99 protein-coding genes and 2 pseudogenes (2 of these 101 only partly in view) are annotated in these 115343 nt (G+C 65.8%); 44 read left to right on the top strand and 57 right to left on the bottom strand.

The window, feature by feature from the left end; genetic code table 11:
• On the bottom strand, nucleotides 1-134 hold the beginning of the coding sequence (locus AB4Y63_RS02570; RefSeq protein ID WP_441789474.1) for an HAD family hydrolase. 715 nt of this gene lie to the left of the window's left edge; 134 of the gene's 849 nt are visible here — the first part of the coding sequence; the start codon lies at nucleotides 132-134; its stop codon lies beyond the left edge, outside the window.
• A complete protein-coding gene (gene serS / locus AB4Y63_RS02565) occupies nucleotides 131-1396 on the bottom strand; it encodes a serine--tRNA ligase (protein WP_441789473.1) in 1266 nt (421 codons plus the stop codon). The genes AB4Y63_RS02570 and serS overlap by 4 nt, the downstream gene beginning before the upstream one ends.
• A gap of 49 nt (nucleotides 1397-1445) precedes the next feature.
• On the opposite strand from serS, the gene AB4Y63_RS02560 reads away from it, so the two are divergent.
• Nucleotides 1446-2465: a diacylglycerol/lipid kinase family protein gene (locus tag AB4Y63_RS02560; RefSeq protein ID WP_441789472.1), complete on the top strand. Its 1020-nt coding sequence runs from the start codon at nucleotides 1446-1448 to the stop codon at nucleotides 2463-2465.
• A gap of 115 nt (nucleotides 2466-2580) precedes the next feature.
• On the opposite strand, the gene AB4Y63_RS02555 is transcribed toward AB4Y63_RS02560, so the two are convergent.
• Together AB4Y63_RS02555 and pheA are read right to left on the bottom strand one after the other, a co-directional pair.
• Nucleotides 2581-2919, bottom strand: a complete 339-nt coding sequence (locus AB4Y63_RS02555) for a hypothetical protein (protein ID WP_441789471.1) — start codon at nucleotides 2917-2919, stop codon at nucleotides 2581-2583.
• A 327-nt stretch (nucleotides 2920-3246) separates the two neighbouring features.
• Nucleotides 3247-4194, bottom strand: a complete 948-nt coding sequence (gene pheA / locus AB4Y63_RS02550) for a prephenate dehydratase (protein ID WP_441789470.1) — start codon at nucleotides 4192-4194, stop codon at nucleotides 3247-3249.
• 191 nt (nucleotides 4195-4385) lie between these two features.
• On the opposite strand from pheA, the gene pgm reads away from it, so the two are divergent.
• Complete coding sequence (gene pgm, locus AB4Y63_RS02545) at nucleotides 4386-6002, top strand: phosphoglucomutase (alpha-D-glucose-1,6-bisphosphate-dependent) (protein WP_441789469.1); 1617 nt, start codon at nucleotides 4386-4388, stop codon at nucleotides 6000-6002.
• A 172-nt stretch (nucleotides 6003-6174) separates the two neighbouring features.
• Here pgm and AB4Y63_RS02540 read toward each other — a convergent pair whose 3' ends face one another.
• From AB4Y63_RS02540 to AB4Y63_RS02525, 4 genes are all read right to left on the bottom strand, one after another.
• Complete coding sequence (locus AB4Y63_RS02540; RefSeq protein WP_441789468.1) at nucleotides 6175-6843, bottom strand: amidase domain-containing protein; 669 nt, start codon at nucleotides 6841-6843, stop codon at nucleotides 6175-6177.
• A gap of 111 nt (nucleotides 6844-6954) precedes the next feature.
• Nucleotides 6955-8157: an amidase domain-containing protein gene (locus tag AB4Y63_RS02535; RefSeq protein ID WP_441789467.1), complete on the bottom strand. Its 1203-nt coding sequence runs from the start codon at nucleotides 8155-8157 to the stop codon at nucleotides 6955-6957.
• Nucleotides 8158-8351: 194 nt separating this feature from the next.
• The gene (locus tag AB4Y63_RS02530) at nucleotides 8352-9611 is read right to left on the bottom strand and encodes an MFS transporter (RefSeq protein ID WP_441789466.1); all 1260 of its coding nucleotides are present in this window, start codon (nucleotides 9609-9611) and stop codon (nucleotides 8352-8354) included.
• On the bottom strand, nucleotides 9604-10470 hold the full coding sequence (locus tag AB4Y63_RS02525) for a M15 family metallopeptidase (RefSeq protein WP_441789465.1): 867 nt from the start codon (nucleotides 10468-10470) through the stop codon (nucleotides 9604-9606). The genes AB4Y63_RS02530 and AB4Y63_RS02525 overlap by 8 nt, the downstream gene beginning before the upstream one ends.
• 254 nt (nucleotides 10471-10724) lie before the next feature.
• Between AB4Y63_RS02525 and AB4Y63_RS02520 the strand changes: the two genes are divergently transcribed.
• The 7 genes and pseudogenes from AB4Y63_RS02520 (at nucleotide 10725) to AB4Y63_RS02490 (ending at nucleotide 19397) form a co-directional block, all read left to right on the top strand.
• The gene (locus AB4Y63_RS02520; RefSeq protein WP_441789637.1) at nucleotides 10725-12500 is read left to right on the top strand and encodes an MDR family MFS transporter; all 1776 of its coding nucleotides are present in this window, start codon (nucleotides 10725-10727) and stop codon (nucleotides 12498-12500) included.
• Nucleotides 12501-12847: 347 nt separating this feature from the next.
• Nucleotides 12848-14167 (top strand): ABC transporter substrate-binding protein, encoded by a 1320-nt coding sequence (locus tag AB4Y63_RS02515; RefSeq protein WP_441789464.1) that lies wholly within the window; start codon nucleotides 12848-12850, stop codon nucleotides 14165-14167.
• A gap of 109 nt (nucleotides 14168-14276) precedes the next feature.
• Nucleotides 14277-15392 (top strand): carbohydrate ABC transporter permease, encoded by a 1116-nt coding sequence (locus AB4Y63_RS02510; RefSeq protein WP_441789463.1) that lies wholly within the window; start codon nucleotides 14277-14279, stop codon nucleotides 15390-15392.
• Nucleotides 15389-16255: a carbohydrate ABC transporter permease gene (locus tag AB4Y63_RS02505; RefSeq protein ID WP_441789462.1), complete on the top strand. Its 867-nt coding sequence runs from the start codon at nucleotides 15389-15391 to the stop codon at nucleotides 16253-16255. Before AB4Y63_RS02510 ends, AB4Y63_RS02505 begins: the two co-directional genes overlap by 4 nt.
• Nucleotides 16255-17700 (top strand): glycoside hydrolase family 1 protein, encoded by a 1446-nt coding sequence (locus AB4Y63_RS02500; RefSeq protein ID WP_441789461.1) that lies wholly within the window; start codon nucleotides 16255-16257, stop codon nucleotides 17698-17700. The genes AB4Y63_RS02505 and AB4Y63_RS02500 overlap by 1 nt, the downstream gene beginning before the upstream one ends.
• Nucleotides 17701-17798: 98 nt before the next feature.
• Nucleotides 17799-18773: a LacI family DNA-binding transcriptional regulator gene (locus tag AB4Y63_RS02495; protein ID WP_441789636.1), complete on the top strand. Its 975-nt coding sequence runs from the start codon at nucleotides 17799-17801 to the stop codon at nucleotides 18771-18773.
• 226 nt (nucleotides 18774-18999) lie between these two features.
• A pseudogene (locus tag AB4Y63_RS02490) lies at nucleotides 19000-19397 on the top strand (DUF7715 family protein).
• A 171-nt stretch (nucleotides 19398-19568) separates the two neighbouring features.
• Here AB4Y63_RS02490 and AB4Y63_RS02485 read toward each other — a convergent pair.
• The 5 genes from AB4Y63_RS02485 to AB4Y63_RS02465 all read right to left on the bottom strand — a co-directional run bounded on the left by AB4Y63_RS02485 (nucleotide 19569) and on the right by AB4Y63_RS02465 (nucleotide 24596).
• Nucleotides 19569-20489 (bottom strand): LLM class F420-dependent oxidoreductase, encoded by a 921-nt coding sequence (locus AB4Y63_RS02485; RefSeq protein ID WP_441789460.1) that lies wholly within the window; start codon nucleotides 20487-20489, stop codon nucleotides 19569-19571.
• A 120-nt stretch (nucleotides 20490-20609) separates the two neighbouring features.
• Entirely contained in the window at nucleotides 20610-21464 is an 855-nt protein-coding gene (locus AB4Y63_RS02480; protein ID WP_441789459.1) for an ATP-binding cassette domain-containing protein, read from the bottom strand.
• Nucleotides 21461-22498 carry an ABC transporter permease gene (locus AB4Y63_RS02475; protein ID WP_441789458.1) on the bottom strand — a complete coding sequence of 346 codons (1038 nt, stop codon included), beginning with the start codon at nucleotides 22496-22498 and terminating at the stop codon, nucleotides 21461-21463. Before AB4Y63_RS02475 ends, AB4Y63_RS02480 begins: the two co-directional genes overlap by 4 nt.
• Complete coding sequence (locus AB4Y63_RS02470) at nucleotides 22495-23475, bottom strand: sugar ABC transporter substrate-binding protein (RefSeq protein WP_441789457.1); 981 nt, start codon at nucleotides 23473-23475, stop codon at nucleotides 22495-22497. The genes AB4Y63_RS02475 and AB4Y63_RS02470 overlap by 4 nt, the downstream gene beginning before the upstream one ends.
• 128 nt (nucleotides 23476-23603) lie before the next feature.
• The gene (locus AB4Y63_RS02465) at nucleotides 23604-24596 is read right to left on the bottom strand and encodes a DNA-methyltransferase (RefSeq protein WP_441789456.1); all 993 of its coding nucleotides are present in this window, start codon (nucleotides 24594-24596) and stop codon (nucleotides 23604-23606) included.
• A 34-nt stretch (nucleotides 24597-24630) separates the two neighbouring features.
• Here AB4Y63_RS02465 and AB4Y63_RS02460 point away from each other — a divergent pair, with 34 nt between their 5' ends.
• Together AB4Y63_RS02460 and AB4Y63_RS02455 are read left to right on the top strand one after the other, a co-directional pair.
• Nucleotides 24631-25056 (top strand): GNAT family N-acetyltransferase, encoded by a 426-nt coding sequence (locus AB4Y63_RS02460; protein WP_441789455.1) that lies wholly within the window; start codon nucleotides 24631-24633, stop codon nucleotides 25054-25056.
• A 47-nt stretch (nucleotides 25057-25103) separates the two neighbouring features.
• On the top strand, nucleotides 25104-26387 hold the full coding sequence (locus AB4Y63_RS02455) for an amidohydrolase family protein (RefSeq protein WP_441789454.1): 1284 nt from the start codon (nucleotides 25104-25106) through the stop codon (nucleotides 26385-26387).
• On the opposite strand, the gene AB4Y63_RS02450 is transcribed toward AB4Y63_RS02455, so the two are convergent.
• The 4 genes from AB4Y63_RS02450 to AB4Y63_RS02435 all read right to left on the bottom strand — a co-directional run bounded on the left by AB4Y63_RS02450 (nucleotide 26384) and on the right by AB4Y63_RS02435 (nucleotide 30815).
• Nucleotides 26384-26737, bottom strand: coding sequence for an iron chaperone (locus AB4Y63_RS02450; RefSeq protein WP_441789453.1), 354 nt, complete (start codon nucleotides 26735-26737; stop codon nucleotides 26384-26386). The two genes, AB4Y63_RS02455 and AB4Y63_RS02450, sit on opposite strands and share 4 nt — an antisense overlap.
• Before the next feature lie 89 nt (nucleotides 26738-26826).
• Entirely contained in the window at nucleotides 26827-27777 is a 951-nt protein-coding gene (locus AB4Y63_RS02445) for a CobW family GTP-binding protein (RefSeq protein WP_441789452.1), read from the bottom strand.
• Nucleotides 27774-29453 carry an amidohydrolase gene (locus tag AB4Y63_RS02440; protein ID WP_441789451.1) on the bottom strand — a complete coding sequence of 560 codons (1680 nt, stop codon included), beginning with the start codon at nucleotides 29451-29453 and terminating at the stop codon, nucleotides 27774-27776. The genes AB4Y63_RS02445 and AB4Y63_RS02440 overlap by 4 nt, the downstream gene beginning before the upstream one ends.
• Before the next feature lie 45 nt (nucleotides 29454-29498).
• On the bottom strand, nucleotides 29499-30815 hold the full coding sequence (locus tag AB4Y63_RS02435) for an MFS transporter (protein ID WP_441789450.1): 1317 nt from the start codon (nucleotides 30813-30815) through the stop codon (nucleotides 29499-29501).
• 173 nt (nucleotides 30816-30988) lie between these two features.
• Here AB4Y63_RS02435 and AB4Y63_RS02430 point away from each other — a divergent pair, with 173 nt between their 5' ends.
• Entirely contained in the window at nucleotides 30989-31933 is a 945-nt protein-coding gene (locus AB4Y63_RS02430; RefSeq protein ID WP_441789449.1) for a LysR family transcriptional regulator, read from the top strand.
• A 163-nt stretch (nucleotides 31934-32096) separates the two neighbouring features.
• The gene (locus tag AB4Y63_RS02425) at nucleotides 32097-32609 is read left to right on the top strand and encodes a GNAT family N-acetyltransferase (protein ID WP_441789448.1); all 513 of its coding nucleotides are present in this window, start codon (nucleotides 32097-32099) and stop codon (nucleotides 32607-32609) included.
• 192 nt (nucleotides 32610-32801) lie between these two features.
• On the opposite strand, the gene AB4Y63_RS02420 is transcribed toward AB4Y63_RS02425, so the two are convergent.
• The 7 genes from AB4Y63_RS02420 to AB4Y63_RS02390 all read right to left on the bottom strand — a co-directional run bounded on the left by AB4Y63_RS02420 (nucleotide 32802) and on the right by AB4Y63_RS02390 (nucleotide 41975).
• Entirely contained in the window at nucleotides 32802-33068 is a 267-nt protein-coding gene (locus tag AB4Y63_RS02420) for a hypothetical protein (protein ID WP_441789447.1), read from the bottom strand.
• 52 nt (nucleotides 33069-33120) lie between these two features.
• Nucleotides 33121-34131, bottom strand: a complete 1011-nt coding sequence (locus AB4Y63_RS02415; RefSeq protein WP_441789446.1) for an NAD-dependent epimerase/dehydratase family protein — start codon at nucleotides 34129-34131, stop codon at nucleotides 33121-33123.
• On the bottom strand, nucleotides 34128-37007 hold the full coding sequence (locus AB4Y63_RS02410; RefSeq protein ID WP_441789445.1) for an alpha/beta fold hydrolase: 2880 nt from the start codon (nucleotides 37005-37007) through the stop codon (nucleotides 34128-34130). The genes AB4Y63_RS02415 and AB4Y63_RS02410 overlap by 4 nt, the downstream gene beginning before the upstream one ends.
• Nucleotides 37004-38005: a 3-oxoacyl-ACP synthase III gene (locus AB4Y63_RS02405; RefSeq protein WP_441789635.1), complete on the bottom strand. Its 1002-nt coding sequence runs from the start codon at nucleotides 38003-38005 to the stop codon at nucleotides 37004-37006. Before AB4Y63_RS02405 ends, AB4Y63_RS02410 begins: the two co-directional genes overlap by 4 nt.
• 118 nt (nucleotides 38006-38123) lie before the next feature.
• On the bottom strand, nucleotides 38124-39173 hold the full coding sequence (locus AB4Y63_RS02400; RefSeq protein WP_441789444.1) for a lipoate--protein ligase family protein: 1050 nt from the start codon (nucleotides 39171-39173) through the stop codon (nucleotides 38124-38126).
• A 192-nt stretch (nucleotides 39174-39365) separates the two neighbouring features.
• Nucleotides 39366-41168 carry a glycoside hydrolase family 3 protein gene (locus tag AB4Y63_RS02395; protein WP_441789443.1) on the bottom strand — a complete coding sequence of 601 codons (1803 nt, stop codon included), beginning with the start codon at nucleotides 41166-41168 and terminating at the stop codon, nucleotides 39366-39368.
• Between the two features lie 75 nt (nucleotides 41169-41243).
• The gene (locus tag AB4Y63_RS02390) at nucleotides 41244-41975 is read right to left on the bottom strand and encodes a phosphatase PAP2 family protein (protein WP_441789442.1); all 732 of its coding nucleotides are present in this window, start codon (nucleotides 41973-41975) and stop codon (nucleotides 41244-41246) included.
• A 116-nt stretch (nucleotides 41976-42091) separates the two neighbouring features.
• Here AB4Y63_RS02390 and AB4Y63_RS02385 point away from each other — a divergent pair, with 116 nt between their 5' ends.
• Complete coding sequence (locus tag AB4Y63_RS02385) at nucleotides 42092-42673, top strand: TetR/AcrR family transcriptional regulator (RefSeq protein WP_441789441.1); 582 nt, start codon at nucleotides 42092-42094, stop codon at nucleotides 42671-42673.
• 94 nt (nucleotides 42674-42767) lie between these two features.
• On the opposite strand, the gene AB4Y63_RS02380 is transcribed toward AB4Y63_RS02385, so the two are convergent.
• Both AB4Y63_RS02380 and AB4Y63_RS02375 read right to left on the bottom strand, forming a co-directional pair.
• Nucleotides 42768-44147 (bottom strand): NAD(P)/FAD-dependent oxidoreductase, encoded by a 1380-nt coding sequence (locus AB4Y63_RS02380; protein ID WP_441789440.1) that lies wholly within the window; start codon nucleotides 44145-44147, stop codon nucleotides 42768-42770.
• Between the two features lie 129 nt (nucleotides 44148-44276).
• The gene (locus AB4Y63_RS02375) at nucleotides 44277-45287 is read right to left on the bottom strand and encodes an alpha/beta fold hydrolase (protein ID WP_441789439.1); all 1011 of its coding nucleotides are present in this window, start codon (nucleotides 45285-45287) and stop codon (nucleotides 44277-44279) included.
• Between the two features lie 215 nt (nucleotides 45288-45502).
• On the opposite strand from AB4Y63_RS02375, the gene AB4Y63_RS02370 reads away from it, so the two are divergent.
• Nucleotides 45503-45961 carry a MarR family winged helix-turn-helix transcriptional regulator gene (locus tag AB4Y63_RS02370; RefSeq protein ID WP_441789438.1) on the top strand — a complete coding sequence of 153 codons (459 nt, stop codon included), beginning with the start codon at nucleotides 45503-45505 and terminating at the stop codon, nucleotides 45959-45961.
• Nucleotides 45958-47373, top strand: coding sequence for an MFS transporter (locus AB4Y63_RS02365; protein ID WP_441789437.1), 1416 nt, complete (start codon nucleotides 45958-45960; stop codon nucleotides 47371-47373). Before AB4Y63_RS02370 ends, AB4Y63_RS02365 begins: the two co-directional genes overlap by 4 nt.
• Nucleotides 47374-47387: 14 nt before the next feature.
• Here the strand turns inward: AB4Y63_RS02365 and AB4Y63_RS02360 are convergent, their stop codons facing one another.
• On the bottom strand, nucleotides 47388-48059 hold the full coding sequence (locus AB4Y63_RS02360; RefSeq protein ID WP_441789436.1) for a GAP family protein: 672 nt from the start codon (nucleotides 48057-48059) through the stop codon (nucleotides 47388-47390).
• Between the two features lie 120 nt (nucleotides 48060-48179).
• Nucleotides 48180-49646 carry a peptide MFS transporter gene (locus AB4Y63_RS02355; RefSeq protein WP_441789435.1) on the bottom strand — a complete coding sequence of 489 codons (1467 nt, stop codon included), beginning with the start codon at nucleotides 49644-49646 and terminating at the stop codon, nucleotides 48180-48182.
• Nucleotides 49647-49860: 214 nt separating this feature from the next.
• On the opposite strand from AB4Y63_RS02355, the gene AB4Y63_RS02350 reads away from it, so the two are divergent.
• Nucleotides 49861-50787 carry a 2-hydroxyacid dehydrogenase gene (locus AB4Y63_RS02350; protein ID WP_441789434.1) on the top strand — a complete coding sequence of 309 codons (927 nt, stop codon included), beginning with the start codon at nucleotides 49861-49863 and terminating at the stop codon, nucleotides 50785-50787.
• Between the two features lie 17 nt (nucleotides 50788-50804).
• Here AB4Y63_RS02350 and AB4Y63_RS02345 read toward each other — a convergent pair whose 3' ends face one another.
• Nucleotides 50805-51767: an aldo/keto reductase gene (locus tag AB4Y63_RS02345; RefSeq protein ID WP_441789433.1), complete on the bottom strand. Its 963-nt coding sequence runs from the start codon at nucleotides 51765-51767 to the stop codon at nucleotides 50805-50807.
• 195 nt (nucleotides 51768-51962) lie between these two features.
• Here AB4Y63_RS02345 and AB4Y63_RS02340 point away from each other — a divergent pair, with 195 nt between their 5' ends.
• The 5 genes and pseudogenes from AB4Y63_RS02340 (at nucleotide 51963) to AB4Y63_RS02320 (ending at nucleotide 58772) form a co-directional block, all read left to right on the top strand.
• Nucleotides 51963-52724: a FadR/GntR family transcriptional regulator gene (locus AB4Y63_RS02340; RefSeq protein ID WP_441789432.1), complete on the top strand. Its 762-nt coding sequence runs from the start codon at nucleotides 51963-51965 to the stop codon at nucleotides 52722-52724.
• Nucleotides 52725-52728: 4 nt separating this feature from the next.
• Nucleotides 52729-53955: pseudogene (locus AB4Y63_RS02335) on the top strand (alpha-hydroxy acid oxidase); the annotation flags it as partial.
• A gap of 484 nt (nucleotides 53956-54439) precedes the next feature.
• Nucleotides 54440-55690, top strand: a complete 1251-nt coding sequence (locus AB4Y63_RS02330) for an ROK family protein (protein WP_441789431.1) — start codon at nucleotides 54440-54442, stop codon at nucleotides 55688-55690.
• Nucleotides 55691-55800: 110 nt separating this feature from the next.
• Nucleotides 55801-57120 (top strand): MFS transporter, encoded by a 1320-nt coding sequence (locus tag AB4Y63_RS02325; RefSeq protein WP_441789430.1) that lies wholly within the window; start codon nucleotides 55801-55803, stop codon nucleotides 57118-57120.
• 137 nt (nucleotides 57121-57257) lie between these two features.
• On the top strand, nucleotides 57258-58772 hold the full coding sequence (locus AB4Y63_RS02320; protein ID WP_441789429.1) for a carboxylesterase/lipase family protein: 1515 nt from the start codon (nucleotides 57258-57260) through the stop codon (nucleotides 58770-58772).
• Between the two features lie 132 nt (nucleotides 58773-58904).
• Here the strand turns inward: AB4Y63_RS02320 and AB4Y63_RS02315 are convergent, their stop codons facing one another.
• A complete protein-coding gene (locus AB4Y63_RS02315) occupies nucleotides 58905-60533 on the bottom strand; it encodes an LLM class flavin-dependent oxidoreductase (protein ID WP_441789428.1) in 1629 nt (542 codons plus the stop codon).
• Nucleotides 60534-60753: 220 nt separating this feature from the next.
• On the bottom strand, nucleotides 60754-61611 hold the full coding sequence (ddaH, locus tag AB4Y63_RS02310) for a dimethylargininase (RefSeq protein WP_441789427.1): 858 nt from the start codon (nucleotides 61609-61611) through the stop codon (nucleotides 60754-60756).
• A 215-nt stretch (nucleotides 61612-61826) separates the two neighbouring features.
• Here ddaH and AB4Y63_RS02305 point away from each other — a divergent pair, with 215 nt between their 5' ends.
• On the top strand, nucleotides 61827-62264 hold the full coding sequence (locus AB4Y63_RS02305) for an Lrp/AsnC family transcriptional regulator (RefSeq protein ID WP_441789426.1): 438 nt from the start codon (nucleotides 61827-61829) through the stop codon (nucleotides 62262-62264).
• 13 nt (nucleotides 62265-62277) lie between these two features.
• On the opposite strand, the gene AB4Y63_RS02300 is transcribed toward AB4Y63_RS02305, so the two are convergent.
• The gene (locus AB4Y63_RS02300; protein WP_441789425.1) at nucleotides 62278-63084 is read right to left on the bottom strand and encodes a cyclase family protein; all 807 of its coding nucleotides are present in this window, start codon (nucleotides 63082-63084) and stop codon (nucleotides 62278-62280) included.
• A 161-nt stretch (nucleotides 63085-63245) separates the two neighbouring features.
• Between AB4Y63_RS02300 and AB4Y63_RS02295 the strand changes: the two genes are divergently transcribed.
• Entirely contained in the window at nucleotides 63246-64085 is an 840-nt protein-coding gene (locus tag AB4Y63_RS02295; protein ID WP_441789424.1) for a PaaX family transcriptional regulator, read from the top strand.
• A gap of 27 nt (nucleotides 64086-64112) precedes the next feature.
• Here AB4Y63_RS02295 and AB4Y63_RS02290 read toward each other — a convergent pair whose 3' ends face one another.
• Nucleotides 64113-65111: an AraC family transcriptional regulator gene (locus tag AB4Y63_RS02290; RefSeq protein ID WP_441789423.1), complete on the bottom strand. Its 999-nt coding sequence runs from the start codon at nucleotides 65109-65111 to the stop codon at nucleotides 64113-64115.
• Nucleotides 65112-65282: 171 nt separating this feature from the next.
• Between AB4Y63_RS02290 and AB4Y63_RS02285 the strand changes: the two genes are divergently transcribed.
• The 6 genes from AB4Y63_RS02285 (at nucleotide 65283) to AB4Y63_RS02260 (ending at nucleotide 73195) form a co-directional block, all read left to right on the top strand.
• Nucleotides 65283-66068, top strand: a complete 786-nt coding sequence (locus AB4Y63_RS02285) for an SDR family oxidoreductase (RefSeq protein WP_441789422.1) — start codon at nucleotides 65283-65285, stop codon at nucleotides 66066-66068.
• Nucleotides 66069-66101: 33 nt separating this feature from the next.
• Complete coding sequence (locus tag AB4Y63_RS02280; protein WP_441789421.1) at nucleotides 66102-67355, top strand: styrene monooxygenase/indole monooxygenase family protein; 1254 nt, start codon at nucleotides 66102-66104, stop codon at nucleotides 67353-67355.
• Between the two features lie 28 nt (nucleotides 67356-67383).
• Entirely contained in the window at nucleotides 67384-69108 is a 1725-nt protein-coding gene (locus tag AB4Y63_RS02275) for a styrene monooxygenase/indole monooxygenase family protein (RefSeq protein ID WP_441789420.1), read from the top strand.
• A gap of 46 nt (nucleotides 69109-69154) precedes the next feature.
• The gene (locus tag AB4Y63_RS02270; RefSeq protein WP_441789419.1) at nucleotides 69155-70738 is read left to right on the top strand and encodes a phytoene desaturase family protein; all 1584 of its coding nucleotides are present in this window, start codon (nucleotides 69155-69157) and stop codon (nucleotides 70736-70738) included.
• 253 nt (nucleotides 70739-70991) lie between these two features.
• Nucleotides 70992-72650 (top strand): thiamine pyrophosphate-binding protein, encoded by a 1659-nt coding sequence (locus AB4Y63_RS02265; RefSeq protein WP_441789418.1) that lies wholly within the window; start codon nucleotides 70992-70994, stop codon nucleotides 72648-72650.
• Nucleotides 72651-72709: 59 nt separating this feature from the next.
• Entirely contained in the window at nucleotides 72710-73195 is a 486-nt protein-coding gene (locus AB4Y63_RS02260) for a VOC family protein (protein WP_441789417.1), read from the top strand.
• Nucleotides 73196-73288: 93 nt separating this feature from the next.
• Here AB4Y63_RS02260 and AB4Y63_RS02255 read toward each other — a convergent pair whose 3' ends face one another.
• Both AB4Y63_RS02255 and AB4Y63_RS02250 read right to left on the bottom strand, forming a co-directional pair.
• Nucleotides 73289-74770 (bottom strand): purine-cytosine permease family protein, encoded by a 1482-nt coding sequence (locus AB4Y63_RS02255; protein WP_441789416.1) that lies wholly within the window; start codon nucleotides 74768-74770, stop codon nucleotides 73289-73291.
• Nucleotides 74771-74894: 124 nt separating this feature from the next.
• The gene (locus AB4Y63_RS02250) at nucleotides 74895-75668 is read right to left on the bottom strand and encodes an ABC transporter permease (RefSeq protein WP_441789415.1); all 774 of its coding nucleotides are present in this window, start codon (nucleotides 75666-75668) and stop codon (nucleotides 74895-74897) included.
• A 48-nt stretch (nucleotides 75669-75716) separates the two neighbouring features.
• Between AB4Y63_RS02250 and AB4Y63_RS02245 the strand changes: the two genes are divergently transcribed.
• From AB4Y63_RS02245 to AB4Y63_RS02235, 3 genes are all read left to right on the top strand, one after another.
• The gene (locus AB4Y63_RS02245) at nucleotides 75717-76316 is read left to right on the top strand and encodes a GNAT family N-acetyltransferase (protein WP_441789414.1); all 600 of its coding nucleotides are present in this window, start codon (nucleotides 75717-75719) and stop codon (nucleotides 76314-76316) included.
• A 132-nt stretch (nucleotides 76317-76448) separates the two neighbouring features.
• Nucleotides 76449-77303 carry a dienelactone hydrolase family protein gene (locus AB4Y63_RS02240; RefSeq protein WP_441789413.1) on the top strand — a complete coding sequence of 285 codons (855 nt, stop codon included), beginning with the start codon at nucleotides 76449-76451 and terminating at the stop codon, nucleotides 77301-77303.
• Entirely contained in the window at nucleotides 77300-77680 is a 381-nt protein-coding gene (locus tag AB4Y63_RS02235) for a GntR family transcriptional regulator (protein WP_441789412.1), read from the top strand. Before AB4Y63_RS02240 ends, AB4Y63_RS02235 begins: the two co-directional genes overlap by 4 nt.
• 98 nt (nucleotides 77681-77778) lie before the next feature.
• Here AB4Y63_RS02235 and AB4Y63_RS02230 read toward each other — a convergent pair whose 3' ends face one another.
• Entirely contained in the window at nucleotides 77779-81486 is a 3708-nt protein-coding gene (locus AB4Y63_RS02230) for a proline dehydrogenase family protein (protein ID WP_441789411.1), read from the bottom strand.
• 209 nt (nucleotides 81487-81695) lie between these two features.
• Between AB4Y63_RS02230 and AB4Y63_RS02225 the strand changes: the two genes are divergently transcribed.
• The 3 genes from AB4Y63_RS02225 to AB4Y63_RS02215 all read left to right on the top strand — a co-directional run bounded on the left by AB4Y63_RS02225 (nucleotide 81696) and on the right by AB4Y63_RS02215 (nucleotide 83808).
• Nucleotides 81696-82637 (top strand): LysR family transcriptional regulator, encoded by a 942-nt coding sequence (locus tag AB4Y63_RS02225; protein ID WP_441789410.1) that lies wholly within the window; start codon nucleotides 81696-81698, stop codon nucleotides 82635-82637.
• Between the two features lie 137 nt (nucleotides 82638-82774).
• Nucleotides 82775-83128, top strand: a complete 354-nt coding sequence (locus tag AB4Y63_RS02220; RefSeq protein ID WP_441789409.1) for an META domain-containing protein — start codon at nucleotides 82775-82777, stop codon at nucleotides 83126-83128.
• The gene (locus tag AB4Y63_RS02215) at nucleotides 83011-83808 is read left to right on the top strand and encodes a GNAT family N-acetyltransferase (protein WP_441789408.1); all 798 of its coding nucleotides are present in this window, start codon (nucleotides 83011-83013) and stop codon (nucleotides 83806-83808) included. The genes AB4Y63_RS02220 and AB4Y63_RS02215 overlap by 118 nt, the downstream gene beginning before the upstream one ends.
• A gap of 70 nt (nucleotides 83809-83878) precedes the next feature.
• On the opposite strand, the gene AB4Y63_RS02210 is transcribed toward AB4Y63_RS02215, so the two are convergent.
• From AB4Y63_RS02210 to mtnA, 6 genes are all read right to left on the bottom strand, one after another.
• A complete protein-coding gene (locus AB4Y63_RS02210) occupies nucleotides 83879-84517 on the bottom strand; it encodes a class II aldolase/adducin family protein (protein WP_441789407.1) in 639 nt (212 codons plus the stop codon).
• A complete protein-coding gene (mtnK, locus tag AB4Y63_RS02205) occupies nucleotides 84514-85728 on the bottom strand; it encodes an S-methyl-5-thioribose kinase (protein ID WP_441789406.1) in 1215 nt (404 codons plus the stop codon). Before mtnK ends, AB4Y63_RS02210 begins: the two co-directional genes overlap by 4 nt.
• Nucleotides 85729-86742 carry an ABC transporter permease gene (locus AB4Y63_RS02200; protein WP_441789405.1) on the bottom strand — a complete coding sequence of 338 codons (1014 nt, stop codon included), beginning with the start codon at nucleotides 86740-86742 and terminating at the stop codon, nucleotides 85729-85731.
• Nucleotides 86743-86797: 55 nt separating this feature from the next.
• Entirely contained in the window at nucleotides 86798-88333 is a 1536-nt protein-coding gene (locus tag AB4Y63_RS02195; RefSeq protein ID WP_441789404.1) for a sugar ABC transporter ATP-binding protein, read from the bottom strand.
• 77 nt (nucleotides 88334-88410) lie between these two features.
• The gene (locus tag AB4Y63_RS02190; RefSeq protein WP_441789403.1) at nucleotides 88411-89511 is read right to left on the bottom strand and encodes a substrate-binding domain-containing protein; all 1101 of its coding nucleotides are present in this window, start codon (nucleotides 89509-89511) and stop codon (nucleotides 88411-88413) included.
• Between the two features lie 55 nt (nucleotides 89512-89566).
• Entirely contained in the window at nucleotides 89567-90625 is a 1059-nt protein-coding gene (mtnA, locus tag AB4Y63_RS02185) for an S-methyl-5-thioribose-1-phosphate isomerase (RefSeq protein ID WP_441789402.1), read from the bottom strand.
• A gap of 25 nt (nucleotides 90626-90650) precedes the next feature.
• Between mtnA and AB4Y63_RS02180 the strand changes: the two genes are divergently transcribed.
• A complete protein-coding gene (locus tag AB4Y63_RS02180; protein WP_441789401.1) occupies nucleotides 90651-91508 on the top strand; it encodes a GntR family transcriptional regulator in 858 nt (285 codons plus the stop codon).
• Nucleotides 91509-91648: 140 nt separating this feature from the next.
• Nucleotides 91649-93631 (top strand): bifunctional aldolase/short-chain dehydrogenase, encoded by a 1983-nt coding sequence (locus tag AB4Y63_RS02175; protein ID WP_441789400.1) that lies wholly within the window; start codon nucleotides 91649-91651, stop codon nucleotides 93629-93631.
• Here the strand turns inward: AB4Y63_RS02175 and AB4Y63_RS02170 are convergent.
• The 4 genes from AB4Y63_RS02170 to AB4Y63_RS02155 all read right to left on the bottom strand — a co-directional run bounded on the left by AB4Y63_RS02170 (nucleotide 93628) and on the right by AB4Y63_RS02155 (nucleotide 98868).
• The gene (locus AB4Y63_RS02170) at nucleotides 93628-94560 is read right to left on the bottom strand and encodes an aminoglycoside phosphotransferase family protein (protein ID WP_441789399.1); all 933 of its coding nucleotides are present in this window, start codon (nucleotides 94558-94560) and stop codon (nucleotides 93628-93630) included. The genes AB4Y63_RS02175 and AB4Y63_RS02170 overlap by 4 nt on opposite strands.
• The gene (locus AB4Y63_RS02165) at nucleotides 94557-95426 is read right to left on the bottom strand and encodes an NAD(P)H-binding protein (RefSeq protein ID WP_441789398.1); all 870 of its coding nucleotides are present in this window, start codon (nucleotides 95424-95426) and stop codon (nucleotides 94557-94559) included. The genes AB4Y63_RS02170 and AB4Y63_RS02165 overlap by 4 nt, the downstream gene beginning before the upstream one ends.
• A gap of 205 nt (nucleotides 95427-95631) precedes the next feature.
• Nucleotides 95632-97143 (bottom strand): Na+/H+ antiporter NhaC family protein, encoded by a 1512-nt coding sequence (locus tag AB4Y63_RS02160; protein WP_441789397.1) that lies wholly within the window; start codon nucleotides 97141-97143, stop codon nucleotides 95632-95634.
• Nucleotides 97144-97218: 75 nt separating this feature from the next.
• On the bottom strand, nucleotides 97219-98868 hold the full coding sequence (locus tag AB4Y63_RS02155) for an amidohydrolase (RefSeq protein ID WP_441789396.1): 1650 nt from the start codon (nucleotides 98866-98868) through the stop codon (nucleotides 97219-97221).
• Between the two features lie 122 nt (nucleotides 98869-98990).
• Between AB4Y63_RS02155 and AB4Y63_RS02150 the strand changes: the two genes are divergently transcribed.
• Both AB4Y63_RS02150 and AB4Y63_RS02145 read left to right on the top strand, forming a co-directional pair.
• Nucleotides 98991-99662 carry a TetR family transcriptional regulator gene (locus AB4Y63_RS02150; protein WP_441789395.1) on the top strand — a complete coding sequence of 224 codons (672 nt, stop codon included), beginning with the start codon at nucleotides 98991-98993 and terminating at the stop codon, nucleotides 99660-99662.
• A gap of 109 nt (nucleotides 99663-99771) precedes the next feature.
• A complete protein-coding gene (locus AB4Y63_RS02145; protein ID WP_441789394.1) occupies nucleotides 99772-100278 on the top strand; it encodes an SRPBCC domain-containing protein in 507 nt (168 codons plus the stop codon).
• A 60-nt stretch (nucleotides 100279-100338) separates the two neighbouring features.
• Here the strand turns inward: AB4Y63_RS02145 and AB4Y63_RS02140 are convergent, their stop codons facing one another.
• Nucleotides 100339-100872: a thioesterase family protein gene (locus tag AB4Y63_RS02140; RefSeq protein ID WP_441789393.1), complete on the bottom strand. Its 534-nt coding sequence runs from the start codon at nucleotides 100870-100872 to the stop codon at nucleotides 100339-100341.
• A gap of 280 nt (nucleotides 100873-101152) precedes the next feature.
• Nucleotides 101153-102307: a bifunctional 2-methylcitrate synthase/citrate synthase gene (locus AB4Y63_RS02135; protein ID WP_441789392.1), complete on the bottom strand. Its 1155-nt coding sequence runs from the start codon at nucleotides 102305-102307 to the stop codon at nucleotides 101153-101155.
• A 173-nt stretch (nucleotides 102308-102480) separates the two neighbouring features.
• On the opposite strand from AB4Y63_RS02135, the gene AB4Y63_RS02130 reads away from it, so the two are divergent.
• Nucleotides 102481-103119: a LysE family translocator gene (locus AB4Y63_RS02130; RefSeq protein WP_441789391.1), complete on the top strand. Its 639-nt coding sequence runs from the start codon at nucleotides 102481-102483 to the stop codon at nucleotides 103117-103119.
• On the opposite strand, the gene AB4Y63_RS02125 is transcribed toward AB4Y63_RS02130, so the two are convergent.
• Both AB4Y63_RS02125 and AB4Y63_RS02120 read right to left on the bottom strand, forming a co-directional pair.
• Nucleotides 103116-104138 carry an alpha/beta hydrolase gene (locus AB4Y63_RS02125; RefSeq protein WP_441789390.1) on the bottom strand — a complete coding sequence of 341 codons (1023 nt, stop codon included), beginning with the start codon at nucleotides 104136-104138 and terminating at the stop codon, nucleotides 103116-103118. The genes AB4Y63_RS02130 and AB4Y63_RS02125 overlap by 4 nt on opposite strands.
• Nucleotides 104139-104220: 82 nt before the next feature.
• Complete coding sequence (locus tag AB4Y63_RS02120) at nucleotides 104221-104763, bottom strand: YbhB/YbcL family Raf kinase inhibitor-like protein (protein ID WP_441789389.1); 543 nt, start codon at nucleotides 104761-104763, stop codon at nucleotides 104221-104223.
• Nucleotides 104764-104947: 184 nt separating this feature from the next.
• Here AB4Y63_RS02120 and trhO point away from each other — a divergent pair, with 184 nt between their 5' ends.
• Nucleotides 104948-105853, top strand: a complete 906-nt coding sequence (trhO, locus tag AB4Y63_RS02115; RefSeq protein ID WP_441789388.1) for an oxygen-dependent tRNA uridine(34) hydroxylase TrhO — start codon at nucleotides 104948-104950, stop codon at nucleotides 105851-105853.
• Between the two features lie 47 nt (nucleotides 105854-105900).
• Here the strand turns inward: trhO and AB4Y63_RS02110 are convergent, their stop codons facing one another.
• Nucleotides 105901-107298, bottom strand: a complete 1398-nt coding sequence (locus AB4Y63_RS02110; RefSeq protein WP_441789387.1) for an LssY C-terminal domain-containing protein — start codon at nucleotides 107296-107298, stop codon at nucleotides 105901-105903.
• A gap of 231 nt (nucleotides 107299-107529) precedes the next feature.
• On the opposite strand from AB4Y63_RS02110, the gene AB4Y63_RS02105 reads away from it, so the two are divergent.
• The gene (locus AB4Y63_RS02105) at nucleotides 107530-108432 is read left to right on the top strand and encodes an ABC transporter ATP-binding protein (protein WP_441789386.1); all 903 of its coding nucleotides are present in this window, start codon (nucleotides 107530-107532) and stop codon (nucleotides 108430-108432) included.
• Nucleotides 108429-109268: an ABC transporter permease gene (locus AB4Y63_RS02100; RefSeq protein WP_441789385.1), complete on the top strand. Its 840-nt coding sequence runs from the start codon at nucleotides 108429-108431 to the stop codon at nucleotides 109266-109268. The genes AB4Y63_RS02105 and AB4Y63_RS02100 overlap by 4 nt, the downstream gene beginning before the upstream one ends.
• Here the strand turns inward: AB4Y63_RS02100 and AB4Y63_RS02095 are convergent.
• The 6 genes from AB4Y63_RS02095 to AB4Y63_RS02070 form a co-directional block, all read right to left on the bottom strand.
• Entirely contained in the window at nucleotides 109170-110018 is an 849-nt protein-coding gene (locus tag AB4Y63_RS02095) for an FAD:protein FMN transferase (protein WP_441789384.1), read from the bottom strand. The genes AB4Y63_RS02100 and AB4Y63_RS02095 overlap by 99 nt on opposite strands.
• A 55-nt stretch (nucleotides 110019-110073) precedes the next feature.
• Nucleotides 110074-110607, bottom strand: a complete 534-nt coding sequence (locus tag AB4Y63_RS02090; RefSeq protein ID WP_441789383.1) for an FMN-binding protein — start codon at nucleotides 110605-110607, stop codon at nucleotides 110074-110076.
• Entirely contained in the window at nucleotides 110604-112013 is a 1410-nt protein-coding gene (locus tag AB4Y63_RS02085) for a ferredoxin reductase family protein (protein WP_441789382.1), read from the bottom strand. Before AB4Y63_RS02085 ends, AB4Y63_RS02090 begins: the two co-directional genes overlap by 4 nt.
• A gap of 166 nt (nucleotides 112014-112179) precedes the next feature.
• Nucleotides 112180-113460 carry a sensor histidine kinase gene (locus AB4Y63_RS02080; RefSeq protein WP_441789381.1) on the bottom strand — a complete coding sequence of 427 codons (1281 nt, stop codon included), beginning with the start codon at nucleotides 113458-113460 and terminating at the stop codon, nucleotides 112180-112182.
• Nucleotides 113457-114125, bottom strand: coding sequence for a response regulator transcription factor (locus AB4Y63_RS02075; protein ID WP_441789380.1), 669 nt, complete (start codon nucleotides 114123-114125; stop codon nucleotides 113457-113459). The genes AB4Y63_RS02080 and AB4Y63_RS02075 overlap by 4 nt, the downstream gene beginning before the upstream one ends.
• A gap of 102 nt (nucleotides 114126-114227) precedes the next feature.
• Nucleotides 114228-115343, bottom strand: partial view of a S1C family serine protease gene (locus AB4Y63_RS02070; protein WP_441789379.1) — the 3' portion only. The gene runs 93 nt beyond the window's last position; 1116 of the gene's 1209 nt are visible here — the last part of the coding sequence; its start codon lies beyond the right edge, outside the window; it ends in the stop codon at nucleotides 114228-114230.

The raw sequence follows: 115343 nt of genomic DNA, 5'->3' as shown, positions 1-115343 counted from the left end.
TCGGCGAGCACAGCGTCGCTGATCGTGCCGTCTTCGTGCATGGTCGTGCCATCAATGTCGAGGGCGACGAGCCACGGGGTGTCGGCCGGGTCGGGGGCGCCCACGAGCTCGGTCGAGCGGCTGGAGTCGGTCACCGGATCGGCTCGATCACTTCGAGGCCGCGGAGGTAGGGGCGGAGCGCCTCGGGAACGCGCACCGAGCCATCCGCCTGCTGGTGCGTCTCGAGCAGGGCGACGATCCAACGCGTGGTGGCCAGGGTGCCGTTCAGCGTCGCGACGGGCGTGGTCTTGCCCGACTCGGTGCGGTAACGGATGTCGAGACGGCGCGACTGGTAGGTGGTGCAGTTGCTCGTGCTGGTGAGCTCACGGTAGGCACCCTGCGTGGGAACCCACGCCTCGATGTCGAACTTGCGGGCGGCGCTGGAGCCGAGGTCGCCGGCGGCGACGTCGATCACGCGGTAGCTCAGGCCGAGCGACTGCAGCATGCCCTCCTGCATCGCGACGAGGCGGTCGTGCTCAGCCTCGGCGTTCTCAGGCAGCACGTAGGCGAACATCTCAAGTTTGTTGAACTGGTGCACCCGGATGATGCCCCGGGTGTCTTTTCCGCCGGAGCCGGCTTCGCGGCGGTAGCAGGTCGACCAGCCGGCGTAGCGGAGCGGTTCGACCGAGAGGTCGAGGATCTCGTCGGCGTGGTAGCCGGCAAGCGCGACCTCGCTGGTGCCGGTCAGGTAGAGGTCGTCGGCGGGGAGGTAATAGATCTCGTCGGCGTGCTCGCCGAGGAAGCCGGTGCCGTCCATGATCTCGGGGCGCACGAGCGTCGGCGTGATCAGCGGCGTGAAGCCGGCGTCGAGGGCGCGGTCGAGGGCCATGTTCATCAGGGCGATCTCGAGGCGGGCGCCGATGCCCTTCAAGAAGTAGAAGCGCGAGCCCGACACCTTGGCGCCGCGGCTCATGTCGATCGCGCCGAGCAGCTCGCCGAGCTCGAGGTGGTCGCGCGCCTCGAAGTCGAATTCGGGGGTCGTGCCGTGCGTGCGCAGGGTGATGAAGTTGTCTTCGCCGCCGGCCGGAACGCCGTCGATGATGGGGTTCGCGATCGTGCGCACGATCTGGTGGAAGCGAGCCTCGGCATCCGTCGCGATGGCGCTGGCAGCCTTGACCCGGGCAGCGAGCTCCTGGGCCTGGGCGACGAGGGCCTTCTTCTCGTCTTTGGGCGCGGCGGCGACGAGCTTGCCGAACTGGTTCTGCTCGGCGCGCAGGGCTTCGAACTCCGCGATCGTCGTGCGACGTTCGGCGTCGGCGGCGAGCGCCTGGTCGACGGCCTCCACGGAGGCGCCACGGGCCTCCTGTGAACGCTTGAGGAGGTCAGGATTTTCGCGAAGCAGCACCGGATCAATCACGCTGGCCAGTCTACAAGCGCCAGCCGGGGCAACCCGATAGCCTGGCTGGGTGGCTGCCCCCGGCGTGACCGACCCTCATCGCCAGGCGTCTGTCGTCGCTCAGCATGCGGCGGTCATCTACAACCCGATCAAAGTCGACCTGAAGAAGCTGCGCGCGAGTGTGAATGCGGCCGCGCAGTCGGCCGGCTGGGCCGATACCCTCTGGTTTCCGACGAGCGAGAAGGATGCCGGCCAGCAGGCCACCCGTCGCGCGATACGACAGGGCATCGCGATGGTGATCGCGGCGGGCGGCGATGGCACGGTGCGCGCCGTGGCCGAAACCCTGCGCGACTCGGAGATTCCGCTGGCGATCGTGCCGTCGGGCACCGGAAACTTGCTGGCCCGCAACCTGCAGCTGCCGCTCGGCAGCATCGACGACGCGGCGGCGATCGCGTTCGGCGGCGAGGACCGGGCGATCGACCTCGGCGTGGCCAGCGTGACCGGGGTGACCGGCGACACCGACGACCATGTGTTCTTGGTGATGGCCGGCCTCGGCCTCGACGCCGAGATGATTGCGGCGACCCGCCCCGATCTCAAGAAGCAGGTGGGCTGGCTGGCCTACATCGACGCCGGCATGCGGGTGATTCCGAAGGCCGTGCCGTTTCGCATCCGCTACAGCGTGGCCGGGCGGGCCGACCGCTCGGCGCACATCAGCACGATCCTGATCGCCAATTGCGGCACATTGCCCGGCAACCTGCAATTTCTTCCCGAAGCGCAGGTCGACGACGGGATTCTGGACATTGCCATGCTGCAACCGAAGGGCCTCTTCGGCTGGCTGAAGATCTGGCGCCGGGTCAGTTGGGAGAACGGTGTGCTGCGCCGCTCGAAGACCGGCCGCAAGCTGATCGAGGCGACCGAGGAGAACAACGAACGTACGATGATGACGCTGCAGTCGGCGGACATCCGGATCACCGTGGACAACCCGCAGCCGTTCGAGATCGACGGCGACGAGTTCGGGTCGGTGCGGGCGCTGTTCGTGCGGGCCGATCCGCGGGCGTTGATCGTGAAGGTGCCGGCGGCATCCTCATAACGTCGTAGCCCGTTGACGGGGCTACCTGGCCGTGAGGGGTCGCAGATCGACCTTCGTCGGCCGGTTCAAGGTCGATGTGCGACCCCTCACGCTGCACGCGGTGAGGGTTCGATGGTCAGGATGCCGCGCGACGCTCGCGCTGCCACCGAATTGCGCGTTCAAAGACGAGGCCGACGAGCACGAGCATTCCCGTCGAGGTCATCGACGGCGCGAGCGACCAGGTCAGCTGCTGCAGAATCAACTCGATGGGCGCCTCCCCCGAAATGCCGCTATAGCCGCGGTTCTGAGCAGCAATGGCTTGCCAGACCATCCACATTCCGCCGACGATCAGAGCGACTCCGATCACCCAGAGGGCGGTGAGGAACGGGTTGCGCGGTGGCCGCGAATCCGTCGCCCACCCGTCACCGTCGTCGTAATCATCATCCCGGCGATTACTTTCGCCGAACCGTGTCAAATGACCACTTTCCGGGTCGGAAATCGGTGATTTGGCACGGTTCGGCGGCGGGGCGACGGGTTGCGAGGAAACGGGTGAGGTGGATGGTACTGGTGAGGTGGGTGAGGCGGATGCGACGGGAGTGACGGACGCGACGTGAGGCGCGGCATCCGCTCGCGTGGATGCATCGGCACGAGAAGTCGCATCGGCACGAGGTCGCATCCGCACGAGAACGCTTCCCACCAGAGGAACGAGCAGCGGAGTGCTCACCCGGCCGAAAGCCGCGCTGAAACATGGGGTCGTGCCGCGGATCGAACCGCGGCTGACCGTCTGCGTCAGCGCCGGAGGTCATGCCGGTTCCTGCCCGATGATCCCGCGCAGCCAATCGCGGGCCTCAATGAAGATTCCATCGTCGTAGCGATCGGTGAACTCGATCGTGCGTTTGTCGGCACGGGGGTAGGAGCCGAGAAATGTCACGTTGGGGCTGAACCGGCGCAGGCCGAGCAGCGCGTCGGCCATCCGTTCGTCGAGAATGTGGCCATCCGCGTCGATGACGAACCGGTAGCGCCCGAGCTCGTCGCCGATCGGCCGGGACTGGATCAGGCTCAAGTTGACCCCCCGGGTGGCGAACTGCTCGAGCATCTCGAGCAGGGCGCCCGAGTGATCCTCCGGCAACTCGACGAGCAGGCTCGTCTTGTCGGCGCCGGTCGGAGCCGGAAGCTCGCTGGTGCTCGCAACGAGCACGAAACGGGTGACGGCGTTGGGGTTGTCGCCGATATTCGTGGCGAGAACGGCCAGATCGTGGTGCTTGACGATTCCGGGCGGCGCGATCGCGGCATCCGCGTGACCATTCTCGAGCAGCGCGGCGGCGGCCGCGACATTGCTCGACGCGGGAATGTGGCCGTGTCCGGGCACTGCTTTTTCGAGCCAGGCGCGGCACTGGGCGTAGGCGACCGGATGCGCGTTGACGGTGTGCACCTCGGCGAGTGTCGTTCCGTGGCGCGCGACCAGGTCGAAGCTGACCGGCACGAGGTATTCGCCGATGATGCGGAGGTTCGGAACGTTGGCGAGGGCATCCTGGGTGGCGGTCACCCCTCCGTCGACGGAATTCTCGATGGCGATCATCGCCGCGACGCTGCGCCCGGCGACGACGTCGGCCAGTGCCTCGCCCACGTTGCTGACCGCGCGCCAGGTCTTGCCTGCTGCCTCGGGCACCTGGGCCAATGCCGCCTCAGTAAACGTGCCGGCCGGTCCGAGGAAGCTGTAGCTGTCGGGGGCAGGTGAGGTCTCTGGCATGGCTGCAAGCCTAGTTGGAGTGCCGCCTCGAAGCCGGGAGCGCGCGCCTGGTCAAGTCCCCGGACACGAGCGGCGTTTGGTCTGGTGAAATGCAAGGCGGAAGAGGAGGTCGTACCGGGGTTGTACGGCCGACGATGACAACGCACCAGTTCGCCCGACCAGGCGACGCGAAGCGGTGCCAGACTGGGGGCATGAGTGAGCGCGCAGGAACCCCGGCCCAGGAATCAGATCTGATCGACGTCACCGCTTTGGTTGCCGCCTACTACGCGTTGAAACCGGATGTCGCCATCCCCGCCCAACGCGTGGCCTTCGGCACGTCGGGGCACCGGGGTAGTTCGCTGAACACCGCATTCAACGAGAATCACATCGCCGCGACGACGCAGGCCATCGTCGAGTACCGGGCGGAGCAGGGCATCACCGGCCCGCTCTTCATCGGTGCGGACACCCACGCGTTGAGCGCGCCGGCGTACACGACAGCGCTCGAAGTGCTCGTCGCCAACAATGTGCGGGTTCTCGTCGACGAGTTCGACGACTACGTGCCGACGCCGGCCCTGTCGCACGCGATCCTCGCCTACAACCGTGCCGGTCACGGCGATGAAGCCGACGGCATCGTCGTCACGCCGAGCCACAACCCGCCGATGGACGGCGGTTTCAAGTACAACCCGCCGCACGGCGGCCCGGCCGACGGCGACGCGACCAGCTGGATCGCCGCCCGCGCCAACGACCTCATCGCCCACGGCATGCGTGACGTGAAAATGAGCGAGCCGAGCGCCGTCGAGGCCTACGACTTTCGGGGCGCCTACGTTGACGACCTCGAGAACATCATCGATATGAAGGCGATCCAGTCCAGCGGCATCCGCATCGGGGCCGATCCGCTCGGCGGCGCCAGCGTGGGCTACTGGGGCGCGATTCGCGACCGCTATGAGCTCAACCTGACCGTGGTGAACCCGAAGGTCGACGCGACCTGGCGGTTCATGACGCTCGACTGGGACGGAAAGATCCGGATGGATCCGTCGAGCCCGTCGGCCATGGCATCCGTTCTGGCGCACCAGCACGACTACGACATCCTGACCGGCAACGACGCCGACGCCGACCGCCACGGCATCGTCACCCCCGACGCCGGGCTGATGAACCCCAATCACTTCTTGGCCGTCGCGATCGACTACCTGTACAGCCACCGCGAGCAGTGGCCGGCGGATGCCGAGATCGGAAAGACGCTCGTCTCCTCGAGCATGATCGACCGGGTCGCCGCGGCGCTCGGGCGGCCGCTCTGGGAGGTTCCGGTCGGCTTCAAATGGTTCGTGCCCGGCCTGCTCGACGGCTCGGTCGCGTTCGGCGGCGAAGAGAGCGCGGGCGCCAGCTTCGTGCGCTTCGACGGATCGGTCTGGACCACCGACAAAGACGGCATCCTGCTCGCGCTGCTCGCCGCCGAGATTCTCGCTGTCACCGGCAAGACCCCCAGCCAGCGGTACGCGGAGTTGGCCGAGCAGTTCGGCGCGCCGGCCTACGCCCGCGTGGATGCCGCGGCGACGCCCGCGCAGAAGGCTGCGCTGGGCAAGCTCAGCGGCAGCGATGTCGCGGCCACCACGCTCGCCGGTGAGGAGATCATCGCAAAGCTCAGCCACTCCCCCGGAAACGGTGCGGCAATCGGAGGCCTCAAGGTCGTCACGGAGAACGCCTGGTTCGCCGCGCGCCCGAGCGGAACCGAAGACGTCTACAAGATCTACGCCGAGTCGTTCAAGGGTGCAGAGCACCTGGCCGAGGTGCAGCGCGAGGCCAAGGCGATCGTCGACGCGGCGATCGCGTAGCCGGACCTATCCGTACCGGTGATCGAGGAGCGCGCGAGCTTGCGAGCACGTGTCTCGAGATCTGGCGAGGCGACGCTCAAACGCGACCCAGGTTCAGAGATCGGATCGCGTGATCTCGAGACACGGCCGACTCCGTCGGGCGCTCCTCGATCAACGAAATGGCGACCGACGGCTACGGAATGCTCCAGTAGTAGACCGAGGCCCCCGGGTGATTCGTCGTGATCGCCCAGTCCACCGAACGATAGTCCGTGTCGTCGGTGTGCCCCGCGTAGTAGATCTTGATGTTGTCGCCCGTGCCTTCGATGCGGGTGACAACGGCGGTGTGGTCGCGGTCGCCCGAGTTGTCCCAATCGAACTGCGCGATGTCGCCGAGCTTGACCTGATCGCGCTCGGAGTCACTCAGCGCGGTCGCCCGCCCGCTCTCCTCGAGATAGTCCCTGAACGCCGTCGAGCTCACCCAGGCTGAGGAGAAATCGAAATCGTCGCCGGTTCCCTCTGTCCACCAGTCGTCGTCCATCGTCCAGCCCCGCACGATCAGCGATTGGCTGGCGAAGTCGACACAGTCGTTGTCGGGGACCACGCCGTATTCGGCGGTGTTGTAGTGCTTCCAGTGCTTGAGCACGTAGGCCAACTGGGCCTCAACCGCTGCATCCTGGGGCTGCGCGTCGCTCGCGCTGCCGCCGGAGGATCCCGGGGCGCCTGAACCGCTCTGTCCGCCGCCACCCAGGCCGAAGTAGTCCGCGCCATCCGCGAATTGCATCGCAAAAACGGCGCCGCCGACGACAAGACCGCCGATCAGAACTGCGGTGATGCCTCGGCGGGCGGTCCGGGAAAACGCCACGATCTTCTCAATTCGTCGGGTACGAGTTGGGGAAAGCTATTCTTTCAGGTGCTCGGTCCCATGCTGCACATGGATCCTGAACGCTGACCCCCAAACGGGTGTGGTTCCAGGTTACGCGACGCTCCAGTACGAGACGGATCCGCCGGTGCCCGACACCGACTCATCGACCGACTTGAAGTCGGTGTCATTGGTGTGGCCGCCGTAGAAGATCTGCGTGCCAGACGCCGTCTTGTCGACGCGCGTGACGATTGCGGTGTGGTCGCGGTCACCTGAGTTGTCCCAGTCGAACTGCGCGATGTCGCCGACCTTCACCTGGTCGCGCTGGGCGTCGCTCAGTGGCGTGGCGCGCTCGGGGTGGTTGCTGAGGTAGTTGGCGAAGGCGGTCGAACTTGACCAGGCTGCGCTGTATCCGCCGCTGGTGCCGTTGTACGACCACTCGGAATCCATGGTCCAGCCGCGCGCGATGAGCGACTGGCTGGTGAAATTCACGCAGTCGTTTCCTGCGATTGAGCCGTACTGCAGCGTGTTGTAGTTCTGCCAGTGGGCCAGCACGTAGTCGGTCTGTGCCGCGATTGCGGCAGCCTGGGCTGCGGCGGCAGCTTCGGCAGCGGCCTGGGCGGCAGCGGCAGCCTGGGCGGCGGCGGCAAGCTGCGGGTCGGGAATGTAGTTGAAGGTAAGCGGAGCGGCCGCTGCGACGCGAAGCGCCGGAGTCAGCGACGACGGCGAAGCGAGCGATGCCGCCGGGGCCGCTGCCGCTGCCGCTGGGGCCGAGTCGGCCGCGGCAGTCGCATCGGTCTTGGCCAGCGACGTGTCGTCGACCTTCACCGCTTTGCCCGCAATGTCGAAGAGCTCAACGGCGACGGTGCCGGTCGCGAGGTCTTTCGCCGGCGGGGTGGTGATCGTCACGGTGTCGGTGGTGGCCGAGGTGACGGCTCCGGGGGTGCCGCCGAAGCTGACGGCGGCCACCTTGCTCAGGTCTTCGCCGGTGACGGTGACGACGGTTCCGCCGGTCACGGGTCCGGCCGACGCTCCGTCGGAGGCGATGATGCTGCTGCGCACGATGGGGTCTGGTCCGGCGACGGGCCGGTCGATGGCGGCGACCGCCCTGACGGCCGAGTCATCGGCGGATGCGCCGATGGCGCCGGCTCCGGTGGCGACGCTCAAGGAGATGGCGATCGCGGTGCAACCGGCGACGACGCTGGCGCCGAGCACGAGTCGGCGATCATTCTGCAGCGATTCAGCGCGGTGCTTGCCGCGACTGGGGGTGAGGTTTTCAAGGACATGACGAGTAACTCTGGTGAAGGCGGGGCGCACACAATCGTTTCTGATCAGGAAAGGGGGACTTTCCAGAGAAACACTCATCTTTGGCAAGGTGCTGTGCAAAGCATCCATATCCCATGCGAACGCATGGTCTGCCGACGCCGTTTGAGTGGGTGGTGAGCGGATGCCGCGTGCGGGCAGATCCGTGCCCTCAGGGCGATCGGCGGCCCTGCGCCCACACCTCGACGTCAGCGGCGCGGAAACCGGGCGCGCAACCCAAAAAAGACGACCGGAACGAGCACCAACGCCGCAAAGCCGTTGACGGCGGTGAAACCGCCCCAGCCGAGAAGCAGGCCTGACGCGGCGGCAGCAATGGCGGCACCGAGGTTCATCGCGGCATCCGTCGCCCCCTGCAGCGGCACCCGAATGCGCTGTTCGACGGTGCGGGTCAGCAACGTCGAACCGCCGATCATGCCGGCCGACCAGCCGAGCCCGAGCAGACCGAGGGCGATCGGCAGGCCGATCATGTCGTCAGGGGCAAGAACCGCACCGAGGGCGAGAGCTGCCGCGAACACGATCACGCCGACAAAGATCACCCGGCTCGGCCCGATACGGTCGGCGAGCCAGCCCATCAGCGGGCTCGCGCCATACATGCCCAGAATGTGCACGCTCAGCACGAGGCCGACGAGACCGAGCGAGAGGCCCTGGTGGTGCATGTGCACCGGGGTCATCACCATCACACCGACCATGATCGTTTGCGAGCAGACGATCGCGACCATCGCGAACACGGCTTTCGGCTGGCCGAGGGCGCTGCGGAGCGCCGCGCGCAGGCCGAGGGCGGCGACCGGTGCCGCATCCCCGGCAAGTTGGCCGGCCGGTGGGGTGCGCAGCAAGAAAGCGGCCAGCAGCGTCGACAGGGCGAACGCCGCCCCGGAGAAGAGGTAGGGGCCGGCGAGCGGCTCGATTCCGAGGTTTCGCCCGAGGTCGCTGCCGAGCTGCGAGAGGTTCGGCCCGGCCACCGAGCCGAGCGTCGTCGCCCAGAGCACAATGGACATCGACCGGGCCTCATACCCCCTCGACGCCACCTCGGTTGCGGCGAAGCGCGACTGCAAACCGGCCGCGCTGGCGGCGCCGAATGCGGCGAGCCCGATGAACAGCACCACGATGCTGCCGGATGCCGACGCCGCGAAAATGAGGAGGGTTCCGACCAATGCCAGGCCGTAGCCGACCGCAAGCGCCACGTGCCGGCCGGCCCGGGTGGCGAGCCTGGCCAGCGGAATCGCGACGAGCGCGGCACCCAAGACGCTGGAGGTTTGCGCGAATCCGGCCATGGTCACGGTGCCGGTGAGTTGCTCGGCGAGCAGGCCGCCGACCGCGATGCCTGACGCGACGCCCACCCCGGCCAGCAGCTGATTCACGATCAACAGGGCCAGCGGCATCCACCCGGTGCGTCGGGAGAGGCGCCGGCGCACGGCGGCCACGGCGAGCGGGGCGGCCGGCTCAGCCATAGTTCGGGGCTGCGGGAAGGCCGAAGAATTCCTCAAGCGTGGTCACGCCCGTGCGGTGCATTTCGGTGGAGAGCTCAACTCCGACATAGCGAAAGTGCCACGGCTCGAACGCGTACCCGGTGACCGCGACCTTGTCGGCGGGGTAGCGCAGAATGAAACCGAACCGCCAGGCGTTGGCGGCCATCCACTGACCCTCAGGAGTGTCGGCGAAACAGGTGTTGAGCGAGCAATTTCCGGAATCAGCGCCGATGTCGATGGTGAGTCCGGTTTGGTGTTCGCTCGTGCCGGGGCGAGCGGTGCTCGTGTCGGCGAAAGCCTGGCCGTTGTCGGCCACATCGTTGCCGTAGACCCGCACCTGCGTCTCATAGCTGCGGTAGGCGCTGTTCGAAGCGAGGGTCAGGCCGGTTTCGGCGGATGCTGCGGCGAACATCGAGACGACGGCGTTCGACGCCTCCTGGCGAAGCTCCGGCGCATTGGTGTGCGGCACGGGAACGGCGACGAGGTCGGGCGGAACGAAGTCAACCGGGTTCAGTGGCCGGAGCTTGTTCACGACGACCCAGATGCTCGCCGGGTCATCGATGGAGAACTTCGCGCGGTTGAACGTCGGCACCGGCACCGGGGCGGCGGTCTGCGCCGGCACCGGCCGCGCAGTGAAGGTCGGAACCGGCGTCTGAGTCGGTGTCGGCGTGTCGGTGACGACCGGCGACGGCATCGCGGCGTTGGGACTCGACGCGCGTCCGGAGACTGCACCGGCCCCCAGAGCCAGCACGGAGAGCACCACGCCGGCGACAACGATCAGTACGAATCGCCTCCGGCGCACCTGCTGCGAATCCCGCGTGCGCGGACGATCTTCTGACACCTCTTGAGTTTAGCCGCGACCGCTAACCCCCGATTCGCGGGTCGCGAGATTTTTCTTGCTGCGGCGAATGCCACGGAGTAACTTTGCTCGCGATGACGCCTTCGGACCCCTCCGCAGTGCCTCCCCCCGATCCGACGAACGCGGCGATCCCGGGTTCATCAGCCGCGTCATCCGGCGCAGGTGGGTCGGGCGCCAGCGCATCCGGTGCCTCCGGCCCGTCCGGCATCGATGCCCCGTCAGCGTCGAACCCGCTGATGACGCACCGGCAGATTCTGTTCGTGATCTTCGGCCTCATGGCCGGCATGTTTCTTTCGGCGCTCGATCAGACGGTGGTCGGCACCTCGATGCGCACCATCGCCGACGATCTCGACGGCCTCGCCCTGCAAGCCTGGGTGACCACCGCCTACCTGATCGTCTCGACGATCAGCACCCCGATCTACGGCAAGCTGAGCGACATTTTCGGGCGGCGGCCGCTGTTCATCATCGCGATCTCGATCTTCATGATCGGATCGCTTTTGTCGGGACTGGCCACCTCGATGTACGGCTTGGCGATCGCCCGAGCGGTGCAAGGTCTCGGCGCCGGCGGACTAATGGCCCTGCCCTTGACGATCATGGGCGACATCCTCGCCCCGCGCGAACGAGCGAAATACCAAGGCTATTTCTTGGCCGTCTTCGGAATCTCGAGCGTCATCGGCCCCTTGCTCGGCGGGCTTCTCGCCGGCACCCCCGAGATTCTCGGCATCACCGGCTGGCGCTGGGTCTTCTTGATCAATATCCCCATCGGCCTGGTCGCCCTCGCCATTGTGCTGCGCTTTCTGCACATCCCGCACTTCAAGCGGCCGGCCCGCATCGACTGGTGGGGCGCGGCGACGGTCATCATCGCGACGGTCCCCCTGCTGCTCGTGGCCGAGCAAGGGCGCATCTGGGGCTGGGGATCCGTGTCGGCCTGGGCCTGCTACCTGGTCGGCGCGCTCGGCACTATCGCCTTCATCCTGATCGAGAAGGTGATGGGCGACGACGCGCTCATTCCGCTCAAACTGTTCAGATCGGCGACATTCTCGATGGCCACCGTCCTCGGCGTGCTCGTCGGATTCGGCATGTTCGGCGCACTGATGACCCTCCCGCTCTACCTGCAGCTGGTCAACGGCGCGACCCCGACCGAGAGCGGCTTTCTCATGCTGCCGCTCATCCTCGGCCTGATGATCGCGTCGATCGCGAGCGGCCAACTCATCGCCCGCACCGGCAAGTACCGCATCTTCCCGATCCTCGGCACCTTCTTCATGTCGGCCGGCTTCTTCTGGTTCACCTTCGCCACCGCCGACAAGCCCGTCACGTTCATGATGGTCGGGATGCTGCTGGTCGGCCTCGGTCTCGGCCAGCTGATGCAGACACTCACGATCGCCAGCCAGAACTCGGTCGGCGCCCGCGACATCGGGGTGGCGACCTCCTCGGCCACCTTCTTCCGGCAAATCGGCGGCACGCTGGGCACCGCTGTGCTGTTCTCGGTGCTGTTCACGCGCATCCCGATCGACCTGACCGCGATTTTCAGCGACCCCGCCACGATCACCGCCCTGAAGACCGCCGCAGCTGACCCGGCCGTGCAGTCCAACCCGGCCAATGAGCAGATTCTGAAGCTGCTGCAAGACCCGAGCGCTCTCGCCGGAGCACTCGACGGGGATACCTCGTTTCTGAACACCTCTGACCCGCAGCTTGCCGCGCCGTTCCTCGACGCCTTCAACGAGGCGGCGGTCACGGTGTTCTGGGTCAGCTTCTTCGTGCTGGCCTTCGCGTTCGTGCTGAGCTTCTTCTTCAGGACTCCCCCGCTGCGCAAGACCTCGGCGCTGCAAGAGGTGGCCGACGAGAACGAACTGGCCCGGCAGGCGCAGTCCGCAGGCGACCGGATGGGTGCCCTGGTGGAGCCCGGGACGGGGTCGACGCCGGTTCAGGTGCCGTCGACGGCGGAGCCTCCGCCCGGCACCTCGGAGGGACCGCCTGAACCGTCGGGCTCGCCGCCGCCGCTGCCCGCCTGACGCGCGCGCCGCATCCGCACGCGCTCGGACCGCGTTGCACACCGCCGAGCCTGACCGTTGCGGTCGAGTTGCCCTGTTGCGCCGCTCAAACTCGAGCGCAACGCTCAAAGTCGGTGTCATCTAGCGCACGCTTGTGAACGCAAATCCATTTTCGTGAGAGCGCTCTCTTGACAACACTGCGCAGGTGCGCTTAGCTCATCTACGCCACCGTGAGAGCGCTCTCACGCATCGAGAGCGTTCCCCGGCCGGCCTCGGCCAGGTCAATCACCACCGATCGGCGCGAGAGCAGTCTTCGCTACTGATCCACCACTTTCAGCTCGACCCACCACGCACACAAAGGAGTGACCGTGAAGCTTTCACGACGCACACAGGCCGTTGCAGCCGTTGCCGGTGCAGCAGCATTCGCCCTCATCGCCAGCGGATGTACGGCATCCACAGGCGACGAACCCGCCAGCTCGGACAACCCGATCGAGCTCACCGTGACCACGTTCGGCACGTTCGGCTACGACGACCTCTATAAGACCTATGAGGCCGAACACCCCGGCATCACAATCAAGGCCACGAACATCGATACCGGCGGAAACGCCCGCACCGATATGTTCACCAAGCTCGCGGCCGGCTCCGGCCTCACCGATGTCGTCGCCGTCGAAGAAGGCTGGCTCGGCTCGGTGATGGAGGTCTCCGACCAGTTCGTCGACCTCAATGACTTCGGCGGCAAAGACATCAGCAGCCGCTGGGTCGACTGGAAGCTGGCTCAAGGCACGGATGCCAATGGCCGCCTCATCGGCTACGGCACCGACATCGGCCCCCAGGGTCTCTGCTACAACGGTGCACTCTTCGAAGCAGCGGGCCTGCCGAAGGACCGCGAAGCGGTCGCCGAACTGTTCGGCGGCGCCGACGCCACCTGGGACCAGTACTTCAAGCTCGGCAACGAGTACAAAGCCAAGACGGGCAAGGCCTGGTACGACCAGTCGGCCTTCGTCTGGAACTCAATGGTGAACCAGCTCGACGAGGGCTACTACACCGCCGACGGCGAACTCAATGTCGCGGGCAACCCCGAGCTCGAAGAGCGTTGGGGCTGGATCACCCAGAGCATCGCCGACGGCCTCTCAGCCAAGCAGGCCCGCTGGGACTGGGGCGGCGGCAAGGGCTTCGTTGACGGCAGCTTCGCCACCTTCGTCTGCCCCGGCTGGATGCTCGGCGTTGTGCAGGGCAACACGGAATCCGGCGGCGGCGACGCCTCAACCGGCTGGGACTTCGCCGACGTCAACCCCGGCGGAGCCTCTAACTGGGGCGGTGCGTTCTTGACCGTTCCGACCACGTCGAAGCACCAGAAGGAAGCAGCCGAGCTCTCGGCTTGGCTGACCGAACCGGAGCAGCAGGTTGCGCAGTTCGAGGCAGCCGGCACCTTCCCGAGCACGACTGACGCTCAGACCACGCTGGCCGACGAGGCCACTCCGAATGAGTTCTTCCAGGGAGCCCCGGTTGGCGCCATCCTCGCCTCCCGCGCTCAGGGAGTCGTCGCCCAGTTCAAGGGTCCGGATGACTCGGTGATTCAGGAGAACGTGTTCCAGGCCGTGCTCGACCGCGTCGAATCGGGCGAGCTCAACGCCGAAACCGGGTGGGCCGAAGCACTCGCCCTGACCGACGAGCTCGTCGGCCAGTAACAACTCGGTGGCCGGGTCTACTGACCCGGCCACCGGCATCCGCCCCGCCGATCACCCTCGCGGGGTTGCAACTCTCCCGATCGCCGCACAGACGAATGAAGGAAGCCCCATGTCTGTCACCCTCAGCCCCCCGGACATCCGTGAGGCGCCACCCCTGCCCGAGGCGACGGCCCGGCCCGTGCGCTCGGAACGGCGTCAACGACTGAGTCGCCTCGACGTCAAGGCCTCGCCCTACCTGTACATCGCACCGTTCTTCGTGCTGTTCGGGCTGATCGGCCTGTTCCCGCTCATCTACACCTTCGTGGTCTCGCTCTATGACTGGGATCTGCTGAAGGGCCAGGGCCCGTTCGTCGGCCTCGACAACTTCGCCGCCGTGCTGCAGGACCGGTTCTTCTGGAACTCGCTGTTCAACACCTTCAGTATCTTTCTGCTGTCGAGCATCCCGCAGCTCGTCATGGCCACCGTGATCGCCGCCGTTCTCGACCAGAACCTGCGCGCCAAGACGTTCTGGCGCATGAGCGTGCTGCTGCCCTACATCGTCACGCCGGTCGCCGTGTCGCTGATTTTTACGAACATGTTCAACGAGCAGTACGGGCTGATCAACAACATTCTGGGCGCCGTCGGACTCGATCCCGTGATGTGGAAAACCGAGACGCTGCCGAGCCACATCGCGATCGCGACGATGGTCAACTGGCGCTGGACCGGCTACAACGCGCTCATTCTGCTGGCCGCCATGCAGGCGGTGCCGCGCGACATCCACGAGTCGGCGGCGCTCGACGGCGCCGGCTCCATCCGCCGCTTCTTCAGCATGACGCTGCCGAGCATCCGCCCGACCATGATCTTCGTGATCATCACCGCCACGATCGGCGGCCTGCAGATCTTCACCGAGCCCCGCCTGTTCGACCCGATCACGGCCGGCGGCAGCGCCCGTCAGTTTCAGACCACGGTGCTCTACCTCTGGGAAATGGCCTTCTTCAGGCAGAACTTCGGCGAAGCTTCGGCGATCGCCTGGCTGCTGTTCTTGATCATCGTCGTGATCGGCGCGCTCAACTTCTTGCTCTCCCGGCGGATCGCCTCGGCCGAAGTGCGCAACTCCCGACGCCGGTCCCGACGCAAGCTCGAACGGATGCGCACGGCCGAGTCCGCAGCCGGGGCCGCGCCGATCACGGCCACGGCCACCGCTCTCGAAGCCACGCCCCCGACCGGACAGGAGAACCGATCATGACCACGGCCCCCTCCCCCCTGCGTCGACGGCGCCGAGCGATGGGAATCGACCGCCGCCCCGGCTTCCTGGTCTACGGCCTGCTCATCGCGGTGCTGCTCTCCTCGGCGTATCCGCTCTGGTGGTCGTTCGTGATGGGCTCCAGCGAGAACTCGGCGCGCGGCGAGACCTGGCCGCCGCTGCTGCCGGGAGGCCGCTTCTGGATCAATGTCGGCGAGGTGCTCGACAGCGTTCCGTTCTGGCTGGCCGTCGGCAACAGCATCATTATCTCGAGCATCATCACCGTCTCGGTCGTGTTCTTTTCGACCTTGGCCGGCTACTCCTTCGCGAAGCTGCGCTTTCGCGGCAACACCGTGCTGATGGTCGGCGTCGTCGCGACCATGGCCATCCCGACCCAGCTCGGCATCATCCCCCTCTTCATGCTCATGCGGCAGTGGGGCTGGACCGGGGAGATCGGCGCGGTCATCGTGCCCACCCTGGTGACGGCGTTCGGCGTCTTCTTCATGCGTCAGTATCTGGTGGATGTCATCCCCGACGAGCTCATCGAGGCCGCCCGCGTCGACGGCGCGAGCATGATCGGCACCTTCTGGCACGTGGCGCTTCCGGCGGCCCGGCCGGCCATGGCCATCCTCGGCTTGTTCACCTTTATGATGGCCTGGACCGACTTCCTGTGGCCGTTACTGGTGCTGAATTCCTCGAATCCGACCCTGCAGACGGCGCTCTCGCAGTTGCAGTCGGCGCGCTACGTCGATTTCTCCGTCGTGCTGACCGGTGCGATCCTCGCCACGATCCCGCTTCTCATTCTCTTCATCATTGCGGGCAAACAACTCATCTCGGGCATCATGCAAGGAGCGGTGAAGGGCTAATGACAGCGACGAATCTGAACTCAATGAGCTGGCCGCCCGGATTCATCTGGGGGTCGGCGACCGCCGCGGCCCAGGTGGAGGGCGCCGGACGCGAAGACGGCAAAGAAGACTCGGTCTGGGATGCCTTCGCCCGCGTTCCCGGCGCGATCGCCAACGGCGACACGCTCGAGAAGGGCGTCGATCACTACCATCGGATGCCCGGCGACGTGCGGCTGATGAGCGAACTCGGTCTCGACTCTTACCGGTTCTCGACGAGCTGGGCGCGCGTGCGCCCCGGCGACCGGGCGGTCAACCCGCTCGGACTCGACTTCTACTCCCGCCTCGTCGACGAGCTGCTGGGCGCCGGCATCCTGCCCTGGCTGACGCTCTACCACTGGGATCTGCCGCAGGCGCTCGAGGAGAAGGGCGGCTGGGCCAACCGGGACACCGCCTCTCGCTTCGTCGAGTACGCGACGGATGTCTACGCCGCGCTCGGCGACCGGGTCGCCCACTGGACCACCTTCAATGAGCCGTTCTGCTCCTCGCTGCTCGGCTACGCCTCCGGTGTGCACGCACCGGGCCGCCAGGATCCGCGCGCCGCCCTCGCCGCGGTGCATCACCAGCATCTGGCCCACGGTCTCGCCGTCACCGCGCTCCGCGAGCTCGGTGCCGAGAACCTCGGCATCACCCTCAACCTCAGCACGGCGATCCCGCGCGACCCGAGCGATCCCGTCGACCTCGAGGCGGCCCGCCGCTTCGATTCGCTGCAGAACCGGATCTTCCTCGAGCCGATCCTGCTGGGCTCCTACCCGGCCGACACCCTGCGCGATCTCGAACCGTTCGGGCTCAGCGAGGTGATTGAATCCGGCGACCTGGAGATCATCTCGGCGCCGATCGACTTTCTCGGGGTGAACCACTATCACGATGATTCGGTGAGCGGGCATCCGGTCTCTCCGGATGCCGGCGGAAGCGCCGACGGGCACTCAGGAGGGGCCGAACGCGCGACCGCGTCGCCCTGGATCGGGGCCGAGGACCTCACCTTCCCGACCCGGGGGCTGCCGCGCACGGCGATGGACTGGGAGGTCAATCCCGATGGGCTGCGCCACCTGCTCGTGCGACTCACCGCGGAGTACCCCACGCTTCCCCCGCTCTACGTGACCGAAAACGGCGCGGCGTTTGACGATGAGCCGAGTGCCGACGGCCAGGTGCATGATCCGGAACGCAGTCGCTACATTCAGGATCATGTTGCGGCGATCGGGCAGGCGATCGAGGCCGGCGCCGACGTGCGCGGGTACTTCGTCTGGTCGCTGCTCGACAACTTCGAATGGTCGTGGGGGTATGGCAAGCGATTCGGCATCATCCGGGTCGACGAGTCGACCTTCGAACGCACGATCAAAGACAGCGGCCTCGACTATGCGGCGCTGATCAGATCGGTTCGTTCGGCTGAGGTCGTGCCCGCCCTCTGACCCCGTACTCTGAGGGAAAGATATCTGACCGCTACCTCGTGACGGAGACACTCGTGGAGACAGGCTCGGGCCGGAACCGGTCGGTTCCCACCTTGGAAATGGTCGCGGCTCTGGCCGGAGTTTCCCGCGCGACCGTGTCCCGCGTCGTCAACGCGTCGCCCAAGGTGACGCCAGACATCCGCACGGCCGTGAACGAGGCGATCGCGACGCTCAACTATGTGCCGAACCGTGCCGCCCGGTCGCTGGTCAGCCGGCGCAGCCAGGCCGTAGCGCTCGTGGTGCCGGAGTCGACGGCCAGGGTCTTCGCCGACCCATTCTTCGCGTCGGTGGTGCAGGGCATCGCGCTCAGTCTGGCCGAGACCGATTTCACCCTGAACATGATCATCGCCTCCGAGGCGCGCTCGGAGAAAACGCGGCGCTACCTGCTGGGCGGCAACGTCGACGGGGCGATCGTGGTCTCGCATCACAGCGGCGACCACTCCTATGCGCATCTCGGCCAGGCCCTGCCGATCGTGTTCGGTGGACGACCGCTGACCGGGGCCGACGACAGCTACTACGTCGATGTCGACAATGCGGCGGGCGCGGCGACCGCGACCCGGCACCTGATCGGGCTGGGGCGGCGCAACATCGCCATGATTGCCGGCCCGCAGGATATGACGCCGGGTGTCGACCGGCTGGCCGGATGGCGCGATTCGGTTCTGGCCGCCGGCCTCGATGACTCTCTGGTCGAGGTGGGCGACTTCTCCCCCGAATCCGGCACTGCCGCGATGCGTCGCCTACTCGACCGTGGGGCGCCGATCGACGCGCTGTTTGCGGCGAACGACCAGATGGCGGCCGGGGCGTATGCGGCAATCCGCGAACGCGGGCTGAGCATCCCCGACGACATCGCGGTGGTCGGCTTCGACGATGACTATTTCGGCGCGACGGCCACTCCGGCGTTGACGACGGTGCACCAGCCCGCGGTTGAGATGGGTACGACGATCGCCGAGGTGCTCGTCAAGCTGATCGAGGGCACGCCGGTGGAACGGGTGACGCGCTTGGCGACTGAACTCGTGGAGCGCGACTCGGCGTAGGGGCGCATCCTTTTCGCTTCCCACCTCGCTTCCTTCCTCCTCCTCCTCCTCCTCCTCCTCCTCCTCCTCCTCCTCCTCCTCCTCCTCCTCCTCCTGAGGGGTCGCAAATCGACCTTCGTGGGGCCATCGAAGGTCGATTTACGACCCTTCACACGCGGCGGCAGGAGCATGTCGGCGGCCGGGCGTACAACGATTCCAGAGGCATCCAAGCCAAGGAGGAATCGAGATGAAAGTCATTGTCGCGACATCCGAGTCGCAAGGGGAACGCACGACCGACTACCACTTCGCTATCGAGGGCGAGTTGATCGAGATTCAGGAGCCGTGCGGTCGGGACCGACGGGCGGGGCCGGGTGAAGTCGGATGCGGCTGCTCGCGCGGGTTCGCTGGGCTCAGTTCCCATCGCGCGACCACCACTGTTCGAATTGCCGAGATCCCCGGGTTGACTGTCGCGGACTACGTCTCCGCGCTCGAAGCAAGTCTCGAGGCTGGCGGATGGATCCATCAGAAGCCGCCGAGCTCGCGAAAGACCTTCTGGCACTCGTCGAAGGCTGGCCGGTCGGCGCCATTCTGGAGCGTTCGTTCGAGTTCATCGGCGTCCGCCGGATGGCCGTCACCGTTCCGTGAGCGATCCCTACTCGCTCCAAGCCGTTCGTGTCGTTCGCGCCAACTCGGCGACGGATGGCGACACTCCTCGCTCGCGTCCATTGGTCGTGAGGGGGCGCAAATCGACCTTCGTTCCGTCGACGAATGTCGATTTACGACCCCTCACACGCTGCGACGCAAGGGGCGACTCGCCTAGGCGAGCTGCGGCACGACCTCGCGCGCGAAGTAGTCGAGGTGATCGAGGTCGCTGAGGTCGAGCATCTGCAGGTAGACGCACTCCACACCGTCGGCCTCGAGCGCGCCGATTCGGTCGACGATCTCCGCGGTGGTGCCGGCCAGGCCGTGCTCGCGGAGCTCGGCCGGCTCGCGCCCGATCGCGGCGGCACGACGAACGACGTCGGCCTCGGTCGCGCCTCCCGCTGCGACGAATGCCGCTGAATAGACCAGCTCGTCGGGGTTGCGACCGATGGCCTCACAAGCCGCGCGCACGCCGGCGAACTTGGCCGGGACATCCGCGAATTCGGGGAACGGCAGGTTGAACTCGGTGGCGAAACGGGCGGCCATGGCCGGGGTGCGTGTGGCGCCGCCACCACCGACGATCACCGGGATGCGGTCTTGCACGGGCTTCGGCAGGGCCGGGGAGTCGACGAGTTCGTAGTGCTCGCCGGCGAAGCTGTAGCGGTCGCCGAGCGGGGTCTCCCAGAGTCCGGTCACGATTTCGAGCTGCTCCTCGAGCATGCCGAAGCGCTTGGCCGGAAACGGGATTCCGTAGGCCGCGTGCTCCTCAGCGAACCAGCCGGTTCCGAGGCCGAGCTCCACGCGCCCGCCCGACATCTGGTCGACCTGGGCGACCTGGATCGCGAGAATTCCGGGCGGCCGGTAGGTCACCGACGATACGAGGGTGCCGAGGCGGATGCGCTCGGTTTCGCGGGCCAGGCCGGCCAGCGTGGTCCACGCATCCGTCGGGCCGGGGTAGCCGTCGCCGCCCATCGAGAGGTAGTGGTCGGAGCGGAAGAAGGCGTCGAAGCCGAGTTTCTCTGTGGCCTGCGCAACGGCGAGGATGTCGTCGTAGCTGGCACCCTGCTGCGGCTCGGTGAAAATGCGGAATCTCATGGGTTCAGTCTTTCAGTTTCGGTGGGACCGCTGACGAGCGGGTTCGACTCACGCTTCTCGCCGAGTTTGACCATTGCGGTCGAGGTACCCCGGTGTGCCGGACAAACTCGACCGGAAGTGTCAAGCTCGGCGAGGGTGCTCGGGGTGGTCCGGATGCTCCGGGTGCTGCGGCTGCTCCGCCCGCTCCATCTCGTGGGCCAAGGCCTCAAGCTCGGCGCCGCCGGCCATCAGCCGGGTCATCTCGTCGATCGTGATCTCGCGCCGGGCGAAGTTGCCGAGGCTCGCGCCGCGTTTGAGCAGCAGAAAACGGTCGGCGACCAGGTAGGCGTGGTGCGGGTTGTGGGTGATGAACACCACTCCGAGGCCGCGATCGCGCGCGTGGGCGATGTACTTGAGCACGACGCCGGCCTGTTTCACGCCGAGCGACGACGTCGGCTCGTCGAGGATGACGACCTTTGCCCCGAAGTAGATGGCGCGCGCGATGGCGACCGACTGCCGCTCGCCGCCGGACAGCGTGCCGATCGGTTGGTCGACATCCGCCAGGTCGATGCCCATCGTGGCGAGCTGCTGCTGCGTGATTGCACGCATGTCCTGCACGGCGAGGCGCCGGAACGGCCCGACGCCGCGGGTGAGCTCGGCGCCAAGAAAGAAGTTGCGCCAGACGGGCATCAACGGAACGACGGCAAGGTCTTGGTAGACCGTCGCGATTCCGAGATCCAGAGCATCGCGGGGGCTGGTGAAGCTGCGCGGAACGCCGTTGGCGAGCAACTCCCCTTCGGAATGCCGGTGCGCGCCGGAGAGGATCTTGATGAATGTGGACTTGCCGGCGCCATTGTCGCCGAGCACGCAAAGCACCTCGCCGGCGCCGACCGAGGTCGAGACGCCGTGCAGCGCGCGGAATGCTCCGTAGCTCTTCCCGAGGTCGCGCACCTCAAGAATGGGTGGGGCGACGGATGCGTCGTCGTGGGCCATCATCGGATTCCCGCCTGCCTGCGCACCGACCGGTTGACCAGCACGGCCAGCAGCAGCATCACGCCGAGAAAGGCCTTCAGCCAGTTGTTGTCCCACTGGGCGAAGACGATGCCCTGCAACGTCATCCCGTAGATCAACGCGCCGAGCGCGGCGCCGACGGCCGATCCGTACCCGCCGGTGAGCAGGCATCCGCCGACCACCGCACAGATGATGTAGATGAACTCCTGGCCGATGCCGGTCGTCGCCTGCACGGTCGACACGTCGAAGAGTTGCAGCATTCCAACGAGCCAGCCGGCACCGGCCGTGGTCATGAACAGGCCGAGCTTGACCTTCATCACCGGCAGGCCGACCTGGCGAGAGCTGGTCACCTGACCGCCGACGGCGAAAATCCAATTTCCGGAGCGGGTGCGCAGGAGCACCCACGTGGCGATCAGGGTCACCGCGATCCACCACACGATCGAGACCTTCACGTTCATCCCGAGGAAGGGGAAGGAGGAGCCGAAGAAGACCTTGACCTGCTCGAAACCAGCGACCTCGCTCATGCCCTGAATCGCGACGGTGCCGGTGATCAGTTTGGTGACGGCGAGGTTGACGCCCTGCAGGATGAAGAAGGTTGCCAGCGTCACAATGAAACTCGGCACGCCGGTCTTCATCACGACGTAGGCGTTTGCGGCGCCGATCGAGAGCGCAGCGACCAAGGCGATGAGCATCGCCAGCCAGATGTTCATTCCCCACTCGGTTGTGATCACGCCGACGATCAGGCCGGTGGTACCCGTCATGGCACCGGCGGAGAGGTCGAATTCGCCGCCGATCATGAGCAGGGCGACGGCGACGGCCATGATGCCGAACAGGGAGGCCGAGTACAGCCAGGTCGACACGCCCGCCGGGGTCAGAAACGCCTCGGTCGAGACCGAGAAGAAAACGAAGACTGCAAGCGCGGCGACGGCTGCGCCGACCTCGGGTCGGCGCAACAGCGCGAGGGCAGGGTGAGCCCTCGCGACCCGCTCATCGGTCGCCGCGCGTGCAGCGAGGGTCATCGGGTGCCGTTCCTCGCAAACTTCTCGACCTCGGCGGCGTTGTCTTTGGTGACGAAACCGGGGCCGGAGTAGATCGGCTGTCCGCCGCCGACCACGTCGCCGTTGCGCTTCTGCAGGGTGAGCAGAACGACCGGCAGGTATCCCTGCGAGTACGGCTGCTGGTCGACCGCGAACAGGATTTTGTCGTCCTGGATGAGCTTCGTGACGTCGGCTGACACGTCGAACGTCGCCAGCTTCGCGGTGCTGTTCGCCTCGGTCAGCGCCTGACTTGCCGCCACCGCGACGCCGCTGTTGAGCGTCAAAATGCCGTCGATCGACGGGTCGGCCAGCAGCTTGCTCGTGATGGTGTTCTGGGCATCCGCCAGGTTGGCAATGTCGACCTGCACGTTGTTCACGGTGCCGCCAAGCGTGCTTTTCGCACCGGCACAGCGGTCTTCGAGACCGGCGTTGCCTGCCTCGTGGATGACGCAGATCACGTTCTTCACGCCGGCCTTGGCCAGCTGCTCACCCGATCGCTCACCAGCGATGAGCTCACTCTGCCCGACGTGGGTCTCGGCGCCGAACGCCTTCGACTCCTCGAGCCCCGAGTTGATCGTGATGACAGGGATGCCCGCGGCGACGGCGGCCTCGACCGCGCCCTTGACGCCGGCCGGGTTCGCCATCGACACGATCAGTCCGTCGGGCTTGGTGGCGACGGCGGCGTCGATGAGCTGGCTCTGCTTCACCGGGTCACCGTCGCTCTGATAGGTGATGGTGACGCCCTGATCTTTGCCGGCCTGCTCGGCGCCGCTCTTGACGACATCCCAGAACGCATCGCCGGCATTGCCGTGCGTGACCAGGGCGATCGTGATCTTGTCGCCGGATGCCGACGTCGTCTTCGACGTCTCGACGTTGCTGTTCGGGGCCGTGCATCCCGCGACAGCGAGAGCGAACGGAACGACGGCGAGCGCAGCCAGCCAGCGTTTGGTGTGTTTCATCTGTGAGTCCTTAGGTGGGTAGCTGTGATCGGCGCTGAAAACGCACTCGCAGAGCAATTGTGCGAGTGCGCCGCCCCAGTCATGAACTCGGCGGGCATCAGTTACATTCCGCCGGGAACAAAATTGGGTCAGTTTGTGTTGGACGGCTGCTTCGGCGATTTGGCTTTCGCGGCAGTGGGCTTCGGTGCCGTCGGCTTCGGCACCGTGGGCTTGGCCGCCTTGCGCGCCTTGGGCGCGGCCGGCGGCTCAACAAAATCGACGTCGGGCACCGCGGCGAAACGGGCGTGCATCACAGCGAGCGACTCCGGGTTCTGGTCGACGAGCACGAACTTGCGTCCGAGCGCCGCGGCCACCGCGCCGGTCGTGCCGCTGCCGGCGAAGAAGTCGAGCACCCAGTCGCCCTCACGGCTCGACGCCTGAATCATGCGCCGCAGGATGCCGACCGGCTTCTGGGTCGGATACCCGGTCTTCTCCTTGCCCGTCGGTGACACGATCGTGTGCCACCAGACATCCGTCGGCAGCTTGCCGAGCGCCACCTTTTCAGGCGTGACGAGACCCGGTGCCATATAGGGCTCGCGGTCGACGGTGGTCGAGTCGAAGTAGTAGCTCGCCGGATTCTTCACGTAGACGAGGATCGTGTCGTGCTTCGTCGGCCAGCGGTTCTTCGATTTCGCGCCGTAGTCGTAGGCCCAGATCAGCTCGTTGAGAAAGCAGTCGCGGCCGAACAGTGCGTCGAGCAGCACCTTCGCGTAGTGGGCTTCGCGGTAGTCGAGGTGTAGATAGAGGGTGCCGTCGTCGGCGAGCAAGCGCCAGGCTTCGATCAGGCGGGGTTCGAGAAACGCCCAGTAGTCCTCGAACTGGTCGTCGTAGCCGAGCAGATCGCCCTTGATGCGTTCATAGCGCTGGCCTTTGAAGCCGGTGATGGTGCCGACCGCGCTGGCCGAGCCCTCGAGTTTTGACCGAACGGATGTCGTCGACTGGCGTTTCTGGGTGCGCCCGGTGTTGAACGGCGGGTCGAGGTAAATCAGTGTGAAGGACTCGTCGGGCAGCTCGGGCAGCACGCTCAAATTGTCGGCGTGAAACACAGAACTGGGAGAGGTCTGAGACCACGCGATTGGCATTCCCTCATTCTGTCAGCAGCCGTAGGCTGAAACGATGATTCCCGCATCGGCGAACGGCTCATCTGTGCAAACTTCCTCCGGCTTTGGCGATACGGCGGGAGACCCCCATCTCGAACCGGGCGCTGGCCCCGTGACCGAAGCGGCGGCCGGCGCTGCCTCTGATCCAGCTCCGGTCATCGAGGTGCGGCACGAGCCGGCGCTGGCCCGCTACACAATCTGGCGTGATGGCGAGCACGTTGGGCTCACCGACTACGCGATCAGCGGGCACGAGGTGAAGTTCACCCACACCGAGATCAACCCGGCTTATCGCCAGGAAGGCTTGGCGAGCATCCTGGTCGAGTTCGCGCTTGACGATGTGCGGGAACGCACTGACCTCCGGGTCGTTGCCCAGTGCCCGTACGTGCGCAAGTGGATTCACCAGCACGCCGAGTATCACGATCTGCTGACGCGCGGGCGCTAGGAGTGCATTTATCGGAGGGTCGCGGGCGGGCCGCTGCAACGACGATTGTGAACGCCAGGGTGTTCGACGGAGCGAAGTCGCGGGACTGGACGTCGGTCCGGTTCGCCGACGGCCTGATCACCGAGTGTTCGAAAGCCTCGGCCGCCCGCGAAGGCGACGACGTGATCGACGCGGGCGGCGGCACGGTGTTTCCCGGTCTCATCGACGCGCACGTGCACCTCGTTCCCGGTGCCCTCGCCCAATCGTTGACCTTCGGCGTGACCACCATTCTCGACATGTTCAGCAAACCCGACATGGTGGCCGCGGCCAAAGAACAGGCCGGCTCGTCTGCGGACGTTGCCGATGTGCGGTCTTCTGGTGTCGGTGCCACCGCTCCGGACGGGCACCCGTCGATGATGTACGCCCCGTTCCCGACGTTGACCGCCACTGACCAGGCCGAGCAGTTCGTCGCGGAACGGATCGCGGAGGGCTCGGACTATCTGAAAATCATCTCCGGCGCCGGGGGTCTCTGGCCGTCGCTGGACTCCGAAACCATCACGGCGCTGGTCACCGCCGCGCACGCCAGGGGCTTGGTCGTGGTCGCGCACGTGAGCTCGGCGGCGGGTCTCGAGGAGGTCGTGTCGGCCGGTGTCGACGTGGTGGCCCACGTCCCCGCGGACGTCGAGCTGGACACGGCTCTGGTCGAACGGATGGCCGCGGCCGGCATCGCGGTCGGTCCGACGCTGGCCACCATCGAGAACACCCTGGGCGAACCGGGTGGCGCGGCAGTGGTCGGCGACCCGCGGCTCGCGGAGGCGCTCGGGGACGCCTGGGTACGCCGGTTGACCTCGGGTGACTCAGGTACCGCTGGATTGTTTGGCCGGAAGATGCCGCCCTACTCACGGGCCGAGGGCAACGTGCGGCGACTGGCCGAGGCGGGAGTTACTCTGCTGGCGGGTACCGATGCTCCGAACCCCGGGACCGTGTTCGGAGCAAGCCTGCACCGGGAATTGGAGCTGCTGGTTCGGTGCGGTCTGAGCCCGGCGCAGGCTCTCGCCGCCGCCACAAGCGAACCGGCACGAGTGTTCGGCCTCGCCGACCGAGGACGTGTCGCGGTCGGGCAGCGCGCGGACCTCGTTCTCGTATCCGGTGACCCGTTGATCGACATCACCGCAACGCGGGCGATTGAGCGGATCTGGCGCGCAGGCAGCGCGTGCGACCGCCGCGCCTTCGTCGCGAGCGGTGCCGAAGCTCTGCAGCTTGACGCTTTCGACGCCCAGGTTGCCCAGGTCGTGGCGGCCGTGCGCGAACGCAGGTCTCACGTCAACCCGAGGCGGCCGACCGCGATCTAACGGGTTTTTGCGTCGATCTCGGTTCGCCGTGCCTGCACGATGCGTCGCAGGGCGATGTCGGAGAGTTGATGTTCCGCAGAAAAGTGGATACTTCCGCTCGTCGTTTCGAAATCGGCCAGCGCGTCGAGGTTGTCTGCCACAACCGATCCGCTGAAGGGGTAGAGCGACAGGAAGTTCTTTGTCCGCACTGCGGCGACGAGACCCTTCCCCCGATAGAGGAGCGCGGCCATGCCGTAGCTCGTGCCTTCCTCGGCGTCGGGCACGATTGCGCGAGCGATCACGTAGACCCGTTCGAGCGCGGCGCGATCGTCACCCTCGAACGTGCTGAGATACTCGCCGACTGCACCCATGATGTGATCGTACGCCCGCCATCACGCACGAACGCGTCGGTCACGCGACGCGGGTGCCTCAGAGGTCGAGGCGCATGCGTCCGTCGCCGCTATCTACCGGGAACCGTCATTGGGACGACGCCCGCCACACCGGCCAACTCGGTCCGGGCTTTCTCCAAGGCAGCCGTTCGATCGGCCCCCGCTGCGATCAAGACTAATCGGGCGCAGTCGGGCACCGGCGCACCCGGCGCTCGTTCACTGACCTCAACCCGACCGGCCGCCAGATGCACCTCATGCCATCGGTGGTCTGCATCTTGAACAATGCCTTTGGCACGAACCAGCCTTTCTGAGTGGGCCGACAGGGCCCGATGCAGTGAATCGACATCGACTGGGCCGGGCACCGCAATCGTGCAGGTGGAATGGACGTCGGTATGTGCATCGGCCGTCACTGAATTGGGTGCCGTGGAGGGACGCACATCGGAATTAAAGATCCGAGCCGCGGTGAGTTGCGGGTTCAGCGTGTCTTGCTGCACCACATCCGCTTGTGGGGCAGCTGATTCACAAGCGGCACGTGTCGCGGCGACATCTCCCGGGGTTGCCAAGTCCGTCTTCGTAACGAGAACGAACTCTGCCGACCCCAGCTGCCGTCGAACCGTATCGGCCACGTACTCATCGCGCGACAAACGCACGACGGCTGTCGAATCAGCACAGACGACAATAGGGCCAGGGCTGAACCCCGGGTAGCTTCGCCAGGCAGCCAGCTCACCGGGGTCACCTACCCCGCTAACTTCGCAAATCACATTGTCCAGATCGTCACGTTCAGCCAGCGCCTTCATGGTGCGCGACACGTCGTCACTGAGCTGGCAACAAATGCACCCATTGCTCAGCTCAATCGTGTCGCCTTGCGCCGAAACGATGAGGTCCGCGTCAATATTCACACTGCCGAAGTCATTGACGACCACGGCTGTGCGACCCGGCAAGGCCCCGGAAAGCAGCCGATTGACCAAGGTCGTCTTTCCCGAACCCAGGTAGCCGCCGATCACACCCAGACGGGGAGTCACCGCGAGCTTGCCCTGACCGGTGCAGAAACGTTGCTGGCATGGTGGCGGCCGCCGACCACAGTGCCGTACACATGGATGTCACCGATCAGGGTGTCTGGCACCTCAAGTGGGTCCTCGGCCAGAACCGCAATATCGGCGAATTTTCCCGCCTGAAGAGACCCGATCTCATGATCCATCTTCAACATGTACGCGCCTCCCAAGGTAACCGCTTCCAATGCGTTCTGGGCACTGATTCGTTCCTGTTCCCCCATGACCCGCCCGGAGACCGTCAACCGGGTGGCAGCGTGCTTCACCGTGCGCAGTGGACCCAACGGTGTTACGGGCGTGTCAGAGTGCAATGAAATCGGAACCCCATGACGCAGCGCCGTGGCCGCCGCATTCATTCGTGCCGCCCGGTCGGGGCCGACCGTGAGATCGATATGTTGGTCGCCCCAGGCCCAAATGTGGTTGGCAAAGATGTTTGCGCAGGCACCCAACGCGGCCAGGCGGCGGTACTGTGCGCTGGTGGTGAGCTGTGAATGAGTGCACGTATGGCGGTGATCCGGCCTCGGGTACTCGGCGAGGATCGCTTCCAACGTCTCAATGAACAACTGGGTTGCTTGGTCACCATTGCAGTGAACATGGATCAGGATGCCTGCACGGTGGAATGCTTCGAACGCCTCGTAGTACTCCTCCGGGTTGACAGCCCAAATCCCGTTGGGCTGTCCGCCGTAATAGCCCGGTTCCTGGAGTCGCGCTGTAAAGCCTTGGACTGTGCCATCCAGCATGAGCTTCACATTGCCGAATCGCAATTTGCTGTTGGAGAGTCCACGCAAGTGCACCAGCCGCTTCGCCGCATCCTCAAATGACAACGCCACTTTCCCGACACCCAAGCCGAAGTGGAACACGTTGAGCCGAGCCGGAAAGTCGTCATCAACCGCGGAATGGTAAAGGTCCACTCCGTCGTCATCCATGAGCACCTGCGAACCCAGGTCGGTCAGTGTTGTTGTGCCCGTGTTCACGCCGTCTTGGGCCAGGGCGCGCAACGCGGCGGGGTTGACCGCCATGATGCCCCGCCCTTCGGCCAGGGGGGCCACCAGGGCCATGGCCACCATTTCCTGCAGTTCACCCGTCGGCCTGCCACTCGCGTCTTTCACGACGCCAATGACGTTTGTACTCGCATCGATTCCATTGGCATCCAGCACCATGGAGTTCACCGAATTCGCATGTCCACTGGTATGCGCGACGAGGATGGGACGAGTGGTCGAGACCGTGTCCAGCTCTTTCGCCGAGAGCGTTTTCCCCGGGAAGTAGATGGGATCGAGTCCCCACGCCAATAAGGGGGCACCGGGATCCTGCAACTCACGGTCGGCTTCCATCAGCCGCGCGAGGACATCTTCGATTGTCCGGCAACCGGACCAGCGCTTTCCGTCGGGATCGGTGCGATCCACCAATCCCACGTAGATGTCATTCCACATGTTTCCCGAGCCTGCGTGGCTGTGGGATTCAACGAAACCCGGAACCAAGACAGCGTCTGCATAGCGGTCATCACGAACCGCATCCGGGTACGCCATGAGTTCGTTCACGGTGCCCAGCGCGCGGATCCGTTCGCCGCGCACCGCGATTGCCTCCGCGGTCGGTCGCGATGGGTCCATTGTGCGGATCATGCGGGCGGGGTAGACGATGGTGGGTTCCATGGAAGACAAGTGGCCTTTCGTTGATTCTGAACGTGGTGCGGGAAATCAGGATGCGTGGTTCGATTGCAGGCTGACGAGTTCTGCTTTTTGCGGGCTGACCTTGCTCAGCAGCGGATGGGTCTCCGGAACACCACCGAAGCGAACCACGAGGAACACGATCGCGGCATAGATGGCCAGATACACGCCGGGAGAGATCGCCGAGCCGGTTGTTTCGACCAGCCACGTGCCGACCAACGGGGCGGTGCCACCCAGCAACGCGTAGCCGACGTTGTAGCTCACGGCGGCGGAGGTGAACCGGGTCTTGGTCTGGAAGATTTCCACGAAGATCGTGGCGCTTCCGGCGCTGTAGATCAGCAGCGGCAGGATGTAAACCAGTTGGCCGAGCATCGCGACCCAGACGTTGCCGCTGGTGATCAGCAGGAACGCGGGAATGACCAGGATCACCACGCCGGCCGAGCCCACCAGCAGCATCGGCCGGCGTCCTACCTTGTCGCTGAGATGCCCGGCGAACGGGGTGGCCAGTGCCATGATCGCCATGATCACCGCGTTGAGTCCCAGCGAATGGGGTCGGCTCAGGCCGCCGACCGTCTGCAGAAAGGAGACGAAATAGCCGGCCAGGAAGTAGAACGACAGTGCCGTCAGACCACAGACAAGCGCCACCTGGACCATGCGCACTCCGTTGGTGCGGAACGCCTCCCGGATCGGGCTGTATTCCTTGGCTGCGGCAGATTTGAGCACCTTCTGGAATTCCGGCGACTCCTCAGTTCGGCTTCGGATCCAGAACCCGAATACCGACAGCGGCAATGCCAGCAGGAACGGAATGCGCCAGGCCCACTCCTCATATCCTTCGGGGCCGAACACCACGTTCAGCCCCAGGATCAGTCCGCCGGCGAAGACGCCGGGAAGCGCAGTGGCGGCAATGGTGATGCACAGCCACAGTCCGCGTCGTTCCAGGGGCGCGTGCTCCAGCACGAACGCCGGCGCCCCAACGGATTCCCCGCCGGCCGAAAAGCCCTGGATGAGTCGGAACAACACCAGCAGGACCGGTGCGGCAAACCCGATGGCCGCGTACGAGGGCAGGAGGCCAATGCCAACCGTCGCCAGGCCGATGCCCATCAGAGTGATGAACAGAACCGGCCGCCGGCCGATACGGTCGCCCAGGGAGCCGAAAAACAACCCTCCGAGCGGGCGGATCAGGAAGGCCACACCGAAGGTGGCGAAGGTGGCGAGCATCGCGGTGAACGTCGATCCTGCAGGGAAGAAATGCGTCGCCAGGATCAGGGCGCTGAGCCCGTACAAGCTGAAATCGTAGAACTCGATGAACTGGCCGACGGCACCGCCTGCCAGAACCCGCTTTTGCATCGATCCGGACCGCGCTGTCCGGGTATCGCCACGCGGTGAGGGTGATTGACCCACTAAAGCCTCCAAGGAATCTCAGTATCTTGCTGTGCAGTCTGGGCCGATTCCGTATGGCGTGTCGAATCAATGCTTTTTCGCTCTAGCATTGTCAAAATCAATTCAAAGGAGAATCGTCCGTGCTCGATGAGGCAACGATCGTCCAGTTGGAGTACTTTCGCACGGTGGTCCGATTGGGCAGCCTGACCCGCGCGGCGGAGGCATTGAGCGTCACCCAGCCGACGTTATCGTCGGCGATCGCCCGCCTGGAGCGGCAGTATCGTGTCCAGTTGCTCGCGCGCATCCCGCGCAAGGGCGTCGAGCCGACGCTCGCGGGCCGCCGGCTGTTGTCGGCAGTGGAGCCGCTGCTGGATTCGGTCGGTCGCTTGGGATCGATCGCCCGAGGTACCGACGATCCGCTGAAGGGCGAACTGAGCGTGGGAATCTACTCCCCGATTGCCCCCTTTTACTCCCCCACGATTCAGCTTGAGGCGGAGCGCCTCATGCCGGGGGTCACGCTCACCATGACCGAGGGGAACCTGGACGAGCTTCCCGAGTCATTGCGCCGAAGGCAGCTCGACGTGGCACTGATGTATACCGACGAGCTGACCCCGGAATTCGGGATCTCCGCGCTGCGTACCGTCGCACCCCACGTCGTGGTCGCCGAGGACCACCGGCTCGTTCAGGCGGGGCGCACGTCCGTCTCACTGCATGAGCTGGCGGATGAACCAGCAGCGTTCCTCTCGATCCCGCATTCGTTCAAGCGCTACATGAGCTACTTCCGAATGTTGAACATTGCGCCGAACATCAAGTACACCTCGCCGAACTACGAGGTGATCCGTTCCTACGTCGCCTCCGGACTCGGGTACTCCCTGCTGCACCACGAACACCTGACAGGCCAGACGCACTGCGGCCGAAGACTGGTCCCCCTACGGATCGAGGAGGACGTCCCCCCGTCTCGGCTCTGCGCGGTGACCGCGACCTGGGACCAGCCCCCGGCACGAACGGCACGCCTGATCGAGGTCATCGGCGCGGTGGTGGAGCAGTTTGCCGCTTCCACGCGGTCGGCGGCCGGCACGGGTTAATGGGCGCCTGATCGCCGCCGAACGAGCTTGTAAGCCAGAAGCAGTAGCTGGACTACCTGGATGCGGGTCGGCGGAGCCGAGCGCGATGTAAGCGAAGCGCTCTTCGGGCCGCGTACGGGCATCCGTTGGTCGTCGCTTTTCCGGTGTGCGTCAGACTGGTGAGATGCTCAAGGATCTCTCGCTGCCGGCTTCTCTCGCGACAGGGAATGGCCCGGTCACGCTTCGCAATGCCACCGAAAGGGACCTCGACGCCCTCATGCAGTTGTTGGCCGACGACCCGATCAGTGCCAAACGCGGTGATGTCGGCGATGCACACGACCGACCTGCGTACCTCGCGGCGCTCCTCGCAATTGTCTCGGACCCGGCGAACGCCCTCATCGTGACCGTCGACGCCTCTGACACTTTGGTCGGCACAATGCAACTGACCCGCATCCCGGGAATGGCCAGGAGGGGATCAACGCGCCTTCTGGTGGAGGCGGTACGAGTCAGGAGCGATCAACGTTCAAGCGGCATCGGCGGCGCCATGATGCGGTGGGTAACGGATGTCGCAGCGCGCGAACTTGGTTCGAGCCTTGTGCAATTGACATCCGACGTCGCACGGCGCGACGCGCACCGGTTCTACGAGCGCCTGGGCTTCACTGGGTCGCACACAGGCTTCAAATACCGAGTCAAATGACGTGCGCATCGTGCCTGCTGATGTACGGCGTACCGCAGATGAGTGAGTGAGCGGACGCCGCAAGCGGGCCATCTACGGGGCACTCCCCCTAGAAAACTCGCGGATCTGACCACACCGGATTGCGACGCTGCCCGTATGACTGTCCCGACATTAAGCCCGATGACCGGGCGTCAATTGCTCGAGGTGGGTGCCTCAGAGGTCGATGCGGATACGTCCGTCGTAGATGCCGAGATCGCGGTCGCCGGCGACCGGCGCAGGCGCCGGCAGGCTGCTCTGCCGGTCGAGCTCGATCGCCGCTTCGTGACGGCTCGGAGCGAAGACCTCGTCGCCGATGGTGAGCAGGCTTCCGCCTCCGCCGGGGCGGGTGTTCTTATTGGAAAGGTCGATCCAGCCGAGGCGGTTCGCGAGGTATCCGAGCAGGATCACCCCGGCCACTCCGATCAGAAACCACCAGTTCATGGGTCAAGCGTAACCTGATAGCCCGGTGCGGGCTCGCGAGCGCGAATACGGGTCAGGCCGAGTACGATGCCGCGAGCCGACGGAATCCCTCATCGAGAGAGACAGCGGGCTGCCAGTGCAGGTCGGCACGGGTCTGGCGCTGGTCGAACCAGTGCGCCGTCGAGAGCTGTTCGGCCAGGAATCTCGTCATGGGCGGCTCGTCGACACCCGGGCGGATGCGCCAGGCCGCTTCGATCACGGATCCGGCGGTTCTCGCCAGCCCGGCCGGCACGCGCCAACCGGGGGCGCGCACGCCGGCCGCCGCGCAGATTCCGGCCAGTAGTTCGGCGACCGGGCGCGGCTCGCCGTTGGTGATCACATAGGACCGCCCGTGCACGTCGTCCGCCCGTTCGAGCGCGGCCACGATGGCGGAGGCCGCGTTGTCGATGTAGGTCGTGTCAATCAGTGCGGCGCCGTGACCGAGCAGCGGAAGACGGCCGGAACGGGCCCGTTCGACGACGCGGGCGACGAGTTGGGTGTCGCCCGGCCCCCACACCAGGTGCGGACGAACAGCGACGACGCGCAACCGTGGCGAATCGGCGGAGAGCGCGAGCAGTTCGGCCTGGGCCTTGGTGCGGGCGTAGTCGCCTCGGGCCCGGTCCGGGTCGGCCGGCATCGCCGGCTCGCCCACGATGGATGCGCCGGCGTGCGCCACCGACGGCGACGACACATAGACCAGGCGTCGGGCGCCGGCAACGGTCGCGGAGCCATTCGCCAAGGGGGCATCCACTGCTGTGTCGTTCAGCGCAGCGATCAGAGCGCGCGTGCCACCGACGTTCACGGTATCGAATTCGGCCGGGTCGCCGGCCAGTGAGACCTTCGCGGCGAGGTGTACGACCGCGTCCATGCCGTCGACAGCGCGAGCGACCGCGTCGGCATCGGTCACCGAACCGAGCGCATCACTGGCCCCGAGCACACCGGACGGCCGCCGCTGGAACGTGCGCACCTCGTGCCCGGCGGCCAGCATTGCCGTTGCGACCGCACGACCGAGCAGGCCGCTGGCTCCGGTGACGAGCACCTTCACGGCCGCGTCATCCGTTTGCCGGAGAGAATGCCCTCGGCCCAGCGAGCGAGCCGCGAACGGTCGATTTTCGAGTTGTGACGGATGTCGGTGGGCAGCCTCGGCACGACCAGCACCGCGGCAACGGGCTCCCCCGCCGCGCCTCGAACGGCGGCGGCCAGTGTGGGCGAGGCCAGACCGACGCCGCGCGCGGCGGGCTCGGTTTCGACGATCGCGACGAGCTGCTGAACCCCCGCCGGGCCGACGCCGACGGCGGCCGCGCGCGCGACATGGGGCAGGGTTTCCATGCGCTGCTCGGGGCCGACCGGGGTGAGCACGCCTTCCGCCGTCGTGATGACGTGCGGCAGGCGCCCTTCCACCCAGAGCCGCCCCACGGAGTCGAGGTGGCCGACGTCGCCGGTGCGATGCCAGCGTCGACCACTCATCTGTCCGCTCGTCGTGCCGAGCGCGGACGCCCGGTTGGTCAGCCAAAGCCGGTCGTAGTGGTCTTTGAGGTGCGGGGCGGAGATTACGATCTCGCCGGTCACACCGGGCAGTTCTGCGGGTTCCCCGGTGGCTGCACCGTGCTCGTCGAGCGCGCTGATCCGCACGAGGGTCGTGGCGGCGGGCAACCCGACGCAGACGCCGCCCGCTGGCTTGTCCGAGGACTCACCCACGGCATCGCCCGCCTCGGCAGCGTCGCCGGACTCTGAGTGCGCTGTCGCCACACGGATCCCGTCGAGCGAGATATCCGTCATCAGCAGGCCTTCGGTCATCCCGTACGGCGTGTGCGCGGTCGCGCCAGGCATCAGCCGTGACGCCGCGCTGAGCAGCTGCTCCGACACCGGCGCACCGGCCGAGAGGAAGGTGCGCACGCCTGTCAGGGCGCGACGGTCGGCGGGGGTGAGCGCGTCGGACGTGGCCACGACATTCGTGATCGCGGCCGGCGAGAGAAAGACCACCGTCGCGTCGACGGCGGCCACCGCCGCGGCGACGGCTGAGGCGGTGAGAGTCTTCGGGCTCGTCACGTCCATGTCGGGAGTCACCGAGCGGGCGCCGAGTGCCGGGCCGAGGAGTGCGAACGGTGCGAAACCGGCAACCAGGCCGGTGCCGACGCCCACGCCGTACTGTGCGGCGAGCGCATCGCGCACGGCCGAGAGCTGCGCGTGGGTGTAGACGACACCCTTCGCCGGACCGGTCGAACCCGAGGTGAAGAGGATGGCGGCCGTGTCATCGGGCGACGGCGATGCGGGCAGAATCGCGGCCGCACCGGGCAGGTCGATGGCTTCCCTGCCGAGCGCGGCGACATCCGCGAGCACGAACGCGATGCCGAGCGCGCGGGCAACGGGCCCCGGAAGGCGCACGGTCGAGATTTTCTGGCCGGGCCAGCCGAGCGTGCGGGCGGCGACAAGGCCGGGGAGCGCACCGATGACATAGTCGGGGCGAGCACCACGCACGGCCCGGGTCAGGCCGCGAAGGCCAAGACCCGCGTCGGCGACGACGACGATCGCGCCGATGCGCACGCAGGCGTAGAGCACCGCGGTGAGGTCGGCTCCCGGCTGCACGAGCAAGGAGACCCGGTCGCCCTTCTGCACGCCGATGCGAGCAAGCCCGGCAGCGATCTCCCGCACGCGGGTGGAGAGCAGTCTCCAGCTGACCACGCGCGGGGCGGTGCCCGAGGAGGGCACCATCTCGATCAGCGCGGTTTCGTCGCTCTGGCTCAGCTCGTCGAGGTAATGCCAGAGCGGGCGGAACTCGGTGTCGGCCGGCTCGGTCTCGACAGGCTCGACCACCGGAGACTCGGTGATTGAGCCTGTCGAAATCACGTGAGCCGACCCCTGTGCGCGGGTTGCGTTCGAGGATCGGCCGGCGGAGGTCTCGACAGGCTCGACCGCCGACCGATTGTCACCCAACCAGGCCAGGGCTGCCGACGCATAGTCGACGTCCTCGGCGATGAGGTGCCCAGCACCCTCGAAACGGTGCACGTCGGCCTGCGGCATCCGGTCGATGAGGTCGTCGAGGTAGCGGTCGCTGAAGATCGGGTCGCGCGGACCCCAGAGCATCAGCGCGGGCACTCCGAGGTGGCGCACGCCCTCGGCGATCCGGTCGAGTTCGGCGGTGCTGACATGCGTGTCGTCGGCCGGGATGTCGGCGACGAACGCGCCGATTCCGCCCCGGCGCGACGCGCCGCGATAGGGAGCCCGATAGCCGCGCTTCACTTCGGCAGACAACGGCGGATGCGCGAGGGCGAGCGTGGTCTCCAAGAATGCCGGCGTGCTGACCGTCGCCTGGCCGAGTATCCCCTGGCGCAAGGCCAGGCGCAGCGGCGCGGGGATCGGCGTGCCTTCCGGCTGATGGATGGCGGTGTTCAGCAGCATGACGCCGGCGAGCGACTCGGGATGGTCGACCGCCCAGCCCATCGAGACGACACCTCCCCAGTCATGCCCGAGGGTGACGACCGGACCGTCGAGCTCGATGGCGGCGGTGAAGTCGGCGAGATCGCGCACCCGCTGCTCAAGCGTGCGTGCTCGGCCGGTGCGCTCGGAGAATCCCATCTCCAACTGGTCGACTGCGATCACACGCCAGGCGTCGTCGCCCCGAGTCGCAGCATCCGTGGCCGCCGCCGTGGCCTCAGTGACCAGACGCCGCCAGAGATACGACCAGGTCGGGTTGCCGTGCACACAGAGCACGGTGCCGACCGGCTGCACGCCGAGGCGGTCAAGCTCCGCCGCATTGTCGAGAACATGCCAGCGTCGGGTGATGCTTGTGAGCTGCCGATCCGCATCGCGCTCTGGCACGTCGATCAGGCGCGAGAACGCCGGGTCGAGTCCCGGGAGTCCGGCGGGCGGGTGGGATGCCGGGGCAGGGATCGACGCGGAGTGTGGCAGCCGGGGAGTCACCAGACGAGTTCCATCATCGCCGTGTTGAGACCGGAACCGACGCCCATCAGCAGCACTCGGTCACCGGGCCGGAGCGTCTCAGCTTCGGCCGCGAGCGTGATCGGAATCGACGCCGGTCCGACATTGCCGAATTTCGGGTAGGTGAGCGGCACCTTCGAGCGGTCGATGCCGGTGGCCTTGAGAATGGCGTCGGTGTGCACATCGGAGACCTGGTGCAAGATGTAGCGGTTCATGCCCGACCAGTTCCAGTCGCGTTTTGCTTCGGTCCAGGCGGAGACGACGAGTTCCATCCCGCCCTTGAGCAACGCCTTGGCGTCAGTGAACATGCCGTCGACACTGCCGACGCAGAGGTCGTTGAACTGGGTGGCTGCACGGCTGACGCCGCCCAGCATCCGATGCCCAGACGGATGCGCATCCGCCCGCCCGAGCACAGCGGCAGCGGCGCCGGAGCCCAGGGTGAGGCTCGCGAACTCGCTCATGAAGTCTTTGCGACCGATCTCGGGCGTGCTGAGGCGCTCGATCGTGTTGGTCTGGATATCGTCGGCGTCTTCGCCGTCGATGACGACCGCGTAGTCGATCTGCCCGGCGTCGATGAGCTGCCCGGCGAGGCTCATGCCGTTGACGAAGCCGAGACAAGCGTTGGCGATGTCGAAGTTGGTCGCCGACGACGGCAGGCCGAGGCCGTGGTGGATGCGCACGGCGACGGACGGCTCGAGGTGTTTGCGGGTGACCGAGGTGTTGATCAGCAGCCCGACCTGGCCCGGCTCGATGCCTGCCGCCTGGAGGGCACGCTGGCCGGCCGACACGGCGGCGTCATCGAACTTCTGTCCCTCGTCCCAGTTGCGGCGCTCGTGCACACCGGCGACGCGCTGCAGCAGACCCTTCGGAAGGCGCAACCGCTTGAGGGCGGGCGCCAAGCGGTGGTCGATTTCGTCAGAGGTCGTGATCCGCGGGGCGATCGTGCTCGCCACCGACAGCAGGGCGACGTTCTGGTACATCGTCGTTGCGTTTCCGTTCAACGGAGCTCCCTGTCGAATTTCGCGGGACTGTAGGGTCGTCCCGCGGTAATTATCCTCCCCGCGAAGCTGGGAGTTGTACGAACGCCCTGCGTGTGCGTTACGGCACCCGGGTCAGCCACGCCTCCGTGGCGAACTTCTCCTCAACGAGGCTCTCCGCCTTGGCATATTCCTCCGGCGTGATGTCGCCGGGGGTCGCTGCGTACATCGTTGTGAACGTCTGCTTCATCCGCTCGATGATCTCGGCACGACTGAGTCCGGTCTGGCTGCGCAGCGGGTCGACGCGCTTGGCGGCGCTGGCGATTCCCTTGTCGCTGAGTTTCTCGCGACCGATGCGCAAAACCTGGGCCATTACTTCGCCATCCATGTCGTAGCTCATCGTGACGTGGTGGAGCACGGCGCCGCTGCCGAGGCGCTTCTGGGCGGCGCCGCCGATCTTGCCCGTCGGGCTTGTGATGTCGTTGAGCGGCTTGTAACTCGCGTCGATGCCGAGTGATTTGAGCGCTTCGAGCACCCATTCGTCGAGAAAGGCGTAGGAATCGGCGAAGCTCATGCCCTGCACGAGTTCGGCCGGAACGTAGAGCGAGTAGGTGATGACGGCGCCCTTCTCCATCATCATCGCGCCGCCGCCGGAGATGCGGCGCACGACGTCGTAGCCGTACTTGGCGGCACCGTCGGGGTCGACCTCGTTCTTCAGCGACTGGAAGCTGCCGATCACGACGGCCGATTCGTTCCATTCCCAGATGCGCAGCGTCGGCTTGCGGTGTCCCTCGCCGACCTCCGCGGCCAGCACCTCGTCGAGGGCCAGGTGCATCCTCGGCGATACGGCCGGCGAGTGAACGATCTCCCAGTCGTAGTCTTTCCAGCTCGTCGCCTTCGACAGCGATCGACGGATGGCGACGGCCACCGCCTCCGGGGAGAAACCGAGCAAGGTGGCGTTCTCGGGGAGCCCGGCGCGCACGGCGGCGGCGATGCTCGCGGCGTCGCTGTCGGCCGGCAAGCCGTTCACGGCAGCGTTGATGTTCTCGAGCGCTTCGTCCGGCTCGAGAAAGAAATCACCGGCGAGCCGGAAGTTCGCGATCTTCGCGTCGACCAGCTCGAGATCGACGACCACGAGCTTGCCGCCTGGGACCTTATATTCACCGTGCATGCAGCAAGCCTAATCGTCGGTGTACCGCCCCGGCCGTCGCAGTCACCCGCCCATTCGACGGAGATTTTTGCATCCGGGGCCTGTTTCGGGCTGAAATGGGCTGAATCAGGAAGAATCTCCGTCGAATGGGGAACGCCGGGTGCACGGGTGGTCAGGCGACGCGACCGCGTCGCCACCTGACCACCCGGGGTTCTAGTACGCCAGGCCGTGACCGAAGCGGAACAGCGGGTCCTTCGTGTCGAACGGCACATCCTCGCGACTTGCCTCGACCGCAGCCATGCTCGACGGCAGGTCGAACGGCAGCTTGCCCTTCGGCTGGGCTGCGCCGGTGAGCACGTCGAGCAGTGCTCGGGCGTTCGCGCCGTAGTTCGCGACGATCGCGACGGGCGCAATCGGCGCCTCGACGATCGGCGTGAGAATGGCCGGGCGGTCCAGGTGCACGTCGATGACGGTCGGAACCGCAGCAGCGACCTCGCGCAGGTGTGCGATGGTCTCGTCGGTGAAGTCGAGCGAACCCTGGTGGAAGAAGTTCTCGAACATCGTGCTGCGCACCTCGAACGGCGCCTGGATGCGGATGATCGCCAGGTCGGCCTCGGCCGGGGTCGCCACGACGGTGCCGTACTCCCCCGCAACATCGGGCTCGATGCCCTCAACGTAGATCTTCTGGCCCGTGGCCAGCGGAAGCGCCGGCGTGCCGGCATCCGTTGCAGTGTTCGTCAGCACCGTGATCGAGGCGCGCTGGGCGGCCTCACCGGCGGCGCGGAACGCGTCGGAACCGACGATGACGCCGGCCTTCTTCGCGTCGACGAGCGGTGCATCGAAGAGTCCGAGCACGAACTTCTCGCGCAGCAGGCGACGAGCGGATGCGTCGAGGCGGTCCTCGGTGACGTCGCCACTCTGCACGAGCTCGATCAGCAGATCGGGGATGGCTTCGCCACCGAACTGGTCGGCGCCGGCCTCGAGGATCTTGACCATGCGCTCGCGCGGGGTGAGGTGCTCGACGCCCCAGGCGCGGGCCGGGAAGGGCTCGCCCATGATCTCGTCGTCGTTGGAGATCAGTCCCCAGTCGGTGCAGACGATGCCGTCGAAGCCGTAGCGTTCGCGCAGCAGCCCGGTGATGACGCTCTTGTTGAAGCCGAAGCCGACCTCTTCGTATTCGGTGCCGACCGGCATGCCGTAGTACGGCATGATCTGACTGGTTCCGGCCTCGAAGGCGGCTTCGAAGGGCTTGAGGTGGAGCTCGAACTGGCCACCGGGGTAGACCTGCTCGCGGCCGTAGGCGAAGTGGGCGTCCTCGCCATCCATCTGCGGGCCGCCGCCCGGAAAGTGCTTCGTCATCGTGGCGACGGAGTCAGCGCCGAGCGTCTCACCCTGGAACCCACGGATGTAGGCGGCACCGAGCACGCCGGTGAGCTCGGGATCTTCACCGAACGTGGCGACCTGGCGGCCCCAACGCGGCTCGGTGGCCAGGTCGATCTGCGGGTGCAGGGCCACGCGCATGCCGACGGCCAGGTATTCCTGACGGGCGATGTCGCCGAACTGCTCGACAACGGCTTCGTCACGGATGGCGGCGAGGCCGATCGATTCGGGCCAGCTCGAGAACGGGCCGGCCATCATGCCCGCAAGCGGGTTGTCGCTGAAGGAGTGGCGCGGGTCGGTCGAGATCGTCACGGGGATGCCGAGGCGCGTGGTGGCCGCGAGCTCCTGCAGCGAGTTGTGCCACTCAGCCATCAGCTCGGCGGTGGGCGCTGAACCCAGCACGTTGAAGTGGGTCATTCCCTTGCCGATGACGTATTCCTCGTTGGACGGCAGCCCGAACACCGGGTCAGCCGGGGCGAGCCCGCCGTCCTGGCTCATGCTGATCATCGTCTGAAAGAAGAGGCCGGCCTTCTCTTCCAGTGTCATCTGGCCGAGCAGGTTCTCAACCCGCTCGGCGACGGGCAGCGTCGCGTCGCGGTAGGTCGGGTCGACGGGGGTGGATGGGGTCTCACTCATCGGAGATTCCTCTTTCAATTTGAGTTGCGGATGTCGAAATCGGGGTGGATGCGCCGGGCTGCGTTGGAGAGACGCCTAGTAGGAGGCTGCGCCGGACTGCAGCTCCGCGCGCTTCTGCTTGCGGCGGGCGCGACGAGCGTCATCACGGGCGAGCAGCGGAGCGAAGAGCCACCAGAGCATCAGCGTGACGCCGGCCCCGACAACGGCTCCGGCCAGGGTGTCGGTGACCCAGTGGGCGCTGAGGTAGGTGCGGCTCCACATCATCACGAGCACGAAGGCGATGCCGATCGGCCACCAGATGCGGCGGGCTGCAGCCGGCAGCAGCACGGCGATCATGATGACGAACGCCACCGTCGTCACAACGTGACCCGACGGGAACGAGCCGTGGTCGACCATGACGAGCGCATCGCCGGGGCGCGGCCGGTCGACGATGTTCTTCAACAGCTGGGCGAAGAGCGACGGCACGAGGTAAGTGAGGAACGCGAACAACATCGCCCACCAGCGACGCATGATGGCCAGAACGATCAGAACGACCAGCATCACGATCAGGCTGGCCGGTCCGCCGAATGCGTTGAGAAACGCGACGAGTCCGGTCACTTCACCGCCGGCGGGGCCTGCGGTGATCGAGTGCCACCACACATCCAGGCCCTGGTAGAACGGCGTCTCCGGCGCAGGAAGCAGGGTGAGCGTCATTAACACGATAAAGGCGGCGGCGCTGGCTGCGGCCACCCACTGCCAGCGACGGCGGCCGTTGTCGGCCGGAGGGCGCTGGGGGGTTTCTTTGGCGGCGGGCGACGTCGTCGTCATAGGGTGAAGCCTCTCGTGAGTGCGTCTTCTCTGGCGCAGTGACCAAAACAATACAACGTTCGGTTTTCCGTCGCAAGGCCGATTGGTCGGCTCAGAGGTGTCGTACGATCAGAGGCATGTCAGAGAGAGGGTCATACGCCAAAGGCGTGGCCAAGCGTGAAGAAATCCTGCGCACGGCGCTGGAGGTGTTCTCCCGGGAGGGGTACCGCGGAACGTCGCTGCGGGAGGTCGCGCGGGCGAGCGGGCTCAGCCTGCCCGGCCTGATGCACTACTTCGATTCGAAAGAGGATCTGCTCGCCGCGATTCTCAAGAAACGCGATGAACGCGACGAGGACACCTACCGCCGGCACGACGCGCCGCTCGCCGCACTGGCTGCCGTCATGCGGCACAATGCCGAGGTGCCCGGCCTCGTTCAGCTCTACGCGACGCTCTCCGCCGCGGCCAGCGACCCCGAGCATCCGGCGCATGAGTATTTCGTCGAGCGCTACGCGTCCTTTCGCACCCAGTTCGCAGAGGACATCCGCGGCCGTCAGGCAGACGGCACGGTGCCGGCGTCACTCGACGCCGACAAACTCGCCGCGTCGATGATCGCCCTCGCCGACGGGATCCAGGTGCAGTGGATGCTGGACCCGAGCATCGACATGGCTGACCACATCGACTTTCTCTGGTCAACACTCACGGGGCAGGCTGGCGCGTAGAACCCCTCTCCTCGCTGGTCGAGCCTGTCGAGACCCCGCGAGCCGATCTCGAAACTCGGTCGCCAGATCTCGACAGGCTCGATCACCGGTCGCGCTAGTGCCGCCCGGCCACCACATTCGCCATCGATGCGATCGGTGAGGTGGAGGTGCGACCCCGATCCTCGGCACGATCGGCCGCGTGATAGGCGGCATACAATCCCTTGACCGCGACCCAGCGCAGCGGTTCGATCTCCCAGTTGCGCACCTGGTGGTTGACCCAGGGCAGGCGGGTGAGCGCGGTGTCGGCGCCGAGCAGCAGGTCGGCGAGCGTGCGCCCGGCCAGATTGGTTGCGGTCACGCCGGTTCCGACATAGCCGCCGGCCCAGGCCAGTCCGGAAGTCGGGTCGAGGCCGACCGTCGCCGCCCAGTCCCGGGGAACGCCGAGCACTCCCGACCAGGCATGGTCGATCGCGGCACCCGCGGTGGCCGGGAAGAAGCGGCCCAGCAGGGCGCGCAGCGAGGTGACCGTGCTGTCGGGAGTCGCGCCATCGGCGTCGACGCCGGAACCGAAACGGTAGGGCACACCGCGCCCGCCGAAGGCGATCCGGTCGTCGGCGGTGCGCTGCGCATACATGTAGACGTGCGCGAAGTCGCCGAGAGTTTCGCGACCCTCCCAGCCGATCGACTGCCAGGTGGCGGCATCCAGCGGCTCGGTCACGATGAGCGAGGAGTTCATCGGCAACCATTTGCGGTGCAATCCGGCGAGGCCGGCGGTGAACCCCTCGGTGGCCCGTACGATGAACCGGGCCGACACGGTGCCACGAGCGGTGACCGCCCGCTGCGCGGAAATCTCGCTCACCCGGGTTCCCTCGTAGATCGTCACGCCGAGTTTCTCGACGGCCTCGGCCAGGCCGCGAGCGAGCTTGGCCGGCTGGATGCGCGCGCATTGCGGCTGAAACACCCCACCGAGGGCGCCATCCACGTTCACTCGGGCCGCCATCTCCTGCGCTGAGAGCACCTCAAAGTCGACGGCGTCTCGCCAGCTCCGCTCCGAAGCCGCGAAGCTCTGCATCCGGTTCAGCTGAGCCGCGTTGTTCGCGACAGTGAGCTCACCGCCCTTCACGATGTCGGCGTCGATTCCTTCGACATCGGCCACCCTGATCACTTCGTCGACGGTGTCGTTCATCGCCTGCTGCATGGCGACCGCCGCGGCCCGGCCGTGCGACTTCACGTACTGCTCGCGCCCGCCAGTTACTGAGTTGGTCAGCCATCCGCCGTTGCGCCCCGAGGCGCCGTAACCGGCGAAGCGCTCCTCCACGATCACGACCCGCAGCAGCGGCGCCGCTTTCTTGAGGTAGTACGCCGTCCAGAGGCCGGTGTAACCGGCGCCGACAATGCACACATCGGCGTCGATGTCACCGCTCAGCGGGGGCCGCTGGGCCGGAAGCCCTGTCGCGTCGTACCAAAAAGAGACGCGGCCGGTCGTCGTTGTCACGGATGCTCCTTGTGTCGTGTCGCGCGTCGTCGCGCGGAGTCTGGGGTGGCGTGCGGGCGGTTGTTCCGGTGCCCGTGAGGGGGCGCAGATCGACCTTCATCGGACCATCGAAGGTCGATCTGCGACCCCTCAGCGAGGCTCGGGGCTGCTGCGGGTGGAGTCGGAGGGGATGTCGGGAGCTTTCACTGCGGAATCGGACAGCTCGGAGGCCGGCTCGGCAGTTGCGGGCGCATCCGTTGCCGGCGCAGCAGTTGCCGACGCATCCGTGGATGCAGTCGCAGGCCTGGGCTCGGATACCGACGCCGGAAAGCGCTCGTCGAGCCAACTCACCAGATCGCGCGCCACTTCGTCGCGGTTCGTCTCGTTGTAGATCTCGTGGCGGGCGCCGGGGTACACGATCAGCAGGATGTCCCGCAGGCCAGAGCGCGACGCATAGACCTGCACCAGGCGGAGCGCACTCTTCTCCCCGCCGACGGTGTCGTCGCTGCCGACCTGCACGAGTAGCGGGAGCTGCTCCGGCAGATTCTTCGCCGGGCGGCCGAACAGCCGCAAACCGTCACGGATCCCGAACAGTTTCGCAATCGGCGACAGCGTTGTCAGCGGGTCGGCCACGAACGCCTGGGCGACGGCCGGGTCGCGGCTCAGCCACTCTGCGCCCGTCGTTCCCAGGTGCTTGTGTTTGCGGTTGAGGTCGCCCGTGTCGAGCGAACCGGGCCACCGATATGCCGTGCCCGACAGCACGACCGCGTCATACTCGGCGGCATGCTCGTTGACGATCATCTGCACCATGAACGAGCCCCAGCTGTGCCCGAACAGCACGAGCGGCAGGCCCGGGTTCTCGGCCCGGATGACGCCGCTGAACTGGTGAACCGCCGCAACGGCGGCACGCAGCCCGCCGGGGCCGAGCTTGCCCATCATCGCCAGGTTTCCGTTGTGCTGCTTGAGCCCGGTCTGCCCATGCCCGCGGTGGTCATCCGCATAGACCGAGTAGCCGGCCGCGTTCAACGCGGAAGCCAGCTCGACGTAGCGCTGGGCGTGCTCCCCGACACCATGGGTGATTTGAACCACCGCGCGCGGCTCGGCAACCGGCCAGACGTAGTAGGTGATCTCGATCCCGTGGGCGTCGGTGAATGTGGGCACGTTGCCATTCTGCACCTCAGCGACTCAAACTCGGCCAAACGCGACGGCGATCGGGGGCAGCAGGATGCGTCGAAACTGCGCAATTGTCGTCGATTGCCGCACAGATTGTGCGGCGTTCGGTGACAGGTGCGGTTGTCGGTGACGGATGCGCGACGGAGGCAATTGGTTGCGTTCGGGTATTGCTTAGCAAAGCTAATTTGTTATGCTAACTAGTTATGAACGCCGAATCACCCACACCTGCCACGCTGCCGCACGACCGCGTGGCCGAGCTCAGTCACGACTTTCGTCTGGCCAACGCTCGCCTGACCCGGCGACTCCGTCAGCAGCGGGCGAACGACGAACTGACCGCCGGCCAGTTCTCGGCGCTCTGCACCCTCTTCTCCGACGGGCCGCTCACGCTGAGCGAACTCAGCGAGCACGAACGGGTCACCCCGCCGTCGATGAACCGCACGGTCAATGCCCTCGTCGAGGCCGAGTTGGTTCAACGCGAGAACGCCGCGAATGACGGCCGCAAGGTCATGCTCGCCCCGAGTGCTGCGGGCAACGCCCTCGTTCGCGAAACCCGGGAGCGCCGCGACGCGTGGATCGCCCAACGCGTGATGAAGCTCTCGCCCGAGCAGCAGCAGGTGCTGGCCGAGGCGACACTGATCATGAAGGAGCTTGCCGACAGTTGAGTGCCATGTTCCGCTCCTTGAGCGGCGTCAACTACCGAATTTGGTTCAGCGGAGCGCTGGTGTCCAACATCGGAACCTGGATGCAGCGCACTGCCCAGGACTGGATCGTTCTGACCCAGTTGACGAACCACAACGCCGCGGCCGTCGGCATTGTGATGGCCCTGCAATTCGGCCCGCAGCTTCTGTTGATGCCGTGGAGCGGCCTCATCGCCGACCGGTTTGACCGGCGCAAACTGCTCATCCTGACGCAGTCGCTGATGGGGGCGCTCGCCCTCGGACTCGGCATCATCACGGTGTTCGGCGTCGTCGAGCTCTGGCAGGTCTACCTCTTTGCCCTGGCGCTCGGCGTGGTCTCGGCCATCGATGCTCCGGCCCGGCAGACCTTCGTCGGCGAACTGGTCACCCACGAGAACATGTCGAACGCGGTCGCACTCAACTCGGCCTCGTTCAATGGCGCCCGCATGATCGGCCCCGCCGTCGCCGGCGTCCTCACCGCCCTCGTCGGAGCCGGCTGGGTGTTCATGATCAACGCGGTGACCTTCGGTTTCACCGTGCTGGCCATGTTCCTCCTGCGCAAATCCCTGCTGCGCCCGCAGGCGCGCGCCTCGCGCGAACGCGGGCAGCTGATGGCTGGGTTCCGGTATGTGCGAGGCCGGCCCGACATTATCGTCGTGCTCATCGTGGTGTTCCTGGTCGGCACGTTTGGCTTCAATTTCGCCATCTTCACCTCGACGATGACCACCGTCACATTCGGCCTCGGGGCGAGCGAGTTCGGCTTTCTGAGTTCGATCATGGCGATCGGCTCTGTCGCGGGAGCGCTGATGGCCGCCCGACGGGCCGAGGCCCGGCTGCGCCTCGTGCTGATCGGCGCCGCGGGATTCGGTGTGGCCTGCGGGGTGGCCGCCTTCATGCCGACCTACGGACTCTTCGCGGTGACCCTGGTCTTCGTCGGATTCGCCTCGCTCACTCTGATGACCACGGCCAACGCCTACGTGCAGACGACGACCGAACCCGCCATGCGCGGTCGGGTGATGGCGCTCTACATGGCGATCTTCGCGGGAGGGACTCCGCTCGGCGCCCCGCTCGTCGGCTGGGTCGCCGACGAGTTCGGCCCGCGCTGGGCAGTCGGCGTCGCCGCGGCATCCGGCATTCTCGCCGCCGTCGTCGTGCTGATCTGGATGGTGAAGTATCGGGACCTCAAGGTGCGCCTGCGCCTGCGCGGCAATCAACGTTCCCGGGTACGTTACGCCGGCGACGGGCTCCCGGCGACGGCATCCGTCGCTGTCGCCCTGGCCGAGGCGGATGCCGATGCGATTGCCGCGGGCGCGGATGCCGATGGCACGACGCTCGGCGACGACCAGGAGACCGCCACTCGAGAGATCGCCGTGATCGAGGCGACGACACCTCGCTAGTGCGCCGAAGCCCGTCAGAGTTCGCCGAGCTCGGCGATCCCGCCACCGATCAACGAGGCCCCGATCAGCAGCAACACCGCTCCGATGATCACGCCGTTGTTGCGCACCAGCCAGTCGCGCGTGAGCTCAAGCCGCGGGCGCATCCGCTCGGGTGCGATGAGCAGCGCGACGACCGGAATCGCCACAGTGGCACATGCGATCAGGCCGAAGAATGCGGCGGCGGCCAGATCGGCCCCGAGGCCGAGGTTCGCCGCTCCGATCGTCACACCGGCACCGATGGCGAACAGCAGTTCCTTGAGGTTCGTCACCGAGAGCAACAGGGCGAGGCCGAAACTCCGGGCCGGTCCGGCCCCGTCGACCATCGCCATCCAGCGCGGCAATTCGACATCCGCGTTCTTTCCCGGCCGCTTTCGCCATTTTGTCGCCGCAAGCACGACGAGGGCGATGCCGACCAGAATGCGGATGACCGAGACGAACGGAGCGGTCTCGCCCTCCTCCACCGCGACATCGATGACGACGGCGCAGAAAGCGACGATGACGATGACGCTGAGCAGCCGGCCGGCGAGAAAAGCCGGCGGGGAAGCCGGCGTCTGCGGCGAGTTCAACAGCAGCACCGCAATGATCGGGAGCGGGCTGAGCGCCACACCGACCGCAAGAGGAAGGATCTCGCCGAACATTTCGAGCATGGGAGCCTTTCACCGGAAGCTCCCAAATTCTAGGGGAGCCTGACCGGGCCCTGCACCCTGCGGCTACCGCTGCCTACGCCGCTGCACCAGCAGCGGCGTAGGCGATTATGTCGCGAAACGTCAGCGCACCCCGCCCATGAGACGCAGCACCGGGCGCGCGGCCAGCGCCAACGCGATACCGATCACGATGGCGATGGCACCCAGCACGCCGAAGTAGACGTTCTCCGGCACGGCCGTGTACAGCTCGGCGAGCCGCCCGGAGATGGCAGTTCCGAGCGACACGGAGAGGAAGAACAAGGCCACCATCTGGGTCGTGAACGCCGCGGGCGCCAGTTTGGTCGACACCGACAGACCGACCGGCGAGAGCAGCAGCTCGGCAACGGTGAAGGCGAGCAGGATGCCGAACATCGCGAGCAGGGGGGTCGAGTTGGGTCCGCCGCCGGCAAACGGCAAGAACAACCAGAATGCGAGACCCATGATCGCCGTGCCGGCCGCGAACTTGATCGGGGTTGACGGCTGCTTGGCGCCCCACTTGGTCCAGATTGCGGCAAAGACGCCGGACAGGATGATGATGAACACCGGGTTGATCGACTGCACCCACGACACCGGCATCGTCCAGCCGAACAGGTCCCGGTTCAGTCGCTCGTCGGAGTAGATCGTGACGACGGTGAACTGCTGCTGGTAGAGCGACCAGAACGCCGCGCTGGCGATGAAGAGCGGGATGAAGGCGTAGACGCGCTTGCGCTCCACGGTCGTGATCTGCTTGCTCGTGAGGATGACGGTGAAGTACGAGATCGTCGACACGATCACGAGAACGATCACGACAGTCGAGAGGCTCTCGGCCGTGATCACCCCGGTCATCACCAGAATGACGACCAGGGCGACGCCGGCGAGGCCGATGAGCCCGTAGAACGTCCACCGTGAACGCGGCAGCGGGTCGGGCACGATGCGCGAGCGTTCGGGCAGGCGCTTGCGGCCGAAGGAGTACTGCAGCAGCCCGATTCCCATTCCGACCGCGGCGAGGCCGAAGCCCCAGTGGAAGCCGACCGTGGTCTGCAGCAGGCCGGTCAGCAGCGGGCCCAGGAACGCGCCGAGGTTGATTCCGAGGTAGAAGATCGAGAAACCGGCGTCGCGACGCGGGTCTTCCGGCTTGTACAGCATCCCGACAACGGATGTCGCGTTGGCTTTCAGCCCGCCGCTACCGAACGCGACCAGGATCAGGCCCACGGTCACGCCGATTCCGCCCGGCAACAGCGCCAGGGCAAGGTGGCCGGCCATGATCACCATTGCGCTGTAGAACAGCACGCGCTCGGAACCGAGCAGGCGGTCGGCGACCCAGGCGCCGAGGATCGTGGAGAGGTAGACGGCGCCGCCGTACGCGCCGACGATTCCTGCCGCGGTGACCTTCGACATGCCGAGGCCGCCGTCTTCCACCGAGTAGTACAGGTAGAGCAACAGGATGCCCTGCATGCCGTAGAAGGAGAACCGCTCCCAGAGCTCGACGCCCGCGACGTTGGCGAGCGATCGTGGTTGGCCGAAGAAACTGTGGTTGTCGCGTTCCGCCTGGGATTGCTCCGTCGTACTCATAGAAAAGAGCCTACCTCCGGGGTGTCCCCCGCACGAGGGACAAGCGGTCAGGCCGCGCGGCCACCCGCGGATTCGCCCGCCATGCCCGCCATGCCCGCCATGCCCGCTGAGTTTGAGCGTTCCGGTCGAGTTTGCCCGGCAGAGCAGGCAAACTCGACCGCACGTGTCAAACTCGGCGACGGTTCAGGCCCGTGCCTCTGATTAGGCTGAACGGATGAACGCGAACCGACTTCTCGTCAGCCTCCCCGGACGCGCGCTGCGCCAGGCCCTCGGCGACGTTCCCGACGGCGTCGACCTCATCGAGTGGGACATGACCGGGCCGGCCCCGGCCGCGGCGATCGACATCGTCGTGCAGCCATACATGGGGGCGACGAACCGGCTCGTGCAGCTCGACGGCGTGACGACGCGGCTCGTGCAGAGTCAGTCGATCGGGTTCGACGGCGTCGGGGCCGTGCTGCCCGCCGGACACGTGTTCGCCAATGCCGCGAGCGTGCACGAGACCTCGACCGCCGAGCTCACCCTCGCGCTCATCTTGGCGTCGCAGCGCGGAATCCCTGACTTCGTGCGCGCCGCGAGCGAGGGCCGCTGGGCTCCGGCCCGCCACGAGAGCCTGGCCGACCGCACGGTGCTGCTGCTCGGTTACGGAGGAGTCGGCCAGGCCATCGAGGCGCGCTTGCTGCCCTTCGAGACGAATGTCGTACGGGTTGCCCGCACGGCGCGCACCGATGAGCGCGGCCCGATCCACGGCTTCGACGAACTGCCCGAGTTGCTGCCGCAGGCCTACATCGTGGTGGTCGGGGTTCCGCTCACCGAGTCGACGCGGCACCTCGTCGACGACGCGTTCCTCGCGCTCATGCCCGACGGCGCCCTGCTGGTGAACATCGCACGTGGCGCGGTCGCCGACACGGATGCCCTGCTCGCGCACGCCACATCCGGCCGGCTGCGTCTCGCCCTCGACGTGACTGATCCCGAGCCGCTGCCCGCAGGGCATCCGCTCTTCGCACTGCCGAACGTGCTGATCAGCCCGCACGTGGGAGGCGCCTCCACCGCAATGATGCCGCGGATGGCGCGCTTGCTGCGCCGTCAGATCGACCTGATGCTGGCCGGCGAGGCGCCGGTCAACGTGGTCGTGCGGAGTTAGCGCGACACGAGGGCGAGCTAGGCGGATGCCTCCGCCAGCGACGCGAGCTCGGCATCCGTCAGCGTCAGCTCGGCCGACGCGAGCAGATCCGGGAGCTGCTCGATGGTGCGCGCGCTGGCGATCGGCGCAACGACGGTCGGCTGCTGGCGCAGCCAGGCCAACGAGACCGGTGCGACGGCGACGTCGTGGGCGGCGGCGACGGAATCGAGCGCACTGAGCACGCGGCGACCCCGCTCGTCATAGTAGGGGCGGGCGTCTTCGGCGCGCGGGCCGTCGCCGGCGACCTCAACGACATCCCGGTATTTACCGGTGAGAAACCCGCTGGCCAGCGCGAAGTAGGGGAAAACGGCGAGGTTCTCGCGCGCCGCACGCTCCCGAAGGCCCTGCTCGAAGTCGCGCTCCACCAGGTTGTAGTGCGGCTGTAGGGCGACGGCCCGGTGGAATCCGTTCGCCGCCGTCACGTCGAACCACTCATCGATGCGCTCGGGCGTGTAATTCGAGATTCCGATGTAGCGCACCTTTCCGGCATCGACGAGCTGCGACAGCGCGCCGATCGTCTCTTCGAGCGGCACCGACTCGTCGTCGAAGTGGGCGTAGTAAAGATCAATGTGATCGGTCCGCAGACGAGCGAGCGAGGCATCGGCGGCCGCACGGATGTTCTCGGCCGCCAACCCGGCGAACTGCGGGTGGGTACTGACTTTGCTTGCAATCACGACGTCATCGCGGTTGCCGCGGGCCGACACCCAATTACCGATGATCGTCTCGCTCTCACCGCCGGTGTGACCGGGCTCCCACGCCGAATAGCCGTCGGCGGTGTCGATGAAGTTTGCTCCGGCCGCGACAAAGGAGTCGAGAATCTCGACGGACGCCCGCTCGTCGGCCGTCCAGCCGAAGACGTTGCCGCCGAGCACCAGCGGGAACACCTCAAGATCGGAGTCGCCGATTCGGGCCCGATTCGTGCTGACCGAAGTTTCTGCCATGACTTTTCTCCTTCGTCGGTGAGGGACTGCCGCTGACACCAGCGCATCATCCACAACCAAGCCTGGCCGAGAAGATTCCCATGGCCAACAATGTCGTGCACACGGGCGTCATATTCAGTAGAGTGTGTGGTCTGACCACTGTGGTCCGACCACACACGCATTCAGCACAGACTCACATCAACGAAGGAGGCGCACATGACCGACGACCGCCGCGCCTGGGAAATCGTGCTCGAGAGCATTGAACGCGACCTTCTCGAAGGCCGCCTGCGCCCCGGCGACCGCCTGCCCGGCGAGCGCGCGCTCGCGACCGACCTCGGTGTCGGGCGCTCGAGCGTGCGCGAGGCCATCCGCGTGCTCGAGGTGCTCGGGCTCATCCGCACCGCGACCGGCTCCGGCCCGAACGCCGGCGCCAYCATCGTGGCGCTGCCCGGTGGCGGGATGTCGGCGCTCATGCGCTTGCAGGTCGCCGCGCAAGGATTTGCGGTCGCCGATGTCGTGAAGACCCGCCTGGTGCTCGAAGCATCGATCGTGACCGAACTGGCCGAGGCTGCAGCGGCGGCCGCAGCCGATCCCGCGCCCACCGCCCCCGCCCTCGCCGATTCCGCCCAACTCCTCGACGCCATGGAAGCCCCCGGACTCAGCGAAGCCGAGTTCCTCGCCCTCGACGCGCAGTTCCACCTGTCGCTGGCCGAGGCATCGGGCAACCAGGTCATCACCGCCACCATGGCCGGGCTCCGCAGCGCGATCGAAGGCTATGCCCGCGCGGGCGTGCCGAGCCTGACCTCCTGGCCCGTGACATCCGCCCGCCTGATGCACGAGCACCGCGAAATTCTGGCCGCGATCGCCGCCGCCGACCCTGCGCTTGCCCGCACGGCGATGCAGTCCCACATCACCCGGTACTACGCGGAAACCCACTTGACCACTTCCCACCTGACCGCCAGCCCCGAAGGAAAGTAATCCAATGGTGAAGAGACAGTTCCCGAAGCCCCGCGACCTCATGCCGCTGATGCAGTTCAAGAAGCCCGAGTTCAACGCGCGCACCCGCCGCCTCGCGAGCGCGACGAGCATCGCCGATCTGCGCACGATCGCCAAGCGCGTTACCCCGAAGGCACCCTTCGACTACACGGATGGCGCGGCCGAGGGCGAAATTTCGCTGTCGCGGGCACGTCAGGCGTTCCAGGACATTGAATTCCACCCGTCGGTGCTGCGTGACGTGTCGAACGTCGACACGAGCCGGGAGGTGCTCGGCCAGGTCAGCGCGATGCCGTTCGGCATCGCCCCGACCGGCTTCACCCGGATGATGCAGACCGAGGGCGAGCGCGCCGGCGCGACCGCCGCCCAGGCCGCGGGCATCCCGTTCACGCTATCGACCATGGGCACCACCTCGATCGAGGATGTCGCGGCCGCGGCCCCGAACGGACGCAACTGGTTCCAGCTCTACATGTGGGCCGACCGTGAGCGTTCGCTCGCCCTGGTCGACCGCGCAGCTGCGGCCGGCTACGACACCCTGATGGTCACCGTCGACACCCCCGTCGGCGGCGCGCGCCTGCGCGACGTGAAAAACGGCTTCTCGATTCCACCGGCCCTCACCCCGAAGACCGTGCTGAACGCGCTCCCCCGCCCGGCCTGGTGGATCAACTTCTTGACCACCGAGCCCCTCGCCTTCGCGAGCCTCGACCGCTGGTCTGGCACCGTCGCGGCCCTCATCGACACCATGTTCGACCCGAGCGTCGGCCCCGAAGAGGTCAGCTACATCCGCGACACGTGGAAGGGCAAGCTCGTCGTCAAGGGAATCCAGTCGGTCGCCGACGCGCGCCTGGCCGTCGAGCTCGGCGCCGACGCGATCGTGCTCTCGAACCACGGCGGACGCCAGCTCGACCGCGCCCCGATCCCCTTCCACCTGCTGCCGAGCGTGGTGCGCGAGGTCGGAACCGAGACCGAGGTTCACCTCGACACGGGCATCATGAACGGCGCCGACATCGTCGCGTCCGTCGCCCTCGGCGCCCGCTTCACCCTCATCGGCCGCGCCTACCTCTACGGACTGATGGCCGGCGGCCGCCCGGGCGTCGACCGCACGATCGCCATCCTCTCCGAGGAGATCCGCCGCACCATGAAGCTGCTCGGCGTCGCCTCACTCGATGAGCTCGAGCCGGGTCACGTCACCCAACTGGCTCGCCTGATGCCGATGGTTCAGCCCATGGCGGATGCTGTGGCAGCGGTTCCGGCACGGAAGGCTCCGGTCCGGGTCTCGACAAGCTCGACCACCGACTCCGCCGCCAAGGCGGCGAAGGCTCCGGCTACAGTCACGTCGACCGCCCCGACCACGGCGAAGCCGAAGGTGCCGGCCGCGAAGAAGGCATCGACCGCGAAGGCTCCGGCCACGAAGAAGACACCAACCGCGAAGGCTCCGGCGAAGGCTGCTGCGGCGGAGGTAGCAACCAGCGCGACCACCGCTGCTCCGAAGAGGAAGCCGGCCGCAAAAAAGGTCGCCACTCCGCCCATGAAGACCGACATCGCGGAGTAACTCCATTCCGATCATTGCCGAGTGTGAGCGTTGCGGTCGAGCTGCCCTGTTCCGCCGGGCAAACTCGACCGCAACACTCAAACTCGATACCCGGCACCCGTGCCAGGCGAGTGAAGTGCGGCCCTAGCCAGTGGCTTAGGCTCGATCCATGGCACGTCAGGGCACCTTCGCGCACAGCACCGCAGCGAACAGCATCGAGCCTGCCGCAACGCTGATCAGCAGCGACGTGCGCCTGCACAACCTCGGCATCGTCGCGCGTTACCTGGTCGAGAATGGGCCGAGTTCCCGCAGCCAGATCGCCGATGGCACCGGCCTCACGCGCGGCTCGGTCACCGCGCTCACCGCTGCCCTGCTCGACGCACAGGTGATCAGTGAGGCCGCTCCTCTCGAGTCCGGCGGCAAGGGCCGCCCACTCACTCTGCTCAACCTCGCGGCCGACGGGGTCGCGCTTCTCGCGTTGCAACTGGATGCCGACGAGGTCACCGCTCTCGTCACCACGATCACGGGCGTGCCACTCCTGCGGATCAGTGAGCACCACGGCCGGCCAATGGGACAGCCTGACCTAATCCTCGACCGGTTCGCCGACGTACTGGGTCGTGCTCTCGACTCTGACGAGTTGCGCGGACGCCGTCTGGCCGACGTCACGATCGTCGTTTTCGCCCCGGTCGGTGGCGATCCAGAATTCGTGATCGCCGACACCGACCTCGGCTGGGGCTCTGTCGATGTCGTGGGCGGACTGCGCAGCAGAGAGCCACGGCTGCCCGATTTCGCGCGCCTGACCCCCGACTCCACACTGGCGGCGGTGGCCGAACGCAGCCAGCTCACTGATGTGCGCACCATGCTCTATCTGAAGAGCAACTCGGGCATCGGCGGAGCGATCATCGTCAATGGCTCCCCCGTCACCGGCGCGCACGGTTTCGCCGGCGCACTCGGACACCTCGCCGTCGTTCCCGGCGGCCGACTCTGCGGGTGCGGCCAACACGGATGCCTCGACACCGTCGCCGGCCCCGACTTTCTTCTCGAGGAAGTGGGCTTAAGCGACTTGCTCGCCTCCGACGGCTTGACTGCCGCGCTCGACGAGCTCACCCGGCGCATCCTGGAGGGCGAACCCCGCGCATCCGCCGCCTGGGATGCCGCCTCGAATTGGATCGCGCACACCGTGCAGATGCTGGTGATGGCCCTCGACCCCGAAGTGGTCGTGCTCGGCGGCTACTGGGCGGCGCTGGCCGACTCGGTTGCCGCAAAAGTTGCCGCCCTGCGGCCGAGCATTCCCGGCGCCGTGCTTCTCGAGCAGTCCGCCACCCAGGGCGGAACGCTCGGCGCTGACGCCGCACTACTCGGCGCGATCTGGAGCGCCCGCGATCGGCTACTACAGGATCCGCTGCAGCTCATCCCCTAGTTCGAATTAGTTCAACGCTTGAATTATGTGCCGTTTAGCGGCATACTCGTCTACGCACCGCTCTGCCCTCGAGCAGGCAACCTGTAGGTCACTCAATGACGAGGAGAATCGTGTCCAATTCGACTTCCGGCACCGGCGAATCAATCGCTCGGCCGCCCGCCCAGCTCGACGACGTCTATACCGGCGCAATCGGAACTGACAATCTGCCGGTCAGCCCGCCGGCCAAGAAGGCGCTCCTCCCGTGGATGGCCGTCACCTCGGTCTTCCTGTTCGCCACCTACGCGGCACTCACCGGAATTCTGCTTCCGATCCAGGTTGCGCTGATCAACGCGGATGACAAGATTCAGAACCTGGCGATCGTGACCACCGTCTCGTTCGTCTTCACCCTGTTCGCCCAGCCCATCGTCGGCGCGTTCAGTGACCGCACCCGCTCGAAGCTCGGCCGTCGCGCCCCTTGGATGCTCATCGGTTCGTCGGTCGCCGCCATCTTCCTGCTCGGCCTCGGCGGCATGACCAATGTGCTCTGGATCACCATTTTCTGGGTCGTTATCCAGGTCGCCTTGAACGCGCTCCAGGGCCCGCTGTCGGCTATCGTGCCCGACCGCTTCCCCCGATCCAAGCGTGGCGCCGCCTCGGCCATGGTCGGGATGGGAATGATGATCGGTGCAACCGTCGGTACCGTTGCCGCCGGCCAGTTCGCCAGCAATGTCGGCATCGGGTACACCGTCTTCGGCGTCGGAGTGCTCGTCGTCACCGTGCTTTTCGTGCTGTTCAACCGCGACGGATCCAGCAAGGCCCTCGTCGTCGAACCCTTCAGCTGGAAGCAGTTCCTCTCCGGATTCTGGATCGACCCGAAGGCGAACCCCGACTTCGCCTGGGCGTTCGCCGCACGATTCTTCTTCATCCTCGGCTACTTCGTCATCGCGGCGTACAACCTCTACATCCTCACCGACTACATCGGCCTCTCCCTGCAAGACGCAGCGTTGAATGCCGGCCTGCTCGCCATTGTCGGCATGGTCCCCACCCTGATCTCGATCATTCTGGCCGGATTCTGGAGTGACAAAATCGGGCGCCGCAAGATCTTCATCTACGCCGCATCCGTGTTGATGGTGATCGGCCTCACCATGCCGCTCTTCATGCCCAACCTCACCGGAATGCTCATCATGAGCGCCATCAACGGCCTCGGCTTCGGTCTCTACATGGCGTGCGACACCGCCCTGATGACGGAGGTGCTGCCCGGCGGCGGCGTCGCAGCCGGCAAGGACCTCGGCATCCTGAACGTGGCCACCAACATCCCGCAGGCGATGAGCCCTGCTGTCGCTGCTCTCATCATCGGCACGATGGGTGGCTTTCCAAGCCTGTTCGTCTTCGGCATGATCTCGGTGATCATCGCCGCCGTCGTGCTCATCCCCATCAAGAGCGTTCGATAGTCGCACCCGTCAGCCGACGGCTTCGTCGGCTGACGGATGCATCCGATCACGCTTCTCTTCGTCGGCGCATCCGCCGGGCGGCACATGCGTCAGCTTAAGTACGCCAAAAAATCAGCTCGTAGTAAGGAAGCATCGCAATGTCAGCACACGCATCTACCTCGGGTCACCCCGAAGTCACCACCACCGCCGGCGTCGTGCGCGGCGCCTGGCGCGACGGATCCGCCGCGTTCCTCGGCATTCCGTTCGCTGAGCCGCCCATCGGTGACCTGCGTTTCGCGGCGCCCGTCGCGCACGGCTCCTGGGACGGCGTGCGCGACGCCCTCGAGTACGGCGCAACGCCGCAGCGTAAGACGCTCGCCGAGATCACCCTGATCCCCGAGCCGTCGATCGCCGGACTGTCGACGCTCAATGTGAACGTGTTCACGCCGAGCCCGACCACGCCGACGGATGCGGGCCTGCCGGTTCTGGTCTGGATCCACGGCGGCGGCTACGTGGCCGGCTCCCCCGCCAGCCCCTGGTACGACGGTGCCGCGTTCAACCGCGACGGCGTCGTCACCGTGAGTGTCTCCTACCGCCTCGGCTTCGACGGCTTCGGCTGGATTGAGGATGCCCCGCAGAACCGCGGCGTGCTCGACTGGCTGCTCGCCCTCGAATGGGTGCGTGACAACATCGCGTCGTTCGGTGGCGACCCCGCGCGGGTCACCATTTCCGGCCAGTCCGCCGGCGGCGGTTCTGTGCTGACCCTGCTCGGCATGCCCCGTGCGCAGTCGCTGTTCAGCAGCGTGATCTCGCTGTCGGGCCCGCCCACCAGCGCCACGCTCGAGGCGTCAGAAGCCCTCGGCCGCACCCTGGCCGAGCTCGGCGGGGTCGCTCCGACCGTGGCCGGCCTGTCATCGCTGCCCGAGGAGCGCGTGCTCGAACTGCAGGGCCAGGTCTCCTCGCTCGGCGGTGACGTGACCGTCGACGGCACTGCCCCCGCCGACCCGCTGGCTGGCATCGCCGGATTCCTCAATGCCGGACTCGTGCTCGGCCCTGTTGTCGACGGCGATCTGATCCCTCTGGGAACGGCCGACGCCCTGGCTTCGGGAATCGGCGCTGACAAGCACCTGATTCTCGGCACCACCGACGACGAGTTTGCGATGATGCTCGCCGGCGCCGGCGACTCGATGGACGCCATCCCGGCCGCCGCTGTGCTCGCCGGAATCGGCGTCGAGCCGGCCACGATCGAGGCCTATGTCGCCGATCACGAAGGACTCGGCACGGCCGCCCTCGTCGGTCAGTACATCACCGACCGGATGTTCCGGGCTCCGACGCTCGACCTCGCCGAGATCCGCGCGTCGATCGATGCACCGACCTGGGTCTACCGTTTCTCGTGGGGCGCTCACCTCGGTGCGTGCCACTGCATCGACGTTCCGTTCATGTGGGATGTCCTCGCCGACTCGCACGTGCCGGCCATCGCCGGCGCAGAGGCCCCTCAGGCACTCGCCGACGACATTCACGGCAGCAGCGTCGCCTTCATCGCGACGGGCCAGCCAGGCTGGGCCGCCTACGACAACACCGACCGCGCGGTACGGGCGTACAACGTGCCGACGTCGATCATCGCCGACGGTTACGGTGACGCACGCTCGTTGGTTCCGGTGCGCGTGGGCTAGTCCCCCTTCCCACCCGCTGATCGAGCGGTCCCGTTGATCGAGCCTGTCGAGATCCCGTAAGCCAACCTGTGAACGCAAACCGCGTCCAAAGATCGGCCGTCGGAGGTCTCGACAGGCTCGACCACCGGTGACTCACACCTGATTTCCGTAGAAGCCAAACCGCGCCAGCGGTTCGACCAGCTCGCGCTCCTCGTAGCTCAGGTGCGAGAGCAGCGTGTCGGTGAGCACATCGACGGCCTCCTGCAGCTCGCTGAAATCGTCGGGCTGCAGGATGAACCGCACCAGCGCCGCATCCACCCCCTCGAGCACCTCGTGAATGATCACGTGCTCATCTTCCAGCCGGTCGATCACCGGCGCCAGGCCCTCGTCGCTGGCGCGAAGGTGCGGAAAGATCGCCTCGTCTTCGAGCGAGTGATGCCCGGTGACGACCCGGCAATATGACGCGCAATAGGCGCCCAGAGTCCATTCGTTCTGCCGCATCGTCATGTCGTTGATGGTGGATCGCGCGTCGCCGACCTCCATCGCACCCTGCCGCACCTGCACGATGATCTCGCGCACCTGGGCGAGCTCCTGTCGGAGGTGATCGTGCACCTCGATCAGATGGGCGCCGACCGCGCGCCCGGTGTCGGTATAGATCACGCCGGCCGGCGGCAGGGGCGCGAGCGGACGCGTGTCCTCCTCGAAAAGACGTTCATCGCTCAAACGGATGCCGTCATCCGGCGTCGGCACCAGGCCGAGACCCGGTGCGAGCGCGGGGGCTGCTGGTGGGCTGGCGTCGCCCCGCTCGCCCGCGGCAGCGGCCACGAACTCCCGCTCGAGTTCTTCCATCGCCACATCCCGCGCCGTGACGGCCGTCTGCGCGCGCCGCTCCCGTTCCGCGGCGACAAGCTCGCGCACGGCCGGCGCCACGTCCTCGGCATAGCGCTGGATGGTCGCTCCGTCGTCGGCCGCCAGAATGTAGCCACCCACGCCGTACTCGAGGCTGATCTCGGCGAGGTCTTCGGCCCAGCGGCTGGCCGGGCCGTTCAGCAGACCGCGCGCGACCGGCGCGAAGGTGCCGCCGATATTGAGCAGGCGACGCACGGCCTGCGGCTCACGCCCCGCCTCCTCGGCACCGGCGTCGATCTGGGCATTCAGGTTGATCAGATCACTCGGGCCACCCTTCAAATAGCCGAGTGACGGCAGCCAACCGTCGGCGGCGCTGCCGGTGAGGCGCAGCATCCGCGGCTTGTAGGCGCCAAGCCAGATGCCGATCGAGTGCACCGGCGCCGGCCCGCGTTTCGCGCCGTCGGCCGAGTACCAGGCGCCGCGCTGGTGCACGCCGCCTGGCCGATCGACGGCCCAGATCTCGCGCACGATCTCGATCGCCTCGGCCAGTGCGCTGACCCCTTGACCGGGCGTCAGCCGGCGGCCGCCCGAAGCTTCGATGGCGTCCCAGAACGCACCGGTGCCCATTCCGAGTTCGACCCTGCCGCCGCTCAGAATGTCGAGACTCGCGGCGCTGCGGGCGATCACGACGGGCTGCCGGAGCGGCAGGTTCAGCACATTGGGCACGAGGTGGATCCGCTCGGTGCGGGCCGCGAGATACGACAGCAACGTCCAGGCGTCGAGGAACGCCGGCTGATACGGATGATCCTGGAATGTGACGAGGTCGAGCCCGGCCCGGTCGGCCAGCTGAGCGAGCGCGACGACGGCCTCGGCGTTCGCTGCCGTGGGCGTCGTGAAGGTGCCGAAAAGCAGATCGTGCCCGTAGTCGGTCATGCGCTCAGCCTACGCAGGCGCGCAGCGGGTGGTCGAGCTTGTCGAAACCGCTACGCGCCGAGACCGGTGGTCGAGCTTGTCGAGACCCCAGGCGGCCGATCCCGAGACGCGACGAACGTTCAGGGATCGGCTCGCGGGATCTCGACAAGCTCGATCACCGGATTGGCTCGATCACCGGATTGGCTCGATCACCGGATCGGCTCGATCAGCGGATCAGAACTCAGCGCCGCAACTCCAACGTGCAGCACTTCACTCCGCCACCGCCGAGCAGCAGCTCTGACAGGTCGACGCCGATCGGGTTGTAGCCGCGCTCGCGCAGCTGACGCTCGAAGTCCGTGGCGCGGGAGGCGATGACCACGTTGTAGCCGTCGGAGAAGGAGTTGAGACCGAGGATCGCGGCATCCTCTTCGGTGACGATGACGGCATCCGGGTAGCGCGTGCGCAGAATCTGCAGGCTCGGCTCGTCGAATGCGCTCGGCAGGTAGGCGATGTTGCCGTCGGCGGCGCCCGGGTCGAGCACCGCGATGGCGGTATCGAGGTGGTAGAAGCTCGGGTTGATCAGGTTCAGCGTGATGACCTCGCGGCCGTAGATCTCGGCGAGTTCGACGTGGCTGTTCGACGCGGTGCGAAAGCCCGTGCCGGCCAGGATGACGTCGCCGACGAGCAAGAAATCGCCCTCACCCTCGTTGATCTCGACTGGCTCGCGCACGTCAAAATCGGCCTCGCGGAACCAGTCCATGTAGGCGGGCCCCTCCGGCTKGCGCTCGGCATAGGTGAACTTGGCGCCGTAGGCGATGTTGTCGATGACGAACCCACCATTTGCCGCGTAGACCATGTCGGGCAGCCCCTCGATCGGGTCGATGAGGTGCACGTCGAAGCCGAGGCCGACGTAGGTGTCATACAGGGTCTGCCACTGAGCGACGGCGAGCGAGGTGTCGGTGGGCAGCGCCGGGTCCATGTAGGGGTTGATCCGGTAGACAACGGTGAAGAACTCTGGCTTGCACATCAACACCGAACGGGTGATGGGCGTGCGCGTCGGCACGGCTGAAACCGTGGCTTCGTCGAGATCGATTGACATAGTGACTCCTTCATCGGCGTTCGGCAGCGCACGCGCTCCGAACTTCACTTGATGGCGGACCAGGTCACTCACGAGAGCTCGTCGCGCCCGATTCCCGGCCGCGTCGAGACGCCAGAACCAGTCTCACACGACACGATTCGACGTTTCCCGCTAATTCGCGCAGATAATCCGCGCAATACACCGCGATCGCGCAACGATCTAGCTAGACTTGCCCCATGGATAACCTCGACCGCAGCATCCTCGACCTGCTTCGCCAAAATGCGCGGGCCGGATACGGCGACATCGGTGGGGAAGTCGGGCTGTCGGCGTCGGCCGTGAAACGGCGGGTTGACCGCTTGGTTGCCGACGGTGTCATCCGTGGATTCACGATCCAGGTCGATCCGGCGGTCGACGGGATGGCCACCGAAGCCTACGTCGAACTGTTCTGCCGCGGCACCGTCGCCCCCGACGAATTGCTGCGCATCCTCTCCGGTGTGCCCGAGGTCGTCGATGCCGGCACGGTCACCGGCAGCGCCGATGCGATCGTGCACATCAGGGCGCGCGACATCCCCGGCCTTGAGGCGGCGCTCGAGAAGGTGCGGATGGCGCCGAACGTCGACCACACCCGCAGCGCGATCGTGCTCTCCCGCCTGATCCACCGGAGCATCGACTAGCACCACCGCCGGGCTACTGGCGGCGGTCGACCAGCGCAATCACTCGCGCGGGACTGCCGGTGCCGCCGACGATCGGCAAGGGGCTCACGATGAGAACGCTTCCGGTCGCGGGGAGCTTGTCGAGATTTTGAAGTGACGTGATTCCATACTTGTCGTGACCGAGCAGGTGGTAGTGCATCGGGAACGGTGGGTCGAATGCCCCCGCGTTTCCGGCGTCGATACCGACGGTCTCCGAGCCGAAGCCTGAAATCGGAGTCTCTTCCGCCAGCCATTTGGCACACTCGGCGGAGACTCCTGGCGTGTGCGAGCCGTTTTCGTCGACGTTGAGGAACTGCTCCTGGCTGTTCGCGAAGCGGTCCCACCCTGTACGGAGAAGCAGCCAGGTGCCGGCGGTCAGCTCGCCGTTCTCCCGTTCCCATGCCTGGACATGTTCGATCTCGAGAAGGAAGTCAGGGTTCTGCTCCACTTCTGCACTGACATCAATGACGGAGGCGGTTCCGATGAGTCGAGGGAGGGGGATCTGTGAGACGTCGTGTCCATCGCGGCCGCTGATCCAGTGCACCGGCGCGTCGATGTGAGTGCCGATGTGCTCGCCGGTGTGGATGTTGTTGTGCCGCCAGAACGGGCCGGGCTCGTTGTAGGCGCTGACCTCCTCCAGGCTGAAATCGATGAGGTTGGCGAAAGGCGCGGGCAGACGAAGTGCCGGGGTGGTGCTGCTCAACGGATTCGTCAGATCGACAACGTCAAGGTCACCGCTGGCGATTCCGGCGACCAGGTCGACCAGAACGGTGGCGTCAGTACTCACGGATGAAGTCGTCATTGTCTCGTCCTTTGTGGGAGGGCTACCCGTATCGATCATCTAGGGTCGATGCGAGGGATGAATAGAGTCATAATGTTTCATTTTTGCGACGAACGCAACGAAATACGCATATTCGACATTCAGAGCCACCTGCAGTGCAGCCAATGGGATGGATACCACGTATGACAGGTCAAGCCCCTGCTCTCCGGAGCCAGCAGCTGATCCTCACAATTTACGGTCTCTATGCCCGGGAGGAAGGTTCGTCGCTTCCCGTTGCCGGCCTGGTGCACCTTCTGGGCGATTTGGGTGTCGATGCCCCCGGGGTTCGCTCGTCGGTATCCAGGCTCAAACATCGCGAAATTCTGCAGAGCACCCGAGAACACGGAAATGCCGCCTATTCGATCTCCCCGGATGGCATGCAGTTGTTCATCGATGGCGATGCCCGCATCTACGCGCCCGTCCGAGCCCGAGCCGAGGACCCCTGGCTCCTCGCGGTGTTCTCAGTCCCGGAGGACCACCGCAACAAACGCCACCTGCTCCGCACGGCACTCACCCGCCTCGGATTCGGCTCGGTGACATCCGGGGTGTGGATCGCGCCGATCACCGTTCGGGAGCAGACAGAGCATCAGATTTCTCGTCTTCACCTCGACGAGTATGTGAGATTCTTCAGCGCTGACTCGCTGTCCCTGGAATCTGGCGCCGCACTCGTTGCAGAGTGGTGGGACGTGGACAGCTTGAGCGCGCTCTACCTCGACTTCATCGATCGCTACGCTCCCCTGCGGGAGAAATGGGCAGAACGGGTCGGAATCGATGCTGATCCGTCCGCCGCACGTGACGCCTTCGTCGACTATGTGCCGATGTTCACCCAATGGCGCCGGCTCCCCTACCTGGACCCGGGACTCCCGCTTGAGTTCCTGCCGAAGAATTGGAGTGGACAGGTGGCAGAGCAACTGGTCGCCGAACTCGCCGAACTCATCGGACCGCTCGCCCGCGAGCACGCGCGGAGCATCATTCGGCGCTGAGTTCCGCGACCGCCGTGAATGTGACGGCTAGCGCCTGAGCGTCGAGGATGGACTCTCGCCATAGGCGGCCCGATAGCGGCTGGAGAACCGGCCGAGGTGCGTGAATCCGCAACTCAGGGCGATTTCGGTCACGCTCTGCCGCGTCGGGTCGCCGGAGGCCAAACGAGCTCTGACCAGCGTGAGCCGAGCCTCCAGCAGCAACGTCGTCACGGTCGAACCCAACTCCTGCTGTGTTGCGATCTGCAGCGAACGCAGGGGAACCCCGAGTTCCTGCGCGATGCTCATCGGTGTCAACGGCTCGGCGCTCCTCGCATCGAGTACGGCGAGCAGCCGGCGCACGAGGCGGCTCTTCTGGTAGCCAGACAGGGCGGCCTGCTCAGGGGCTCGTTCCGTCGCCGCCAGGAGAAAGCGCATCATGATCGCCTCCTGTACCAGGGTCCTGGCGAATGGATTTGCCGCAGCGTTGCTTCCGCTGTTCACGTCCTCGTGCATCGCCGCGACGATCCCGGCGAAGGCCGAGCCGGCTGGGGTCGTCAGGTCAAGCGACGTCGGAAGCGGGGAGCGCCGTCCCGCGTGATCCGGGAACATCGCGGTGGCGACGCGGTCAAGCGCAGCGACTCCCATGTAGACGATGAGGTGCGGCGTTTGCCCGTGCCATGTCAATCGAAATGGCGCATCGACCGGCGGGATCGACGCCTGTCCACGTGTCGTGCAATGGGTGCGCCCGCCCACCTCCAGCTCGGCATGTCCAGAGAGGGGGATCTGCACAAGCACGAAGCTCGACAACGGCTCGGCAGAGATTCGCACTGCTGTTCCATAGTCGAGCAGGTTGAGCCCGACATCATCCTGCTGCGCCGAACGCAGCTCGAAAGCGAGCCGGCGTGGTCGCTCGAGCGGCTGAAGGTCGTGTGGCACGAAGAGCCTGCTGATCGTGTCTCTCGCGGACTCCGGATCGTGCGTCATCACCGTCTGGAGAGTGTCCAAAATGGTTTCCGCCTGGAATGGCGTTGCGGCGACAGTGCCCATGTGACGATCGTCGCACAAGTGACATCTTTTGTCGCGATGCGGATAAGACGTGCGCGTCATGGATAGCCGGCGGGCTCCGGCGCGGAATAGCGTGCCACTGTCGACGATGCCAGGGGTTGTTTCACCACTCCTTTTCCGGTGTCTCGCATCGAACCTGAGGAAAGGATGGGCATGAGCGAGCTGTTAGGACGAGTCGCTGTTGTCACCGGAGGTGCCACGTTGATCGGCCGCGGGGTCGTTGAGTGTCTCCGAGACGCGGGCGCGACAGTGATCATCGCGGACATTGACGACGTGGGCGGAGAAGCTGCGGCGGCAGGTGACGGAATCTCTTTCGTCAAGACCGACATCACCGACGATGCGGCGATCGCCGCATTGCTTGACCATGTCGGGACGACGCATGGTCGCCTCGACATCCTCGTCAATCTCGCTGCAACGTACTTGGACGCGGGGCCAGACTCCGGACGAACCGACTGGCTCGCCGCGTTGAACGTCAACCTGGTCAGCGCGGCAGTGCTGGCACACGCGGCGCGGCCGATGCTCGAGGCGAGCGGGCACGGCGCCATCGTCAACTTCACCTCGATCTCCAGCAGCGTTGCGCAGACCGGGCGTTGGCTCTATCCCGCAAGCAAGGCAGCGCTCGTGCAGCTCACCCGCAGCATGGCAACCGACTACGTGTCATCGGGCATCAGGGTGAACTCGGTGAGTCCTGGCTGGACCTGGTCGAAGATCATGGATGACCTTTCGCAAGGAAATCTGGAGAAGACCAACCAGGTCGCAGCGCCATTTCACATTCTCGGCCGCGTCGGGTTGCCGACCGAGGTCGGGGCCGTCGTCGCTTTTCTCGTCTCAGACCGGGCGAGTTTCGTCACGGGCGCCGACTGGGCTGTCGATGGTGGATACTCCGCACTTGGCCCCGAACAGGCGTCTGAGGCAATCGCACTCCTCGCTGCCAATTAATCCCCTCGATCCACACACACGAAAGGCGTTCTCATGACCAGGAGCATCACCATCATCGGAGCCGGTCAGTCCGGTCTACAGCTCGGCCTTGGGCTGCTTGGTGCCGGATACGACGTCACCATCATCTCGAACAGAACACCAGAAGAGATCACAAATGGCCGGGTCTCCTCCAGCCAGTGCATGTTCGACAAGGCCATCCAGCATGAGCGAGACATCGACGCAGATTTCTGGCCAGACGCCCCGAGCGTGAACGGTATCTCCTTCACGATCCCGCACCCGGAGCTCCCGGGCGAGAAGGCAATGAGCTGGGCATCTCGCCTGGACAGCCCCGCGCAGTCGATTGACCAGCGGGTCAAGATGCCGGCGTTCATGGAAGCGTTCGAACAGCGAGGCGGTCGCATCCTCTACGAAGACGCCGGAGTTGCTGAGCTGGAGAGGGAGACGAGTCGGGCCGACCTGGTCATCGTGGCGGCCGGAAAAGGTGAGATCGCTCGCCTGTTCGAACGAGACGACGCGCGAAGTGTTTACGACGCGCCGCAGCGGGCCCTCGCTCTCACCTACGTGAACGGGCTCACACCGCGCGACGAGTTCAGCGCTGTGTCGTTCAACCTCATCCCCGGCGTCGGCGAGTACTTCGTCTTCCCCGCCCTCACCACCACCGGGCCCTGCGAGATCATGGTTTTTGAGGGTGTTCCAGGCGGTCCGATGGACTCCTGGCAGGGTCTTACTCCCGAGCAGCACCTGCAGAACTCGCTACAGATCCTGAAGACCTTCCTCCCGTGGGAGGCCGACCGCGCAGCAGATGTCGCGCTCACCGACGATCTCGGGGTGCTCCAGGGACGGTTCGCCCCCACGGTGCGCCACCCTGTCGCGCAGCTTCCCTCCGGAGCGCTCGTGCTCGGTCTGGCCGATGTCGTCGTCGTCAATGATCCGATTACCGGCCAGGGGTCAAACAACGCAAGTCACTGTGCGGCTTCGTACCTCGAGAGCATCATCGCTCACGGCGACAGAGAATTCGACCGCGCATTCATGCAACAGGCGTTCGAAACCTTCTGGACGTATGCAGGACCGGTCACGCGCTGGACGAACACCATGCTCGCCCCACCCGCTGAATTCGCTGTCAACCTGCTCGGAGCCGCCGGGGTCTTCCCTGAAATCGCTCACCGTTTCGCCAATGGCTTCAACTACCCGCCCGACTTCGAAGAGTGGTTCCTTGACCAGAACAAGGGCACGGCGTACCTGGAGCGGGTTGCGGCAGAAGCCGCATTCACGCCCGTGACGTCTTAGCGTCCCGCCGATCGAGAGTAGAAACGCAATGCACACGATCGCAATTGTGGGTGCTGGGGAATCCGGGGTGCAGCTTGCCCTCGAGCTTCACCGGAACGGCTACGCGGTGACCTTGATTTCAGACCGCGATCCAGCCGAGATCCTCACCGGCAACGTCATGTCGAGCCAGTGCGTCTTCTCGGGAGCGTTGGCGGTTCAGGCGCCCCTGGAGATCTCCTCAGTCACCCCGGTCGATCCGGGCAGCCCGGAGGTGCAGCTGGAACGCATCTCGCTGACCCTCGCTGGCGCGGAGCCACTGGCGTGGTCCTCCCCTCTGGACTCGCCGGCGCGCTCGGTCGATCAACGAGTGAAATGCAGTGTGTGGATCACCGACTTCGTTTCCGAAGGCGGCACCCTCCTCATCGAAAAAGTGACGGTGGGGAGGTTGGAAGAACTCACCCGCGTGCACGATTTGGTCGTTGTCTCAACGGGCAAGGGCGAGCTTGGCCAGATCTTCACCACCGATCGGTCGCGATCTCCCTTCGACAAACCGCAGCGCGCTCTCGCGCTGACCTACGTCAACGGGGTGGAACCGGATGCCGAGCCCGGCATCCGGATGACCATCAAGCCGGGCGTCGGCGAATTCTTCACCTTCCCCGGCATCACGACGAGCGGGCTCTGCCAGATGATGGTCTTCGAAGGGGTTCCCGACGGGCCGATGGACTGCTGGACCAGCGTGGCTTCCCCGGCGGAACACCTGCAGAAGTCCCTGGAGATCCTCGCAGAGCACTTTCCGGACGAGGCGGCGCGATTCACTCATGCGCAGCTCACCGATGACGGAGGAACGCTACGCGGATGGATTACGCCGACGGTGCGGCACGCCGTCGGAACCCTGCCGTCCGGTCGCCACGTCTTCGGCCTCGGGGATGCGGTGGTGCTCAATGACCCGCTCACGGGGCAAGGCTCCAACAATGCGACGATGGCCGCCCGCTACTACCATGACGCAATTGTCAGGCAGGGTGACAAGCCATTTGACCAGGAATGGATGAAGCGCACCTTCGACGAATTCTGGCGGGGGTGGGCACAATGGTCAGTCACCTGGACCAACTCAATGCTCAAGCCGCTGAAGGAACACCAGATCAACCTCCTGCGGGCGGCCGAGCAGCATCCGGCTCTGGCGGGCGCCATCGCCAGCGGTTTCGACGATCCACGCACGCTCTTTCCCTGGTGGTACGACGCGGCAGAGGCAGCAGAGTTCACCGAGCAGATGGCGGCTGAGGACACCTCCACGTTCGACCTGCGCGACTTCCGAAGCGCACTCGGCCAGTTCGCAACAGGCGTTACCGTGGTGACGACGCGGGGAGCCGATGGGCGCAAGGTGGGGATCACCGCGAACTCCTTCACCTCGGTGTCGATGGACCCGCCGCTGGTGCTGTGGTGCCCCAGCAGTCGGGCACCGAGCCTGGGTGCCTTCGCCGAATCGACACATTTCGCGGTGAACCTCCTCTCGTCAGGGCAGCATGTGCTCTCGCGACAGTTCGCCACGCCCTCGGATGACAAATTTGCCGGCGTGCTCACGAGGAATGGAATCGGCGGGATACCAATCTTGGAGGGAACCGTCGCAACTTTCGAGTGCCGCACGGTTGCCCGATACACCTCGGGGGACCACGAGATCTACATTGGCGAGGTCGAATCCTACGCCGCCCCCGGCGGGGATCCACTCGTCTTTCACGGCGGCGCGTATCATGCAACGGCAACCCACCCCGACTTCTGAGTGAGTGGGCGCGCGCCGGTGAGAACGGTTTCAAGGAGGAAACGTCATGTCGAGCACTGTTGAATTTGTCATTATCGGATCGGGGGTCAACGGACTCGTCGCGGCGGCGGAGCTCGCCCTGGCCGGACGCTCGGTGATGGTGATCGAGCGGAACGAGAGCATTGGCGGCTTCATCGCGTCGGGCGAGCGCACCGTTCCCGGCTACATCCATGACACCTATTCCTCGTGGCATCCGCTTTTCGTCGCCAGCGCCGGCTACGGCGTGCTCGGCGCGGAGCTGCACCGTCACGGACTTGAGTACTGCAACACCGACGACGCGGTGACGGCAAGCATCTCCGACGGGGGCCAGGTGTCGATCGCCTATCGAGATGTCGAGCGCACCGTCGCCGGGTTTGAGCACGATGCTGACAAGGTGGCCTACCGAAAAATGCTGGCCGAACTCGGCGGGCGAGCGGATGTCGTCTTCGGGGCCCTCGGCGCCGAACTGCGCTCTGCGGCGCTGGTGAAACTCGGCCTGAAACTGCTGCGACGGGAGAAGATCTCCGGCAGCGAAGCGTTCGTGCGCGATGCAGTGACGAGTGGCCGTTCCTATGTCCGCGGCGCCTTCATCGGACGCGAGGCCGACCAGCTGTGGTCGCCGTGGTTGCTGCACGCCGGGCTCAGCCCCGATCACGCCAGCGGCGGGCTTATGTTTCCGGTCATGGCCATGACAATGCACAACTTTGGGCTCCCCGTTGTGCAGGGTGGTGCCGCTAACTTCATCGGCGCGTTCTCCCGGCTGTTCGCCGAACACGGCGTGCAGACCCGGCTCGGAGCGGCAGTCGATCAKATCATCGTGAGGAACGGCAAAGCCGTCGGTGTGCGCGTGGCAGGTGAAGTGGTTCTTGCTTCGCAGGCGGTCATTGCCAGCGTCACTCCGCAAGCGCTGTACGACACGCTCCTGCCCGACACCGCGGTGAAGCCGGACGTGCGTGACCAGGCTCAGCGGTATCGCTACGGCCGAGGTGCAATGCAGATTCACGTCGCCCTGGACCGCCCGCCGGCGTGGACTGACGCCCGCCTGGGCGAGGTCCCGCTGATTCACGTCAGCGATGGGGCGTCGAGTACGGGGATTGCATGCGCCCAGGCCGAGGCCGGCCTCCTGCCCAGCGCTCCGACGATCGTCGTCGGCCAGCAGTACCTGCTCGACCCGGCGCGAGCGCCTGAGGGAGCGGCAACGCTCTGGCTCCAGCTCCAGGAAGTGCCGTACACGCCGGTCGGTGATGCCGGAGGCACACTCGACACCACCGGCGGCTGGACGCCGGAGCTTGCCCGCGCCTATGCAGAGCGCGCTCTGGCGCGGCTCGAGCAGTTCGCCCCCGGACTGCGTGCGAGCATGCTCGGCATCGACGTGATCTCCCCGGTCGATCTGGAGGCGGCGAACCCGAACGCAGTTGAGGGCGACCCATACGGCGGTTCGGCGGAGCTCGATCAGAACCTCCTCTGGCGCCCGCTGCGGAGCGCCGCTCGGCACCGCACCTCGGTTGCGGGACTGTGGCATATCGGGTCATCCACCCACCCCGGCCCCGGGCTCGGTGCCGGCTCCGGCCACCTCGTCGCCCAGTCGCTCGTGCGTTCGCGTGCCCGCTGAGCTCGCCCTCTCACCGAGGATCACACCAATTTGTGACAGAACCTTGACGAACGTCACAGAGTCTATATATTAGAAATTGTTGGGATCGCACTCATCGACGACTCAGTTTCTCGTTACGGCACGAATCGCCCGTGTCTCCGCACGCCGACCGGCGAGGTGGAGATGTCTGGCGGGGTGCTTGAGCGCACCAACCAGGTCGCCAACGTTCTTGTCGACGGGGTCGATTCATGCATGAGATGAAGGTGGAACGAGCATGAACGTTGCAGAACTTGTGGGGCGCACTCTCGCGCAGCTTGGCGTGGGACACGTCTTCGGGGTCGTGGGGAGCGGGAACTTCACTGTCACGAATACCCTGCGTCAGCACGGCGTTCCCTACACCGCGGCCCGGCATGAGGGTGGCGCCGCCACAATGGCCGACGCCTACTCCCGAATGTCAGGTCGACTCAGCATTGTCAGCACCCACCAGGGTTGCGGCCTGTCCAATGCCATCACCGGGATCGCCGAGGCAGCGAAGAGTCGCACGCCGATGATCGTGCTCACCGCCGACTCGCCGGCCGCCGCGGTTCGAGCGAATTTTCGAATCGACCAGGATGCCTTGGCACGCAGCGTGGGTGCCGCTGTCGAACGCGTTCACTCCGCGGAGAGTGCGGTCGCCGATACGGTGCGCGCCTACCGTCGGGCCGTCAACGACAGGCAGACCGTGGTACTGAGCCTTCCCATTGATATCCAGGCGCGGCCCGCTCCAACGGAAACTCCCGCCGCGGTAACGCCGCTGCCGGCCGCGCAGCTGATGCGCCCCACCGACGAAGCGGTTCACGCGCTGACCCTCCTCCTCCGGGACGCCCAGAAGCCCGTTTTCGTTGCCGGGCGAGGCGCGCGCCATGCGGGGGCGCAACTCCAGGAACTGGCCGCGCAGACCGGTGCGCTGGTGGCAACATCCGCCGTCGCCAGTGGACTGTTCGTCGATGACGAGTTCTCGCTGGGCATCTCGGGAGGGTTCTCCTCACCGACGACAGCCGCTTTGATCAGCGAGGCCGACCTCATCATCGGCTGGGGCTGCACGCTCAACATGTGGACGATGCGGCACGGCAAGCTCATTGGGGCCGACACCGTTCTCGTTCAGGTTGATCTTGACGACGATGCCCTCGGCGCCAACCGCGCAATCGACCTGGGCGTGCGCGGAGACACCGGCGCCACGGCCCGAGAGGTACTCGCGGCGGTCCGTGCGCTCGAGGCGACCCCCACTGCCAAGTTCCGCACCCCCGCGGTCTCAGCGCTCATTGCCGAATCGTCCCGGTGGCGGGATGTACCCGTCGACGATCTGTCCACTCCTCACTCAATCGATCCCCGACTACTCACGATCGAACTCGATCGCATCCTGCCGGCCGAGCGCATCGTCTCGGTCGATTCCGGCAACTTCATGGGTTATCCGGCGACGCACCTGTCGGTTCCCGATGAGTTTGGCTTCTGCTTCACCCAGGCATTCCAATCGATCGGCCTCGGACTTCACACGGCGATCGGCGCGGCACTGGCCCGACCCGATCGACTGCCGGTTCTCGGCACCGGCGATGGCGGATTTCTGATGGGGATCTCGGAACTCGAAACCGCGGTGCGCCTCGGTTTTCCGCTCGTGGTGATCGTTTACAACGATGCGGCGTACGGCGCCGAGGTGCACCACTTCGACCAGGGCGACAACAGCGTCGACCTCGACACCGTCAGTTTTCCGGATGTCGACATCGCGGCGATCGCCCGCGGTTTCGGCGCCGCCGGCATCACGGTGCGCGGCATCGAAGACCTGTCTGAGGTCGAAGCGTGGCTGCGCTCCTCCCCCTCAGCTCCGCTCGTGATCGACGCAAAAATCGCCAGCGACGGCGGCGCCTGGTGGCTGGCCGAAGCGTTTGCCGGCCACTGAGCCCACTCCCACACAGCATCGAACCTCACCACCAGTACGCACTGCGAAAGGAACATTCCGTGATCCATCCCACAGCGTTCTCCCATGTCGGGGTGACGGTTCCCGATCTCGACAAGGCTGTGTCCTGGTATCAGGACACCTTCGGCATGTACCTCGTGGCCGGGCCGATCGAGGTTCTCGAGGATGACAGCCCTCTGGGCCGTGCTGCGTCGGCGATCTACGGCGTGGGCTTCACGAGCTTCTCCTTCGCCCACCTCACCTGGCCGGACGGCATGGGTCTGGAACTCTTCACCTTCGCCTCACCGGAAACCTCTGCGCGAGAGAACAACTTCGAGTTTTGGAAAACCGGGATCTATCACCTCGCGCTGACAGCACCTGCCTTCGCCGAGACCATCGCGCGCATTGTTGAGAAGGGCGGTCGGCAACGTTCTGAGCCAGTCATCATCAACGCCGACCGCGGGTACTCCGTTGTTTATTGTGAAGACCCGTGGGGAACAGTCATCGAACTGTGCTCACACCCGTATTCGCAGATGTGGGCCGGATAGCAGCTGAGGTGAGTGCCGGCCGGGGCGACACGCATCCCGGTTGCCAAAAAAAATACGGCCGAGAGGAGAACTCCTCTCGGCCGTATTTGTGGTTTAGCCGCGGGGTTCTGGAACCCGCTCAGCTGCCGACTGGCGGTCGCCGGCATCCGCCTGGACCGCCGAGCGCCGCGGGGGAAGGACCGTCATGCGAAGCAGCGGGTAGAGCACGAGAACGATGACCAGGCTGACCACGAAGCCGAGCGGTGTGACGCCGGTCTCGGAGAGCACAGACCCCGCCACTGAACCGACGATGACGGAGATCACACCGGCCCAGTTGACCGATTCCATCTCGGAGGCGACGGCGGGGCGCCGCTTCCTGACGATGAAGAAGTCCGCGATGATCACGGTGGCGAGCGCCGTCGTCGTCACACCGAGGATGCCGAGGAAGCTTCCGAGGAAGCCCAGAATGTTCCCGGCGATCATGAGCAACGCGATCACGTTTCCGAGAATCACCATCGAGAGCCGGCCCGGGTTCTTGCCCGTGACGCTTTCGAAGAGGTTCGAGAGTGAGAGCGAGCCGGAGTAGGTGTTCAGAACCTGAGCCTTGACCTGCGCGACGTACATGAGGATGAACCCGAGAACACCGAACAGGATGATGAAGTAGGCGCCGGTGTTGTTGGCGATCATCCAGGAGATCTTGTCCTGAATGGTGTCGCCGACCTGCGACTGCGCTGCCGCGGGGTTGTCGGTGAGGAAGGCCGTCACTGAATTGCTGCTGGCGTGAACAATGACCGCACCGAGGATGACGACGACGACGTCAATCATGATCGAGCCGCCGATCGCGAGAATCCCGACATCCTTCGTGGACCGCGCGTAGCGTGCGTAGTCGGCATCAACGAGCGCCAGGGCTCCGGCGCTGCCGGCCAGCATCGAGATCACCAGGCCGAAGTTGGCCACCGGGTCGCCGGTCGGGTCAAGCGGCCCGGCGCTGAAGATGTCGCCGAGCGACATCGGCGATCCGATCACGGCGAAGACAGCCATCGCGACGGTGAGCGCAACGAAGCCGATCAGCAGAATTGTTGACGTGCGCTGCACTGCCTTCATCCCGTAGATGGTCAGCACGATCCAGCCGACGGTGAGAACGCCGTAGATCAGCACCGCGTTCCACAGCGTCGGCTCCCAGCCGAACATGAAAAGCGTGCCGTAGTAGAGGAGTGCGTTCTCCAGCGCCAGGAAGCCGAGGATCATGAACGCGAAGACAAGCGAAGCGAGAACAGACCCTCGACGGCCGAGCCCGTAGTGTCGCGCCGTGACGGTGCTCGAGGTGCCGGACACGTAGGCCACATGTCCGACGAACCAGCCCAGCGTGCCACCGAAGACTGCGACGATGACACCAGCCAGGATGCCCCAGCCGACGCCGGCGATCATCGTCACTGCCGCAGCGATTGCGATCTGAACAAGAGTCGAGGCGATGCCGGCCGTGTTCGTCATCAGCCCCCAGCCTGATTTTCGCTCGGAAAGCGGAACGGGTGTGAGCGCGTGGTCTTCGACGCTCGCGGAGAAGGAACCTCCCGGTGCGGATGAACTGCCAGCCATTGTCTACCTTTCGCCATTGAAATCTGTAGAGGATATCGATCTATCCTTCGGCTGCAAGCTAGCAGTGAACGTACGCTTTGTCACGCATATTTTTCGAGCGTAACGATTACGCAATACGCAGCCGTCAGTTCGCGACCGCGACCGGCTTCTGCGCGACCGGTGACAGAACGTGGATCAGGGCGACGGCCGCAATCGACCCGGCACACAGGATGCCGGCGAGCACGACAATCTGAAACCGTCCGGCTTCGAGCGGCGAAGCCCCACCGAAAATCGCCCCGACGAAAGCCCCGGGCAAAGTGACCAGGCCGGTGGTCTTTGTCTGATCGGTCGATGGGATCATCGCGAAGTGGATGGCTCTCGATGCCAGCAAGCGCGTCGACTGGCGCGGGGTCGCGCCGAGCGCGAGCCAGCCCTCGACCTCGTCCCACTGCTCACCGACCGATTCGCCGAAGCGGCGCCCGGCGATGGTCGCGATCGACATGGCGTTGCCGATCACGATTCCGCCGTAGGCCAGCACGTAGCGCGGGGTGAAGTCGATCGCCCCGGTGGCGAACACAATCGTCAGGGTGACGGCGATACCGAGCCCCATCGCGGCGGCGACACCACCGAGGTGCGGCCAGGACCATCCGATGCGCCGGGTGACGGTGCCGACCGCCGCCACGAACATCACGACCAAGCCGACCGCCACCCAGAGCGGGCTGGAAATCACGCCGGTCAGGACCAGGCTGATCGCGCCGAGCTGCAGGATGCCGCGGACGAGCGCCCAAGCCGGCGCGAACGGGTTCGGCGTGCGGTAGCCGCGCAGCACCGACACGGTGACGGCGACGAGGAGCACCAGCCCGAGCAGGGTCGGCAGGAGCGCGCCGAGCTGCGCGAACAGTTCGGCCGGCCACGTCATAGGTTTGAGACTACTCAGCGCGCCCGGGCCCGTGGCTAGGCTGATCGGATGAATCCTGCCGCAGACTTCAGCATCAAGCCGACTCTGGTCGGTTCGCGCGTCACCCTCCGCCCTTTTGAGCCCGCCGATCTTGCGGCAATGGCGCGCATTCTGGCCGACCCCGACGTGCGTCGGCTGACCGGCAGCGTCAACACGACCGCGGGGGCCGAGGCCTCCAGTGCCGACTCCGGAACCGACGACATCGCTCTCGATGATGCGACTCGCGCCTGGTATCTCTCCCGCAACGACCAGACCGACCGGCTCGATCTCGCCATTGTCGACAACAGCACGGGCGATTGCGTGGGCGAAGTCGTGCTCAACGAGTGGGAGCCCGAGAACGCGAGCTGCAATTTCCGCATCCTGATCGGCCCGGCCGGCCGCGATCGGGGCCTCGGCTCGGAGGCCACAGCGCTTCTGCTCGATCATGCGTTCGCTGCAACCGCCCTGCACCGAATCGAACTCGAGGTGTACGCGTTCAACCCGCGCGCACAGCACGTGTACGAACGCGCCGGTTTCACCCTGGAAGGCCGCCGTCGCGATGCCCTGATCTTCGACGGTCAGCGTATCGACGCCATCGGCATGTCGATGCTGCGCACCGATCGGGCATAGCCCGCAACCAGAACGGGGGGTTCGAATTTCAGTGCGATTCCTCCCTCGATCTGCGCATTCGCTGCAACACTGGTGAATTCGAGATCTTGCTGTTCACGACATTGCTGTTTCACGACACCCGACAGGACTCCCATGACCGACAGCGCCGCATCCGCCACCGATCAGAGCGCACCGGGCGGCACGCCTCCCCGGTCTGATCTCACCGGCTGGAGCCGCGCGCCGTTCACCGCGGCTGGCCTCACCCATGACTGCTTCGAAAAGGGCAGCGGGCCGGGAGTTGTTCTCATTCCCGAGATCCCGGGGATCACCCCCGAAGTCCTCGCCCTCGCCGAGCATCTCATTGCCAACGGTTTCACCGTCGTCGTCCCCTCCCCGTTCGGCACTCCCGGCAAACTCGGCACCCCCGGCTACATCGCCCAGGTGATCACCCGCCTCTGCGTCTCGGCCGAGTTCCGCGCCTTTGCGATGAACGCCGAGCGCCCGATCACGGCCTACCTGCGTGCCGTCGCCACCGATCTCGCCTCCCGCACTCCCGGGCCCGGCGTCGGCGTGATCGGCATGTGCTTCACCGGCGGCTTCGCCTTGGCGACGGCAGTGGATGAAGTCGTGCTGGCTCCCGTGGTCAGCCAGCCGTCAGTCCCGCTCCCGCTCGGCCGGGCCCGCAAATCCGATCCCGGGGTCAGCGAGGCCGAACTCAACCGCATCGCCGACCGCGTGAAGAACGACAACCTGTGCGTGCTCGGACTGCGTTTCAGCGAAGATGCCACCTCCCCGCGCGCGCGCTTCGACACCTTGCGCGCACGGCTCGGCGACGCCTTCGAGGTCATTGAACTCGACTCCTCCCCCGGCAACGCGGCCGGCTTCGGGGCCGGGGCGCACTCGCTGCTCACCAACGAGGTGCGCGAGGTGCCCGGCCACCCGACGATCGCCGCCCGCGATCGCGTGGTGGAGTTTCTCAAGGAACGCATCAGCGTCGTTACAGAATGATCACCACGATGGATGCCTCTTTCGTCACGTTCGATCCGCAGTCGCCGACCCCTGCCTCCGAGCAATTGCGCACCCAGATCCTGGCCGGGGTGCAATCAGGGCGGCTGGCCGCCGGTGACAAGCTGCCCACAGTGCGCGGCCTGGCCGAGCACCTCGGGCTCGCCGCGAACACCGTGGCCAAGGCCTACCGCGCGCTCGAGCAAGACGAGGTGATCGAGACGCGCGGCCGCAACGGATCGTTCGTCTCGGCCAGCGGTGATTCGACGCACCGGCAGGCGCAGCTGGCCGCGGCCGCGTACGCCGACCGCATCAGGACGCTCGGCGTCGACCCGGCCGAGGCACTCGCCCTGGCCGCGGCCGCTCTCGGGATCCGCTAGTCCGCCCGAACCGAGCGCCGTTTTCTACTCGCGAATTGCCGCACATGGCCCCCTGAATTCGATTCAGGGGGCCATGTGTGTCAACGGAGGGTGCCGGGCTAGATCACACCCTCGGAGAGCGTGCTCGGGTTTCCGAAACGGTGAGCGGTGATCGAGATCGCCTGCTCGCGCAGGAACGGCAGCACCTCGACCCGTCCGGCCTGCGTGACCGGGTGCGAGTAGACCGCGATGTCGGGGCTGCCGCCGAGGGCCGTGAGCAGCGCGGTGGCCGCGGCCGCAGCGCCGTCGAGCTGGTCGCCGCCGACGAGGCGCACCCGGCTGGTGGTGATGCCGCCGCGCGCGGCACGCTTCAGCCAGTCGGCGTCGCTTTCGACGCGCACCGGAACGTCCCGGCCGTCGAGCAGGTTGCGCACCTTCGCCGGAATCTCTACTGCGCTCGACACCACGAACTTCGACTGCGAGAGCGTGGCCGCCGCAATCACGCGCAGGAGCTCGCCGAGTGAGCCGTCCTCCGCGAGGCGCACCGTCACCGGCAGCGGCAGGTAGCGGAACAGGTTGCGCTCGAGGCCGACCGCCGAGACATCCTTAATGGTGCTGAACTCGTTGCGCCAGGCGATCGCGTCGCTCAGGGCTGAACGGCGCAGGATGTCGAAGTCGGTGTAGTCGAGGGAGCTCTGCGAGGCCTCGATCACGTCGGTCACGCGCTGCTCAAGTCCGCGCAGGTGCAGCGTCGAGCTGTTCTTGCCGGGGTCGGTGACCCAGCTGCCGAGACCGAAGAGGTAGTTCGGCCCGCCGGCCTTCGTACCGGCACCGACCGAGGAGCGCTTCCAGCCGCCGAACGGCTGGCGCTCCACGATGGCGCCGGTGATGCCGCGGTTGATGTAGAGGTTTCCGGCCTCGACGGTGTCGAGCCATTCGGCGAGCTCGTCGGAGTCGAGCGACTGCAGCCCAGCGGTCAGCCCGTAGTCGACGGCGTTCTGAAAACGGATGGCTTCCTCGAGCGTCTTCGCGTGCATGATTCCGAGCACGGGGCCGAAGAACTCGGTGAGGTGAAAGTACGAGCCGGGGGCGACACCGGTGCGGATGCCGGGCGACCAGAGCTTGCCGCTGTCATCGAGCTGGCGCGGCTCGACGAGCCACTTCTCGTCGACGCCCAGCGAGGTGAGCGCGTGCAGCAGCTTGCCGTTCGCCGGCTCGATGATCGGACCCATCTGGGTCGCCGGGTCGGACGGGTAGCCGACGTGCATCGAGGTCGCGGCATCCACCAGCTGACGCACAAACCGCTCGGACTTCGCGACCGAACCGACCAAGATCACGAGGCTAGCGGCCGAGCACTTCTGGCCGGCGTGACCGAACGCGCTCTTGATCACATCGGCGGCGGCGAGGTCGAGGTCGGCGCTCGGCGTGACGATGATGGCGTTCTTACCGCTGGTCTCGGCCAGGAGCGGCAGGTCATTGCGGAAGGAGCGGAACAGCTGGGCCGTCTCGTAGCCACCGGTCAGGATGACGCGGTCGACGGCGGGGTGCGAGATCAACTGGGTGCCGAGGTCGCGGTTGCCGAGGTCGACGAGGGCGAGCAGCTCGCGCGGAACTCCCGCCTCCCAGAGCGCCTCGACCATGATCGCACCGGACCGCTGCGCGAGCTTGGCCGGCTTGATGACGACACCGGAGCCCGCGGCGAGCGCCGACAGCACTGAGCCGGCGGGGATGGCGACCGGGAAGTTCCAGGGCGGGGTGACGACGGTCAGCGTCGACGGAACGAAGATGGCACCCTGCACGGCGTCGAGGTCCTTGGCCCGCTCGGCGTAGTAGTGCGCGAAGTCGATGGCTTCGCTGATCTCGGGGTCGGCTTCGGCGATGGTCTTGCCGGTCTCGGCGGCCATCACTTCGATCAACCGGTCGCGGTTGCGCGCGAGCGCCTCGCCGGCGCGGTGCAGCACGCGGGCCCGCTCGGCGCCGCTCTTCTGGCCCCAGGCGGTTCCGGCGGTGACGACGGTGGCAATCACCGCATCGAGGTGGACTGCCTCATCGATCCGCGCGGCGGCGATAGTGTCCAGCCCCAGCGTGCTTTTCTCGACGCGAGCCAGGATGGCGCGCCCCCAGGCCCGGTTCGCCGGCAGCGACGGGTCGGTGTCCGGTGCGTTGTGGAATCCGGATGCGTGAGCGGCGGCGGCGTCTGCCACGTCGGCCTCGGCGGCCCCAGCGTCCAGCGATTCGGCATCGAGCGCTCCGGTACCGAGCGACCCGCGGGTCAGCCCGAGCACGGCGTTGGTGAGCTGCGGGTCTTCCTCGCGGGCACGTGGCTGCGTGAAGGAGAGCGCGTCGTCCGCTGCGGAAATGGCAGCGGCGTCCGTCGCCCGGCCCGATTCAGCGGCTTCGGCCCGCGCCGCCCGCTCGAGCTCGGTTTCCAGCGCCCGGTTCTGGGTGCGGTGCGCGACGGGAACGGTGATGGTGTCGGCGTCCAGCTCCTCGAGCGAAGCCAGGAAGCGCTTCTTCTCGCGCTGGAACAGGGCCGGCGTGCTGGTCAACTCGAACACCGCCGACATGAAGTTCTCTTGGCTCGCGTTCTCTTCGAGACGACGAATCAAGTAGCTGATCGCCACATCGAACTCGGCCGGGTTGACGACCGGCGTGTAGAGCAGCAGGCGTCCGACGTCGCGGCGCACCGCTTCGGCCTGACTGGTCGCCATGCCGAGCAGCATCTCGAACTCGACCCGGTCGGCCACGCCACGGCGCACGGAGAGCAGGTGGGCGTAGGCCACGTCGAAGAGGTTGTGGCCGGCGACGCCGATCTTGACGGCATCCGTGTTCTCGGGGGTGAATGCCCAGTTGAGAACGCGCTTGTAGTTGGTGTCGCTATCTTGCTTGGTCGAGTAGGTCGCCAGCGGCCAGTCGTGAACGGCCGAGTCGACGTGCTCCATGGCGAGGTTCGCGCCCTTGACGATGCGCACCTTGATCGGCGCTCCACCGGCTGCACGTCGCTTCTTCGCCCACTCGGTCAGGCCCTGCAGGGCGCCGAGGGCGTCGGGCAGGTAGGCCTGCAGCACGATGCCGGCCTCGAGGCCGGCGAGGCCGTCCTGGTCGAGGATGCGCTCGAACACCGCGATGGTGAGGTCGAGGTCGCGGTACTCCTCCATGTCGAGGTTGATGAACTTGGGCGTCGATGCCGCGGCAGCCAGGCGGTAGAGCGGGGTCAGTCGCTCGACGACGCGGTCGACGGCCTCGTCAAATGACCACATCGACAGCTGGCTGGCGATGGACGAGACCTTGATCGAGACGTAGTCGACGTCGTTGCGGGCGAGCAGGGCGCGGGTGCCTTCGAGGCGTCGCAGAGCCTCTTTCTCGCCGAGCACGGCTTCGCCGAGCAGGTTGATGTTCAGACGGTTGCCGCCCTCGCGCAGCTTCGCGATCGCGGGGCCGAGCTTGTCGGGGGTGGCGTCGACGACGAGGTGACCGACCATCTGGCGCAGCACGGTGCGTGCGGCGGGGATGACCACCCAGGGCAGCACGGGCCCCATCACTCCGCCGAGGCCGATGGCTCCGCGCATATAGGAGGGAAGGAAGGCGGGGGCCTTCTTCGCGACCTGCTGCAGGTTGTAGCCCGCGACCATCACGTCTTCGGGGCGCATCACACCGTCGACGAAGCCGACCGTGAAGTCGAGGCCGTTCGGGTCTTTGAGCACGCCGGCCAGCCGCTCGGCCGAGGCGTCGGCAGGAATCTCAGCGCTCTCAGCGAGCCACTTCTGCACCAGGGCAACGACCTCGGTAGCAAGGTCTTTCTGGGCGGGGACAGTGGGATTGGTCATGGTCACGAGGTTAGTCTTTCGTTCGCTGAGTCTGCTCTGAGGCAGCGGGTAGGGCGGTGCTGATCTCAGTCTGACGCTCCCATTCATGAAGCAAAAGCGAATCTTTCTGAACGATAATGGTTAGCAGAATTGATGGATGTCACGGCGCTGGTCACAGCGTCGCATCCGACCAGGAGGCCGCGCCCCGTGCGGCAAGAAAGCGAGCGACGATGCTTGATGTGCGACGGTTGCGCCTGCTGCGCGAACTCAAGATCCGGGGCACGCTCGCCGGCGTCGCCGACGCCCTCGCCTRCAGCCCCTCGGCCGTCTCGCAGCAGCTCGCCCTGCTCGAGAAAGAGGTCGGCGTTCCGCTGCTGCAGAAGGTCGGTCGGCGCGTGCAGCTCACTCCGCAGGCCGAGATCCTCGTGGCGCACACCGCGCTCGTGCTCGAGCGACTCGAACTCGCCGAAGCCGAGGTGACGGCGTCCCTCACCACCGTGTCGGGAACCGTGCGCGTCGCCGTCTTCCAATCGGCCGCGCACGCCGTCATTCCGCAGGCACTCACCCTGCTCGCCACCGACTACCCCGATCTGCGCGTCGAAATCACCGAGCGCGAGCCGGAGCTGGGCCTGTTCGAGGTCTCGGCCCGCGACTTCGACCTGGTCATCGCCGAGCAATACCCCGGCACCACGCGTCAGCTTCGGCCCGATCTCGACCGCGTTCCACTGGCGATGGATGCGCTCCGGCTCGCCGTCTCGCCCGCGGCGACTCGGCCGGAGACGCCCGCTCACACGTCCCGCCCGGTCACCTCCCTCACCGACGCGGCAACTCTTCCCTGGGTGATGGAGCCGGCCGACACCGCCTCCAGGCACTGGGCGATGCAGCTGTGCCGGTCGGCCGGCTTCGAGCCAGACGTGCGCTTCGAGACCGCCGACCTGATCGCTCACATCCGGCTGATCGAATCGGGCAATGCCGTCGGCATCCTGCCCGACCTGGTCTGGGCCGGTGCCCGGCCGAGCGTGCACCTGGTCGATCTGCCGGGTCGCCCGGAGCGCACGGTCTTCACCTCGGCGCGGCGTTCGAGCGCGGACCGCCCCGGCGTTCTCGCCGTACGTGCGGCGCTGGCGGATGCGGTGGCCCGGGTGGCCGCACCGGCCGTCGCCGGCGCGTAGGCGTCGCGGCGCGAGACATCGGCCAGATGCCCGGTGTAAGTTACAACGAACATGACTGATTGTGAGTCGCTGCGGGCCATCCGCACGGCTGGCCGTCACTTCGATTGGGGATCCTTCACATGCGCAAAGTTTTAAGCTTGACCGCCATTGCAGCCCTCGCTTTCGCGCTGAGCGGCTGCGCCACGAACGCCGGAGGCGCCGGTGACGATGCGACGGGTTCCTGGGGCAAGATCGACGTACAGGGCGAGCCGTCGCTCGACCTGGCCGAGGGCGGTGCACTGAGCGGCACTGACGGCTGCAACCGCCTGATGGGCACCTGGACTCAAGACGGCGACACCGTCGAGTTCAGCGAACTCGCCTCGACCATGATGGCGTGCGAAGGCGTCGACACCTGGTTGAACCTCGCCACCACCGGCACGGTGAACGGCGGAACGATGACGCTCCACGACGCCGACAACAACACAATCGGCACCCTCGAACGCAGCGAGTAGTCGTCACCTCACCGAACCGGCCAGCCGGCCGCATCCGTCTCGCCCGTGCTGAGGATCGAGCGGATGCCTACCGCGTCTGCCTGCTCACCGGCAATGCCGGCACCGATGCCACCGGTGTCTACCTCGACGACACGGTCGTCGCTGAGATCTACGTCGGGCCGTACCTCGCACTTGAACCCGAGCTGTCGTTCGTCGTCGACACCGGCCGCGGGGTCGAGGGCTACGTCGTCGCCACCGCCGACACCCGACGGTTCATTGAGCGCTACCGCGCCGAATGGCTGCCCGGATTTGCCGAACGTCACCCGCGCCCGGTGGCGGCTGGGCAGTCGGGCACCGGCCAGCAGGGCACCGAACCGATGGGCTCCGTGCTGAGCGTCGCCGAGGAGATGACCGACCGCGGCTATCGCCCCGAGAACATGCTCATCGCCGAGCTCGACGAGTTTCCGGCCCACCTGCACATCAACCTGCTGCCTTCGCTGCAGGGGCAGGGCTTCGGCCGGGAACTGATCCGAACAATTCTCGCCGCGCTGCGCGAGCGCGGCGTCGGGGCGGTGCACCTTGGAGTCGCACCGACCAACGCCGCGGCGATTGCGTTCTACCGCCGGCTCGGCTTCACGGAGCTGGCATCGAGCACTCCGGAGGGTCCGCTCTTCGGGATTCGAACTGACGCGGCGGTCTAGCGCGTCGGGCGGGCGGCCTTCGGTCGAACGAACCGGTGGACGACCCTGCCAAGCCCCAGGTCAGTAGGTTCTAGCGATGCACTGCTGTTCGGCGAAGTTCCTGGGGAAACTCGGTCGACGCATCGCCCAACGCCAACAGCATGTGGGTCATGCGCGCAGCCTGCTCAAGGTTATTCACCTTTCTGAACGCGTCATCGACCGTGTCCCCCAACACGGAACAGCCGTGATTGCCCAGAACGACGCAGTCAGCGTCAGTCATTGCCTTCGCCGATTCCACCGCCAGCTCCACTGAACCATTCGGATAGAAGGGAATCCGTTCAATACGCGGAATGTACGCGACGTGATCGAGGGTCAACTGCCGGATCGGATACCCGAGCGCGTCAACGCTCACGCAGGCTTCAGGATGAAGATGTAGCACGACACGGGCGTCCGGCCGGCGCCGGTATACCTCGTGATGCAATTTCCATTCGCTCGACGGGGCGTTCCCACCGAGCTGCTCGCCATCTTCACTCATCAGCGCAAAGTGAGCCGGTGTCAGACGGTCGAGGAACGCCCCTGTCCCTGTGACGATGAACTCACCCGACTCCGCGTGACGCGCCGAAAAGTTTCCCCCGCTGGCAATCGCGAGACCGTTGCGAACACTCTGTCGGCCCACTTCACCGAGCTGTTCGATCAGCTCATGCCACTCGCCCGAAATCTGCCGAATCATCGCGAAGCCACGGGGAGCAGAAGCTCAGCGAACTCGTCTCGGTAGAAGTCGAAGCCTCGACGGGACCGGTGCACCAGCCAGGACCGCCCGATTCCGAGCATGATCTCGACGCCGCGAACGTACTCTTCGTCATCGAGCGTCTCGATATCGCTGACCTTGGCGAGGCCGATCACCCGACGGGCCGCCTCACAACCCGCGAACCCCCATGCATCGTCACGGATGTCGTCGAGCCACGACTCCAGGAAAGCGTCGGTGTATTGCTCGGGCTTCTGGCGAGCGGGCCACGCCGATCGAAGTTCATCCTCGAACGCGCGCCAGACGAGTTCGACCTCATCCAGCACGGAGACCGCGCGCTCGATCTCCCCCCGCGCGGCAGCTCGAGCTGCCGCGGCTAAAATGTTTCCCCACAGAAGTCCCAGATCGAAGCCGATAGGACCGTAGAAGGCGAACTCTGAATCGAAGGCCTTGACCGAGAAGTCTTGTGCCCCGGCTTCGCCACGGATGAACATGCTCCCGGTGTGCAGATCACCATGGATCAGGGCTTCTTGCACGGTCAGGAATCGGCGCTTCATGCGCATCGCGCCGGCCACCCACTCGGCATCCTGCCGGAGCGCCTCAAGTTGGCCGTCGACAATCGAACGCACACTATTGCGCGTGCCGCCCAGATACGGCTCAGTGAAGATGAGTTCCTCGCTGATCAAGCAGAGCTGAGTATTGACGGCCTCGCCCGCCTGAATCCGAAACCCTTCTTCGCCCAGCGCGAGCCAGGACGTCCCAGCGAGAATCCGTGCGACAAGGCGTCCCATCGGCTCGAAAGCGCCGGAATGTGATCCACCCCTGTTCAAGCGCGAGCGCAGTACCTCATGGTCCGTCAAGTCTTCGAGAACGAGCACGTGCTGATCATCGTTGTAATCGACCAGAGCACAGACCCATTCCGGTGCGAGCGCACCGTGAACCCTCAGCGAGTGCGCCTCGCGCGCGGCGCGATCCTCGGTCATCGGCCATTCAGGCCCAACCAGCCGCACGTACGGGAGGGACTGTTTCAGCACGAGCGCCCGACCATCGCCATCCCGACAGATGAAGACCAAATTGAGGTTACCGTCGCCCACTTCGTCGACAGTGAGGCTCTCGACATCAACGAGGTGTCGCAGTGCCGGCTGGCCACCGATGTACCCGCCGATGGTCTCGCTCGTGAGCATAGTTCCAACCATTTATCTGACCCTCTTCCGCGACAGTGAGAATGAAAGTACCAACGAGAGAAGCAAGACGAGGCCCTTGATGAGGTCCTGGGTGAAGTAGCTCAACCCGAGCCTGGTCAGGCCGTAGAGCAGCACGCCGATGAAGACGGCCCCCACCACCGTGCCGAGCGCATTCGGCTTCCTCGCGCCGAGAACGGCGAAACCGATCAGGGTCATGGCCACGGCATCGAGCAACACCGAGTCACCGGCTGTCACATCACCCTGTCGAAGACGGGAGGCCAGGATGATCCCGGCGATGGAGGCGAGTACGCCTGAGATCGTGTACGCCGCGAATCGATAGCGGTTGACCCGTGCACCAGCGAGTCGAGCCGCCACCGGATTCCCACCGACAGCATAAAACAGGCGACCGAAGCGAGTGCGTTCCAGAAAGACCCAGACCAGAATCGCCACAACGATGAGAACAATGACCGAGAGGGGGATACCGAACAGTTTTGAGCCATCAATGGCGCTGAAGTCGTCGGTGAACTTGCCTGGCATCTTCTCCCCATTCGGCAGGGTCATGCCGGTGGTGAGGGTCTGCCCATCGACCAACCATTTCTTCAGACCCTGAATGGTGAACATGACGCCGAGGGTGGCCAGGAGGTCCGGGATCTTCAACACCACGATCAAGACGGCGTTCAGGCATCCGACAGCCGCCCCAGCCAGCAGACAGCAGACGATCGCCGTCACACCGGTGAGATTGAAGCGGATCATCACCATCGCTGCCACCGTCACGGAGAGGCCTGCAGTCGCCCCAACAGAGAGGTCAAGGTCGCCGACGACCGCAGCGAGGGTCATCCCCAAGGCGGCGATCGCCGCGACCGCCTGCGCCTGAAGAATGGCGGATGCCGTGGTCAAGCTGGCAAAGCCCGGAATGACGAATGAAAACCCGATGATCAGAGTGAGCGCCATCGCGAGCACGCCGTAGCGAACGAGGAAGTCTGTGAATTGGTACGTCCGCGGGGTGCGTATGAGGTCAGCGGTCACCGGGTCCTACTTTCTTGAAAGTTCTGTGGATGGAGCGGGCACATTCATTCGTCGGCTATGACGAGGAATACGCGTGATGGGAGTGTGTGACGGCGCTCATCGCGTCGACGATTCGTTCTCGGGTAGCCTCGGACAGGCGCATATCGGCGACGACTCGGCCGGAATGGAAGACAAGGATGCGGTCGGCCACTTCCAGCGCCTCATCGATGTCAGAAGTCGCGACGAGGACAGGTGCGAGCGCGGTGACGTCTCGGATCGTTGCGGCGATGTCGTGCCGTGCATTGATGTCAACACCCCTGAACGGTTCATCGAGCAAAAGCAGCTGGGGAGCGCCCAGCAACCACCGTCCGATGACGACCTTCTGCTGGTTTCCTCCGGAGAGCGTCTCGATCTCCTTCGTCGGCCCGGCAGTGACGATGCCGATGCGATCGATCATCCGCTGTGCAGCGTCGCGTTCCGCCGCACGGTCCATGACGATCAGCGGGGAGAAACTGCGCAGGAAGGGCAGAGTCATAATCGTGTCGATCGACCATTCGGCAACGATCGACTGTTCGTGTCGTGACTCAGGAATGAGGTACACCCCTCGGGCGATCGCCTCGGCAGGATGCCGGGCCGCGATCGGCGTTCCGTTGAGTTCAATGACCCCGCCGACAATCGTCTGAGCGCCGAAAACCCACTCCAACAGCTCAGACTTCCCACTGCCGAGAAGACCAAGCAGAGCCGTCACCTCGCCGGTGCGCAGTTCCAGGTCAAAGGGCTCCGAGTCCGCGAAGACCTGGGCCCCCGTGAGAGTGAGGGCCACCTCGCCACCGGGGAGTTCTTCGTGGGTGAGCTCCGACGGGGTCTTGTCGAAGAGTTCGGTGAGCACTTCAGACCACTCGAACCCGCCGTCGGAGTTCTTCGAGAACTCACCGCGCATCTCGCCATCGCGCAAAACCCCCACCCGGTCAGCCAGCTCAGCGATCTCGGCGAGCTTATGGGTGACGAATAGAACGGACATCCCTTCCTTCACCAGTTCGCGAACGAGTCCGAACAGGCGAGCCACTTCGTCGCCCGACAGCGCGGATGTCGGCTCGTCGAGCACCAGGATCTCCGGACGACGCGACAACGCTCTGGCAATCACCAGAAGCTGTCTCTCTGACACCCCCAGGTCCCGCACTGGTGTGCGCAGAAATTCCGGCGTGACGTCGAGACCCAGTCGGCTCGCGATCTCCCGCGCGCGCGCTTCAGTCTTCTTGCGGCTGACCAGAAGTCCGTTTCGAGCGTCGACGAAGGTGTCGAGGGCCAGATTCTCGGCCACCGTCATGTCAAGCACGACCCCGTCGTTCGGGTTCTGTTGAACCGTCCCAATTCCCAGCCGCTGAGCCGACAACGGATCGTTGATTTCAACGACCGTTCCGTTGATCTCTATCTGGCCGTTGTCGGCTCGGTGCGCGCCGGAAAGCACCCGGATCAGAGTGGACTTACCCGCTCCGTTTGCCCCCATCAGGGAGTAGATCTCCCCTTTTCGTACCGCAAAGCCCACGCCGCGCAAGACGCGGTTCGGGCCAAAATCCTTGACGATGCTCGTCAGTTTCAGTGCATGTTCCATGACGCTCGCGTCCCGTTGCAGAAATTGGATGGACGAGATGAGACGGCCGCGATCTGCGCGACCGCCTCTCCTCGTGATTAGCCGATGGTGATCTCTGGGATCCAGGACGCCCCGAGGATGCCGGGTGTGCTCAGCTCGGGAAGAGCGACGCGGAGTTCGTCCATGTTCGTGACGTTCTTGTCGCGGAGCAGCTGCTGCGTGATGAGCGCGGCCGGGATCGCCATCTTGGACGGCATGTCGACGCCGGCACCCGCAGCAACGGCTGCCCGGGCAACGATGGCTCCGACGTTCGCCGGGTCGGTGGCCGCGGTTGCCCTCCAGGGGCTGCCGGCCTCCGTCATCAGACCAATGTCGGCAGTCGAGACGTCGACTCCGTACACGTTGACCTTGTCAAGCATGTTGTTCTGGCGCAGCGCGATGAGAGCGCCTTTCGCCAGTTCGTCATAAGCAGCGAACACAATCGTGGTGTCTGGGGCCGAGCTCAGCGCCGCCGCGCCTTCGGTCGCCGTGTCTGCCGCAGCGGACTCACTGTATTTTCCGAAGTGAGCGACCTCTTTGAAAGTGGGGTTGTCGGTGAGGAACGTCTTGTAGACGCCGTCGCGGGTATCAAGCGGTGCAATGCCCGAGACGTTTACGTATGCAATGTTGCCGCCGTCGGCGTTGTCCGTCTTGATCTGGTCGAGAATCTTGCCGGCGAGGGATTCATCATCCTGCGAAATGTACAAGGCCTTCTCGTTGGCGATCGCAACATCGTAGACAACGACGGGGATCCCCGCTTCGATTGCCTCATCGATCTTCGGGTTGAGGGAGTCCGCCAACCCGTGGTCGACGACGATCGCGTCGGGCTTGGAGTTGATCGCGTCGGTGAACTGCGTCACCTGCTTGCCGTTGTCGCCCCGAGCGTCGAACAACTCGACGGTTCCTCCGGCAGCTTTGACCTGCTTGGTGAATCCACCGCCCCACTGCTCAAAATAGTCGCCCACCCCTGACTGGCGTACCAAGGCGATTTTCAGGCCGTCCTTGAATCCGGCGGGCTTGGAGTCGGGGAGAGCAAAATCGTTTTCCGACACGACAGGTGCAGCAGCAGCCGGCTCCTCGGGAGCCGCAGCTTGCGTGCAACCGGTGAGCAGAATCATGGACGCCGCGACGGCAACCAGTGGGATTGCTTTGAACTTCACTGTTCATTCTCTTTTCTAGAGTGGGGATCACGGAGTCGTGATCACACGGTGGTGACTACAGGGCAATTCCCATCGCGCCATTTTGCTGTGCAAGGGCGTCAGCTGGCGATTCGCCATGGGAAGGTCTAATGATTCGGCGCTCGGTGACAATCGCCGTGATGAGCGAGGCCGGTGTGACGTCGAAGGCCGGGTTGATCGCCGTGGTGCCCACTGGGGACATCCGTTTGCCGTTAATGACCACGACTTCGTCAGTACCCCGGTCTTCGATGACGATCGAACTCCCCGTCGCGGTATCGCGGTCAATCGTGGATTCCGGCGCCACAACAATGAACGGGATTCCGGCGAACCGGGCCCCGAGGGCGAGCGAGAAGGTGCCGATCTTGTTCGCGGCATCGCCGTTGGCCGTGACTCGGTCGGCACCGACGAGCACAGCGTCGATGCCGCCTTGAGACATGATGAAGTTGGCTGCCGAATCAACAATCGTCTGATGCGGAGCACCCATGTTGCTGAGCTCCCATGCCGTGAGACGGGCGCCTTGGAACAATGGCCGGGTCTCGCAAGCCAGAACGTTGATTAATTTGCCTCGACGAAAAGCCTCTTCGACGACGCCCAGAGCGGTTCCGCGTTCAACGGCGGCCAGGGATCCAGTGTTGCAGATGGTCATCAGGGTGAGCCCTGACTCGGCCTTCTGCGGGAGCAATTCGGCCAGCAGCTCGAACCCCGCAACGGCCATCGCCTGCGAAGCCGCGACATCCTCATCGCGGATCTTCAAAGCAGTGGCAATGACTGCATCGAGCCCTCGGGCGGCGTCTTTCATCGCCCGGTCAACTCCCCAGGCCAGGTTCACCGCTGTCGGACGAGCCTCACGCAACCGTGCGATATCTGCGTGGGCGATGTGTTCATCGCTGTTCTGGATCGCCAGCGCCACCCCCATCGCTCCCGCAACGCCCAGGGCCGGAGCCCCGCGGACGGCAAGCCGTTGGATGGCGTCGATCAGCTGGTCGATCGTCTGGATGCGCAGCGTTGTCACCTCTGCGGGCAGGAGGGTCTGATCGAGAAGGACGATCTCTGCCGGATTGCCGTTCTCAGACGACTTCCAATCGATTGCACGCACTATCGGTCACGATCTTTCTCTCAAAATGGGTGTCGACGTCGGCTTGTCACGCTGCCAACGCGAATCTGCGCTACAAATGGATAGCGAAGAAGAGTGGACGGCTTCGTTCACCGTTCCTGTAGGTTGTCAGACAACAGACAAGGGTGTCAAGGTGAATAAAGTAACGAAAAGATCTCGGCCGAGCCTGGCCAGTGAGATCGTGGACTCAATCAAGGCGCGGATCGACAATGCCGAGTACCCTCCGGGCTCCCGACTTCCCACTGAGGCACAGCTCTGCGAGGAGTTCGGCGTCTCACGTGCGACGGTTCGCTCGGCGGTCAAAGAACTTGACGTCACCGGGCTCGTGCACACGCGACAAGGCCTCGGCACCTATGTGCGCTCAATCCCCTATGTGAGGGATGGCCTCGAGAAAATGGGGTCCATCTCAGACTCCATTCGCGCCAGCGGCAAGGAGCCGGGGATGGAGTATGCGCGGCGTGTAGTCCGCGCCGTGAGCCCCGACGAAGCCATCAAGATGTCGGTTCCCGCCGGGACCCAGGTACTCGAACTTCGCCGCAAAATCACAGCAGATGGCGAGGTTGTGGCGTACTCGTTCGACCTGTTGCCGCTGTCAATATTCGGCCCGGAATTCGATCCGCTCGAGCTCGAGGGATCAATCTTCGCCTATTTCGAAAATCAGCTGGGCTTCCACGCCAGTCTCGGCATCGCCGAAGTGCACGCCGTCGAGTCGCGAAAAATCGGCTGGGGACCCGGCAGCGGCGAGCATACACTTTTCATCCTGCTCGACCAGCTCCAGTACGCAGAAGACGGTCGATTGCTCGGGTATTCCCGGAGCTACTTCGTCGAGGGCGCCTACGCGTTCCTCCTCAAGCGCACGAATTAGACGGACCTCACCACCCCCTCCCCGCCGCCGTCGGCGCCATCGTCCGATTGCGGGATCGTCGGTGCGCGCAATCTTTCCTTCGTATGTAACACTTGTCAGACAACTGACCACTGACCTGATGAATGCCGAGGAAGCCACACATGCAGAATCGCTGGAATGCTGCGCCCCCAACTCCCGTTGATGCGACACCTGACGCAGTCGATGAAATCGTCCATGTTTCCCGCTTGCTCGGCTCCGATCCCGCCCTCGTTCTTCATGGCGGCGGCAACACGTCCATCAAGGCTCAGACGCGCGACGTCACCGGCGACACCGTCGACGTGCTGTACGTCAAAGGCAGTGGATGGGACCTGGCGTCAATTGAGCGAGCGGGCTTCGCACCGCTCCGGCGCGAGCGCTTGGCACAACTACTCACCGTTCCTCACCTGACCGACACACAAATGATGAACGAGCTCCGCCAAGCAAGCATGGATTCCGCTGCCCCAGATCCTTCGGTCGAAGCCCTGCTGCATGCCCTGCTTCCGGCGAGAGTGGTGCTGCATTCGCACGCCGATGCCCTCGTCGCGCTTATGAATCAGCCCGAGGGCCAGTCCGCCGTCGAGGAGCTCTACGGCGACCGCGTCATCGTCGTGCCCTATGTTATGCCCGGATTCGATTTGGCTAGGCTGGCGGCAGATCTCTGGCCGCGTCTCTCGACTTCCCGTACCGAGGGGATGGTGCTGCTCAACCACGGTCTCTTCACCGTCGGGGAAACCACCGAAGAGGCATACTCTCGTCATATCGAATTTATCGATATGGCTGAGAGGCACTCCGCTTTCACTGCATCAGCTGTGCCGGCCGGCCCCGAATCTCGCGATCTACTTCCCGGCGAACCGCTCGATCTCGCGCAGTTCCGCGCGGCAGCCAGCCGGATCGTTGGGCGCCCGGTGATCGTGAGCCAGACGCCTTCGCCGCGCGCCCGGGACTTTGCCAGCGCCCCGGACGTGTCTGAGAAGGCGACCCGCGGCCCCGCAACGCCCGATCACGTGATCCGCACTAAGCGCATTCCGCTGATCGGACGCGACCTCGACAGCTATGCCGCCGAGTACAAGGAGTACTTCGCCCAGAACAGTTCTCGGAGAGGCGTCGCCCTGACCGCATTGGACTCCGCCCCTCGCGTCGTTCTCGATCCGGAGTGGGGTTTGGTGACTCTCGGCGGTTCGGTGACCGAAACGGCGATCACCGCAGACATCTACCTGCACACGATGGACATCATCGATGCCGCGGAACGGCAAGACGGCTACCAAGCTCTTCCCGCCGGAGACATCTTCGACGTCGAGTACTGGGAACTTGAGCAAGCCAAGTTGCGACTCAGTGGTCCAGCTAAGCGATTCCAGGGCGAGATCGCGCTCGTGACCGGGGCCGCATCCGGCATCGGGCGCGCCTGTGCAGAGGTTCTCCTTGCTCAGGGCGCCGCTGTGATCGGCCTTGATCTGAATGCGGACGTGGGCGAGGCTTTCAATTCCCCGAGCTGGCTCGGGATCCAAGCGGATGTCTCGTCCATTGACCAGCTTCGAGCAGCAATCGACCGGGGAGTCCGTCGCTTCGGCGGAATCGATATCGTGGTCCCTGCCGCAGGAATCTTCGCGAAGAGCGCACCCATTGCCGCACTCGAAGATGAGTCCTGGCTGCGCAGTTTCAGCGTGAATACGACAGCCGTTGCGCGACTTTTTGCACTCGTGCACCCCTATCTGGCCGCTGCGCCCCACGGCGGACGGGTTGTGCTGATTGCGTCGAAGAACGTGGCAGCTCCCGGCCCGGGAGCCTCCGCGTACTCAGCGAGCAAGACCGCCGCTGCGCAATTAGCACGCGTGGCAGCGCTGGAGTGGGCTCCCGACGGCATCCGTGTGAATCTCGTGCATCCCGATGCGGTTTTCGACACCGGGCTCTGGACTCCAGAGCTGCTTGCCGAGCGAGCCTCGAAGTACGGGATGACCGAGTCGGAGTACAAGCGACGCAACCTGCTCCATCTGGAAATCACGAGTCGTGATGTCGGACACGCTGTAGCCGAACTCTGCTCCACGACATTTCGCGCAACGACCGGTGCGAATGTCCCCATTGATGGCGGCAACGAGCGCGTGATCTAAATCAAGTCGCGGGGCGGTCGCGGTCGGGAATCAGTGTGAAAACGTGGCCGACCGCGCAACCGCTCCGCCTCTGCTCCCACCGCCAGCACGTGATCGGCCGGCCGGCTGTCGAGTTCGAACCAGGTCGCTGAGAGCGCGCACCAGGCGATCAGCCAGCGCAGCAGGGTGTCAGCGTCGTACACCGTGGCATCCGCCACCACCGACAGCTGCCGCGCCAACCGGCCCGGCCGCTCAGCCACACGAGAAGTCGGGTTGCAAAACAGGTTGAGGTAGTCGAAGATCGGGTCGCCGACGATTCCCTTGGGGTCAATTGCCAACCATCTCGCGTCGCCGAAATCGAGCACGTTGCCGTGGTGAACATCGCCGTGCAGCACAACGCTCTCCCGCTGCTCAGCGAGCAGAACCCGTGCGTCGGCAGCCGCCCGCGCGCAGAAACCACCGCGCTGTTCCCCGTGGACCAAGAGGTCCCTGAACCACTCGGCCAGAGTCGGCAGGCCATGCGACAGGCCGTACGGCACCGGGCGAGAAATCGCATGCAGTCGAGAAATGGTTCGGCACAGGATACGCGTGGCCATCTCGTCAGCGTCGCCGTCGGCTTCGGCCATTGCTGCCAACGAGCGTGTGCCCGTCGCCCGCTCAAGCAGAATGATCGCATCGTCGTGTTCGAGCACCGCTGCGGCCCCGGGGCCAGTCCCGGTTTCAGGGCCCGCACGCCCTGCAGCCTCGCTCCACCACACCATCACCCGATTGCCGCGCTCCTCCTCCGCCACGAGGGCCCGCTTGAGCATGGCCGGGGTGCCGTCGGCACGGCGCACCGGCGCGAGCAGGCTGCTGGGCGTCGTGAACGGCGTCCCGTCCGGCGTCAGATCCCAGCGTTCGAACGCGGGATCGAGAAGACTCAGGCCAGACGGGACTGCGGCAGGGCTCATCCGACCAGTATGCCTCTGGCCGTACGCAGGCCCTGCAGGAGCGGCGTCGTCGGTCGACCGATCAGCCGGGCGAGGTCACCCGAGGTCTCGGCGAGCACGCCGTCACGGATGTTGGCGTCGAGAACCGCGATGAACTGCACGGCTTCTGGCGGCAGACCGGCGGCCGTCATCTCGTCGATGTGCTCGTCCGTGCTGATTGCTCGGAACGGAATGTCGCGCCCGAGGATGTCGCTGAATGCGGCGGCGAGGTCGCTGAAGTTCCAGGCCACGTCTCCCGAGAGCTCGTAGACGGCACCGCCGTGGCCCTCGCCGAGAAGCACAACCGCCGCAGCATCCGCATAGTCCGCCCGGCTGGCGCTGGCGACCCGGCCGTCACCAACGCTCACGGCGATCTCACCGCTGGCGTCGGACTGGTCGAGCATGCCGAGGTAGTTTTCGGAATACCAGCCGTTGCGCAAGATGGTGAAGTCAAGACCCGAGGCCCGAATCAGTGCTTCGGTCGCCTTGTGCTCGGGGGCCAGGACGAGGGTGGAGGTGTCGGCCTGCGGTGCGCTCGTGTAGACGATGCGGCGGACTCCGGCCACTTCCGCTGCAGCGATCACTGCGGCGTGCTGAGCAACGCGCTGGCCCAGCTCGCTGCCGGAGACCAGCATCACGGTGTCGGCACCGGCGAATGCTGCGGCCAAGCTCGCCTCGTCGGAGTAGTCGATGCTCGCCGTCGCGACCCCGAGTTCGGCCAGTGCGGCAAGCTTGTCGGCCTGGCGTCCGGCCGCCACGATGCTTGTCGGCTCTGCTCCACGGGCGAGAAGCGATTCGACGATGAGACGACCGAGCTGGCCTGTGGCTCCGGTGACGACAACTGTCATGGGGTTCCTTTCGAAGGGGATCATCACACCCAACGCCTGGCAGCCCGGAAGATTCCTGATCTCGTCGAACATTCGCCGCGTAAGCCTCGCCGACTTTGACCGTTGCGGTCGAGTTGCCCCGGTGTGCCAGGCAAACTCGACCGCAACTGTCAAGCTCGGCGAAGAGAAGGCCCCGTCGTGGCGGGCCTCCTCAATCGCCGAGACATTAGAAGGAGATCACTCCCACCACGAGATAGAGCACGAACGACAGCCCGGCCGCGATGCCTGCATACGGCAGGATCGCCGTCATCAGGTTCAGCGGCTTGAGCCCGACGGCCTTCGAGGTGAGGATGATGCCGTCGCCGTAGAGGCAGGTCGTGCTGCCGAGGGCCGCACCGGAGAAGATGGCGGCGGCGGCGAGGATCGGGTCGACGTCCATCGCCAGTGCGAGCGGGATCACGATGGGCGTGATCACGGCGGCGAGATCCCAGAACGAGCCGGTGGCGTAGGCATAGACCCCGCAGACCAAGAACACGACGGCAGGCAGGAATGCGCCGCTCATGAACGGTTCGGTCGACTCGATCACGAAGTCGGCCAGACCGAGGTCGATGTTCATCTTCTGTACCATGAAGGCCAGCACCGAAAGCAAGATCACGAAGAGCATGCTGGCGACGCCCGCATAGGCGGCTTCGAAGATCTGCTTGAGGCTCATTTTGCGCTGCACCACGTAGAGCACGATTGCCACGAGAAGCGCAGCGGTCGTGCCCTTCAGCACGTCGACCTCGGTCAGGATGGTGACGGCGATCATCGTGATGATCGGGATCAAGAAGTTGTAGGGCATCGGCTTGCGGGATGCCCCGGCACCGGTTGTGTGTGAGACGGTCAGCGTGCTCGTCGCCGGTCCCGATTCGGGCGCGACGCCGTCAGCAGAGTGCGAACTTGACCCGGCGCCGACCGTCACCGGCTGCGGCGTGAAGCCATCGGCATCCGTGCCGGCCAGGTCAGTGCCAAGCTTCTCGGTCCGCTCCTCAGCGGTCATCGACTCGGGGAACACGTCGCCGGTCGTGGCAGCTCGGGCGGAATCCTTGCGCACCGAACCGAGAAGCGGGAAGGCGCCGATCGAAACCAGGAAGCCGATCAGCAGCATGATCCAGCCGAAGAAGATGAACGGGATCGCCTGCAGGTACGCGCCGAAGCCCGAGCCGTCGACGGTCACGCCCTCGGCTTCGAGCAGGCCGGAGAAGAAGATCGCCCAGGTGGAGAACGGCACGAGCACGCAGATCGGTGCGGCCGTCGACTTCACCAAGAAGCCGAGCATCGTGCGCGGAACCTTGTAGCGGTCGGTGATTCCCTTCATCGAGGTGCCCACGGCCAGCGCGTTGAGGTAGTCATCGACGAACATGACCACGCCGAGCAACCAGGTGAGCACGAGCGACTTGCGCCGGCTGTTGACGAAGCGTTCGGTCCACCGGGCGAAGTCGCCGACGGCGCCGGAACGCTCGAACAGTGTGATCAGGATGCCGAACAGCACGATCACGGTCAGCAACCACTGCAGCGTCTCATCGCTGAGCGACTTGCCGACGTACTCCACCCAGGAGTCGAAGAAGCCGAAGCCGCCGAGGATGATGCTGCCTACCGCGGTTCCGCAGATCATGGCCAACAGGGTGCGCCGCGTGAGCACGGCAACGACGAGAACACAAACAACGGGAAGGAGCGACAGCGCACCAAATCCATCCATGAGTCACCTTTGATCGAGTTGAAAGAGGGGAGCCACGAAGGCCACGCCCCTGGGGCACGACCTTCGCGGGGCTTGCTACGCCAGATCTGCGTCGTCGGCCCGGTAAACAGTTGTGCCGTTCACCAGGGTCGCGTGCACGGGCACGTCGAGCAGCTCATCTGCGGACACCGTGAGCGGGTTGTCGTCCCACACGGCGAAATCTGCGGCGAAACCGGGCGCGATACGCCCGAGGTCGTGGTCGCCCTGAGCCTCGGCGGCCCAGGCGGTGTAGCCCAGCAAGGCTTCGGTGGCGGTGAGCACCTGCTCCGGCTCGAAAACCGGGGCGTCGGGCCGGCCCGGCGTGCGGCGCAGGCGAGCCCAGGCCATGCCGATCCGGGAGTCCAGCTGGGCGACGGGCCAGTCAGAGCCGAGCGCCACGAGCGCACCGGCATCGATCATGTCGCGCACTCGCCAGGCCTTCGCCGCACGCTCCGGCCCCAATCGGGCGGCCCAGGCGTCGGAGGCATCGGCCTTTCGCCACTGCAGGTGCAGGGGCTGAACGGACGCCGTGATGCCGGCCGCCGCCATCCGCGCCAGATCACGGTCTGCCGTGCACTCGAGGTGCTCGATGCGGTGCGGTGCGCGACCCGAGTGCACGCCTGCCGCCAGGTAGGCGTCGATGGTCGTGCCGATGGCCCGGTCGCCGATGGCGTGGGTGGCGATCTGGAAGCCGGCCTCGCTGTAGCGCCGCACTACCCGGTCGAACTCCGTCGGGTCCTGCCAGAACGACACGAGCCCCTCACCCTGGGTGTCGGGTTCGTAGAGCCAGCCGGTTCCGGTGTCGATGACGCCGTCATTGAAGAGCTTGATCAGGCCGCCGCGCCAACGGGCACCGCTTCGGTCTCGCATCGACAGGTAGTCCTGGGTGCGCTCTTCGTCGTAGCCCGGGTTGTGGGCGAGCGCCGAGACGATGCGGAGCGGCAATCCGGCGCCGCTCGAATCCACCTCGTCAAGCAGGTCAAGCGAGGCCCGGTTGCCGTCCATGATGCAGCCGCCGGTGACGCCGGATGCGCCGAGCTGGCCGAAGATCTCCCGCACCCGGTCGGCGGTCTGTGCGGTGGTGAGGGCGGGCGCCGCCTTGAGCACGAGGTCGAAGGCCGAGTCCTCGCGCAGCTCGCCAGTCGGAACACCAGCCGAGTCGACGATGATTTCTGAGGTGTCGGTGAAGCTCCGGGCGCCGGTGATGCCGGCCCGGTGCAGGCCTGCGCGGCTGGCGAGTGCGGTGTGTCCGTCGAAGAACATGAGCAGGGTCGGCAGGCCGAGTACGGCATCCTCGATGGCTGCCGCGGTCAGCGGCAGTGTGCTGAACAGGTCGTAGTCGAGGTTCCAGCCGCGCACCCAACCGGCGCCACCCTGGGCACGCTCGGCCTGTGCGCGTTCGGCCGCCTCACGCAGCCCGGCCAGGAAGACCTGCGGGTCGCGAACCCCGCCGAAGTCGACTCCGGCGGCCAGCTCGATGCCCTGAATCGGATGCAAGTGGGCGTCGATCAAGCCCGGGGTGACGGTGCGCCCGCCGAGGTCGGTCACCGTTGTCGAAGCGCCCCGGTACTCGGCCAGAGTTGCCGCGTCCCCGACGGCGATGATGCGCCCCGCGCGCACGGCGATGGCGTCGGCGCTCGGCCGGCCGGCGGCGAGGGTGACGACGTTAGCATTGACGAGGATGGTGTCGGCGAATGACGTGCGCATGGGATTCAAAGCCTTTCGACGTGCACTCTCGCGGCCGGTCGCTACTGCCGCCCTGGAAGTAGTTATTTAATCGAGTTAAATTAGATTTACCCTAACAGCACAATCCCTACGACCGGAGCACCGTGCCAGAAATCGTCAGCCGCCGGGCCGGCCGCCCGAAAACGGCGTTGCTCAGCACCGAACAGATTGTCGACGCCGCGTTCGACGTGGTGCGCGAGGCCGGACCCGATGGCTTCACGCTCACTCGGTTGGCCGCCAATCTGGGTGTGAAGACCCCGGCGCTCTACCACTACTTCGCCAACAAAGACGCGGTGATCAAGGCCATGCGAAGCCGTCTCGCCTCTCAGCTCGACGTCACCGGCTTCATTGCAGACAGCTGGGACGCCGCGATCATTCCGTGGGCGCGCTCTTACCGTGCTGCAATGCTCTCCTTCCCGGCCAGCATCGACCTGCTCGCGACGATGCCCATCGACGGCGAATCGGAATCGGTCTCGAACTACGAGACAATCAGCACCTCGTTCCTCGCGGCCGGCTGGCCGGAGCACGAGATCGTCACGATTCTGGTGGCGCTCGAGTCATTCGCGATCGGCTCGGCGCTCGACGCCCTCGCCCCGGCCGACAACATGAGTCCTGGTGCCCTCGCGGCGGCCGCCCCGGTTTTCGCCGCGGCCGAACAATCGCGTCGAGTGCGGGCCGCGGGTCGGCAGATATCGGTCGCCGATGCATCCTTCGAGCTGGGCCTGGAGGTCTTCGTCGCCGGCTTGCGGATGCGACTGGCCGCGATTCACTCCTGACGGCTCACCGCACACGGACGATTTCTCTGGCCCCGCCGGGCAAAGAGGCTTAGCCTCGAAGTAGTCGACCGCAGAGTCGACTCGTGTTCCGCTCACTGTGGAGGTCGCAATGTCAACCAAGCCAACCGGACGCCTGTCCCACCGCCCCGATGGGCTCTATCTCATGCTCGACCGGTTGTTTCAGGCACCGATCGAGGATGTCTGGTGGAGCGTGACCCATCCGGCTGAGCTCGAGAAGTGGATCGGAACGTACACGGGCTCCCCGATCACGGGGGCCGTCAAATTCTTGATGACCGCTGAAGACGATGCCACCTGGGAGTATGTGAGCATTCTGGAGTGCGACGCGCCGCACCGCTTCTCGTGCGACATCGGCACCGGGGATGACGCCTGGCGGCTGCTGGTGCATCTGGTTGAAGGCGCCCATATGACCACCCTGACCCTCGGTCAGCGACTGCGCACCCCAGCGGAGGCCGCGACGGTCGGACCGGGCTGGGATTACTACCTCGACCGGCTTATTGCGGCCAGGGCCGGTGCGCCGCTGCCCGAGTGGGAGCACTACTACCCGGCCCATGCGCAGTACTACAAGGAGCTCATCGTTCCGAGCAAGTCGGCCTAGTTTCAGACGGGCCTAGTTCCAGACGGGCCTAGTTCCAGACGGGCCTAGTTCCAGACGGGCCTAGTTCCAGACGCTCGGCGCCGCGGCACGCGTCGGCGGCAATGTGACATCATCGCTCCACTCGAGCAGCCATTCCGGAACCGTCACGGCCTCGGGCGGTTCGCCGACCGCCTCGAGAAGTTCGTCGATCGTGACGACTCCGCCGCCGCGCTTCAGAAACCGGCCACGGATGAAACCCTGCGCATAGATCTCGGGCTTGCCGTCGGCATCCGGGCGCACGAAACGATGCTCGACGTAGACGGCCTTCGCGTCGTAGCCGAGGATGCGCGACTCGATGGTGAACTTCTGCCACATCTGCAAAGACTTCCGAAAACTGATCGTCTCGCTGACCACGACCGGGTACCAGCCGCGCTGCTTGAAAATATCCCAGACGCCGTTGCGCATCAGCATGTCGAAGCGGGCGACGTCCATGATCGACAGGTACACGCCGTTGTTCATGTGGCGCAGGATGTCCTGGTCGGTGGGCAGGGTGACGAACTTGGTGCGGGCGACGTCGTAGCGGCCCAGGCGCGGGCCGAATCGCGAGAGGAACATGTGAAGGAGGGTTCGGAAGAACATATGCACCCTGCGATGCTAGGGCCAGCGCTCGCAGACGGCACGTCTCTTGCCGTCTGCCACAGACATCCGCCGTGCGTCGCCCACGGAATTGCAGGGTCTCGACAACGGCGGCGGCGGTCGAGTCTGTCGAGACCTCACCGCCGGCGACCTCGATGCCGTGACTCGACTGGGCGTGGGGAATCCCCGCTGGCGTGCACCATCCCGCACGCCCAGCGGGATTCCGCACGCCGGCATCGCGGCCGCGACGGTGGCCCGCCTACTCCTGCCGTTCCCGAGCCGGCAACTCCCGCTGCGGCACCCCGTTGTAGACCGACAGCGGGCGAATCAACGCGTTGGCGGCCAATTGCTCGATCACGTGCGCGGTCCAGCCGACCACCCGGCTCGCGACGAAGAGCGGGGTGAAGGTCAGAGTGTCGAATCCCATCACGTGATAAGTCGGCCCTGCCGGGTAGTCAAGATTGGGCTGGATGTTCTTGCGCGCGCCCATTTCGGCCTCCAACTCGACATAAAGCTCGAGCAAATCGGGGCGGTCGAAGTGCACAAGCATCGACTCCATCGAGGCTCGCATGGTCGGCACTCGAGAGTCACCGTGCTTGTACACCCGGTGGCCGAAGCCCATGATCTTGTGCTTGTTCGCGAGGGCGTCGTCGAGCCAGGCGCTCACCCGGTCGGCAGTCTTGATCTCCTCGAAGGTGTGCATGACCGCCTCGTTCGCGCCACCGTGCAAGGGGCCCTTGAGCGCACCGATCGCACCGGTCACGGCTGAGTAGAGGTCGGACAGTGTCGAGGTGATCACGCGGGCGGTAAAGGTGGAGGCGTTGAACGAGTGCTCGGCATAGAGAATCATCGACACATCGAAGGCGTTCACCACCTCGAGATCGGCGACTTCACCGAAGACCATGAAGAGAAAATTCGCCGAATAGCTGAGGTCATCACGCGGCTCGACCAGATCCAGGCCATGACGACGCCGTTGGTCGTAGGCCACGATGGACGGCAACTGGGCGTAGAGACGCATCGCCTTGTCCAGGTTGGCCTCGGGCGAAGCATCCGCTGCAGAGGGGTCACGCGCACCGATCACGCTGACCGCGGTGCGCAAGACGTCCATCGGATGCGCTGTCGTCGGAAGTTCGTCGATCACCCGGCGCACCACGTGGTCCAGGTGCCGGAGCGTTCGCTCACGGGTCTCGAACTCGGCCAGCTGCCGCTCATCGGGGAGTTCCCCCTGCCAGAGCAGGTAGGCCACCTCCTCGAAACTGCAGTTCGCCGCGAGATCCTGCACGGCGTAGCCGCGGTAGAGCAGCGAATTCGTCTCGGAATTCACCTTGGAGATCGCGGTGTAGTCAACCGGAACACCGGCCAACCCTTTGTAGATCACCGGCTGGGCGGCGTCGTCGGTCGTGACGTTGGTCATGATCTCCCCTCACTCTCGAGACGATCATCGCCACTGACGACTGCGTCAATGACAGCGGTACTCGAAACGCCAGTCAAGCAGTTCCGGCGCGACTTGGCGATGCTCGATTTCTGAGAAGGTCCCGAGCGGAGAGGATGCGTGACGAGAATCCGAAGGTGGAGTAACGTTCTGCCATGGTTCCCTTGACCAACCTTCTGGCCTTTTCACTGGCATCCATCGCGCTCATCGCGCTTCCCGGCCCGTCAGTGCTCTTCGTGATCGGGCGCTCGTTGGCTCTCGGCCGCATCGGCGGCTTTCTCAGTGTGCTCGGCAATGCGCTCGGCCTGCTGCCCGCTGTCGCTGCCGTTGCGCTCGGTCTCGGCGTGATCGTCACCCAATCGATCGTGCTCTTCACGATCATCAAGTTCGCCGGTGCCGCCTACATCGTCTACCTCGGAGTGCAGGCCATTCGCCACCGACGCACGGCCGCCACCGATATCGGGGTCAGCGTGACCCGCAAGTCGAAGTGGCGTTTGCTCGCCGAAGGGTTCGTGGTCGGCGTGACCAACCCCAAGTCACTAGTCTTCTTCGTGGCCGTGCTGCCGCAGTTCGTCGACTACCAGGCCGGCGCCGTGCCGATGCAGCTTGCAACGCTGGGGCTCGTCTTCGTCGTGCTCGCCCTGCTGGGCGACAGCGTCTGGGCGCTGGCCGCCGGCTCCGCACGCGACTGGTTCGCCAAATCACCGAAGCGCATGGAAGGCCTCTCGGCGACCGGCGGCGTCATGATGATCGGCCTCGGTGGCGTGCTGGCCGTGACCGGCGCGAAGTCCTAGGCCGGCTGCGCGGCGGTCGACAACGCAGCTGTGGGGCCGGCGGCCACACGACGCACGAAGGCGCCGAGACGCCGGTAGACCTCCTGCGATTCAGGATGCTTCGAATCCTGCTGCCAGGTGTGCTTGGCATTCACCCGGTCGCGCGAGTAGATCAAGGTGTCGATAGGAAGCGCACGCCGGCGCATCGCCTCGACGAAGTTCATGTTCGACTGATAGAAGAAGTCTCGTTCCGATGTGGTCAGGAACACGGGAGGGAATCCCTTGTCGAGCCATTCGATCGGGGACAAGAACCGGGAGGCCGCCTTCAGCGACTGTCCGCGACCGCCGCCCGGAATCAGCATCCGCAAGAAATTGCGACTGAGGATGAAGCCGCGGTCGAAGATCACCGAGAAGTCGGCCATGCTGCAGTGCTGCACGAGTCCGCGCAGGTGCTGCTTGTCGACCTGCGGGCGGATGTCGTAGTGAGCCGCGAGGTCGTCGTCGAAGGCCGTCGCGGTCAGGAGCGCGGCGATGTGCCCGCCGGCCGAGTCTCCGCCGAGGATGATGCGCGTGGCGTCCCCACCGAACTCGGCGATGTTACGCGCCACCCAGTCGAGCACCGAGTTTCCGTCTTCGAGCATGTGCTTGAAGTGAAAGCGGCCGGCCATGCGGTAGTTGACGTTGACGACGACCATGCCGTCCTGCGCCTGGCTGGCGGCGTACTTGGTGAGTGGGGCCTTGTCGCCCGACGTCCAGCCACCGCCGTGAAAGTAGATGTAGACGGGAAGCGGCTCGGTCAGATCGTGCGGAACCAGAACGTCAAGCTTGTGATCACGGATGCCGTCACCCACGTAGTCGATGTCGAAGTGGTAGTCGACGGTGTCGATCGGCTCCGCGTTGAACTTGTGCAGTTCTCCGGGCTCAAGCCGCAGCATCAGTGCCTTCCACGCCCACACCGGAACCCGGGACAAACCCGTCCACTTTGACGGAGTGCGGGGTGCTGCGGGAGCAAGGAGTGGGGCGAGAAGCATTTCTGACATTCCCTCAACAATACGACTCGCATCCGTGCAGGCGCTGAGAGGAGACCCCGCTGAAGCTGGGAACGGCGGCGACCGGCGCGGTTCAGCGACCGCGGCGCGGGCTGAATTCCCCGGTTCCGGTCAGCACCGCACGGGCAAGCGTATGAAAGTGCAGATTGAACCCCAAGACGGCGGGCGTCGACTCTGGATCGATCCGAAGGCGGGGCACGTCCACCGCATGCACGATGAACTGGTAGCGGTGCACCCCGGTTCCCTCCGGTGGGCCGGCCCCGACGAAGCTGCTCTGTCGCGTCTCGTTCGGGAGGGTCGTCGCCTCGGCGGGAAGCAGTCGGCTTCTCGGGCTGCCGGCGCCGGCAGCCAGCGCTGTCACCGAGACTGGAATGTTGAAAACCGCCCAGTGCCAGAATCCCGACCCGGTCGGCGCATCCGGGTCATAGGCGGTGAGCGCGAAGCTCTTCGTGGCCGCCGGGAACCCCGACCAACTCAGCTCCGGGGATCGATCCTCTCCACCGGACCCCGCACCGTACTGAGCGGTCGCCAACGGTTGCCCGTCGGTCAGGTCGCTGCTCGTGAGACTGAAGAGTGGCACCACGCCGAATCGGGCGAGCGGGTCTGTATCGGTCATTGTCAACCTCCTACTTAGCCAGCAGCCTAGGCCAGAACCTCCGCCAGGTCGCGAGTTGCCGGAGATCGCCTCTTCCGCACAAGCCAAGGGGCTATCTCTGACAACTCGCGGGGCGAATACGGGCGCGAACGACAGAGAGGATGCGTCCCGCCGGCACCCAGGCAGCGCCACGTAAAATGACGGGGTGGCCATCCCGAAGATTCTGCTCTATTACGTGTTCGTGCCCCTCGCCGACCCCGACGCCGTGCGACTCTGGCAGCGCGACCTCTGTGAGGGACTGGGCCTGCGCGGACGCATCCTGATCTCGAAGGATGGCCTGAACGGAACCCTCGGCGGCGACTTGCCCGCGCTCAAGCGCTATGTGCGCAAGACCCGCGACTACCCGGCATTCAAGAACATCGATTTCAAGTGGAGCGAAGGCACCGGGCTCGACGAGGCCGGACTCAGCCTCGACTTTCCGCGTCTGGTCGTCAAAGTCCGAGATGAGATCGTCAGTTTCGGAGCTCCCGGCGAGCTGCAGGTCGATGACACGGGCGTGCGCGGTGGCGGCACGAAGCTGGCCCCCGCCGAACTGCACGAACTCGTCGCCGAGCGCGGCGACGACGTCGTCTTTTTCGACGGCCGCAACGCGTTCGAGGCCGAGATCGGCAAGTTCAAGAACGCGGTGGTTCCGGATGTTGCCACCACACGCGACTTCGTGGCCGAACTCGACAGCGGGAAATACGACCACCTCAAAGACAAGCCCGTCGTCACCTACTGCACCGGCGGCATCCGCTGCGAGGTTCTCAGCGGGCTGATGAAGTCCCGCGGATTCGACGAGGTCTACCAACTCGACGGCGGAATCGTGCGTTACGGCGAGGCCTACGGCGACGGCGGCCTCTGGGACGGCTCGCTCTACGTCTTCGACCAGCGGATGTCTGTCGATTTCAGCGACAACACCGAGGTCATCGGCCGCTGTGCGGTGTGTGCGGAGCCGACCAAGAACATGCTCAACTGCCGCGATCTCTCCTGCCGCGAGCAGCTCGTGGTCTGCTCGACGTGTGTCGAGGCGTCTCCCCCGGCGTGCGCCGCTCACGCCGTCGCTCTCTAGCTCTCCCTCCCGCGAGGTCTCTCTCGCGGCACGCGCACGCGCACGGGCTAGCGGCGTGTACGCGCGTACGTTCGCGCCGCCGCGCTCGACAGGGCCAACAGAATCAGGATGTCGAGCGCCAGGCTGGGAAGCGTCGTGCGCAGGGTGATCGCCACCCCGTCGGTCAGCGAGCTGGCGAGCTGAATCACGATGCTGAGCGTCGCCATGGCCATGGCCGCCACCCTGGCCCAGTTGTGACCGATGAACACGAACCAGGCGATGGTGAGCTCCACCAGCAATGCGACCCCGTAGACGATGAGCACGCTCGCGAGCACTAGGTCCTGGGCGGCGGGGCCGGTGACTCCTGACTTGCCGAGGTCGACCTCCAGCGAGTCGGCGACTTGCCGCCAGTTCAGGCTGGTCACGCCGATGAAGAGCAGCCCCGCGAGCACCCGGGCGCCGATCAGCGCAGCGCCGATGATGATGGCCTGCGGCCTCGTTCGTGCAGCGGATGCCGGCGTCGGAACGGAGGGATTCGTCACGACGACACCGCGCAGGTTGATCACCGGCAGGTCGCCATCCGTCTGGATTGTGTCGCCGCCGCCATTGCGTGAGTGATACCCGGTCGAGAAGTCGCGGATCACATCGACGCTCACCGCCGGATCCGCCGCGCTCAGGCTGGCCACGATGTGATCCCGCTCGATGTCGGTGTTCTCATCGATCTTGTGGGTGATCTGCAGGGTGAACAGCGAAAACCCGACGCTCTTGTCAAAGGTTCCGGCGGCAAGCCAATCGACGCGGCCGCCTCCGGGCAGCGCCCAGCCTTCCGGGCAGCGCCAGAACCGCACGTGGTGCCGCTTGGCCGGGTTTCCGGCCACCTCCTGCTGGTACGCGAAATCCTGCTGGCGGTCGAAGAGCAGCAGCGGGCTCACCGGGGCTTCGTCATAACTGCGGCGGGTGAGTGTCGATGTGATGATGCGGCGGGTGGAGGCGGCGGTGATGTCGTCGGCGCGGGTCCACCCGGCCTCGGCCAGAATCTGATGCAGCTGATCTTCGGTGCCCGTGAGCGCGAGGTTGACCGGGTCGCCGAGCAGCCCGTCACTCGTTCGGGCACGCCCGATGAAGTAGTCGGGCAGGTAGATGCGCGTGAGGATGCGGTGCAGGCGCGGCAACACGAGGTAGGCGCTGAGCACCCAGAAGATGACAACGACCCAGATCACACCCCAGCCCCAGGAGAAGCTCTCCTCGAACACGAGCACCGCCAGCCAGACCGAGGCGGCCCCGGCGAAGATGAAGAAGAACGTGTCGAGCCCCGAGCTCGTCGCAGAGCGCCCGGCACCGGCCTGAACCTTGGCGGGCTCGCGCGGCGGCAGCTCCTCCGGCGGCTGCTCCCCCGGCACCGGCCGCCTCGCCGGAATTTCGCTCCTCGCGGGAGTTTCGCTGGCGACTCCCCGCTCGTCTGGCATAGCGCCATGCTAGTTCCACGAGCGGTCGCCCCCAAGGCGTAGCCGCGACGCCACGCGCGTTGAAAACCGCCGCGCGGGTCGGATTCAACCGGCGTCGCGGTTTTCGACCCGCGCCGCGCGCCTCAAGCCGAACTCCGCCGCGCGCATCCGTTCGCCTGCACCCCCGCCCCGCCTCCCGTGCTGCCCCGTCCGCCGCCCTTAGGGTGGTGTCAACGATCGAGGGGGAAACGGATGCCGACGGGCGCTGTCATCGAGTTCAGCAACATCACCAAGAAATTCGGCACTGTCGCCGCGGTCAACGATCTGTCGTTCACCGTCGAGCCCGGCAGAGTCACCGGATTTCTCGGCCCGAATGGGGCGGGCAAGACGACGACGCTGCGCATTCTGCTCGGCCTCGTCGCTCCCACGAGCGGAACTGCCACCTTCGGCGGCATCCGCTACCGTGACCTGCCCCAGCCTCTCGCCACGGTGGGTGCGGCCCTCGAGGCGGCCAGTTTTCACCCGGGCCGTACGGCTTTCAACCACCTCAACATCTACGCCATCGCCGCCGGGCTTCCCTCCTCCCGGGTGACCGAGGTGCTCCACCTGGTCGGGCTCGGCGACTACGCCCACCGCCGCGTCGGCGGCTACTCGCTGGGCATGCGACAACGTCTCGGCCTTGCCTACGCGCTGCTCGGCGACCCGGGCGTGCTGGTGCTCGACGAGCCGATCAACGGCCTTGACCCGGAAGGCATCAAGTGGATCCGCGGGTTCCTGCGCGCCATGGCCGCTGAAGGGCGCACGGTGTTGGTCAGCTCGCACCTGCTTTCCGAGGTTCAGCAGAGCGTTGATGACGTCGTGATCATTGCCAAGGGGCACCTGGTGCATCGGGGCACGCTCTCGAGTCTTGACTCGGAGGTCGCGCCGCAAGTGATCGTCGACTCCCCCGACCGCGACGCTCTGGGCGCCGCCCTCTCCGCCGCCGGACTCACCTTCGCGCTCGGTCGAACGGGCCTGCTCGTCGCCGAAGCCGACCCGGGCAGAATCGGCCATCTCGCCTTCGCGGCGGGGGTCGAACTCAATGTTCTGCATCGGCAGAAATCGGGTCTCGAAGACTCGTTCCTTGCACTCGTCGGCGGAGGTGACTCGCTGTGATCGTCTTTCTGCGCTCCATTTCCGCCGAATTCGCCAAGATCCTGACCACGCGGATGTGGTGGATCCTCGCGCTCGTTCTCTTCTTCTACATTGCGCTGCTCGCCGGCGGTCTCGCCGCGCTCTTCGGCGGCATCAACACCGGGGCCATCGGTCCCGGAGCGGCCGGCACCCCCGGCGGAGCCCCGCCCGTCGACAGCTTGCCCCCGCTCATCTACAGCTTCGCCTCGTCGGTCGGCTATGTGTTCCCGGTCTTGATCGGGGCGCTTGCCACGACGGGTGAGTTCCGGCACCAGACCCTCACCCCCACGTTCTTGGCGACCCCACGGCGGCTCGGAGTGTTGGGCGCGAAGGGCACGAGCATGTTCGTCGTCGGCGCCCTCTACGGGGCGATCGCCCTGGCGGCATCCGTCGGCATCGGCGCACTCGTGATGAATGGCTTCGGCATCGACCCGCAACTCGCCGACAGTGCGACCTGGGCGCTCGTCGGCCGCTCCGTGCTGGCGATGGCGCTCTGGGCGACGATCGGCGTCGGGCTCGGCGTTCTTGTGCCCAACCAAGTCGCGACGATCGTGATCGTGCTCGCCTTCACCCAATTCGTCGAACCACTCTTGCGCCTCGCCTCCTCGTTCACCGAGGTCACGGCCGGCATCGGCCAGTACCTGCCGGGTGCCGCATCCGATGCCTTGGTCGGTGCCAGCTTCTTCTCCGTCGCGAGCGCGCCCAGCAGCTCGACCGCGTCACTCGAGTGGTGGCAGGGCGGGCTCGTGCTGTTGGCGTATGCCGCGGCGGCCGGCATCGCCGGTTACTTCTCCAGTTGGAAGAAGGACGTCACCTAGGCGTTCTTCCCGCGAGGCTGCGAACGGCACCGTACCCGCCTGCAGAACGCGACCGTCGGGGGTGACCGCGACGACCGCATCCGCCCCATGTGCGACAGCCCAGGCGACGCCATCGACGCCGAGCGCACAGACCGCGGTGGCCAGGATGTCTGCGGTGCAGAGGTCGGCGCAGATCACCGTGGCACTGACCAACTCATGCGCGATCAAACCGGTGCGCCCGTCGGTGATGTGGTTGCCTCGCTCGTAGGTGCCGGATGTCGCCACCGCGCAGTCAGTGACGGCGAGCGTCGTCAGCATCGTCTCGGCGTTCCACGGCGAGCGCACTCCCACCGTCCACAGCGCGCCGATTTCCGGAGCTCCTCGCACGACGATGTCGCCACCCGCGTTGAAGCAGAAATCACGGATGCCTGCCTCGCTCAACCGGTCTGCCGCATTCTGCACGGCCCATCCTTTGACAACGCCGTCGGTATCGAGCTTCTGGCCCGGCAGACGCAGCGAGAAGGCGCCGTGCGTGGCGCGCTGAGCCCGTGCGCCTAGCGCGAGCACCTCGCACAACTCGTCGCTGTAGTGATCGGGTGCGAGGCGGCCGCGGTTGACGGCGCTCACCTCGCTGTCGTCGCGATACGAGCTGAACCGCCGGTCGGCGGCCGCGAGCAGGTCGAACGCGGCGCGTACGGCCGCGGAGTGGTCACCGGCATCGCGGATGTCGACCGACATCGGGATGCCCATCACGGTTTCGAGGTGTCTCATCGCTGGTCTCTCCATGCTCGTTTCGTGGTACTCGTTTCTCCATACCGGATAGGACTCACAGCTGGTCGATCGCCGACTGCACCGACTGGGCGTAGCCCTCCGAGGTGTAGGTCGCGCCAGACACCGTGTCGATATTCGCCGACTGCGCAGTGAGAACTTCCTGCTCGAGGATCGGCGCGGCCTGCTGGTTGATCTCCACGCTGCGCCCTCGGTCATTCGGAGCTTGCAGCTCGGTCACCGCGGTGATGGTGCTGTCGACGAACGTGACCGAGACCTGGAGGGGGCCGTATGCGGTCTGCTCCACCTGTCCGTCGATCGTTTTGGTCACACCGGAGGGGGCCGCCGGCGTCGGTGCCGCAGCCTCCGCACTCGGTACCGCTGCGCTGGCCGGACCAGTTGTAGGACCGGTCGCCGGACCGGTCGCCGGCTGCGGGGTCGCCGGCACTCCAACGCCTGCCGACGTCGTCGTGCCCGGAGCCGACGCCCCCGCCAGGTCGGCCGCACCGTAGAGCTTCAGGCCGATGGTGAGTCCCATCGTGGTCAGAATCACGGCAAACAGCAGGGTGCCGCGCCACTTTTTCAGTCTCATGACAGGCTCAGCTCCTCTCGATGAATGAAACGCCGCGGAACCTTGAGAGTGCGAAGCACCGATTCCATCTGCATTGCGAGCCCGGCGGGCCCGCAGATGAAGACCTCCCGCTCCCTCATATCGGGAACGAGCGCCGCGAGCGCCGGGGCGGAGAGCGGGTCGTAGCCCAGTTGGCTGCGTCGGCCGAGCACGGGAACAACTCGCAGACCGGGCATCAGCGCGAGTTCGGGCAACAGCGCGAGGTGCTCGACCGAATGAGCACGGTAGACCACGATCACCGCGTGGCCGCGGGCGGTCAATTCCTCGGCCAGCGCGCAGATCGGGCCGATTCCCGCACCACCCGCGATGAGCAGAATCTTCGTGCGGCTGGCGCGATCGGCCGTGAAGTGCCCGAACGGCCCTTCGGCGAAGACGAGCGTTCCCGGGCGCAGTTCACGGATGCGTCGCGAGTGATCGCCCAGCGCGCCGACGGTGATGCGCAGCACCCCGGCCTGCGGAATGCGCGAGATGGAATAGGGGTGTGCGGTGAGCAGGTGTCCCCAGGAGAGGAACCGGAAGAGCATGAAGTTTCCTGCACGGATGCCGAGCTCATCGACTCGTTTTCCGCTGAACCACACGCTCGTCGTCCCCGAGTTCTCGATCACGACGCGGTCGACGCGCAGCCGCTGACGCCAGGCCGCGACGGCCGGAAGAACGACGCGCCAGGTGAGAATCGCGGCCGCCGTGCCGAGGTAGAGCAGGATCCAGACTGCGCGATTGAGCGGGTTACCCACAAAGTGCACGCCAGCGCTGATCTGGTGCAGGAAGGTCAAGTAGATGGCGACGTAGGTCGTCAGGTGCAGCCAGTACCAGGCTTCGTACGACAGGCGATTGCGCAGCAGCCGCGCACTGCTGAGCCCCACCGCGAAGAAGGCGATCGTGCCGATGAGAGCGGTCAGCATGTCAGGGTAGTTGGTGAGGATGGTGACGACTTCGGCCCATGGCGTGGAATTGTCGAGAAGCATCCCGCCGAGGATCATGAATCCGACGTGCGTGGCGATAAGCAGGAGAACGGCCGTGCCGAGCGTACGGTGCCAGAGCACGAGCTTGTCCATGCCCACCGACGTTTCGAACCAGGGAATCCGGGCGATGAGCAGCACCTGGGCGCAGACCAGATATCCGCCGATCATGCCGCTCAACTCGCCGATCGTGGTGGTGAGATTCGCCGGTGTTGCGGCGAAATTCGGGCTGGCGTTGGTCCACCACATGAACAACACGACACAGAGGCCGACGGTGAGCACGGCACGAACCACCAGCGCCCGACGATGCAGGGCCGCGGCGCTGAGGCCATGTACGCGGAGGCGCCGAGGGGTGACGACCGGGCTCACGCTCTCACGACGTCGATGGTTTATCACGTGCGTAGTCATGACACTCCCCTGTCGGATTCTGCGTGCTCTAGAGACCACACTCCGGCAGGTTTCTTCCAACTTTCTTAGACTGGCTGGGAGAACTCGGGGCGTTGGCTATGGATCTGCACTGCTCGACGCCATCTGCACTGCTCGGCGAAGCGCGCACGCTGCGAGGAGACTCCGCCTACGAACCGACCCGCAGCAGCACCTTCACCACGGCACCACGTTCACCGGTGGACGGCTCGATCGTGACGCTGCCGCCGTGACGGGACGCCACTTCGGCGACGAGAGCCAGCCCGAGGCCATAGTGCCGCTCACGACCGGGCGAATCGGACACCGGGCGCGACGACGCGAATCGTTCGAACGCCGCAGCATCCATCCCTGCCGGAAAACCGGGACCGTCATCGCTCACTCGAACCACGGCATTCCCGCCGGCGCGACTCACCTCAACGTGCACCTCTGACTTCGCATGATCGATCGCGTTCGCGATGAGCGCGGTGAAAAGGCGCTGGATCGAGGCCCCCGCCGCGTGGATCATGACCGGTTCGGCCGACCCGCCACGCACGAGCACGAGGCCGCGCCGGCTCGCCTCGAGGCTCTGCAACTCCACCGCGTTGTCGGCGAGGGCGCAGAGGTCGAGCCGGGATGTCGGTGCGACCTCACGCGGGTCTGCCGCGATGAGGAGGTCCTCGAGAATCTCGGTGAGAATCCGGGAATCCTGCACGATCTCCTCCACCGCCTCGGCGATCTCGCCGGCCGATGCGGACGAGACCGGCGCGGTTGGCGACACCGGCGTGGTCGGCGCGACCGGCGAGGAAACGTCGTCGCCGGATGCCGCCTGCAACGCTCGTCGCAGCAGTTGAGCACGGGTGCTCAACAACGTGAGAGGCGTTCGGAGCTCGTGGCTCGCGTCCATCACGAAGCGACGCTGGAGAGCAAGCGCATCGGCCAACGGGCGCATTGCCCGCCGCGCCATCCACGCTGCGATGAACACCGCAGCGATCGTTGCAAGAACCCCGGAGATGGCCAAGGCCCAGCCGAGCCGCGCAAGTTCCTCCTGGCTTTCGTGCAGGCTGACTGCCACCTGCACCGTGCCGCGCGCGCCCTCTGAAGTTCGGATCGCATAGCTTTGACCGTTCAAGACCTGTGTGCTCTGCACCTCACCACCGGAGCTGTGCACGGTGCGGATGGCTGCCTCGTCGGGTAGCCCGGGCGGCAGATCTGGGGAGGCCAGCACCCCTCGGTCGCTCACGATCACAACGAACACTCCGGGCGGCGCATCGTGGGGCGAGTCGATGAGCGACGCGCCGACCAGGCTGCGCTGTGTTGCCTCCGCCTGGCTCGCACTGACGATGGCGAAGACGACGACGCCCAGGATGGTGAAGAGAATGACGATGAGGGCAGCGAATTGAACGGCGAGCCGACGAGCAGCACGCTGGGACTCGGCCAGGTCACGGGAGCTCATGCCGACCGGCCTAGCCGATAGCCGACACCGCGCACGGTGTCGATGATGTCGCGCCCGAGTTTCTTGCGCAGATAGTGCACATAGGTATCGACGACTCCCGCATCGTCGGCGTCGGCGAAGACCGTGACGAGCAGGTCTTCCCTTGTGAAAACTTGCTCGGAACGGCGAGCGAGCCGCTCGAGCAAATCCCCTTCGCGTTCAGAGAGAGCGACGATCTGTCCGTCGCGGCGCGTGACCGATCTGCTGCCGGTGTCCAGAGTTCCGCCGGGAATCTTGAGCACCGGCACCGTCGAAGCGAGCCGGCGGCGAAGCACCCGCAACCGGGCAAGCAACTCGTCGATGTCGAACGGTTTCGACAAATAGTCTTCGGCGCCTCGGTCGAGGCCCTCCACGCGGTCGGCCGGGTTTCCGAGCGCCGACAAGATCAGCACCGGGGTCACCACTCCGCTCGCGCGCAGTTTGGCCAGAACGTCAAGACCCTCAATCGCCGGCAGGCCGCGATCGAGCAGCAGCACATCGAATTCGTTGGTGAGGCCCTCGTGGAGCGCCCGCTGGCCGTCATGTGCGACGGTCACGGCGTAACCCTCCCCGGCCAAGAGATTCCGCAACATCTGCGCAAGCCGAACGTCGTCTTCGGCGACAAGGATGCGCGGTGGCGGGGACATGGTCGAAGTATAGGTTCGTGTGCTTTGTGAAGCGGATGCCGCGCGACAATGACGAAGGGGTCGGGACCAATCGGCCCCGACCCCTGAACGCTCGTGCTGCCGCTACGGCGTCGCGCCGAGCGTGACCGTCGTGGTGCCCTGCTCGGTGCCGCGCAGGTACGTGACCTCGACGGTGTCCCCGGCCTGCTTCGTCAGTTTCACCCGCGTCAGTACCGCGGCGTCGGAGACGGATTGGCCGTCAATCGAGGTGATGATGTCGCCCGTCTGGATGCCGGCTTGTTCCGCCGGGCCACCGGGGGTGACCCCTTCGACGAAGAGCCCGGGCTCAGTGTTGAACTTCGCTGCGACATCGGCCGGGATCGCGACGACCTGCATGCCGAAGTAGGGGTACGACACCTTTCCGGTTTCGATCATCTGGGTGGCCAGCGACATCGCCAGGTTGACCGGAACCGCGAAGCCGATGCCGACGCTTCCGCCACCCGCTTGCCCTGCGGCGTTCGGAACAGTCGCGATTGCGGAGTTCACGCCGATCTGTGCGCCGTCGCAATCGACCAGCGCACCGCCCGAGTTGCCCGGGTTGATGGCTGCGTCGGTCTGGATCGCTCCGGCGAGAAGAGCAGTGCCTCCTTCATCGTTCGGCACCGGCACATCGCGGCCGAGTGCGCTCACGATTCCGGCGGTGACCGTGCTTGACAATCCAAGCGGAGCCCCGAGTGCGACAACCGGCTGCCCGACATTGAGCGTGTCCGAGTCGCCGGCGACAACGGCCGGGAGCTTCGTGCCGACGTCGACCTTCACGACAGCGATGTCGGCCTGCGGTGAGCGTCCGACCAAGGTGGCGGGCACCTGCTGGCCGTTGCTGAACGTGACGATGATTGTGGCGCCGTTCGCGGCATCCGCAATGACGTGATTGTTCGTCAGGATGTAGCCGTCGTCCCGGATGATCGAGCCCGTGCCCACCCCACCGCCGGCCTCGCTGACCACGTTGATCGTGACAATCGCCGGAAGAACCTTGGCTGCCACCGCCTCAGCGTCACAGAAACCGGTGGCGGTGGAGCCGCCAGGGTTTCCGACCGAGGTTCCCGACGAGGTCGGAGTTCCGTTCCCACCGGCCAGATGGCCGAGATACCCGCCCAGAAATCCGCCGACGAGGCCGACGACGAGCGCGCCGCCCAGAATCGCTCCCGGCCGGGAGAAGAAAGGCTTGGTGTCGGTCGT

Source organism: Leifsonia sp. YAF41 (genome assembly GCF_052113185.1).
In the GTDB taxonomy this organism is placed as follows: domain Bacteria; phylum Actinomycetota; class Actinomycetes; order Actinomycetales; family Microbacteriaceae; genus Cryobacterium.
This window is presented reverse-complemented; position numbering and strand designations above follow the sequence as displayed.

Bases quoted from the DNA above. Each gene is read 5' to 3' on its own strand.
- pheA (WP_441789470.1), bottom strand. From the start codon at position 4,194: ATGCCAGAGACCTCACCTGCCCCCGACAGCTACAGCTTCCTCGGACCG.
- pgm (WP_441789469.1), top strand. From the start codon at position 4,386: ATGAGTGAGCGCGCAGGAACCCCGGCCCAGGAATCAGATCTGATCGAC.
- AB4Y63_RS02530 (WP_441789466.1), bottom strand. From the start codon at position 9,611: ATGGCTGAGCCGGCCGCCCCGCTCGCCGTGGCCGCCGTGCGCCGGCGC.
- AB4Y63_RS02520 (WP_441789637.1), top strand. From the start codon at position 10,725: ATGACGCACCGGCAGATTCTGTTCGTGATCTTCGGCCTCATGGCCGGC.
- AB4Y63_RS02510 (WP_441789463.1), top strand. From the start codon at position 14,277: ATGTCTGTCACCCTCAGCCCCCCGGACATCCGTGAGGCGCCACCCCTG.
- AB4Y63_RS02505 (WP_441789462.1), top strand. From the start codon at position 15,389: ATGACCACGGCCCCCTCCCCCCTGCGTCGACGGCGCCGAGCGATGGGA.
- AB4Y63_RS02500 (WP_441789461.1), top strand. From the start codon at position 16,255: ATGACAGCGACGAATCTGAACTCAATGAGCTGGCCGCCCGGATTCATC.
- AB4Y63_RS02495 (WP_441789636.1), top strand. From the start codon at position 17,799: ATGGTCGCGGCTCTGGCCGGAGTTTCCCGCGCGACCGTGTCCCGCGTC.
- AB4Y63_RS02485 (WP_441789460.1), bottom strand. From the start codon at position 20,489: ATGAGATTCCGCATTTTCACCGAGCCGCAGCAGGGTGCCAGCTACGAC.
- AB4Y63_RS02480 (WP_441789459.1), bottom strand. From the start codon at position 21,464: ATGATGGCCCACGACGACGCATCCGTCGCCCCACCCATTCTTGAGGTG.
- AB4Y63_RS02475 (WP_441789458.1), bottom strand. From the start codon at position 22,498: ATGACCCTCGCTGCACGCGCGGCGACCGATGAGCGGGTCGCGAGGGCT.
- AB4Y63_RS02470 (WP_441789457.1), bottom strand. From the start codon at position 23,475: ATGAAACACACCAAACGCTGGCTGGCTGCGCTCGCCGTCGTTCCGTTC.
- AB4Y63_RS02465 (WP_441789456.1), bottom strand. From the start codon at position 24,596: ATGCCAATCGCGTGGTCTCAGACCTCTCCCAGTTCTGTGTTTCACGCC.
- AB4Y63_RS02460 (WP_441789455.1), top strand. From the start codon at position 24,631: ATGATTCCCGCATCGGCGAACGGCTCATCTGTGCAAACTTCCTCCGGC.
- AB4Y63_RS02450 (WP_441789453.1), bottom strand. From the start codon at position 26,737: ATGGGTGCAGTCGGCGAGTATCTCAGCACGTTCGAGGGTGACGATCGC.
- AB4Y63_RS02440 (WP_441789451.1), bottom strand. From the start codon at position 29,453: ATGGAACCCACCATCGTCTACCCCGCCCGCATGATCCGCACAATGGAC.
- AB4Y63_RS02435 (WP_441789450.1), bottom strand. From the start codon at position 30,815: ATGCAAAAGCGGGTTCTGGCAGGCGGTGCCGTCGGCCAGTTCATCGAG.
- AB4Y63_RS02425 (WP_441789448.1), top strand. From the start codon at position 32,097: ATGCTCAAGGATCTCTCGCTGCCGGCTTCTCTCGCGACAGGGAATGGC.
- AB4Y63_RS02420 (WP_441789447.1), bottom strand. From the start codon at position 33,068: ATGAACTGGTGGTTTCTGATCGGAGTGGCCGGGGTGATCCTGCTCGGA.
- AB4Y63_RS02405 (WP_441789635.1), bottom strand. From the start codon at position 38,005: ATGTACCAGAACGTCGCCCTGCTGTCGGTGGCGAGCACGATCGCCCCG.
- AB4Y63_RS02400 (WP_441789444.1), bottom strand. From the start codon at position 39,173: ATGCACGGTGAATATAAGGTCCCAGGCGGCAAGCTCGTGGTCGTCGAT.
- AB4Y63_RS02395 (WP_441789443.1), bottom strand. From the start codon at position 41,168: ATGAGTGAGACCCCATCCACCCCCGTCGACCCGACCTACCGCGACGCG.
- AB4Y63_RS02390 (WP_441789442.1), bottom strand. From the start codon at position 41,975: ATGACGACGACGTCGCCCGCCGCCAAAGAAACCCCCCAGCGCCCTCCG.
- AB4Y63_RS02385 (WP_441789441.1), top strand. From the start codon at position 42,092: ATGTCAGAGAGAGGGTCATACGCCAAAGGCGTGGCCAAGCGTGAAGAA.
- AB4Y63_RS02370 (WP_441789438.1), top strand. From the start codon at position 45,503: ATGAACGCCGAATCACCCACACCTGCCACGCTGCCGCACGACCGCGTG.
- AB4Y63_RS02360 (WP_441789436.1), bottom strand. From the start codon at position 48,059: ATGCTCGAAATGTTCGGCGAGATCCTTCCTCTTGCGGTCGGTGTGGCG.
- AB4Y63_RS02355 (WP_441789435.1), bottom strand. From the start codon at position 49,646: ATGAGTACGACGGAGCAATCCCAGGCGGAACGCGACAACCACAGTTTC.
- AB4Y63_RS02350 (WP_441789434.1), top strand. From the start codon at position 49,861: ATGAACGCGAACCGACTTCTCGTCAGCCTCCCCGGACGCGCGCTGCGC.
- AB4Y63_RS02345 (WP_441789433.1), bottom strand. From the start codon at position 51,767: ATGGCAGAAACTTCGGTCAGCACGAATCGGGCCCGAATCGGCGACTCC.
- AB4Y63_RS02330 (WP_441789431.1), top strand. From the start codon at position 54,440: ATGGCACGTCAGGGCACCTTCGCGCACAGCACCGCAGCGAACAGCATC.
- AB4Y63_RS02320 (WP_441789429.1), top strand. From the start codon at position 57,258: ATGTCAGCACACGCATCTACCTCGGGTCACCCCGAAGTCACCACCACC.
- AB4Y63_RS02315 (WP_441789428.1), bottom strand. From the start codon at position 60,533: ATGACCGACTACGGGCACGATCTGCTTTTCGGCACCTTCACGACGCCC.
- AB4Y63_RS02305 (WP_441789426.1), top strand. From the start codon at position 61,827: ATGGATAACCTCGACCGCAGCATCCTCGACCTGCTTCGCCAAAATGCG.
- AB4Y63_RS02300 (WP_441789425.1), bottom strand. From the start codon at position 63,084: ATGACGACTTCATCCGTGAGTACTGACGCCACCGTTCTGGTCGACCTG.
- AB4Y63_RS02295 (WP_441789424.1), top strand. From the start codon at position 63,246: ATGACAGGTCAAGCCCCTGCTCTCCGGAGCCAGCAGCTGATCCTCACA.
- AB4Y63_RS02290 (WP_441789423.1), bottom strand. From the start codon at position 65,111: ATGGGCACTGTCGCCGCAACGCCATTCCAGGCGGAAACCATTTTGGAC.
- AB4Y63_RS02285 (WP_441789422.1), top strand. From the start codon at position 65,283: ATGAGCGAGCTGTTAGGACGAGTCGCTGTTGTCACCGGAGGTGCCACG.
- AB4Y63_RS02280 (WP_441789421.1), top strand. From the start codon at position 66,102: ATGACCAGGAGCATCACCATCATCGGAGCCGGTCAGTCCGGTCTACAG.
- AB4Y63_RS02275 (WP_441789420.1), top strand. From the start codon at position 67,384: ATGCACACGATCGCAATTGTGGGTGCTGGGGAATCCGGGGTGCAGCTT.
- AB4Y63_RS02265 (WP_441789418.1), top strand. From the start codon at position 70,992: ATGAACGTTGCAGAACTTGTGGGGCGCACTCTCGCGCAGCTTGGCGTG.
- AB4Y63_RS02255 (WP_441789416.1), bottom strand. From the start codon at position 74,770: ATGGCTGGCAGTTCATCCGCACCGGGAGGTTCCTTCTCCGCGAGCGTC.
- AB4Y63_RS02250 (WP_441789415.1), bottom strand. From the start codon at position 75,668: ATGACGTGGCCGGCCGAACTGTTCGCGCAGCTCGGCGCGCTCCTGCCG.
- AB4Y63_RS02245 (WP_441789414.1), top strand. From the start codon at position 75,717: ATGAATCCTGCCGCAGACTTCAGCATCAAGCCGACTCTGGTCGGTTCG.
- AB4Y63_RS02240 (WP_441789413.1), top strand. From the start codon at position 76,449: ATGACCGACAGCGCCGCATCCGCCACCGATCAGAGCGCACCGGGCGGC.
- AB4Y63_RS02235 (WP_441789412.1), top strand. From the start codon at position 77,300: ATGATCACCACGATGGATGCCTCTTTCGTCACGTTCGATCCGCAGTCG.
- AB4Y63_RS02230 (WP_441789411.1), bottom strand. From the start codon at position 81,486: ATGACCAATCCCACTGTCCCCGCCCAGAAAGACCTTGCTACCGAGGTC.
- AB4Y63_RS02210 (WP_441789407.1), bottom strand. From the start codon at position 84,517: ATGATTCGGCAGATTTCGGGCGAGTGGCATGAGCTGATCGAACAGCTC.
- mtnK (WP_441789406.1), bottom strand. From the start codon at position 85,728: ATGGTTGGAACTATGCTCACGAGCGAGACCATCGGCGGGTACATCGGT.
- AB4Y63_RS02195 (WP_441789404.1), bottom strand. From the start codon at position 88,333: ATGGAACATGCACTGAAACTGACGAGCATCGTCAAGGATTTTGGCCCG.
- AB4Y63_RS02180 (WP_441789401.1), top strand. From the start codon at position 90,651: ATGGGTGTCGACGTCGGCTTGTCACGCTGCCAACGCGAATCTGCGCTA.
- AB4Y63_RS02175 (WP_441789400.1), top strand. From the start codon at position 91,649: ATGCAGAATCGCTGGAATGCTGCGCCCCCAACTCCCGTTGATGCGACA.
- AB4Y63_RS02170 (WP_441789399.1), bottom strand. From the start codon at position 94,560: ATGAGCCCTGCCGCAGTCCCGTCTGGCCTGAGTCTTCTCGATCCCGCG.
- AB4Y63_RS02165 (WP_441789398.1), bottom strand. From the start codon at position 95,426: ATGACAGTTGTCGTCACCGGAGCCACAGGCCAGCTCGGTCGTCTCATC.
- AB4Y63_RS02160 (WP_441789397.1), bottom strand. From the start codon at position 97,143: ATGGATGGATTTGGTGCGCTGTCGCTCCTTCCCGTTGTTTGTGTTCTC.
- AB4Y63_RS02155 (WP_441789396.1), bottom strand. From the start codon at position 98,868: ATGCGCACGTCATTCGCCGACACCATCCTCGTCAATGCTAACGTCGTC.
- AB4Y63_RS02145 (WP_441789394.1), top strand. From the start codon at position 99,772: ATGTCAACCAAGCCAACCGGACGCCTGTCCCACCGCCCCGATGGGCTC.
- AB4Y63_RS02140 (WP_441789393.1), bottom strand. From the start codon at position 100,872: ATGTTCCTCTCGCGATTCGGCCCGCGCCTGGGCCGCTACGACGTCGCC.
- AB4Y63_RS02135 (WP_441789392.1), bottom strand. From the start codon at position 102,307: ATGACCAACGTCACGACCGACGACGCCGCCCAGCCGGTGATCTACAAA.
- AB4Y63_RS02130 (WP_441789391.1), top strand. From the start codon at position 102,481: ATGGTTCCCTTGACCAACCTTCTGGCCTTTTCACTGGCATCCATCGCG.
- AB4Y63_RS02125 (WP_441789390.1), bottom strand. From the start codon at position 104,138: ATGTCAGAAATGCTTCTCGCCCCACTCCTTGCTCCCGCAGCACCCCGC.
- AB4Y63_RS02120 (WP_441789389.1), bottom strand. From the start codon at position 104,763: ATGACCGATACAGACCCGCTCGCCCGATTCGGCGTGGTGCCACTCTTC.
- AB4Y63_RS02110 (WP_441789387.1), bottom strand. From the start codon at position 107,298: ATGCCAGACGAGCGGGGAGTCGCCAGCGAAACTCCCGCGAGGAGCGAA.
- AB4Y63_RS02105 (WP_441789386.1), top strand. From the start codon at position 107,530: ATGCCGACGGGCGCTGTCATCGAGTTCAGCAACATCACCAAGAAATTC.
- AB4Y63_RS02095 (WP_441789384.1), bottom strand. From the start codon at position 110,018: ATGAGACACCTCGAAACCGTGATGGGCATCCCGATGTCGGTCGACATC.
- AB4Y63_RS02090 (WP_441789383.1), bottom strand. From the start codon at position 110,607: ATGAGACTGAAAAAGTGGCGCGGCACCCTGCTGTTTGCCGTGATTCTG.
- AB4Y63_RS02085 (WP_441789382.1), bottom strand. From the start codon at position 112,013: ATGACTACGCACGTGATAAACCATCGACGTCGTGAGAGCGTGAGCCCG.
- AB4Y63_RS02080 (WP_441789381.1), bottom strand. From the start codon at position 113,460: ATGAGCTCCCGTGACCTGGCCGAGTCCCAGCGTGCTGCTCGTCGGCTC.
- AB4Y63_RS02075 (WP_441789380.1), bottom strand. From the start codon at position 114,125: ATGTCCCCGCCACCGCGCATCCTTGTCGCCGAAGACGACGTTCGGCTT.